Genomic DNA, 114150 nt, shown 5'->3' with positions numbered 1-114150 from the left:
GTGGCCCGAACTTCCCAGGCCGCGGAAGCGGCTTCGACAGGCACTCGAACAAGGACATCGTAAGTCTCGGCCATGCCGATCAGCAGTCGCTGCTGCTGAATCGGGACGACATCAATGCCATCAGCCGCAATGATCGTGAGCGGCCCGGTCGCCGCGCTGACGTAAAAATAGGTCGCGGCGGAGGCGTTGATGATCCGAAGGCGCACCGTTTCGCCCGGACGCACGGCCAAGGACTGCCGAGGCCGCCCGTTAAGCAGAAAGGCATCATAGGCCACGTCGGAGACATCCATCGCTGGCAGCCGGGATTTCTCCCGGTCAAGGAAGTCGCCGAGGTGGCCGGCCTCCCGCGCGCCCCAGAGTGACTGTGCAGTGCCCTTGCGGATGGCATACCACTCGCTGCCCCGCAAAAGCGTGCGCATGACCTCGTCGGGGTTTTCATTGGTCCAATCCGAAAGCACCACGACCTCGTCGTAATCGATGCGGGGCAAATCTGCGCGGGCGGGGGTGCCTTCCTTGGGCTCGATGACAATGCTGCCGTAAACGCCGCGCTGTTCCTGCAGGCCGGTGTGGCTGTGATACCAATAGGTGCCGGCGTGCTTGAGCAGGAACTCGAAGGTCCGAGACTCGCCCGCCTTGATCGGCGGGGTTGTGATATTCGGGACGCCATCCTCCAGATTGGGAACGAGCAAGCCATGCCAGTGGGTGGAGGTCTCTTCCTTGGTGAGCCGGTTGCGCACATGAATGCGGGCGATTTCCCCCTCGCGGAAGCGCAGCGTCGGTCCGGGCACGGAGCCATTCAACGCAAGTGCGCGCACCGGCTTGCCTGCGGGCGACAGCACGACCTCGCTGACTTCAAGGGTGTATTCGACGATCTTGGCGTCGGGATACAGCGTGGAGGCCTTTGGCTCGGATTCGCGCTCGGACCAGGACGCCTTGAGCTTGCCGCCGCATTCGTCACAGGCGTGGGCCGCGGCAAACAATGCGAGGAAAAGGAGGGCGAAGCGGCGAAACGGCATGGTGGGCTTAGGAAGACGGATCGAAGTAGTCTTCGCCCCACACCATGAGTGCGCCGAGATGGGCCGCGCCAATCAGGATCAGGCTGGTCAGCCAGATCGCGGAACGCCGCACCCAGCGAGCCCCCGGGTTCGGCGCCTCGGACAAACGGAAAGCGAGCCACGCGGCGATACCGGCCAAAACCGTGGTGAGCACTCCCAACCAGCGATGCCATTGGAGCATCCACCGCATTGACGGACGAGGGTGCGACTCCACCGCGAACACCCAGCCGGTGGCCGTCGCGATCAGGGCTCCAGTCGCACCGATGACCATGAGCAGGGTGATGGTCCCGCCCAGACCCGGCCGGTCCCACTTCAGTCGAACCATTTCGAGGGCGGCGGCGAGCAGGAGCAGCGCGATAGGGAAATGCAGCACCAAGGGGTGCAGTCGGCCGAACAGCGTGGAAAGGTCCATTGCGATGGAATGGAAAAGACGTGGCAGACCCAGCCAGAGCGCTTGGCCCCGGCCGGTTGAATCATGCGGAGCGCGGGCTGATCAATGATGCTTGCCGCGTCCCGGGGCGGCCGGAGCCGCCGGCTTCTCGCCCTTGGCCTTGGCAGCAGAGGCGTCGTCAATCATCTTGAGGAACTTCTCGGGGTCCTTGTTGAAGTCCCTCACGCAGTCCTTGCAGCAGAGCCGCACGAGCCGGTCGGGCTTCCCTTCCTGCTTGTAGGTGTGATTGATCGGGGGCCCCATGTCGCCATCCTCGAGCTTGTCTCCGGAAACGACACAGTAATCGACGGGATAGTCCGCCGCGGTTTGAGCGGAGTCCTTGGACCGCTCCTTATCCTTTTTGTGGCCCTCATGGGCTTGGGCGGGGGTGAGCACGGTCGCGGCGGCCACGAAAGCCAAGGCGAGACCGGCGATGCTGGAGCGAAGAGCGAGACGAGTATTCATGCGTGGATGGTAGTGGTTGAGGAGAGGTGCGGGATACATACACCGCAGGCAGGAAAATCACTCAGGTATTTTGTTTTTCCGGGTAATTTCTTATCGCGCTGTTTCTCCGGAAGTTCCGTGATGCAGGCCCTCGTGCGCCCGCACTTCTATCCGATCAACTCCCGGTGGTAACGGATCCAGAACAACTCGGTAGCTGGCGTAGGCCGGCAGGCGGTGGAGACGCACAATTTGTCTGGGCGTGAAACCCTCCTGGCTGGTCCGCAATACCCGCCCGCTGGCGTCGTAAAGGGTGACATCGAGGTGTGTGTCGGTGGTATCAAGGGCGCTCAATCGTCGGATGACGTAGCCGCGCAAAGCCAGCGGGCCGTCCTTTCGCTCCAGCCAAATCTTATCGATCCGGACAACGGGAGAGTCCACGCGCTGGAGACGAACGTGGCGCAGATCGGGCGGAGCCTTGAACGGGGTAGCGCAGCCGGCAGTCAGAATTACAGCCAGGGCCGCCATCCCCAGCGCGCGGCCGTGAGTGAATCGTGGATGATCTTTCATGGCGGCAGAACGGGGCCGAGTTATCCGGGCGGTTCCTTCCAGGTCATCTGCGCGATGGTTTCGTCAAGCAGGCTGCGCGGTCGCTCGCCCCGGACGAAGCGGTCGCGGTGTCGCTGGAACGCATCGACACACATGGGGCAACACAGGGAGAATCGTTGCCCCTTGTGGTAGAGGTGGGCGAATCCCGCCGCACCTTCGGTGGACTTGCCGCAGACGGTGCAGGTTTCGCCCTTGTCATCTTCAGGAGGCATGTGGAGGAGGGCGCCGCAGCAATCAGGTCTCGGGCAGCGCCTTGGCGATGGTGAGGCACTCGTGCCCCTTCTTGTTGACGTAGTGAACCTCGACCGGTGAATCGGGGTTTCCGGGGATTTGCTTCAGGACCACCCGCATCTCGTCCTTGCACCCGGGGCAGCTCAACGTCGCCCCTTCCCGGGAGTATTCCAGCGCTTCGGCGACACTGCCGAGCAAGACCGTTCGAGAGGCATCACACTCCCGGCAGACATAGACGATCCGGTCCCCGGGGCGGAGCTGTTCAAACTGGGCTTTGGTGGTCAGCGACGCACCGACCTTCGCACGGTCGAAGTAAACGGAGAGTGCCGCCGTTCCGACAATCAACCCAAGGATCATTACGAACACCCGGGGGAGGTTCATGTTTCGGGGGGGTGGACTCGCCGCCCGTGCAGGGACACGGGCGGCCAGAACAGCCGTTGTGGCCTAAACGGTCAGGGTTTTTCTGCCGGCTTCGCGATGAAGAAGCAGGGTTCACCCTTCTCGTTCACGTAGGTCACCTCACGCACGAGCGTGGGGTTCTTGGGTGGGCCCTTGGTGACGACCTTGACCTTGGTCTTGCACGACGGGCAGGTCACGGTGGCCCCCTCCTTGCAGTGTTCCATGGCGGCAGCGGTGCTTTGGACCGTTACCTCGGTCACAGTCTGACACTGGTTGCACACGTAGGCGATCTTGTCGCCGGCCTTGAGCTTCTCAAACTGAGCCGGCTTGTTGAGCGTTTGCCAGGTTCCCGTGGGGGGGCCGGCGAGGGCCGTGGACGCGCCGGCCAGGAGACCGGCGAGGAGGAGCACTGTCAGTTTTGTTTTCATGGCGTATCCTGTTTGGGTTTCGGGTTGTCCGCTCGTGGTTGCGGGAATGAGAGGGTTCTTCACGGCGCCTGCATCTTGGCGATGTCGGCCTCGTGTTCCTTGCGCTCGATCTCGACAAATATCTCGCTGAGTTCGGCCCAGGACTTCTTCTTGGGTTTGGGACCCTTGACCCACTCGACCTGACGGCCGCGCCAAAGCGAGTAGATGGCCGGGACGATTTCAAGGGTGAGGATCGTGGAGGTGACCAGGCCGCCGATCATCGGGGCCGCGATGCGCTGGATCGCCTCCGCGCCCGCGCCATGCGCCCAGAGGGCCGGCACCAGACCGAACGTGATCATGCACACCGTCATGAGCTTCGGCCGCACGCGCTGGACGGCGCCGTAGGTGATCGCCTCGAAGAGATCGTGCTGAGTCTTCATCTTCCCCGCCTTCTGGTAGGAGTGGAAGGCCTCATCCAGGTAGATGATCATCACCGTTCCGGTCTGGGCCGCCAGACCCGACAGGGCGATGATGCCCACCCATACCGCGATGCTGAGGTTGTAACCCATCATCCACAGAAACCAAATGCTGCCGGTCATCGCGAAGGGGATGGAGAGCAGGATGATGAAGGTCTCGGGGATGCTTTTGAAGTTCATGTAAAGCAGCACGAAGATCAGCGCGAGCGTGATGGGAATCACGACCTTGAGGCGCTCCTTCACGCGCAGCATGTATTCATACTGGCCGGTCCACTCCAAGCGGTAACCCGACGGCAACAGGCCGGCCTTCTCGATCTTGTCGCGGACGACCTGTTTGGCCTCCGCCACGTAGCCGCCGATGTCACGGCCGGTCATGTCGATGTAAACCCAGCCGGTGAGGGCGCCGTTCTCATTCTTGATGAGCGGAGCTCCGCTGGTGGTCTTGATTTCAACCAGTTGCCCGAGCGGGACCTGAACAACCGGAGTTCCGGCGCGAGCGGGTGCTGGGGCGCTCATAGTCGAATCGCCGTCGCCGGCTTCCGCCATCCCGGCTTGGGCGACAGGCACGAGGACGCGCTTCAGTTTCTCCACATCGTCACGCAGTTCGCGGCTGTAGCGCACGTTGACGGTATAGCGCTCGCGTCCCTCGATGGTCTTGTCGATGGCCATGCCGCCGATGGCGGTCTCCACGAGCATGAGGACATCCTCGACGTTGAGCCCGTAGCGGGCGATGGCCGCCCGATTCGGCAGGATGTCCAGGTAAAGCCCGCCGGTGGTCCGTTCCGAGAACACACTCCGGGTGCCCGGGACCTGCCGGAGTGCGGATTCGAGGTGCTCGCCCAGCTTGCCGATCTCGGTGAGATCCGTGCCGAATATCTTCACGCCAATCGGCGTGCGCACACCGGTCGAAAGCATGTCGATGCGTGCCTTGATGGGCATCGTCCAGGCGTTGACCTGCCCGGGGATCTGGAGCGCTTCGTCCATTTCCTGGACGAGCTCGTCCTTGGTCATCGGCCGCTCCTCGGGCCACAGCCGGCGCAGGCCGGACTTCATCCAATCCGGCGCCCAGCCCGAATACCAACGCGACTGCGGCACTTTGCGCCATTCATCCTGCGGCTTCAGCTGCACGACGCTTTCAAACATCTCCAACGGCGCCGGGTCGGTCGCGGTTTCGGAGCGGCCGGCCTTGCCGTGGACCGTCAGGACCTCCGGGAACTGTTTGATCACCTTGTCCTGAATCTGCATCAGGCGGGTCGCCTCAGTGACGGACACCGTGGGCAGTGTGGTCGGCATGTAGAGGATCGTGCCTTCCTCGATGGGCGGCATGAACTCCGAGCCCAGCTTGGTGAAGACGGGGATGGACGACGCGACGGCGGCGACTGCGATGCCGATGGACAAGAGGCGGCGCGTCATCAGGGCGCTGACCCACGGATAGTAAAGCCGGTGGATGAAGCGGCTGATCGGGTGCTTGTGCTCCGGGATGACCTTCGCCCCGGTCATGAGAACGATGAGGGCGGGCCCGATGGTCACCGACAGGAAGGCGGCCCAGGCCATGGTGAAGGTCTTCGTGTAGGCGAGCGGCTTGAACAGGCGGCCCTCCTGCGCCTCCAGGGTGAAGACGGGCATGAAGCTGACCGTGATCACCAACAGGGCGAAGAAGAGGGGTTTCCCGAGCTGTTTGCAGGCTCCGATGATGATCTCCTGCCGCTGCGCGCGGGTCAGTCCGGCGGGGGCGTGCTCCAGCTTCTTGTGGACGTTCTCCACCATGACCACCGCCTCGTCGGTGATTACGCCGATGGAGATGGCGATGCCCGCCAAGGACATGATGTTGGCCGTCAGTCCCATGAAATACATCGGGATGAAGGCCAGGGCCACCGCGATGGGCAGCGTGACGATGGCGCGCACGGCGCCACCGAAATCCAGCAGGAAGACAATGATCACCAGGGCGACGATGATCGACTCCTCGACGATGGTGCGGGTGAGCGTGCTGATGGCTCGGTTGATGAGATCCGACCGGTCGTAGGTCGTCACGATCTCCACGCCGGGGGGCAGTGAGCCCTTCACCTCTTCGAGCTTCGCCTTGATGCGATCAATGACCTGGAGGACGTTCTGGCCGAAACGGACCACGACAATGCCGCCGACCGCCTCGCCCTCGCCGTTGAGGTCGCCGGCACCGCGGCGCATTTCGGGCCCGAGCTGGATGTTCTGGGCCACGTCCCGCAGCAGAACCGGATTGCCCTTGGCGTCCGCGCCGACGACGACCAAGCGGAGGTCCTCGAGCGACTTGATGTAGCCGTGTCCCCGCACCACGTAGGTGGTGCCGAATCGTTCCATTTCCCGGCCGCCCACGTCGTTGTTTGAACTGCGAACCGCGGACACGATTTTGCTGATGGGGATGTTGTAGGCCAGCAGCTTGTTCGGATCGATTTCGATCTGATATTGCTTCTGGAAGCCGCCGAATGTCGCGACCTCGGCCACGCCCTCGACGCTCTGGATCCAGTAGCGGAGGTGCCAGTCTTGGAAGGAGCGAAGCTGCGCGAGATCGTTCTTCCCTGACTTATCGACCAAAGCGTATTGGAAGCCCCAGCCCACGCCGGTCGCATCGGGCCCCAAGGTCGGGGTGACGCCGCTGGGCAGCGATCCCGAGAGGGACTGCATGTATTCCAGCACCCGGGAGCGCGCCCAGTAAATGTCCGTTCCGTCCTTGAAGACCACATAGACGAACGAATACCCGAAAAACGAATACCCGCGCACGACCCGCACCTGCGGGGCGCTGATGAGCTTCGTCACGATCGGGTATGTGATCTGATCCTCGACCAGGTTCGGGCTGCGGCCCTCCCACTGGGTGAACACGATCACCTGGACATCGGAGAGGTCCGGGATCGCGTCGAGCGGGGTGTTGCGCATGGTATAGACGCCGCCCACGAAGAGGGCGCCGACCATCATGAACACCGTGAACTTGTTGCGGGCGCTCCATTCGATGATCCGCTCGATGAGCGAATCCTTCTTGGGCGCGTGATGGGTGGTTGAATCGTTCATCGCCGTTGGGGCTGAGGCCTCAGTGGTTGTGTCCGCCCGCGCTGCCCATGCCGGAGATGGCGGCCTTGAGCTGGCTTTCGGAGTCGATCAGGAAGAGGGCGCGCGCGACGACCTTCTCGCCGTCGTTCAAGCCTGAGAGCACCTCGTAGTGGTCATCCGACCTCGCCCCGATGGTCACTTCCCGGGGTTCGAGGTGGTTGTCGTCCCTCATCACGAACGCCACGAGACGGACGCCGGTGTCGATGATCGCGTTGGCCGGCACGGTAAGAACTTCGCCGAAGGAGGCCTCGAGTTCGACGTTCGCCCACATCTGGGGCCGCAGGTCGAGCTGCGGGTTGTCGATTTCGAGCCGGACCTCGGCTCGCCGGGTCTGTGGGTCGATGTGCGGATAAAGGAAGGACACCACACTCTCGACGGAGCGGTTGCCCAGATAGGGGAAGGTCACGCGGGCCGCCAGACCCTCCTTGATCAGGGGGGCCTCGAACTCGAAGACATAGGCCCGCACCCAAAGGTGGGACAGGTCGGCGATCTCGTAGAGAGTCTCGCCCGCCATGAAGGCCCGGCCCTGCACGGCGTTTTTGGTTACGACGTGGCCGGACGCGGGCGAACGCACCAGGATCTCGTCGCGGGCCCGGCCGGACTGCTCCAGTGCAGCGATCTCCGTTTCGCCGATTTCCCACAGCGAGAGCTTCCGGCGGGCCGATTCCAGCAGTCGCCTGGCGCTTTCTGCCTGCGCGGTGTCTTCGCGGGACCGCAGTTGGGCGACGCGCTCGAAAGCCAGGAGATACTCGCTCTCGGCCTCGAAAAGTTCCGGGCTGTAAACAGTGAAGAGCGGGTCTCCCTTGGCGACCTTCTGGCCGGTGTAATTGACCTTCAGCTCGCGCACCCAACCAGCAAACCGGGGGGCGATGCGGGCGAGTTTGGTTTCGTCGTGCTCCAACGTTGCCGTCGATCGCACGGGTTGCGTGAGCGTGCGAATCGCGACCTGTTCCGTGGTCAGGCCGATCAACTGCTGCTTTTCCGGGCTGATGGAGATCGCGATCCGGCCGGGAACCGGCGCGGGGGCGGCGGCCGTCTTGTGTCCCGCGTGCGGGTCCGCCGGCGGCACTTTTTCAAGGTCCATCCCGCAGTCAGGGCACGAGCCGGGGCCGTCACTGACCACCTTCGGGTGCATGGGGCAGGTGTATTGCCCTGGCTTCGCCGCGCTGGCCTCAGGGCCGGCGGGAGTTGTGGCCACCGCGGGCTCGTCCTTGATCGGCACGAGCTTCATGTTGCAGATCGGGCAATCCCCCGGCTTGTCGCTGATATACGTCGGGTGCATCGGGCAGTGGTATTTCTGCGCCTTGGCGTGGGCACCGTGGTTTGCGTCGCCGCATCCGGCGCCGAGGAGGGCCCAGAGCAGCAGGGGGATGGTGAGAAGGATGAGTTTCGTGCGCATGGCGGTTCGGGAAGGTCAGTTGGACTCTGTGGTCTTGAGGGGGGAATTTTCTGGAGGGACTCCGGCGACGAGCAGGGCGAGTTCGGCCAGTGCGAGTTCGCGCTGGTTCTGGGCTTCGATGCCCCGCAGCTCGAAATCCAGCAGCGAGCGCGACGCCTCGACCACCTCGAGAAAGCCGGTCCGCCCCGTGATGTAGGCTGAGCGGGCGACCTCAAGCGACTGCCGGGCTTTCGGGAGGAGGTCGCGCTCGATCAGGGACTGGTTCCGCGTCGCTTCGCGGAACATGAAGGTCCGTTCCGCCAATTCGACGGCGACCATGATCTGCTCGGCTGCCAGCCGCGCCTCGCCGGCCAGCTTGGCCGATTGGGCCGAGGCAATTTCGGCGGCGATCTTATCCCGCCAGATCGGCAGGGTCACCCCGAGGGAGGGCCGGGCCATGACCGGCGAGGCCTTGATGTCGGCCTCCAGCCCGACCGTGAAATCCGGGTAACGGGAGCGATTGGCCATGGCCAACGACGCCTCGGCAGCACGCACTTCGGCCGCCATGGTGCGGAGGGCCGGGTTGCGGGCCAGGGCCATCTGCCAGAGTTGATCGGGATCAACCTCCAGCGACGTGGTCTCAAAGCGACTGGGGATCGCCGGTTCGGGATCACCACGCTGGAGGCCGAGCGCGGCTTTGTATTGGGCCAAGAGGGATTGGCGGGCATCCCCAAGGTTGGCGATTTCGGCAGCCATCTGGTCCTGCTCGATCTGCGCGCGAAGCACATCCTGGAGGGTGGCCTTGCCGACCTCGTTCTGGCGCCGGGCAATCGCCTCAAGGTCCTTCAGCAATTCCAGCGACTCGGCGTTCACCCGCAGCTTCGCTTCCAGATAGTGGAGCTGGTAGTAGGCCTTCTTGAAGCCGAATGCCACCTGCTGCACCTGCGCCTCCAGCTCGTGATACTTCACCTCCGACTCGGCGGAAGCCGCCTGCGCCGCCAAGGCGCGTTTGCGCGACCCCGGCAATTCGAGCATAAGGCCCGGCATCAACGTGGAGATCATGTCCGAGACATCGGCTTCAAAGACGAAGACGGGATCGGGCAACGACCGTTCAACGGTGATCCGCTCCACCGTCCGCGCCCATTCGTGGTAAGCCGCCCAGACGCGCGGGTGTTTCAGCACCGCGTGGCGCAGGGCGTCCGCATGGGACGACTCCGCCGTCAGCGGGGCCAGTTTGACCTCGCCGGGCTGCGCCCCGAGCTGGCTCGCGACCTCGGCGATCTGGCGGCGGGCCGTCTTCTCGACGGCCACCGGGCGGCCAACGCAGCCGGTCAGGCCGAGCATGCTGCCTAGAGCGGCGACCCCGCCCACCATCGTGAAGATGTGTTTTCGCGTCATGAGGTTTACAGGGAAGCGACTACTTCTTGCTGTGTTCGCAGGGCTCGCCTGCGGCCATGGCTTCCTTGCTCATGCCGCAGCCACCGCACCCGCCGCTGGGGGCCGCAGCCGGCTTGATGCCCGCATAACGTGCATAGTCGGCCGGGGTCAGACCCTCGACCGGGGGGTGTCCCGGAGGGAGCGCCCGCGCCGAGACCTTTCGGTCGAGTTCGACGCCACACTTGAGCATGGCCGAGCCGAAGAACGGATTCTTGGCGCCGGCTTCCTGTTGCAGCCAGCGCCCAGTGCCGATCTCCGGGGCCATCGTGCATTCAAAGATGCGGAGATTCGCGGATTGCTGGATCTTGCGGCTCCGAACCACATCGGTCACCGCCGTGCTGAACCGGACGAAGTCCTTGCGGGCGTCGGTAAGGTTGCCCCGGTTCGGCAGAGGATCGGCTGGGGTCGTGGTCAGGGTTGCCGCCAATTTCGGGTCCGCATCCTCCAGATCGTGAAGCGCGTTGCGAACGGACGTGCGCAGGGACTGATAAAGCGCGAAGTCGTCCTTCGCCAGGGCCGCACTGGCATCACTCATGGCGACAGCCAGCGATTGCAACGCAGCCGCAGAAACTTCCGTTCGCGGTGGGGCCTCCGTTCTGGTCGAAGGAGCGGCGGCAGAGCCGTGCCCGGTATGCTGGGCGAAAAGTTGAGGCGTGCTGACCAACAGCAGACTGGTGAGCGCGATGGCGGTGGCGGAGCGGAAGGGTTTCATATCCTGGCGAAGTGGGACTGCGGGAAAGGGGGGGAGTCAGACGGGACGGGATCTGGGCGCGGTAGCTGGATCAAAAATCCAGCCGCTCGGCAGTGGCGGCGGCTGGATCGGCGGTGACCGTGGGTGGCCGGTCAGGATTTCTTGGCGCAGCCTTGGCAGGCGGTGCAACCGGCAGCAGTCTCGGCGGCCGGCTTGGCGGCGGCCTGGACCTTGGTGTCGGCGTCCGCCTTGGTCCGCCAAATGCTCGGATACGAGGACGGCTTCTGGTTCTTGTTCATGCGCGCCCAGTATTCGGGGCCGGGACCGGCAAAGCTGAGGGAGGCGAGGCTGGCGAAGGCTGCGGCGGCGAGGAGGAGTTTTGTGGCTTTCATGGAGTGAGTGAGGTTGGGTTTCGTTGGTCCGTGCGGGTTGCGCGGTTGTCTGCCAGTCATACACCCCGGGGCCGGAAATCACTCAGGGCGCTTCGGAAAAATTAGCGTGAGGGATTTGGCGGGATACGGTGTATTACCCCTCGCAATTCCCATGAACACTTCCCGTGATAAGCTCTCCGAGACCCTGCAGGAATGGCGCGTTAAGCCGCCGTCCGACCCGGGGTTCCGCGCTGCCGTCTGGCGGCGCATCGGGCGGCAGGTCGAAGCCTCCTGGCCCTCCTACCTCCGCGCCCACACCGCCGCGTGGTCCGTGGCCGCGGTGCTAACCTTCGGTGTGGCCGGTTTCGCCGGCCGCGCCATTGCCCAAGCCCGCGTCCAGGCCGACCGCGAAGCCATGGTGGTCTCCTACCTGGTGGAACTGGACCCCCGCGCGCAGGCCGTGCTGAAGCCATGACCTACCTGCTGCGCACCCTCCTTTTGCTGGGGATCGCCGCGGTGGCCGCAGGATTTGCGTGCTACCACTTCAGCAGCGCTCCGGAGCTGCACGCCGCCGCCCGCAAGGGCGATGCCATGGCTTGGCTGCGGACGGACTTCAACCTCGATGAGCGCCAGTTTGCCGAGATCAAACGCTTGCATGCAGCCTATGCCCCATCCTGCGAGGAGCATTGCCGGCTGATTCAGGGAGCGATCAAGGCGCGCAATGCCCTGCGCACGACCGAGGGTGCCGATCCTGCCGCCACGGCGGAAGCGGAGCGCGCGCTCCAGACGCTACGCGCCACCTGCGAGTCGGCCATCACCATCCATGTGCAACAGGTTGCGGCGGTGATGTCGCCCGAAGACGGCCAGCGCTATCTCGCGCTCGTGCTGCCGAAGATCGCGAACTTCGATCACCAGGTCGCGCCCGATCTGAAACTCGAAGGTGGGCACCAACACTAGGCGACATGGAGTCTGAACCGGGCGCCAACCCAAGCGACGAGGAATTGATGGGCCAGCTGCAGGCGGGAGACGACGCTGCGCTGGCCCCCTTGATGCAGCGCTGGGAACTGCCGGTGAAACGCTTCATTTTCCGCTTGGTTGGGAGCACGACCGAGGCGGAGGATCTGGCCCAGGAAGTCTTTTTCCGGATCTACACCAAACGCAGCACCTATCGCCCCGGGGCGAAGTTCTCAACCTGGTGCTTTTCCATTGCGGCCAACCAGGCCAAGAACCGGCTACGCTGGTGGAAACGTCGGCCAACACTGTCGCTCAGTGCGTGGATGGACACGGGGGGTGACACCGAAGATCAGTCGGCAGCGGGTGCCCAAGCCTCTGATGAGGCCGTGAGGCATGAACGCATTGCCACCGTGCGGGCCGCCGTCGCCGCGCTGCCGCTCGACCTGCGCACGGCGCTGGTGCTCTTCGAGTATGAACAGCAGTCGATGGGCGAGATTGCCGCCGCCCTCGGCTGCACGCCGAAGGCCGTGGAGAATCGCCTCTATCGGGCTAGGCAGAAACTGCAGCAGCAACTCGCCTCGCTGCCAACCTGATCACGACCAAAGCCAGCCCGAATCGGTTGCGGCGGATTGACACCCATCCGAGAACGACATCTCATTTTACGGGCCACCGCCCCGGCCGGGCCACCGGGGCGGGTTTTTCACCGTAGGCAAGCGCAACGGATCAAACCCTCCCTATTCGTGGATCAGGTTTATCGGAATTGGAGCGATAGTATTTGCTTGGAGGTGATCGTCCCATTCTGTGCCGACATTGCTTACCTGTGGGCCTGAAAATCCACACGGGACCGCTTCTGCCGGTATTTTCGATAGAGATACAGCGCCGTGTCGCAGAGCGCACCCGCGACACCGCCCAGCAATCCGCCACCGGTCATCCAGAGCACGCTCACAATGTGCGAGTAAAGTTCGGCACCCAGCCCCACCAATATCCCAGCAACAATTCCCCACGGGATGACCTCCAGGTTCCACCGAACCGGGCGGCGGGACTTTGCGGGCGCGGAGGTGGGACGGTGGGAGCGCATCGACGCTAGGAGGCGGCTGGTTTGGGTGCCCGCAGCAGGCGCAGCGCGTTCGCGATCACCAGCAGGGTTGCTCCGGTATCCGCGAGAATGGCGAACCACAGGCTGGCATGGCCCAGCAAGGTCAGGACGAGGAACACCGCCTTCAGGGCGAGCGCGAAGGTGATGTTGAAATAGACGATGCTGAGCGTGCGGCGGCCTAAGCGGATACTGTCCGCGATCTTGCCGAGATCGTCCTGCATGAGGGCGATGTCGGCCGTCTCGATGGCGGCATCCGTTCCCGCCGCCCCCATGGCGATGCCGATGCTGGCCGTGGCCATCGCCGGTGCGTCGTTCACGCCATCGCCGACCATGCCGGCCACGCCGTGCTTCTCCCGGAGGGCCTTCACGGCCTCGACTTTCTGCTCCGGGAGCAGATCGCCGCGCGCCACATCAATGCCGACCTGCCGGGCGATGTAGTCCGCTGTCCGCTGATTGTCGCCGCTGAGCATGACGACCTCGACCACACCGGCGGCATGCAGGTCGGCCACGGCGGCCTTCGCGTTCGGCCGCAGCGTGTCGCCAACCGCGATAATGCCGAATACCTCCCCTTTGCAGCCGTCATGCGGACGGTGTCCCACAACGACCACCGACAGGCCGCGTTCCTCGACCGCGGCCAGACGGCGCTCCACGTCGTCGGAGCAAACGCCCAATTCGTGCGTGAAACGGTGGTTGCCGACGAAATAATCGTGTCCGTCCACGCGGCCCTCGGCTCCGCGCCCGCTGCGCGCCTGGTAGTTTTCCGCCCGCGGGAAGGCAATCTGCCGCTCGTGGGCATGAGCCACGACGGCCTTGGCGAGCGGGTGCGCCGAGTGGTCGTCAATGGCTGCGGCGATGCGCAGGACATCGCTCTCCGTGGCGGAGCCGACCGGCTCGACTCCCTGCACCTTGGGTTTTCCTTCGGTGATCGTGCCCGTCTTGTCCACCGCCAGCCCCTTCAGGCGACCGATGGTTTCGAGGTGGGCGCCGCCTTTGACCAGCACGCCGCGACGCGCCAGCGCCGTGAGCCCCGCGACGATGCTGACCGGCGTGGAAATCACCAGCGCACAGGGACAGGCAATGATCAGCAGCACGCAGGCCCGGTAGAGCCACACGCTCCACTCGCCACCCATCGCCAGCGGCGGGATCAGGGATATGAGCAGCGCCATCACCGTGACGGTCGGCGTGTAGTGGCGCGCAAAGACATCCACGAAGCGCTGGGTCGGGGCCTTCTGTTCCTGGGCTTCGGTGACCAGACGGATGATGCGCGCCAGCGTGGTATCGCCGGCCGCCTTGGAGACTTGGACCTCCAGCGAGCCCTCGCCATTGATCGTGCCGGCGAACACCGGATCGCCGACACGCTTGTCCACCGGGACGGATTCGCCGGTGATCGGCGCCTGGTTGACGGAAGATTCCCCGGATACGACCACGCCATCGAGCGGCACGCTCATGCCGGAGGCTACGGCGATGATCTTGCCCACACCCACTTGATCCACCGGCACCTCGACCAGACGGCCGTCGCGCATCATGCGGGCGGTCTGCGGGGCGAGTTCGAGCAAGGCCCGGGTGGCGCGCCGGGCACGCCGGTCGGCCCAGCCCTCCAGCCACTCGGCCACGCCGAACAAAAACACCACGGCGGAGGCCTCGACCCATTCGCCGATGATCGAGGCGCCGATGGCGGCAATCACCACGAGCAGATTGATGTCCGGACGGAATTTACGGACTGCGGCCCAAGCCTTGGGCACGAGGAACCAGCCCCCGGACGCGATGGCACCGAAGGCCAGTGCCGCGGTCACGTTCTTCGAGCCGAAAACGGTCAAGTGCGCCAGCAAGGCCGCGCCGACCAGCCCGCCCGAAACGACAAGGCTGATTGTTTCCCGCCGGTCGGCCTCATCGCCGTGTCCGTGGCTGCATGAGTCGTCATGGGAATCCGGGTGTTGTTCTTGGCTCATGGTCGGGTCATCTGGGTTGGGTGTTGCGTGAGTCCATGAATGGAAATCCGTCGGCGTCATTTGGTCGCGAGACAACGCCGACGGCCTTTTGCAAAAGAAGAAAGCCAATCCATGCGACCAACGCCGTAATGAGCGTGTGACTGAGGTAGTGCGCGCCTTTCGCCATCTGATAGAAGCCCATCAGTGAACCGACCGTAAGGCCGATCCCGATGCCCAGCCATTGCCCCCGCCGGTCATGGGCCAGTCCGGCCAGCGCGAGAAGCGCGAAACCACCGCTGGCGTGTCCCCCGGGGAAGCAGCGTCCCCGGCGTTGCGGCCGATCCCCCACAGGGTAGCTCTCCAGCACGCGCACGTAGGGCACATCGCCGCCATAACGCCGAATTTCTGACGGACAAAAAACATTGGTGGCCGACTTGCTCCAACCGATCGCCGCCGGCACCAGGCCCAAGGTGAGAAAAAGAGCCCAGCCACGCCGCCGGGAGCGGAAGGCCACCGGCAGTCGCGTGCGCCAAGACGCGGGCAACACGAGTGACACGAGCAACAGGGCGCCGAACGCGATGATGGCCGCCTTGGGGCCGGTGTAGAATAGAACCCTGCCCGCCGGCTCCCGGCCGTCGATCAGCCAGGCTTCGCGCTGAAAGTCGAACAGGCGATCCTGCACCCAGAGATCTAGGGGCGTGATCTCGAACAGGGCAAAAACGGCGGCCAGCAGGCCGATGCTCCAGCCCAGGCTGCGTTCAAGGTTGAGCATCGGTGCCGGCATATTCGCGTTGCGCACGGTTTTTGAAAAGCCACGCAGCGGTTTGGTAGGAAGCGATTGCATCCTTGATGAGACCCGTTCCCGTCCCGCAGGCATCAAGCGCCCAGGTCTCCGGATCGTAGTCGTAAACTTCAGCCGGCCGCATCGGTTGCAGGACCGCCAGGCCGCCGCGTCGATACATGCCAAGCTTTTGATAGGTGCCGACAAACAGCGGCCCATCCTCGTCCGCCTCGGGTGCCAGCACGTCCCGGCCGAAGAAACGACTCGGGTAGCTCCACCGCAGAAGCCCCAGCAAAGTGGGCGCATAGTCGATCTGGCTCGTGGCCTTGGAGACTGCTCCTGTTGCGAGCTGGCCTCCAGGCGCGTAGATCAGCAAGGGCACGCGGTAATTTTCCATCGGCAGGGTGGTCTTCCCGGCGCTGGACGCACAGTGGTCGCCCACGATGACGAAGACGGTGTTCTTGAACCAGGGCTTCGACTCCGCCTGCCGGAGAAACTCGCCAATCGCATAGTCGGAATACTTCACCGCGCCGCTTCTGCCGGACACCTTCGAGGGCAGGTCGATCCGTCCCTCGGGGAAGGTATAGGGGCGGTGATTGGACGTGGTCATGACAAAATGAAAGAACGGCCTGCCCGCCGCATGGTCATGATCGGCCTCCCGCAGCGCCCAGCGGTAGAGATCCTCGTCGCAGGCACCCCAGACGTTGGCAAATGTGATGTCATCCTTGCCCACCAGGGTGCGATCAACCACGCGGTATCCGTTGCCGCCGAAGAAGGCGTTCATGTTGTCGAAATAGCCGAAGCCGCCATAGATGAAGGCGGTGCTATAGCCCTTGCTGCGAAAAACGGAACCCAGAGTGAAAAGACCGGCGTTGTCGGGTCGTTTGACCAAAGATCGCCCCGGTGTGGGTGGCACGCTCAGTGTGAGCGCCTCCATGCCCCGATCCGTGCGGGTGCCCGTGGCGTAGAACCGGTCAAAGACCAGCGACTTCTCCGCCACCTGATCCAGCGTCGGGGTGAGGCGGTCGGTGTTTCCGTAGCGGGTCAGAAAACTCGCGCTCAGGCTCTCGACCGTGATCTGGATGACGTTCAGTCGCTGCTCCGGCCCTTGCGCCTGAATCATCCGGAGCATGTCGTGCGCGCCTCGGGGGAGATCGCCGGCCCCCTCCCGGTGCAGCATGCGGCCGACACGCTGAAACGCTTCCTTGTCCGGCAAAGTGGGATAAAACCGGTCGAACTCGAGGCGGTTGGCCCGGAAGGCCGCGAAGAGCGACCACAGGCCGTTCTTGGCCAACTCGCGGTTGTAATTGTTAGAGAACGCAGGGATGAAGCGTTCGTTGAGCCCGAGGCCGAGGCCCAGAGCTACCGCACACCACACTGCGGTCTCCCGCCACCGCCGGCCGGCACCGGTTGCGGCATGTCCAAACCATGTGCCCAGCAGGCCGGACCAAATCAGGGCGCCATGCACCAGCAACGCCCCGATGAGCACCCCGATCAGAATGCCGCCCAGCGGATATGATTCACGGATGTTCCCGATGACTTCGGTCGTGTAAACGAGGTAATCCACCGCGATGAAATTGAAACGCACCCCGAACTCGTCCCAGAACAGCCACTCGGCGACAGCGCCGTAAATCAGCAGGTAGATGATGCCAAGGAGCAGACCATGAGCCAGGCCACGACCCGCGCGCCACCCGAACCATTGCTGTGGCAGCAGCGCCAGAAGCAATGCCAGCGGCAGGATACACCACAAAGAGGCGGCGATGTCGTAGAGGCCGCCGATCACGAACGAAGCGGCGAGACTCGCATCCCACGCGAGGCGGGGGGCTTCTTTGAGCGCGAGGAGAAAGCGCGTCACGAAGGTTAAGCCCAAAGCCGTTGTCAGCACGATCCAGAGCCCGCCATGTCGGCGGGCGATCAGCCAGTGGACGAGCCTGGCGGGCAACGCGGTGTTGGCGGAATGGTTGCAGCCTATCGGTTTCGGATCATGGACGTGGAAGGAGAACATGGAATCAGGGGATTGGCTCAGGTGCCCTCGGCTGCGGGGTTCTCGGCATACTCCATCTCCGAATCCCCCATCGCCCGGCGCAGCTGGGCGACGGCGACGCTGTGCGAGTAGTCGGCGCGGAGCCGGCTGGTGCGGGCCACAGTCAGGGCCGACTGCGCTTGCAGCAGCTCAAGTTGGGTGGAAGTGCCGGCCTTGAAGCGTTCCTCAGCAACGCGCAGCGCCTCCTCGGCCTGCTCGACCGATTTGCGCGTCGCCGTGACCAATTCATTGGCTTGGGTGAGAGCGGCGACGGCCCGTCGGACTTCTACTTGCACGGCCAGTTCGGTCTCCTCTCGGGCGAGCTGGGCCTGTTCCACCAGGGACTCCGCCTGCTTCACCCGCCCGGCCGTGGCGCGACTCGCCACGTTCCAACCGCCTTGCGCTCCTGCGCGCCAGCCGCGCAGCGAATCGGAGAACTTTTCCGAGGGGCCTTTGCGCAGTTCGGCATCTGCGCTCACCGCCAGGGTCGGCAAAAAACCCGCGCGGGCGATGTTGACGCCGCCCTCAGCCGCCTCGACCAGACGGGCCAAGCGATGCAACTCGGGACGTTGCGTCCTCGCGCGGGCCAGGGCTGACGGAAGCTCGATTTCCAGCACCTCTGCCGGTAGTTCGCCCACCACTTCGAGGCTGCGGCCCGTGGGAACGGCTGGACGGACATCGGCGCGGCCCACAGCCCGGCGCAGCTCCTCAATGGCCAGCCGATGGTCGTTGCGGGCCTTGATGAGAGGCGCGCGGGCATTCGCCACTGCGACCTCGGCGCGCAGGCGCTCGAAGTTTGAAACGGAACCGACCTCAAACCGCACATTTACATCACGCAACTGATGTTCCAGGACGCCGAGGTTCTGTTCCTCGACGGCAATCTGCGCTCTGGCCAGCAGGATGGCGTAAAACTTCAGGCGGACATCTAGCAGCGCCCCGTCAATCGTCGCTTTGAGCTGCAACGTGGCCGCGTCCCGGGAGAGAGTCGCCTCCTTCACGGTGGCGCGGATACCTCCGCCGGCATAGAGGTTCTGGCGTGCTGTGATGCTCATCCGCCAGTAGCGCCCGGATGGCACGAAGACAGGCAACGTCCGTCCCGGAGTGGCACCGCTAAGGATCGTTTGGGTTGAGCTTTTCTGGAAATTCGCGGCAGCGGAAACCCCGGGCAGGGCGGCGGCCGTCACCTGCGTGACCACGCCTTCCTGTTGGCGAATCTGCTCGCGGGCCTGGCGGATCGCGAAGTTGTGTTCAAGTGCCTCGGCGAGCGCCTGCTCCAAGGTGAGGGGCGTTGCCGGCCCGTCCGCCGCACGCAATGAAGGCAACGCACTCATGAGCGTCAGCAGGGCCAGCGATGTGGAAAGGATACGGCGTCTCATGTCACGGATATTTGAAGGTGTAGGATTCCGCCGACTCCGCCTCCCCGCTGCGGAAGAGGCTGAGAATCACGAGGAAATTGTGCGGTGGACGCACGGTTGCCGTGGACACCAGGGTCTCTCCTTCGCGATGCAGCGGCGCCCGTTCCGGATTCTTGGAGGCAAACTGGAACCGGGCGAATCCCCGTTCCACATCGGGAATCGCGGGCTTTTTCTTGGCGTCGAAAAACTTGACGATGAGGCGTGTGCCGGAGGCCTCGACATTGATCCAGCCCGCGCTGCCGCGCTGAAGGTTTTTGCCTGTTTTCGGCAACTCATACACCTGTTCCTTCTTGGCCTTGGCTTTGACCTCAGGCGCAGCCTTGGGGGCGGGATCTGCGGCCGTGATGACGGCTGGGAGCAGCAAACTCGCGAGAAGCATGGTCATGGTTTTCATCAGTGACGCCCTCCATGATGTGAGCGGCCATGGCCGAATCCGTGCCCGTAGTAGCCATGCCCGAATCCTCCGTGCCCGAAGCCGTGATACCAAGCTCGGCCCCGGACGTAACCGCGGAAGGGACGGACAACCCGGACTGGCGTGGTAAGCAGGTAGTCGATGATGCGATCCGACACTCCCTGCGCCCGCAACTGATCGATCTCAGCGGTCTTGAGCCGGTAGGAGACGTTTGTCTGTCGCATGTAAGCCAGCACGTCGTCGTCCGGAACATGGGCCTGCGCCAGGAGGCCAAGGTCGGCGAGCGCCAGTCGATCACCGCGCTCCATCTTGCGAACGACCTCCGGCGGCGCGCCGTAACGGGTCGCGGTCAATGCGGTTTGGCGATGGGCTTGGCTGGCACAGCCGTTGAGCACACTAAGGCTCAGTGCGAGGAACAGGGGCAGTTGGATTTTCATGGGAGCAGCGATTGACCGGCCGGATGCCCGGTGTTTCGCGGTTGAGGTTTCGGTCCGATGCGGCCTCCGAGGGGCGGCCGGACTTGGGGGATGGGGATTACATGGGACTTGGATTGGGCTTGGGGAAAGATGCGGCCGGGAAGACTGCGCCCGGCCGCATCTCGCACTAGCAACCTACTGATCACCGGCCATGACCTGGCCGGAAGGGATGTTTCATAGGGCGGAGGCTCCGATTTCGCCGGTGCTGATGCGCAACGCGGACTCGACAGGCAGGACATAGACCTTGCCGTCACCCCGGTTGCCGGTCCTCGCCGCCGCAGCGATTGCGCCGGCGACCGCAGCGGCGTGATCGGCTGAGACCATCACGTCCACGCGGACCTTGGGCAGCGTGCCGACGACCGCTTCATCCGATGATCCCGGGCTGTGCTCGTGGCCACGGCCACGGCCAAAACCGCGAACATCGGAGAAGCTGGCGCCAGACACACCCTTGAGATCGTGCAGGGCCTCCCGCACAGGCTCCTCTTTCGAGGGGCGGATGAATGCCACGATGGTTTTCACTGATGGGTTTCTCCTCAGTGATCGTGCTTGTCGCCGCCGGCATCGTCGCAGATGCAGGCGTATTCGGCACGCTTGCACTCGCCGCACACTTCGTCGTGGAACTCGATGCGGTAGTTTTTCGGTTTGGCCTGGGCGTCGTCCTTCACCTGAAGGACGACGCGATAGCCGTCGCCCTCGGGCATCGGGCCGGAGGAGACAAGCGCGCCGTCCTTGGTGGCGAAGGACAGGTTCACCTTGCCGCTCTTGGCCTCGGCCACGGCGGAGACGACTTGGGCGGCGGGGGCCACGGGCTTGAGGTCTTTGTCGTAGAACGACACGACCACCGTGCGATCCGCGGCGACGAACAGCTCGACGTGCGGGGCTTCGGTGGTGACGATCTTGCCGCCCTTGGGACCGGGGATCGGCTTGGCGAGAAGCGCCGTGGCCGAGGCCACGGCGGCGAGGAACAGGAGGGTGAGGTTGCGGATGGTTTTCATGGATGGATAACAGGGGTTGGGATTCAGGAGTGGTTGCCTTCGTGGGCACGAACTTCGATGCGCACCGTGCCGCTCGGAAGTGGATCGAGCGGCACGCTGTAGCTCGCGTAGTCGGGCCGCCGGTAGCGGCGCGGAATCTGGCGTGGTTCAAAGTGCTCCACGGTGCGGCGAAGCACCGCGCCCGCGGAATCATAGAGCGTGACATCCAGGTGGGTCTGGGTCGTGTCCTCGGCCTCCAGGCGCTTGATGATGTAACCCCTGACGACCAGGGCCCCGCCCTTCCGCTCCAGCCAGATTTTCTCGACGCGAACGACCGGTGAGTCGCCGCGTCCGAGCTTGATATGGGCCACATCGGACGGAGCCCGGAAGGGCGTGGCACAGCCGGTCAGGCCGAGCACGCCGAGAAGCAAGAGCCACGGGAGGATTTTCAAGTGTGTCCTTCGTTGGGGGTTGCGGGGTTGACGGAACGGGTGGGCCGGTTGTCGCGCTCGAACCAGCAGTAGAGCGTCGGCAGCAGCACGAGCGTCAGGAAGGTCGCCGTGATGATGCCGCCGATGACGACGGTCGCGATGGGGCGCTGGACTTCCGCGCCAGATCCGCTGGCCAGAGCCATCGGCACGAAGCCGAGGGCGGCGACGAGCGCGGTCATGAGCACGGGCCGGAGGCGGGTCAGCGCGCCTTCGATGACAGCATCGCGGACGTTCCTTCCCTCCTCGCGGAGCTGGTTGATGAAGGAGATCATCATGACGCCGTTGAGCACCGCCACGCCGGAGAGCGCGATGAAGCCGACCGCCGCCGAGATCGAAAACGGCAGGTCGCGCAGCCAGAGGGCAAAAACACCGCCGGTCACGGCGAGCGGGATACCGGTGTAAACGATCAAGGCCTGACGCACGCTGCCAAAGGCCATGAAGATGAGCAGGAAGATGAGGGCAAGCGCCGCCGGCACCACGATCGCGAGACGCGTGCGGGCCTCTTGCAGATTCTTAAAGGCGCCGCCGTATTCGACAAAGTAACCCTCTGGCATCTTTACCCCGTCACCGATCTTTTGTTGCGCCTCCAGCACAAAGCTCTGCACGTCGCGACCGCGCAGGTTGACCTGGATGGCCATGCGGCGTTGAAACGCTTCGCGGCTGATGGTGTTGACGCTCTCGGTCATGGATACGTCAGCCACCTGGCCGAGCGTGACCACGCCGCCATCGGTCGTGCGGACGGGGAGATTCGCGACGTTGGCGAAGTCCTGTCGCGCCGACTCCGGCAGGCGGGTGATGATCGGGTAGCGGCGGTTGCCGTCCACGATCACGCCGCCCTCCACGCCGGCAAACGCGGTTTCGATGACTTTGTTCACCTCGTCGGCGTGGACGTTGTAGCGGGTCATCGCCTGCCGGTTGAGCACCACCTGGAGCACAGGTGCCTTGCCCGCCGCATCGAACTCCACATCGGCGGCACCGGGGATCTTTTCCACGATCTCGCGGACCTCGCCCGCGACCTTTTCAAGCGTGTCGTAATCATCGCCGAAGACCTTGATGGCGATGTCCGCGCGGCTGCCCGAGAGCAGTTCGTTGAAGCGCAGCTCAATCGGCTGGGAGAAGAGGTAGCTCTGGCCGGGGAAATGCACGGCCAGCTCCTTCGACATCAGGTTGGTCAGTTCGTCCTTCGTGATGGTGCGGCCGTCGATCTTGCGCCATTCAGAGGGCTGCTTGAGCATGATGTAGCTGTCGCCCACGTTCACGCCCATCGGGTCAGTCGCCACTTCGGAAGTGCCGACGCGCGCGAAGGTGTGCGTCACCTCCGGGAATTTTTCCAGCATGAGCTTTTCCGCCGCTGTCTGCATCTGCATGGAGGGTGCAAGCCCGATGCTGGTCGTGCGGATCATCTGGGCCGCGAGCGAGCCCTCATCGAGCTGCGGAATGAACTCGGCACCGAGGAGCGTGAACACCCACATGGACACCGCGAAGATGCCGATACCGATGGCGGACATGAGCCAACGCATCCGCAGGCTGAAATGCAGCACCGGCGTATAGAGCCGCTTGGCGAAGCGGATGAGGAAGTTGTCCTCCTCGCTCACCTTCGCGGTCATGAAAAACGAGCACAGCACCGGCACCACGGTCAGGGCGAGGATCAGCGCTCCGATGAGGGCGAAGACCACGGTGAAGGCCATCGGAGTGAACATCTTTCCTTCGATGCCCGTGAGGGTGAACATCGGCAGGTAAACGATGGTGATGATCGCCACGCCGAAGACCGTGGGCGTGCCGACCTGTTTGCAGGCGGTCAGAATGGTATGCAGCCGTTCCTCCCTGGTCAGGAGGCGGCCGTGCTGATGCTGGCGATGCGCCAGCATGCGGACGACGTTCTCCGCCATGACCACGGCTCCGTCCACGATCAGACCGAAGTCCACCGCGCCGAGGCTCATGAGGTTGCCCGACACCCCGTAGCGGACCATGCCGGTCATCGCAAAGAGCATCGAAAGCGGGATCGCCGTGGCGACGATCAGGGCCGCGCGCCAGTTGCCGAGCAGGCCGATGAGGATCGCGATCACGAGAATGGCGCCCTCCAGAAGATTCTTTTCCACCGTGCGGATGGTGGCGTTTACGAGGTCGGTCCGGTTATACACCGTCTCCACCTCCATGCCGGCGGGCAGTTTCGCCTGGAGTTCCTGGATGCGCTCATGCACGCGGCCGGAAACCAGCCGGCTGTTTTCGCCGATCAGCATGAGGGCGGAACCAAGGACGGCCTCGGCGCCATCGTGCGTCGCCGAGCCGGTGCGAACCCCGGAGCCGATGCCGACATCGGCCACATCCTTGATGAGCAGCGTGCCCACGCGGGCACCGGAGAACCGGATCGGTAGATTGCCGATTTCCTCGGTCGTCTGGACGCGGCCGATGGCGCGCACGGTGACGGCCTCTCCGCCTTTCTCCACCACGGAGCCGCCGGCATTGGCCACGTTTTCCGCGACGATGTCGGCCACCTCTCCCACGGTGAGGCCCACGCTGGTGAGCTTCGCCGGGTTGGGCATGATCACGATCTGCTTGTCGTAACCGCCGGAGGTGTTGACCTCCGTGACGCCGGGCACGGTGCGCAGCGCGGGCTTCACGATATAGTCCTGGGCCAGCTTGAGTTCGCGCAGTCGATCCACCGGATCGGCCGGGGAGGCCTTAAAGCCTTCCTTGTAGCGGACCGTGTAGTGGTAGATTTCGCCGAGACCGGTGGTGATCGGCGCGAGTTTCGGCGTGACGCCGGGCGGCAGTTCATCGAGCACCGCTTGGAGTCGCTCACCCGCGAGCTGGCGGGCGCGATAGATGTCGGTGCCCTCCTGAAAGATCAGCGTGACCTGCGAGAGGCCGAACTTGGAGATGGAGCGGACTTCGAGGAGCTTCTCGATGCCGCCCATTTCCACCTCGATGGGATAGGTGACGAGCTTTTCGATCTCTTCGGGGGCGAGCGAGGGCACCGAGGTGTTGATTTGCACCTGGACGTTGGTGATGTCGGGCACGGCATCGATGGGCAGCCGCAAGGCCGACCAGGTGCCGACGAATAGGAGCGCCACCGCGCCAAGCAGCACGAACACGCGCTGGCGCAGGGCAAACTCGAGGATCTTGTCGATCATGGAAAAAGAAGAGTGAGTTAAAAAATGGAGTGGAGTGGATCAGTGGCTGTGGCCGCCGCCCTTGGTGAGACGCAACTCGGCCAGCCAGAGCTGATCGACGGGCGACACGACCACGACATCGCCGGCGTAGAGGCCGTCGGTGATTTCGGTGAAGTCGGCCGAACGCGCACCCACCTTGACGGGTGTGCGCAGGTAGGCGCCGCTGTTGACGACGTAAACGAAGGTGCCGGCGGCACCGTCGAGGACGGCGGAGCGGGGCACGGTGAGGACCGTGGTGGGTTCGACCGCGAGAGCGAGCGTCACATAATCGCCGACCTGGTGGGCGGCCGGGGAATCCAGCTCGAAAATCAGATCGACGAGCCGCGTGGCGGAAGCGGCGGTGCGATCAATGCGCACGAGCTTCGCCCCGGTGAAGCTGGATTTCTCCAGTGGCCCGGCCTGTTCGGCGGGCAAATGGGTGCTTGCGAGCACACGCGGCGTGGTCGCAAAAACCTGGGCGATGACATTCAGTTCCGCGGCAAGCGCGCGATTCTCCGCTTCCGCCGTGACGAGGCCGAGCGCCTTGATCACCTCGGGGGAGAGTTGGAGCCCGCGGCCTTCCTTGAAGGTGACGCCGCCTTCTCCGCCTTCCTCGCCTTCGGCATGTTCGGAATGGTCATGCCCGGCTTCTGAGGATGCTTTTTTGCCGCAGCCGGCAAGCAGGAGAGCCGAGGCGGCCAGACTGGCTAGAAACCAAGGACGCGGGTTCATGGCTTGATTTCGACGGGGTTGAGTTCGATGCCGGTGAGCTGTTGGACCTTGAGCCCGGCGGCCAGCGTTTCGCTTTGGGTGTCGAACAGCGCCTCGACCGCGTCGAGGTAGCTGTTCTGCAGCTCGACGTAGGTCGCGATGGGCACTGCGCCTGTGCGATAGTGGCGGTCGGCCAGATCGGCGGCTTCGCGGAATTTATGGACCGCATCGGGCGACCAGCGGCGCGACTCGGCCAGCTTGGTCGCAAATGCCAGGGCTGACGTGATGACCTCGCGGTCGAGTTCGCGCAAAGCGACCAGGACGGCGGCCTCCGCCTGCCGGCGGCGGGCGTTGGCCACATCCACGGCCGCGCCGGTGCGACCGGTGACTGGCAGGGGCACGCTCAGGCCCAGACCGACAATGGTCTCGCGGTCGCCGACGTTGTCGCGCGAGAGATAGGGACCAACGCTGATGCCAGGATAGCGCTCATTGCGCGCGAGGCTGACGGCGAACCCCTGTTGCTCCAACTCGACTAGCCGCATCCGGTAGTCGAAATTCTTTTCGTGGGCCGCGGCCAGCAGATCAGAGGTGGCCGGCAAGGAGGTGAAGCCGAGGGCCGGAGCTGCCACCCGCAGCGGCGCATCCACCGCCACGCCGCGCAATTGGTTGAGTTCGATCAGCGCCGCCTGCACCGCCAGTTCGGCCTCGGTCGCCCGGCGCTGGAGGGCAAGTTCGCTTGCCTCGATTACCCGTGTTTCCAAGAGCGGCGTGACCCCAGCCGGATCGCGGGCGAGGAAGGTTTCCTTGAGCGCCGAGAAGCGGTCGGAAACCTCGCGGATGGCCGCAGCCTTGGCATTGGCGGAATACAGACCGAAGGCGAGGGTGCGGGCACGGGCCGTCAGCGCATTCTCAAAGCGAGCCACACCGAGTTCGGCCAATTCGACCTGCCGATTGGCGATGGCCTTGCGCAGCGAAAGGCGACCGGGCCATTCAAAGGTTTGCGTGACGGAGACCGACCAGACGGCACCGTCGCCGATCTTGGCGCCAGAGGAGTCCTTCAGGCGTTTCTGGCCAATGTCGAACGACAACTCCGGGTCGCTCAGGCGGGAGGAGATGCGCACCCCGGCTTTGGCGGCGGCGATTTCCTCCTGATAGAACTGGCGCTCGGGATTCTTGGTCGTGATTTCGCTGACGAGCGTGGACAGCGAAACGGCGGGGGCGGTTTCGTCGGACGCGCTCTGGGCGCGTGCGACGCCCGCGAGGGCGAGGAGCATCAGCCCGAGGGCCGGGCGGATGAGATGGGAGGGCGTGGAAACAATGGGCTTCATGAAAAATTGAAAGGGCGGAATAAGGCGGGGAACGGAAACATCCCGGGAAGTGCGGACGCGCGCAGGCGTCCCGCGACGGGATGGGTAAGAAACGGGGTCGATCAGTCCGCGCAGGGACTAATCAACCAATGAGCGAAGGCGCACGCGACAACGGCGCGGCGCGGCGGACGAACTGCCAAACCGGAATCCAATGCTCAGAGTCCGCAGACTCGGCAACTGCGAGATTCGGCTCAACGACCAGAACCGGCGGCAAAAGCTGCAAACAGAGAAAACAGGTGCAGGCGGCCAACGAAGGAGTTGGAACCTTGAGCGCCTCATGGCCGGACTTTAAGAGCCCGCCCTCGACAACATTGCAGCCATCATGGGTGCAATGGTCGCAACTGGTCCCGGTGCATTCGGCATGAACTCCATGAGGAGCATCTGCCGCGATCAACCCCGCCGCCTCCAATCCACAGTGCTGCGTTGCTGGCAACCATAGGGCCAGCAAGACGATCCCGACGATGTGGCGGAGCGTGGACACTCGCTTCATCAATCGACACGAAGCACATTTTGTCAATCACCGCTTGGTCAGCCATCGAACCGGCCACGCTTTACCCGTCTTCCATGAAGAGATTGCCCACGCAAGCGCCACGAGCACAACGCGCAGCACCTCAGCTATGCAGACGATTCTCGTAACATGATAGCGATCGTGCAACACCGGCTTTCGCCTGCACCGCGCACAGTGCCGCTTCAGAAGGGTGCCACACCGGCAGCACGGAGCTTTCCGGCCAGTGCAAAGGCGTGCGCAGTCGTTGAAGGCGCCGCCTGGGTCCAGATCAATACGCCTCCGTGACGGACGACAACCGAATACGTGGCGACGGATTTTCGCGACCGGACTGAACGGCAGGGTAGCACGCAAGCATTTTGGCAGTCGCAGAGTTAGGCTTCAATCGCGACCCATGATTTGTCGAGATCACTTACCCGGTAAGTCACGGTGCCCGCCCCAAGATCGACGATGACGTGGTTTGGGACGGGTGAGAGCGGCGTGACGCCGGGGTTGAAGCACCAAGTCCGCCCCACCTTTTCGGCCCAGCTTTGAGGGCTATGCTGGTGCCCCGAGAACACGATCCGCGGACCCCGATGACTGCGGCAGACTTCGCCCAAAATTTCATCGCCCACGTCATGCGCGTCCCGATCCGTGGACGGCAGTGATCGGGCGGGCGGTGCATGAAACAGCCATATCTCACCCGGATCGGCTGCGGGAAGTATGCTGTTCCAGCCGATACACCGGAACCGGGTGCCGCCCAGCGTAAACACCGCACCATCACCCCATGCCGACTCGCGCTTGGTCGCCTCCGCCATCCATGCCGCATGGTGGAGATACGCGGGTGCTGGTGCCCCGGTGAAGGAGTCGTTGTTGCCGCTACAGAGAGCTACCGCGCACTTGGCCTGCCGCACTGAGTTCCGCACCAACCGCACCTGTTCATCAATCCGGTGTAGAGCGAGCAGATCCAGGCAATCGCCAGTCAGGCACACTAAGGAGTATTCGCCGGAGTGCGCAACGAGCCACTGAAACCAGGCAGCGTTTGCGTGGAAATCAGTGCAGTGGAGAATGCGCATGGCTTCGTGGGAACCGAGGGGGCAGTAGGTTTGGAGAGGGGTATGGTCTCCCTAGAGAGGGGTGCCAAGAGAGAGTGTCTGGTTGTCTCCTACATGACCCGCCGGGTCTCCGTTCGTTGCTTGCGATAGCGTGTTAGCCAGTCCCTCCACCGGGTTCTTGTCGCCGGCATCAAACCGTGCCTCTTGAGTATGGCGTATGTCGGCGCAAACCAATGGAGCCGTATCCGAAATCGCCGCTCGATCCTGCGCACCAGAGACGGTGTCAGATGCAATTCGACAATCATCTGCTCTGGGGTCATCAAGGTCCCGCGGCTTGGGGCGTCCTGAGCGAGGGCTGCCTCAAGGGGAGCGAAGTCCCGCGAGAAGGTCCGTGACGAGTCAGCGCGCGGTTTCGCTGGACGCGGCTTGCTCCTTCTCCGCCTCAACCCTTTCGCCCTCATTGTCGTTCTTTACGGATGAGCTGGTGCTTGTGGCGCTCCCACATCCGGTCGGCGAGCGCACCCGCCGCGTTGGCGTCATCCACGTCCATGCCGAACATGCGGTCACCCATCGCTGGCACCTCGAGCGTCGAAAGAACGCAGTCTATGAACGACACGTCACCATTGGAGAGGCGCACGAAGAGCTCGTTAGTAGGAATGGCGCCCCAAATGCAGCATGTAACGTAAGGGAACTCCTTGTCCGGCAAATCGTGCGCAAACTCTATAACCTGCCCCGTGGCGAGGTAAGCCTTGAGACGTTCCGCCGCCGGCGGAGCACCGGCGGGCGCCTCCTGCCCGGGTCGGCCTCTTTTGTCGTGATTCATTTTGTGTGAATCTCACACCATGAAAAGCGCACGGGCGGCTATTGTCAACGTGTGAATATCACACACCTCTCCCGTGCCTAAGCGCGCACCCAAGAACGCCATTGGCCCAATCATCCGAAAGCTCCGTTACGCGGCGCGGGTGCCATTGAGCCAAGAGGCCCTGGTGGCGAGGCTTCAGATCCGGGGCGTCCTGTTGGATCGCTCGGCTTTGGCGAGGATTGAGAGCCAGGAGCGCTTGGTTCGAGACGTTGAGATCATTGCGTTGGCGGCGGCCCTGCGTGTGCCGATCGAGCGGCTTTTCGGGCGCTAGGCCCCGCTGGGACGTTTTGGAGAATTCAATGCCCTTGGTTTTCCCTCTGTAGAGCCCCCGGCAGAGAAGGCTGGGAGGGGGGCTTCATTCAGTCCAGAGATTGCGCTCCGTGGGCCGGTTCCCTGTTTCTGCTTGTCAGGGTTCCCTAAGGAGACCATAGGGTTCCTTTCATGTCTGACGAGATGCTGGCGATTATTCGAGTGATTGAAACCGAGCGCGATAAGTTCGTTCGGCGCTGTAATGCTGCAATAGAGGCGCTCCGTGGCGGGGAGGATGCCGCTGCGGCGCTCGGTAAGCACCGGTTTAAGGCGACTGTGGCTCCTCGGCCCCCCCGGGTAGGAGCACAGCGTGGCGCACGGGCGGGTTCTGATGTGATGGAAGGCCGCTCTCCTCAAACGAGGGCTGCGGGCCGGCCCCCCGGGGCCGGGGCGGCGAAATCCGTGAAAGACATGATTCGCGAGGCCGTGCGGTCCCAAACGCAGCCATTCACCCTTCGCGATGTCAGGGCATACATTGAATCCAGATTCCCTGGAGCCGCCGCAAAGATTTCCGGCGATCGCTACAGCAAGGAGCTTTACCATCTCAGAGTAACCGAACGGCTGTTCGAGATTTCATCGAAGGGCGAGAAGGGAGGCGCCCACGTCTATAAGCTGAAGGCAGCCTAACCAACCTTACAAAAGCAACAGGCCGACGGTTCGCTCTTCAGAATGAGCCGTCGGCCTGCCTAGAAAGGACTTCAACCTGAGGTCCACCGCGTCTTGCGACGTGGCAGCGTGACGGGCTGAAACCGATTTGTCGAAGTTACGAGCTTCGACGAGCAGACGATGGCCCGGCTCCATTGTGCAGTCAAGAAAACTGCGCGGACGGGCGTGCTTACGGCCGACAGAGATGTCGTGCCCGGTGGGCGCGCATCTTGAATAGAAGACAGTCAGGCCACGCTAAGTGGCTATAGGCCAATGAAAAACCAATATCGGAGCGACGGCTTTGCCGTTTTTCTCCGCCCTTCGTCATGAGCGGGCGTTTCCATCCTCACTTCCTAGCTCGCGACTACGCAAAGTGCGTGGTTGCCAAAGGCAAGTGCCTCCTTGAGGCCCCTCCTGAGGAATACGAGCCACTGTTCACGGCAGTGGACTTTCCATCGTTCGGCTTCAGGACGATGTTCGGGTCTTGGATTGTGAACCGGGTCATGCACCCCGTCTCCACTCCGGAATTCGACACGAACCTCATGTTCCACGCCCCGGGAATGGGGGTCGTAAACCTCGCGGAGCAGTTTGCCCTGGACCCAGCATTGACGCGCGAATTCGCGTTCGAGCTGCAGGTGGATCACCCAGCCGTCGCACATGGCGGCAAGAAGCAGGACATCATCATGTCCACCGATCTGGTCGTCACCTTCGAGCGACCCGGCGGCGTGCTCCAGCGACATGCTTATGCCGTGAAACAGGCCAAGGACCTCACGGAGCGGATTATCGAGAAACTCGCTATCGAACAGGCGTATTGGACGAAGCGACGCATCCCATGGTCGCTGATCCTCGATACCCGCCTGCCCCGGCAGCTTATTGCGAACATGGAATTGGTCATGGAATTCGCAGAAAAGGGCCGACTGCCCTGTGATGCCTTGGTTGTGCGTGATGCCACGGCGTGGATCGTGCCCCATCTTAGCACCGGTGCCCCCTTGCGCACGGTGTGCTCGCGATGTGATGCCGCCCTGGGCCTGCCCCGGGGCACTGCCCTCTCTGTCGCTTACCACCTCACCCTTCAGGGAACCCTCCCACTGGATCTCCGGGGAGCCTACCTTCCAAACGCTACCATTGAGCCGCATTGCGCGGTCGCCTAGCCATCATGAATACCCTTCCTCTCACGCCCGCCCGTGTCTCCCCCTCCTTCTTTGAAGGGCAGGTATATCGGGAGTTGCGCCCCGAGGCCGTCCAAATCCTCGAGGACAGAATCCGCCATGCCTATCGCGGGGCGAACAAGCAGCGGATCAGAATGCCCAAGCGATTCTACCTGCGGGTGCTCGCTGTAATGAACGAACACGTTATTGTCATCTCGACGGAGGACCCTCGCGCTCGCGAGTGCTTCTACCCGGTGGAGCAAGCGGCCGAGTTCATCGCATCCGGCGGCTGGGTGCGGACCGATATGGAGCCGCTCCAAGTCATGCGCATTCCCGACGGCAAACTTTCGTCGGCACAGATCGCCCGGATGGAGAAGAACAGCGATCTGATCCGGCCCTTGATCGACATGGACACCGAGGCGCTCATAGCCAAATTGCGCTGGCCGGTTATCCGCGGGAGAGCGCTGGAGAAAAAGGTCAGTCCCGCCCACCTGTTCCGCATCTTCATCCGGTATCTGCAAGGGGGCATGTCAACGCAGGCATTAGCCGGCAGGTGGTTTCGTCGCCTCAAGGGCATCGGCTTGGGGACGCGGGTGACCATGGCCACCGAAGCCGGCGTGCCGAGAAAGCCCGCCGGGCGCCCGCGGCTGGACGGGAGGAAGGCGTATGTCGTTCTGGAGATGGACGTGAAGAAGATCCTCGCCGGGTCCCGGAAGTATTTCTTCGCAGGCTCCACGGCGGGCAACTGGCGGCGAGCTTGGAAGCGCACGGTTGGAGACATGTTCCTCGATCTCGATTGCTCCAATGGCGTGCCGTCAGATGAAGAGTTGGCCCGGTTCCAGCCGGGCACCTATCCTTCATACAAACAGTTCCGCTATTGGGCGGAACTCGACGACGAGTTCGAGACGCTCCTGCGGAAACTGTATGGCGAGCGGAAGTTCGAGCTTTGGTTGCGTCGCAGGCGTCAGAGAACCGCAGCGAAAGTAGGCGGGTCTGGGGCGGTCTTCTTAGTCGATGCTACGCCGCTCGATTGGCACCTGGTCCATCAGGTGACTCGGTTGCCTCTCGAAAAGAAGGCGCAGCTTTACCTGGTTGTGGATGCCTTCAGCCACATGATCGTGGGTTTCTACCTGCATCTTGGCAACGAGAGCTACGATGCCGTGAGCTTGGCATTATTGGCTGCGGCTGAGGACAAGGTTCAATTATGCGCGCGTTATGGCCTGGTGATCGGCCCAGATGAGTGGGTGTCGGCATGCCTGCCAACCCGCTTGGCAGCGGACGGCGCCGCCGCAAACTACAAGCATGGTGCTCTGGTCAAAAAGGGCGTCATTCGCGGACTCACGATCGTGCCCCCCTACCGGCCCGACCTGAAGGGGCTCGTCGAAGGGTATAATGCGGCGGTTAAAAGAAAGGCGGAAAGTGTTCCCGGGCACACCGACGGGCACAAGGAACGTGGCGACGAGAGCCCGGTGGCGCTCGCTTGCCTGGATTACGTCGAGAGCGTCCGGATTATCATTTCATGGATTCTGCAGACCAACCGCAGAATTATGCGCGACTACCCGCGCTCGGCGGAGATGATCGCTGACGGTCTCGTGCCATCGCGGCGCAATCTGTGGGACTGGGGGCTTCAGGGCCGGGGCGGCCGTCGCAAAACCTGGCCGTGGGAATCGCTCATGCGGTGGTGCTTGCCGACCGACAAGGCGTGGCTGACCCGCGACGGGGTGGAATACGGGGAGATGTTGTATGAGCCGATCCCCGGGGCCCTGCCGAAATTCAATGATTGGTGCGCGAAGGCCGGGGAGCATGGGCGCTGGCGGGTTGACGTAAGCTATCACCCGGCGAGCTACTCCTTCTTCTACCTTCATGACGGGGACGATTTGGTGAAGATGCAGTTGGTCACACGCTCCCAGATGTATGCGACCTGGAGTGTGGCAGAATACGAGGGGCACCAGGCGGTCAGCGCGGTGGCGATGGCCGTTTACGAGTCCGAAAACGAGGTGCGCGACATTGCCCACGAGCGCGAGCAGCAGCAGATCATCGAGAATGCCATGGCCAAGACGGAGGCCGCGCGCGGCTCGGTTGCGGCGCGTCGTCGTGACAAATCCGATCGGAAGGCCACTCTGGCCGACCAGAAGCACCTGATCGCGGCTCAAGGCATAGCGGTGCCAAGCGGCGGGCAACCCCCGGTGTCACCCGCAGAGCTACAGGCGCAGGATGAGGCTGAGATTGCCGGGCTGATGGAGGATGCGTCATGAGCATCGCAGGCAGGAAGGTGCAGCCCATCGACACGCCGGCGGAATACCTGAATCTGGATGATCCGCTGGTCGCCTATCGTGGCAATCCCCTCATTGGGGCACTGGGGCCCATTCGCTCGAAGGAACAGATCAGCAAGCTCCTGACTGTGAAGCCGGCCTATGATCCATCCGATCGCGAGCTCCCCGCCCACCTTCGCCCACACGCGGCCTTCGCCTTGCGCGAGTTCTTTCTCCCGGGGATTGCGCACATGGCGGCCGTCAAAGAGGTCGATCTACTCATTCGGCAGAGCTACAGGCGTCGGAATCCGCTTGATCCGGGGTATAGACGGCAGTGGATGCGCGACAGGAAGGAGCTCAAGGATGGTCGGCAACTCCCCAAACGCTATGAGTTCATTCCGTTGGGCGCGGTCGTGAGCGGTCCGCCGGGGACGGGCAAGACCCTTTCGGTAGGTTTCTCGGTCCAGGACTTCGTGCCAGTGGCCGAACACGCTTATCTCGTCGATGGGGAGCGCGTGGCGTTCACACAGATACCCTGCCTCAAGCTCAATTTGTTCCAGGACGGTTCTCTGAAGTCCTTCGGCCGAGAGATATTCGACCAAGCGGAGCAAACCCTGAGCATCCCCTTGGCGCGCGATTGGGGCGTGGACCGGGCCAACGGCAACCGCATCCAGAGCCTCTATTTTCAGCTCTGCCAGGAATACAACGTGGGGCTGTTCGTGGTGGACGAGTTCCAGTTGATTCAGTCCGCCCACGACGGCGCCCGCCGGGCATTGAACTACTTTGTCCGGATGATGAACTGCATCGGGGTGGCCGTGGTGGTGATAGGGACGCCGGCCACCGCCGGGCTATTGAAGGAGAATCTGGCAGCATCGCGCCGCTTCCTAAGCCCGATTCCCCCCTACACCCCGTTTGTAGAGGGTCAGGTGTGGGATGCGTTCTTCAGGCAGATGGCGCGTTACCAATACGTCGCGGAGATGGACCCCCTGGCGAGCCTCTCGGCAGTGGTGCTGGATCTATCCGGCGGCATTCCAGACCTGGCCGTGAAGCTATTTATGCTGTCCCAGATGCGGCTGTTCGGGCGCAAGAAGGAGCGCCTTACGGCCGACGTTCTGAGGGAAACGTCCAAGCTCCTCTTCTACACCGTGCAGGACCGCCTGGTTGAGCTGAAGGGGAAGGCGCCCGAGGCAAAGGACATCGCGACTGTGGCGAAGACGATGAACGAGGCGTTCAACGCCATAGCGAGCGTTGAGACCGAACGAGTCGGCGCCGAACCGATTGCGGGCTTAGAGCCACCGCCATCGTCCCCCATCACTATTTCTGCAGGCGTTGCCGAAACTATGGCCGGGAAGATGAAGAAGGCGGCCAAGGCCGACGACAAGCTGGCCGCACTGGAGGCCTTGGGGGTCGTGGCCCATCCCGCATGATCTCGTATATCGAGGGTCCCCACGAGGACGAGCCACTATTTAGCCTGCTGGCGCGAATTTACGGGGGCCTAATTGGGCCCAGCCGAGCCCAATTCGCCCAGCACCTGTTCGGGAACCCCCGGCTGATCATGCCGTTTGATTTCCCATGCGGTATCGAGGCCCTAGCGAAGTCAATCGGGACGCGGGTCGGTCTGACTGCCGAAGACCTCATTCAGCACCACACCATGTTTCCAATTGCGGCCTTTCTCATGCCCGCTGAACACGCCGAGCGAGTCAAGGTGGCCATGCGGGGTAACCGGGCGGTGGCGATGAATCTCCTCAAGTGGCATCGCGACCCGGCACAGGACGGACTTCGGCACCTCTACTTTTGCGCTAAGTGCCGCGACCGGGACTTGCGCCGGGTCGGCCACACCTGGTGGCGGCGGAGTCATCAGGTGCCAGGCGTCGTCTGCTGCCAAATTCACGGGGAGCCGCTGGAGGTGTCGCAGTTCGTGCCCGGCCAGTTCTGGAAGTTTGACTACCCTTTCGCCGATGACGCGGTCAGCGTTCGCAGGGCGCGGCCTCCGGATGGTATAGATGTGATTTATTCGCGGGACGTGCAGTGGATGTTGCGCAATCATCCACGACCGATCGACCCAGATCGACTGCGGCTGCTCTACCACGAGCAACTCGACCGTCGAGGTCTGTTGCAGGGTGGCCAACTGCGCCGGACCGAATTCCTTCACCAGTTCTTTGCCCAGCGCAGCGAGCACGAGTGGGCCCAGCGGCACCTGCTGTTCGACCCCGATGACGCCTCGGCCTGGCCCGCCCAGACGGTGAAGAACAAGGCCAATCATCGTTCGTTTCGCATGCACCTGCTGGTGATGCGATTTCTGGATCTTTCCATCGCCGACATTCACACGCGGCTCGATGCCCTCGATGTTCGCCCCCGGGTCGATTCACAACGGACCGAAGCCAAGCTCCGGGCACGGTTGCGGCAGCGGTGGTTTGATCGGGCCTGGTCGATGAATGCTCTTAAGGTCGATCTCGGCATCGGAATCGTCCGGCTGCTCGGCTTGGCGACCAAGGAGGGGCTGCCGATCCCGCGGTTGCCGAATGCAGGGAGGGTGAAGTCATTCCGAATCACGCGAACACGCCATCGCAAGACAGTATGCCGTGGCAGGTCACGTGTGACATCGACCTGTTGGCATACCGCAGTGAGGTGGCTCGGAAGAAACGACTACGCTTGGGTTCGTAAGCGTCTCAGTTCCCAGAAACGCCGCCGGGGTGATGTGGTTGATTGGCGGGCGCGTGAAGAGGAATACATCGGCAAGCTTCCTCACTTTGCCTCGCGCATCAGGGCGGCCCGCCCGTTCCGGCGGGTTTGCTCCGCGTCGTTCATCTCGTTCCTGCCCTTCGGGGCGTCGATGGGCGTCAGCATGTATAAGAAAATGCCCCGCCTTGCACAGGAGATGCGACGGCAAACGGAAACGACGGAAGAGTTCACCCTCCGGCGCATCAAGGTAGTTCGCCAGCTCCATTCCGACCTGCCACCTTTTCGTGTGCGTGAGCGGGCGGCCGTTGCGCGGGACTGCCGAGATCCGGTAATCCTGCGCGCCATGGGATATGTGCTCGTGGGCTCGCGCTGGCAGTGCCCAGGCAGTGCGGAACACCCGTTATATGGCCTGGCGGTGGCGACGGGACCGGTGGCTGATCCAGACGCCGTCGAGCGCGCCACGGGTTGAGCGTAGGTCCAAGTCCGCTACTGGTATTCGACGAGAAGCGCAATCGCAGCCACGAGGGCCTCGGTTTGCTCCGGCTACAGGTAACGCAGCTATGTGCGTCACCCCAGCCGGGCAATCGAACATATCGGCAATCCCCATGACCGGTTGCTGACGGAAACCGACGGGCCTTTCGTGCAAACTGGGGAAAAGTGGTGCGGCCCGTGGACACCGTTTCGTTAGCGTCGGCGTTCCCTTTATTGCGCCGCGCAGATGAAACGATACTTCAGGGCGCTTGAGCCCATAACCTGGTGTCACGGTGCGAATTGCGACGCAAATGCCGAAGAAGTGAAACGATATTTGGGTTGGCAGCGGCGATGGCGGCACGATGTAACGACTGAATTGTCCGTCGGTGACGTTTCGATTATCCAGATTTAGGAGCTACTAAATTCTCCATGTTACGAACCCCTCCCTCGGGGAGCGGTGACGTTTTCTATTATCCGAAAACACAGGAGCCTGCTTGCAGGCGACTTCACTTCCCAAGGCGCGGCCCCAAGCCGCGCCTTTTTGCTGAACACCGGCAGCCTCCGGAGTATTTTGGAAACGGAGGCAGGACCAACAGTCCTGCGGGACACCGGACCCGCTTCCCTACTCCAGCCACACCTGCTCAAACGGCCCGAGCGCGAGCAGGTTGTTCGACCAGCCGCGCACGCTCGGGTCCATCAGGTATTGGTTCGTGTAGTAATACACGGGGAGGATGGGCATGGCGTCGGTCAGGATCTTTTCCATGCGTTGCATCAGTTCCAGGCGCTTGGCCCGGTCGGCCGTGTGCACGAGCTGCTTGTAGAGTCGGTCATATTCCGGATCAGACCAGCCGGTGCGGTTGAAGCCCGAGTCGGAGGTGAAAACCCGCAGGAACTGCGAGGCGTCGTAGGGCTCCATGATCAATCCGGCCCGGCAGAGCTGGTAGTTTTCGTTCTGCATGTTGTCCAAGTAAACCTTCCACTCCATGTTCTCGAGGCGGAGGTCGATGCCGAGTTCGCGCTTCCACACCTGCTGGATGGTCTCGGCGATGAGGCGGTGGTTCTCGGCCGTGTTGTAGATCAGCGTGATGGGTTCCAGCCCCTTGCCGCCGGGATAGCCGGCTTCGGCGAGCAGACGGCGCGCCTCGTCGAAATCCAGCTTCGTGCGCGCCTCGCTGACGTAACCGTCGATGCCCTCGAGCGTGAAATGATAGGCCGGGATTTCATCGGCCCGCGTGACGTTGGCCACGAGCTGCTCGCGGTCCACCGCCATCGCCAGGGCACGGCGCACCCGCACGTCGGTGAAGGGCGGACGGTTCACGTTGAAATTGAAGTAATAGACTCCCGAGTAGGGATGGATCTTGAGCTTCTCCGGGGCCTCGCGCCGGTAGACCGCGATCTTGGCCAGCGGCACGCGGTTGGTCTTGTGCAGCTGGCCGGAGCGAAAGGCCGCCTCCTCACCGGTGAAATTCTCAATCGGCAGGAAGCGCACGCCGTTCAGCTTGACGGCTTCGCGGTTCCAATAGGTCGGGCTGCGCGCCACCTCCAGGTGGCTGTCGGCCTTCCAGTCCTTGATCACGAACGGGCCGTTGCCAACCAGCGTGCCGGGCTGCGACCAGCGGTTGTTGGACAGCAGGGGGTCGCCATGCTTCTCGATCACATGCAGCGGCACAGGAAACCAGGAACGCGCCGCCATGGTCTTCAGGAGATAGGGCGCCGGATGCGCCAGGCGGATTTCCAGCGTGAGGTCGTCAATCACCCGGAAACCGACCGCGGAGAAATCCTGCAGCCGGCCCTTGTGATAGTCTTCGGCATTCACCACGGGATAGAGCTGATCCGTGTTGTCGGAAGCCAAGCCCGGCGACAGCAGCCGCCGAAAGGAAGCGTAGAAATCCCGGGCGGTGAGCGGCACGCCGTCGGACCACTTCATTCCGGGCCGCAGATGAAACGTGTAGAGCAGGCCGTCGGCGGAGATCTCCCAGCGCTCCGCCGCCCCCGGCTGCGCTTCCAATGTCGTGGGATCGCTGCGGGTCAGACCCTCGAAGAGCGTGCACACGATGTTGCGTTCCGGGATGCCGGTGACGATCTGCGGATCAAGGGTGGCGGGCTCGGCCCCGTTGCCCACGATCATGATGCCGGCTTGGTTGGCCAGTTCGACGGGGGTCTCGCGCTTGCTGCAGCCGGTGAACGCGAGCCACAGGGCTGGCAGCAAGGCCAAGAGGAGACGGCAGGGACGGGGCAGCGAGGATTTCATCGTGGATTTAAGATCATCCTGCGCTCGGTCGGCGGAAGCCGACGGCGCAGGCGGTGCGTGTGCGGTTGACTCCACGCAGGGCAGCCAAGAAGGGTGAGGAGTCAACCCGTGAGCGCTGCCCACCCCCCATCTTTCCGGCTTTGGTTGTTTCGTGCGATTCTCGCGCTGGGCGCGCCGCTGGGGTTTTTCCTCGCGCTGGAGGGGGGGCTTCGGCTCACCGGTTACGGGCGCGACACGGCGTTCTTCATCCCCGACGAGCAGCCGGGTTTCGTGCGCAGCAACCCCGCCTACACGTCACTTTTCCTGCCGGCCAGCTTCGACCTGCGGCCGATCAACCAGCGCGTGGCGGTGCAGAAGCCCGCCGGCACCGTGCGCATTGTCGTTCTCGGCGAATCTGCGGCCCAGGGCATCCCCGTGCCGGCATTTGGCTTTGTGCCCCAATTGCGCGCGCTCCTGCGCGCGCGCTATCCCGACAAAGACATCGAGGTCATCAACACGGGCGTCGTCGCGATCAACTCGCACGTCGTCTATCAGATCGCGCGCGATGCCGCGCGGCTCTCGCCGGACCTGTTCGTGGTTTATATGGGAAACAACGAGGTTGTCGGCCCCTACGGACCGGGCAGCGCCTACCTTTCGGCCATGCCGCCACTCTGGCTGATCCGCGCCAGCGCCTGGGCCAAGTCCACGCGCACCGGTCAGTGGCTCGGTGCCGTGGCTGCGCGCTTCGCGGGTGCCCGTCAGCCGACGCGCGAGTGGGGCGGCATGGGCATGTTTCTGGATCACGCCGTGCGTGGCGATGATCCGCGGCTGGAGACCACCTACGCCAACTTCGAGGCCAACCTGCGCGACATCGTGCGCGTGTCGAAGGATGCCGGTGCGAAGACCGTGCTCTGCACCGTGGTCTCCAATCTGAAGGATTGTCCGCCTTTTCTCTCCCTCCACCGGCCCGATCTGACGGCCGCCGAACTGACGGAATGGCAGGCGGCTTTTGCCGCCGGCAAGCTCGCTTGGCGGCTGGAAGACAACGATTCGGCGCAGAAATTCCTGCACACGGCCCTGCGGCTGGATCCGCAGTATGCGGATACGCACTTCATGATCGGCTCGCTCGCTCTGGGGCAGCGCAACATGGAGCGCGCCCGTCTGCATCTGCTCGAAGCGCAGCAGTGGGACGCCCTGCGGTTCCGGCCGGCGCCACGACTCAACGAAATCGCCCGCAGTGTGGCCCGGGAGACAGGCTTGGTTCTGCAGGACGCCGCCCTGGCGTTGGGCTCCGATCCCGCTTCCGAGGGCGAAATCACCGGCCGCGAGCACATGCTCGAGCACGTCCATCCCGGCAGGGAGGGCAACTATCGCATTGCACGCCTGATGGCCGAGGGAGCGGAACAAGCGCTCGGGAGTGGGTCGTCCGCGCGCGGACCCTGGCTCGATTCGGCGCAGACGGCCGCAGCCATCGGCTACACCCCGGTCGAGAGCTTCGGCCTGTTGCAACGCACGGCGTTGATCACCCGCGAGCCACCGTTTCCCAACCAGCTCACCTACGCGGAGGACCAGACCCGCACCGCCCGGGAGATCGCGGCGGCCGGAGCCGGGCGTCGTGATCCTTCGGCGCTCGGGCGCGCGCGCGAAACTCTCCGGGCAGCCAGCGCGGCAGATCCAACCAATCCTGACCTCGCCAAACTGGCAGTCGAGGTGGCGGACGATGCCGGGGATCTCGCAGGTGCGCTCGCTGAGGTGCAACGGGCGCGGACCCTGCAGCCCGCGAATTTCGCCCTCGCGGCGGACGAGGCGATTAAGCTGTCGCGACTCGGTCGGTTTGAGGAAGCGGAAAAGCTTCTACTCGCCACCGCGGCCGGTTGCTCACCCCGCGATTTAGCCAAGCTCACGCCGGCGATCGCCGATTTCTACATCCGCACCAAGCGGTTGGTCGACGGGCGGCACTGGTTTGAGGAGGCGCTGACGCGAACCCCCGGTTCCCTGCCCTTGCGATTCTTCCGGGGTCGCTTGGCCCAGCAAGCCGGCGACCTGCCCGTGGCGGAAGCGGATTACCGGGCGGTGCTCACCAACGATCCGGCCAACGAGGCGGCGTTGGAGGCTCTGTTATCCCTGCTCGCGGTGCAGGGCCGGACCAAGGAGGCGGAAGAACTTTCCCTGACGCATGCCGGTTTTCAGCCAAACAATCAGGCGAACCATCTCCGCGCCGCGCAGATCCACGAGGCGCGCGGGCAAGTGGCCGAAACGGTCCAAGCCCTGGGCGCAGCGATTCGCAGCGGCCCCGTGCCGCTTCCCACGCACCTGCGTCTGGCCAACCTGCTTTACGGCCAGCAACGCCGCGCCGAGGCTCTCGACCAACTGGCCACCGCTTGGCGCATAGCGCAGCTAGAGGACCCGGAGGCCGCGCCCACTATCCGGGAACTCATCCACAGGATAAGTCACGAAGGAGATAAGCCGTAGTCCAACTGCTCGGTGGGTAGCGCGCTGCCCACCATGTTATCAAGGCCCGACGTCAACAGGCGCACTCAGGGTGGTGCCGGCGCGATTGCGCACCAGCACCCGGTAGGAAGCCTTGGCCTTGGGTGGAGACATCAGGGTGAAAGTGACCTGGGTTGCGCCCGACATTTCTTCGCCGTCACACAGCCACTGGTATTCCAGCGGCCCGGAGCCTTCGGCTTCCACGGACAAGACATTTCCAATTCTCCCGGGTTGACGGGTGATGACCGGCACTTTCGCGCCGACAATGCCCAGGGGAACTTCCGTCGAGGCAAAGACGACATCCGTCACCTCCGTGCGGTTGCTAACTCCGCGCAGGTCATGATGGGTGGCCGTGAGCGTGAGTTTTTCGCCGGGCGTCAGGTCAGGCGGCGGTCGCCAGAAGACCCGATACGGCGCGGCATCGTCGGTGCCGAGGTATTCGATCTGCCCGGGGCGCGAGGCACGTTCGAGGGTGAAGGTGACTTCGCCGAAGCCGTCGCCGCCCGCTACGTCGGCACGGATTTCTACCCGGGACGGGAAAACCAGCCCATCGATCTCGCGCTTGGTGAACTTGAGGGCGGCCCCGGGGGCCGGGTTCACCAGCTGGATGGCAACGGGTGAAGTTTTGGCGAGCGGAGTAACGGCACGCCAGACGCCGAATTGTAGGGGCGGCAGCGACACCGTCATCCGGCCCTCGCCGTCCACCGCGGATTGGGCGGACGCCTGCGGGTGGGAGGCGTAGAGCGGCGCCAGTTTGGCGCCCGGTTTTTGGCTGGTGGGCACGGCGAGCGTGAGGCTTTGCGTGCGCGAGTTGTTGAACACGGCGAGGTATTCCACGCGTTCGCGCCGGTCGATCCGGGAGAAGGCGAATGCATCCTGCTGGGTCGTCGGACGCGGCAACATGGCGCCGGTGCGCAGGGCCGGATGCCCAGCGCGCAGGGCAGAGAGCTCGGCGATCAGGCGGTAGAAGGGGTGGGCCGCGTCGAACTTGTCGTCCGCGCCGCGGCGGGTGGTGGCGAGCAGCGCCGCCGTGTTGAAATCCGGCGCCTGCGCGGCGAACATGCTCTCTCGGGCCTGCATGTCGTTGCCTCCGCGGCCGATCATGCCCTGCTCGTCACCGTAGTAGATCACGGGCTGGCCGCGCGCGAGCAGCAGGAGGCCGTGGCCGAGCTTCGCCAGGTCGGCGAGCAGCGCCGGCGAGGCGCCGGGGTTGTCCTGCTGGAGGAAATAGGCGAAGCGGCCGGCGTCGTGGTTGCCGAGGAAGGTCGTGGTCGAGTGAACGTTGCTGTCGTGGTCGGTGTAGTAGTCGTCGCGGAGGAAAAAGTCCGCCAGCGCGGCCCCGGAGCCGGCCTGCGACACGAATTTTCGCGCCGCCAAGAAGAAGCCAAAGTCGAGCGTGGTGTCGGCGGGCATGCCGCCGGTCGAGAACTCGCTGAGCACGCTCGGGTCGCCGGCGTCGTTGTAGACTTCGCCAAAGTGCAGGAAGTCCGGCCGGCCGAGTTCGCGGGCACGGGCGCTGATCGCCGGGAGAAACCCCTGCCAGAAGGCGTTGTTCACGTGCCGCATCGTGTCGATGCGATAGCCGTCCACGCCCGTTTCGAGCCAGGTGGAGAAAATCTCCGTCATGCCCTGCACGACGCGCGGATGCTCGGTGAAGAGATCGTCGAGGCCCACGAAGTCGCCGTGGACGGAGTTCTCGCCCACGAAGGTCGTGTTGCCGCGGTTGTGGTAGTAGGTGACGTCGTTCAGCCAGGCGGGGACCTTGACGGCTTTCTCGGCCTCCGGCACCTCGGGCCTGTAGGCAAAACTGGTTTCCACGGAGAGCGCCGGAAACGCCGACGGGTCGTTCACGCCGTTGAAGGCCACGGCCATTTCGTCGAAGGCCCGGCCCTGCGCGTCGCGGTAGGGCGCGGTCTTTTTCGACACGTAGTCATGCACACCACCGGTGTATTGGATGACGTCGGCGGTGTGGTTGGTGATGATGTCCATGAACACCTTCATGCCGCGCGCATGCGCCTGGCGGACGAGTTCGCGAAATTCGTCGTTGGTGCCGAGGTGCGGATCCATCTGCGTGAAATCCGTGATCCAGTAGCCATGATAACCGGCGGTGCCCTGCTGCATGGGCTTGTTCTTGAGCGGCGGCGTCAGCCAGACGGCCGTGATGCCGAGGCCCTTCAGGTAGTCCAGCTTCGCCGTCAGCCCGGCGAAGTCGCCGCCGTGGTAGTGCGAGATTTTCGTCGGATCAAAACCATGGGCCTCTGGCCCGCCCGAGTAACCACCGGTATCGTTATCGGTCCGTCCATTGGCGAACCGGTCGGTCAGCACGAAGTAGAAAGTCTGGCCGGCTCCCGGGTGGGTGAAACGCGGCACGACGGCGAAACCACCCGCGGGAGCGTCCGCCAATGCCGTTGAGACCAACAGCAGGGGCAGGGACAGCCGCCGCAGAAAACGTGGGGTAATCATGATACGAAACAGCCTGTCGCCCTGCTTCCACCCGTCAAATGACGCGCCTAGGAGAAGTCTTGCGACACCCGGATAAATCTTAGGGATCGGCTCCCAGAGTCGGGAAAAATCCTCACCCCGATGACGGCGGTCCAAGCCGACTTCGCTCTGGGATACTCCTGGTTTGTCCTCCCGGTTCCACCGCAAGTTGGTCCAAGGCGGCAGTTCCAACCTAAGACTTGTCCGGGTCATCTCGGTTTTTTGGGAGCAAACCGGTTGGCGGAAGCCGTCGCCGAGGGATTTTGTTGGTTCAATCAAGAGGTCGCGCTTCCCCGACGGCCTTTCCCCGATTCGTCATACCCCCACACCACAATGCACCCGACCGTTACCAAACGATCCGCGCGCCAGTCTCTCTCCCGAGGGCTGGTTGCCGGCCTGCTGCTGGCGCAGACTGCGCTCCCAGCGCTCGCCCAGACGACCAACAACGCCAACAACACCGAGAGCGCCGACAAGGACGCCCCCGTCGTCCTCGAAACCTATACCGTCACGGCCGGCTTCGCGGGCAGTCTCGCCGCCGCCGCCGAGATGAAACAGAACCAGAAGGTCATCACCGAGGTGATCGCCGCGGAGGATATCGGCAAGCTGCCCGACATCTCCATCGCGGACGCACTCACCCGCCTGACCGGCCTCACGACCCAGCGCACCAACGGTCGTAGCCAGCAGATCAGCATTCGCGGCCTCAACGGCGATTTCAGCACCGGCCTCCTCAACGGCCGCGAGCAGGTCTCCACCGGCATGAACCGCGCCGTCGAGTTCGACCAGTATCCCGCTGACCTCCTCAGTGAGGTGGTGGTTTACAAGACCGCGACCCCGAGCCTCACCGGCCAGGGCCTCGCCGGCTCGATCGACCTGCGCACCGTGCGCCCGCTCGACAAGACCGGCCGGGTCGTCGCAGTGAACGGCTACTATGAGTGGAACGAGCTCGGCGCCCTCACGCCCGGCGCGAAGGCCACCGGCAACCGCTTCAACATTTCCTACATCGACCAGGTTGAGGGCGGCACGATCGGCGTGGCCTTCGGCTACTCGCACTCGAGCAAGCCCTTTGCCGGCCAGCAGTTCCAGGCCTGGGGTTACCCGACCGACAACAACAACCTCGTGCTCGGCGGCATGAAGCCCTACGTCCGCAACAGCATCCTCGAGCGCGACGGCTACATGGCCGTGCTCGAATACAAGCCCGACGAGAACACCCACTCGGTGATCGATGTTTACTACTCCGACTTCAAGGAGGACCAGCTCCTGCGCGGCATGGAAGTGCCCCTCTACTGGAGCTCGGCCGCCCTGCAGGCCGGTTACACCACCAGCGGCGGTCTGGCCACCAACTCGACGTTCACCAACGTCCAGCCCATCGTCCGCAACGACGTCTTCACCCGCTCCGACAAGCCGATCGCCGTCGGCTGGAACCTCGTCATGGGCAAGGCCTCCGAATGGCCCATCACCTTCGACGCCAGCTACTCCAGCGTGAAGCGCAAGGACTTCAACCTCGAGCTCTGGGCCGGCCTCAGCTCCCTCGGCACGCCGTTCACCACCGCCGACACGATGAAGGTCACGCTCAACCCGGGCGGACTGCCGATGATCACCACCACGAAGAACTACGCCGACGCCTCGATCCTGCGCATCAGCGATCCGCAGGGCTGGCAGTCCTGGAAGTTCCCGTCCACCGGTTCGCCCGGCTACTACAAGGGCTTCGAGTCCAAGGACACCATGTCGCAGCTCAAGCTCTCCACCCGGCACGAGCTGAACCGCTTCTTCTCCGCCGTCGAGATGGGCCTCAGCTACACCGACCGCTACAAGCGCGACGGTGAGAATCCCTCCGGCTTCCCGGTGTTGAAGAACAACGCCGCCACCGCGCCCATGCCCGCCAGCAACGGCATCACGGACTTCACTTATCTCGGCATCGGCAAGATCTACTCCTTCGACCCGCTCGCCTACTTCAACTCGGGCGCGTTCAACCTCGTCGGCAACGACGGCACCGACTTCGTCGCCCGCCGCTTCCAGGTCCGCGAGGAGGTCACGCAGTTCTACACCCAGGCCGAGATCGCCAGCAAGGCCGGCAACATCCCGGTCACGGGCAACGTGGGTTTCCGCATCATCCACACCGACCAGTCGTCCAACGGTCTTTCGGCCAATGGCAACACGGTGACCGCGGTCGCCGACGGCGACACCTACACGCAGTTCGCCCCGAGCCTGAATCTCAACTTTGAGATCACGGACCGCAGCGTCGTGCGTTTCAGCCTCGCCCGCCAGATCGCCCGCCCCCGCATGTATGACATGCGCGCCTCGCGCACCTGGGGTTACAACACCACCAATGCCAGCTCCACCAACATCAACCAGAGCCCCTGGAGCGGCGGCGGCGGCAACAGCGCCCTCAAGCCCTGGGTCGCCGACTCGGTGGACCTCTCCTACGAGCACTACTTCAACCAGAGCAAGGGCTACTTCTCCGTGGCGGCCTTCGCCAAGAAGCTGCGCAACTTCGTCTACGAGCAGAGCGCGATCGCCGACTTCAGCGGCTACCCGATCACCGGCACCCCGCCCGTTCTCTCGCAGGGTATCGTCTCGCAGCCGATGAACGGCGACGGCGGCAACATCCGCGGCCTCGAGTTCTCCCTCGTGCTCGCCAGCGAGCTGATCAGCGAGAGCTTCAAGGGCTTCGGCGTCCAGTTTGGCGCCGCGCTGACCAAGAGCGGCATCAAGCCCTGGGGCCCGAGCAGCGGGACCGCACCCATCGCCGGTCTCTCCGAGAAGGTCTACCAGGTCACGGCCTACTATGAGCGCCACGGTTGGTCCGCCCGCGTCAGCAACCGCTACCGCTCCGAGAACCGCCAATACATCACCAACTTCGGCGTGCCGAATCCCAGTGGTGACGTGAATCCCAACGGCGGCTTCTCCATGGCCCAGCCCGAGAGCGTCGTCGACGCCCAGATCAGCTACACGTTCCCCAAGGACGGTCCGATGAAGAACCTCTCGGTCTTCCTCCAGGGCTACAACCTGACCAACGAACCGCTGATCACCTACAACAACGACGACCCGCGTCAGGTCATCAACTATCAGCAATACGGCGCGTCCTACTCCTTCGGCGCCGCCTACAAGTTCTGAGTCGCCGGCCCACCGGCAGTTTGGTCAACACACACAACGCGGCCACCAGGGGGTTACTGGTGGCCGCTCTTTCTCTCTCCCCTTAACTCCTGTGCCCATGCCCGTCCGCACGCCGAACCGCGCGGCCAAGAAAGTCGCCGTCACCTCCGGTTCCCGTCCCGCCCCCGTGCCTCCGGCTTCCTGGCTTGATACCCGCGCCGCCGGTGTGCTGGCGCACGTGTCCTCCCTCCCCGGCGCCTACGGCATCGGTAATCTCGGACGCGGGGCCCGGGCGTTCGTGGATTTCCTGGCCGACGCCCGCGTCCGCTACTGGCAGATCTGCCCGATCGGCCCGACCGGTTACGGCGACTCGCCCTACCAGCTTTTCTCCGCCAGCGCCGGCAACCCCTACTTCATCGACCTCGGCGAACTGGTCGGAGCCGGCCTGCTCTCCGACGACGAACTGGCCCCGCTGCGCCGGCTGCCCGCCGGGCGCGTGGACTACGGCTGGCTCTACGCCGATTTCTGGCGCGTGCTCACGCGCGCCGCTGATCGCTTCATCACCGCTGGCACCGACCGCCTCGAGGGCCTCGGCTCCTTCCGCGCCTTCCAGCGTGAACACGCGGAATGGCTCGAGCCCTACACGGATTTCATGGCGCTCAAGGGACATTTCGGCGGCTGGCCCTGGCCCAGCTGGCCGGAACCGTTCGCCCGTTGGACCCCGCGGCTGCGCGCCACCCTGCCCGACAGCGTGCGCCTCGAGTCCGAGCGCCACGCCTTCTACCAATACGTCTTCTTCGGCCAGTGGGAGCAGCTGCGCAGCTACGCCCGAGAGCGCGGCGTCGGCATCATCGGCGACGTGCCGATCTTTGTGGCGCTCGACAGCGCCGACACCTGGCGCAACCGCGAGGTCTTCCGGCTCGACGCCCGTGGCAACCCCCTCGCGGTGGCCGGCGTGCCGCCCGACTATTTCTCCGCCCTCGGCCAGCTCTGGGGCAACCCGCTCTACGACTGGAACCACCTGCGCAAGACCGGCTATGCGTGGTGGCTCGGGCGGCTGCGCGCCGCCTTCGGGCTCTACGATGTCATCCGGCTCGATCACTTCCGCGGCTTCGACACCTTCTGGGAAATTCCCGCCGGTGCCCCCGATGCGCGCACCGGCTGCTGGCAGCCGGGTCCGGGCCTGGAGTTTTTCGACGCGGTCCGCGCCGCCCTGCCCGAGGCCCGCATCATCGCCGAGGATCTCGGTTACATCGGGCCCGACGTGGTGAAGCTCCGCCGCGACGCCGGGCTGCCGGGCATGAAGATCCTCCAGTTCGCCTACGGCCACGACGCCAACAACGCCAACCTCCCGCACTACTATCCGCCCGACAGCGTCGCCTACACCGGCACGCACGACAACATCACCGCGCGCGGGTGGCTCGAATCCCTGCAGCCGCCCTACGACGCGAAGATCGCCGAGTATTTCCAACTCGACAGCTCCAAGTCCGCCTGGCCGGTCATCCGTGCCGCGCTCGCCACCACATCCCGGCTCGCCGTCATCCCCGTGCAGGACCTGCTCGACCTGCCGGCCGACGCCACCCTCAACCGCCCCGGCACCACCGACGGCAACTGGCAGTGGCGTTTCACCGACGACCAGCTCACCGCCCTGCGCCAGGGTCGCGTGGAGACGCTGCGGCACTGGGTTCAGCTCTACGACCGCACCGGCGAACGTCCGGTGAGGGACTACAGCGAACCGCCCGAGAATGGGACCACCGACCATTGACCAGAGACCACCGACCTCAAGCCGGGCCTTGGCCGACCATTTCTCGTCCTTAGTTTCTGGTCCCACATCCTTGGTCTTTTTCTTTACCCCATGCGCGAACTAAAACCCCTTTCCCTGCCGGCCATCTGGAACATGAGCTTCGGCTTCTTCGGCATCCAGTTCGGCTGGGGCCTCCAGATGGCCAACATGAGCGCCATTTACCAATACCTCGGCGCCTCCGAGGGCGAGATCCCCATCCTCTGGCTCGCGGCCCCGCTCACCGGTCTGATCGTGCAGCCCATCATCGGTTATTACAGCGACCGCACCTGGCACCGGACCTTCGGCCGCCGCCGGCCGTATTTCTTCGTGGGCGCCCTTTGTGCGAGCCTCGCGCTCATCGCCATGCCGAACTCCTCCGCCCTCTGGATGGCGGCCAGCCTGCTCTGGATCCTCGACGCCTCGATCAATGTCAGCATGGAGCCCTTCCGCGCCTTCGTGGCCGACCTGCTGCCGCCCAAACAGCGCCAGGTGGGCTTTGCGATGCAGAGCCTGATGATCGGTTTCGGCGCCGTGCTTTCGTCCTACCTCCCCTGGCTGCTCACCCAGCTGGGCGTGGCCTCGGCCGAAGCCACCGCCGGCGGCATCCCGCGCTCGGTGCACCTGTCCTTCCAGATCGGCGCGGGCGTCTATTTTCTCGCCGTGCTCTACACGATCTTCACGACGAAGGAGCATCCGCCGGAGACGGATACCGTGCCCCACACCGGTGCGGCCACCTCCTTTGTGACCGAAATCATCCAAGGCATCCGGCAGATGCCCTTGGTGATGCGTCGCCTGGCCGTCGTGCAGTTCTTCACCTGGCTGGGACTGTTCTGCCTGTGGATTTACTTCACGCCGGCCATCGCGCGCGCCATCTTCCACGGCGCACCGGGTTCTCCCGAGTATCAGAAAGCCGTCGAATGGGGCGGCACCTGCTTCGGCACCTACAACGGGGTGGCCTTTGTCGTGGCCTTCCTCCTCGTGTTGCTGGCCAAGCAGGGCGTGCCCGCCAAGCAGCTGCACCGCGTCGGCCTGATCTGCGCCGCCGCCGGCCTGCTGTCCGTGGGTTTCATCGAGCGCCCCGGCCTGCTCCAGGTGTCGATGATCGGCGTCGGCATCGGCTGGGCCACCATCCTCTCCATGCCCTACGCCCTGCTGTCCAACGCCATCCCGCCCGCGCAGATGGGTTTCTACATGGGCGTGTTCAATTTCTTCATCGTGCTCCCGCAGATCCTCGCGGCCACCCTGCTCGGTCCCGTGGTCCAGCATCTGCTGGGCGGTCGCGCCATCATCGCCGTCATGGCCGGTGGTGCGTGCATGCTGATTGCCGCCGCGGCGCTGTCCTGGGTGCCGGAGGAGAAGGCGGCCTGATTTTGGTAGGGCCGGTCTCCGACCGGCCGATTGAAAAAACTTTCGTTCCAACCCGGCCGGTCAGAGACCGGCCCAACTTCCGGCTCCATGAAAAAGCCCCCGTCCCGCCTCCTCCTTCTTGCACTGCTCAGCCTCGCCGCGTCCCTCTTTGCCGCACCTGCGCCCGAGCGCGAAAAAGCCTGGCCCAGCGCGCACCACCAGGCCGTCGGCGTGCCCGACTGGGCCCGCGGCAGCACGATCTACGAGATCAACGTCCGGCAGTTTTCCGCCTCCGGCAAATTCACCGCGGTGACCGCCGACCTCCCGCGCCTCCAGGCCCTCGGCGTGGACATTCTCTGGCTCATGCCGATCCACCCCATCGGCGAAGTCCACCGCAAGGGTTCGCTCGGCAGCTACTACGCCGCCAAGGACTACCTGGGCGTCAACCCGGAGTTCGGCACCGAGCAGGACCTGCGCGACCTCGTCCAGGGCGCGCACGCGCGCGGCATGCGGGTCATCCTGGACTGGGTGCCCAACCACGTCTCGCCCGACAATCCGCTCACCAAAACCCACCCGCACTTCTTCTGGCGCGACGAGAAGGGCAATCTCACGCCCCCGCACGGCACGGACTGGACCGATGTCGTCCAGTTCGACTTCGCGGCGCCCGGCCTGCTCGACTACCAAGCCGACGTGCTCATCCACTGGGTGAAGCAGTTTGGCATCGACGGTTTCCGCTGTGACGTCGCCTGGGGCCTGCCCACGCCGTTTTGGAACGAGGTCGTGAAACGCGTGCGCGCCGTGAAGCCCGACGTGTTCTTTCTCGCCGAGGCCGAGCTGCCGCAGCAACAGGTCGCCGCCTTCAATCTCTCTTACGGTTTCGACCTGCACCACGCGATGAACCAGATCGCACAGGGCAAGCGGTCTGCCTCGGCCCTTGACGAGGCCTACGCGAGGATCCGCGCCCACTTCCCCCGGGGCGGCGCGCTCATGGTTTTCACCAGCAGCCACGATGAGAACACCTGGGCGGGCACGGAATTCGACCGCATGGGCATGGGTTACGCGCCGTTCGCAGTGCTGTCCTTCCTCCTCGACGGCATGCCCATGATCTACAATGGCCAGGAAGCCGGCCTCGACCGGCGACTCGAATTCTTCGAACGCGACCCGATTCTTTGGCCCAAGGAAACGCACCCGACGACCAGACTCTACCAGGTGCTGACGAAGCTCCGCCGCGAAAACCCCGCGCTGCACACCGGCGCACCCATGCGCCGGCTCGACACGACCGACAACGCCACGTTCTACGTCGTCGAACGCGCCGTCGGCGCAAAAAGGGTCGTCGGCCTCTTTAACCTCACGCCCAAGGACGCCAAGGCCGACCTCTTTGACCCGGCACTCGCCGGCGAGTGGCGCGACGCTTTCACCGGCGAAACCGTGAAACTCGACGCACTCGTGCCGCTCGATCTCAAGGGCTGGCGCTACCGCGTGCTGGTGCGCTAAGCCCGCTCTTCACGTGGAGCCGAGACGCCCTCGCCCCGGTCTTAGGCGTCCGGCTTGAGGTAGCGTCGCTGCTTGCGGCGACCTTTCGCGCGAGGTCGGCGCAAGCGCCGACCCTGCGGAAGATCGGTTCACTTCCCGGTCGGCGACGACTTCTCCGCCGGCACCCCGTGCGTGTAATCGAGATGGTCGTGATAAACCGTTTTCGGACGGCCCTCCGTCTGCTGCCGGCGCGCTTCGGCCTGCAGCCGGAATTCCTGCGGCGTCACACCCTTGTGCTGCTTGAACACGCGCGCGAAATAGGCCGGGTCGCTGAAGCCGCTGGCGTAGGCGATCTGGGAGATGGTGAGCGTGCCGCCGTCCAGCGCGACAATCGCGCCGTCGATCCGGATGCGCTGGATGTAGTGGGTGAGCCGTTCGCGCGTCTCCGTGTGGAAGAGGTGCGAGAGGTAGTCGGCCGAGCAGCCGAGCTGCTGGGCGATGTGCTGCACGCTGAGCTCGGGGTTGGCGAACTGTTCGCGCACGAGGCATTTTGCCTGGAAGACCTTGCCGATGTCGCTGTTGAGATGGCCGGTGCCGGTCTCGACGAGATTGCGGAACAGGCCGAGCAGCGCGAGCAGCGTGCCCTTCAGCACGGCGTCGCGGGCCGGCGCGTGCATGGCGTGCGCATGCACGAGCGAGTTGGCGAGGACGAGGAAGGCGTCGAGATTCGGCGCGTCGAAGAACTCGATGGCCTCGATGTCGGGCTTGCGCGGACGCGCCTCGTGGGCGAAGTGGACGCTGACGGTGTTGTTGTAGAAACCGATCACGAGGTTCCGGAAGGGAATCCCGGCGTCGCCGTGCACGACTTCGGCGTGCGGCACGCCGGCCGGGATCAGGCAGAGGTCGCCCGGACCGACGCGAAAGCCCTCGCTGGGAAAGCTGAAGTCCGTCCAGCCCTGCACCCCGAGGAAAATCTCCGGCCGGTAGTGATAGTGCATGCCGCGGCGGTTCTGCACCTGCTTCACCTCGTGCGGCACGCGCAGCGGCAGGCGGCCGTGGTCGGCCTGACGGATGGCCGCGTCGAAGGCCTCGCGCATCTCGGCGCGGTTCTGCTGGCTCATCGTGCGCGCAGACAGCAGCGCATGATGCGGGGCGGCTATTTCGGGGGTGGGGCTGGCCGGGGGCACGGCGTCAGGGGGTGTTTCAGACAGCGAACTCGCGCTGCGGCAGAATGACAAACCGAAAGGGGCCGCCATTGGACACGATGGGGCCTTGCCCACGTCGGCGCCACGGCTAAGTTGACCCTCCCATGACGCCGACCGCCACGTTCACCGCCGCCGAACTCGAGGCCGAGACAGAGCGCCTGTTCAAGGCGTTCCTCCACGTGGACTGCACGCCGGGCAAATCCTGGGATTACGACGCCTGCCGGAAGTTCGCGCCGCTCACGCTCGAGATCAACCGGCTCAAAAAGGAGAAGGACGCCGTCATCCTCACCCACTCCTACGTCGAACCCGAGATCGTCTATGGCGTGGGCGATTTCAAGGGCGACTCCTACTTCCTCAGTCTCAAGGCCCGCGAGGCGAAGGCAAAAATGATCGTTTTTGCCGGCGTGGTCTTCATGGCCGAGACCGCCAAGATCCTTTCCCCCGACGCCACCGTTGTCGTGCCCGACCGCGGTTCGGGTTGCTCGCTGGCCGACTCGCTTACCGGCGACCAGCTGCGGAAATTGAAGGCCGCCTACCCCGACGCGGCCGTCGTCTGCTACATCAACTCGACCGCCGACGTGAAAGCCGAGTCCGATGTTTGCGTCACCTCGGGCAATGTTTACGACATCGTGTCGGCCTTGCCCCAGCAGCGCATTCTCTTCGTGCCCGACCGCCTCATGGGCGAAAACATCCGCACCGAGCTGAAGCGCCGTGGCGTGGCCAAGGAGATCATCACCTCCGACGGCACCTGCATCGTGCACGACGTCTTCGACGCGGCGGCTGTCGCCGACGCGCGCGCGCGGTTCCCCGGCCTGAAGGTCGTCGCCCACCCCGAATGCACGCCCGAGGTTGCCGCGGCCGCGGATTTCGTGGGCAGCACCGGCGCGATGATGAAATACGTCAAGACGAGCGAGGCCCCCTACTACCTGATGCTCACCGAGTGCGGCCTCGTCGGCCGGCTGCAGGTCGAGACGCCCGACAAGCACTTCATCGGCGGCTGCCGCCTCTGTCCCTACATGAAGCTGAACTCGCTGGAAAAGGTCCGCGACGCCCTCGCCGCACCGCGCGCCGACCAGATCGTGACCCTCGACGAAGACACCCGCCGCCGCGCCGCCCGCTGCATCGACCGGATGTTCGAACTCGCCCCCAGGGATTGAGCGCCCCCCAGACCCATTCTCCATGATCACCGCCCGCACCGAACACCTGATCGACCTCGCCCTGGAGGAGGATGCCGGCCTCGGCGACATCACCAGCCGCGCCATCTTCCCGGCGAGGCATCGCCGCCGCGCCGTCATTGATGCCAAACAGGACCTTGTGCTCTGCGGCGTGGAGATTGCGGCGCGCGTCTTCGCCAAACTCGATCCGACGCTCAAGGTCCGCCTCCTCGCCCGCGATGGCCAACGGTTGAAGAAGGGCGACCTCGCGCTCAGCGTGGAGGGCTCCACCGCCTCGATCCTTACCGCCGAGCGCACCGCGCTGAATTTCCTCCAGCGCCTCAGCGGCATCGCCACACAAGCCGCGCGTTACGCCGCTGCCGTCAAAGGCACGGGCGTGCGCATCGTGGATACGCGCAAGACCACCCCCGGCTGGCGCGCTTTGGAAAAATACGCCGTGCGCTCCGGCGGTTGCTTCAACCACCGCAGCTCGCTCGGTGAGCAGGTGCTCATCAAGGACAACCATATCGCCGCCGCCGGTTCGCTCGCCCGCGCGGTTGAGCTCTGCCGCATCGCCGCCGCCCACGGCGCCAAGATCGAGGCGGAGGCCAAGACCCTCGCCGAGGTGAAGGAAGCGGTCCGCGCCGGGGCCGACATCATCCTGCTCGACAACATGACGCCCGCGCAGGTTCGTGCTGCCGTCAAGACCGTCGCCGGCCGCGCGCTCATCGAAGTTTCCGGCGGCGTGACCTTCGCCACGCTCCGCGATTACGCGCTGCCGGGAGTGGACATCATCAGCATCGGCGCACTTACGCACTCGGTGGCCGCGGCGGACCTTAGCCTAGATCTGAGGAAATGAACACAAAGCAGCAAAGGAGCCAAGGAGGCGACAGGATTGAGCAGCTTAGCTCCTTGGCTGCTTTGTGTAAGATCGGGTCATGAAAATCATCACCACCGACTGCCTTGTGCTCGGGGCCGGTCTCGCCGGCTCGGCCTATGCGCTGCACCTGGCGCGCGCCGGCCGCCAGGTGGAACTGCTTTCGCTCGCCGACCCGCTGCAGGCCAACAGCGACTGGGCGCAGGGCGGCATCATCTACGACACTTCGCCCGATCCTGCGCGCCTCACGCAGGACATCCTCGATGCCAGTGACGGCACCGCGAATCCCGCGGCCATCGCCCAGCTCGTCCAGGAAGGCCCCGCCGCCGTGAAGGAGCTGCTGATCGACGAACTCAACGTCGGTTTCGATCGCGAGACCGCGGGCGGCCTGCACCTGACGCGTGAGGGCGGGCATCAGGAGCGACGCATCATCCACACCAAGGACACCACCGGTCACTCCATCCTCGCTGCCGTGGCCGCGCGCGTGGATGCCACGCCGGGGATCACCCGGCGCAGCGGCTTCGTGGCGATCGACCTGCTCACGCTCTCGCACAACTCCACCGAGCCGCTCGACCGTTATGAGCCGCTGACCTGTTTCGGCTGCTATGCCCTCGACACGGCCACCGGCGAGGTCGTCGCGTTCACCGCGCGCAAGACCATCCTCGCGACCGGCGGCCTCGGCGGAGTTTTCCAGCACACCACCAACCAGCCCGGCAGTGTCGGGCATGGCGTGGCGATGGCCTACCGCGTGGGCGCGCGGTTGATGGACCTCGAATACGTGCAGTTTCATCCCACGGTCTTCTTCAAGAAGGGTGCGCAGCCCTTCCTCATCACCGAGGCCCTGCGCGGCGAAGGCGCGGTTCTGGTCGATGCCCACGGCCGACGGTTCATGGACGGCGTGCATCCCCTCGGCTCCCTGGCCCCGCGCGACGTGGTGTCGCGCGCCATCCAGCACCACCTCGCGGCCACCGGTGAGCCCTGCGCGTTCCTGGATCTTTCGGCACTCAAGCCCGACTTCATCCGCGAGCGGTTTCCCTCCATCCACGAAAGGTGCCTGGCCAACGGTGTGGACATCACCCGCGAACCGATCCCGGTCGTGCCCGCCGCGCATTTTTCCTGCGGTGGCGTGCATACCGACCTGTCGGGCCGCACGAACGTCCGTCAGCTCAACGCCATCGGCGAAACCGCCTGCACCGGCCTGCATGGCGCCAACCGCCTCGCCAGCACCTCCCTGCTCGAATGTCTCGTCGCCGCCAAGGCCTGCGCCCGCGCCGACCTCGCGGAACTCACCTCCGAAGCGTCGCCCGCCAATGTTCGTATTACGAACATTGCCCCTCCCCAGCCACGGGTGTGGCGCAGTCCGGACAAGGTGGCGGATCCGCTGCTTATCCGGCAGGATCTGCAGCAGATCCGGCAGACGATGTGGAACTACGCGGGCATTCTCCGTTCGCCCCGGCGACTGGCCCGCGCGCGGCGCATCCTGCTGGAGCTGCGCGAGGACATCCAGGCGTTTTATCGCGATTGTCGTCCGACCCGTGACCTGATCGAGCTGCGCAACGCTGTGCAAACCGCCCTGCTGGTCGTACATGCCGCCGCACTCAATCCGGTCAGCAAGGGTTGCCACCACCTCGAGGCCGGCGATTAACAAAGCCGCGCGCCACGTCCAACCGCGGTCGATAAAAAATCGGAGCCGGTTGCCCGGCTCCGCGGTGGCACACCGAGGCGCTGGCCTCAGAAGCTGATGTTCAGGCTGAGACGCAGCGGCACGTAGCTGAGGTCGCCCTCGTCGTTGAGGGCATTGAGGCCAAGCAGTCCGACGATGCTGTCGTTGTCGTCGAGCGAGCCCTGCGCCAGGTAACCCGTCTCAAGCGCGACCGTCGCCTTGTCGGTGAGTTTGTATTCGACCCCTAGGGTGACGCCGTAGGTCCAGACGTTGCTGGCGTTGTAGAACTTCGCGTTGGTGAGCGCGTCCTGGTAGGGCGCGTTGAACGGCGTGTTGGGCACCGAGAACGAAGCGGTGATCTCGTCCACGCGCTTGTAGCCGAGCTGAGCGCCCACATAGGGGTTCCAGCGCTCGGTGATGCGGAAGTTGTAGCGCACGCCGGCGTAGACTTGGAAGTCCTGGTAGTCGCTGAAGCGGCCGTTGAGCGGCAGGGCGCCGGCCACGGTGCCGACGCGCAACACGCCTTCGTCGGCCGAGAGCCAGCCGAGGCCAACCGTGTAGCTCAGGTTTTCGCTGGCGGCGTAGGCGGCCTCAAGGCCGAGCTCGGTGAAATCGCCATAGACATCGTCGAAGCTTTTGGCGTCCACATCCACGGGCAGACTGCCGGCCGGCAATCCGAGCAGGACGGAACCGTCAAAGGCGGGGCCTTGGTGAACATCGCCGCCGCTCAGCGGTGTGAGGCCGGCCTTCAGGGAAAGGCTCCAAGCCGCAGGCAGGGAGACGCAGGACACGGACAGCAGCGAGGCGAGGAACACGCCCCGGAGGGCGGAGGTAATGGATCCAGGTTTCATGTCAGTTTTTATGGTGTGGTGGGATTCGTGGTGATCCCGATCCCCACCCGACGCTCGGTGACCGACTGGTCCCGGGGCCGCGTGGAGACGGGCTGTCGGGGAGATTTACGCGACGTCCCTCCGCCCGGATGCGGTCGGCCTTCATGCGAAAGCTTGAATAATCGGTCCGGTGGCGGCGTCTTATAGCCATGAAACCCCGTTTGCTTTTTCTCCTTACCGCGCTTGTCGCCACCGCGCTGGCCGACCGCCCCGGTGACGGTTACGACGGACGCGAGGATGATCGTCGCCGCCCCGCGGGTCGCGTGATCATCTACCAGCACGCCAACTTCCGCGGTGACAGCCTGGTGCTCTACCCCGGCGAAGCCATCGACAACCTGTCGGGACGAACCTTCGACAACGGCAGCAAGCTCAACGACAGCATCTCTTCCATTCGCGTCGAGGGGGACGTGGAGGTCTTTGCCTATGAAAACTCCCGTTACCGCGGCGAAGCCCTGCGTCTGACGGAGAATACCCGCGACCTCACCGGTCGGCCCGTCGCCGGCGGCGTCGGCGTGAGTTGGAATGACCGCATCTCCTCGCTGCGGGTCGAGCGCATCCGCGGCAACCGGCCGGGTCACGGCCAGCCCGGCCCCGGGCAACCCGGCGGCGCACGGCCGCCGACCAATCCCGACAAGCTCGTGCAGGACACCTTTCAGGACCTGCTCGGCCGCGCCCCCGATGCCGGCGAGCTGCGGGAATTCCGCAACCGCATCATCGACGCCGGCTGGACCGAGCGGATGCTGCGCGACCACCTGCGCCGCGAGGACCGCTATCGCAACGAGGCCGCCGAGGCGATCGTGCGCCGCGCCTACCGCGACGTGCTTGGTCGCGAGGTCGATCCCGCGGGCCTGAGGCAATACACCTGGGCCGTGCGTGACAAGGGCTGGACCGAGAGCGACGTGAAGGACGACCTGCGCAAGAGCGCCGAGTATCGCAACAAGCCGCGCAACTAACGGCCGGTCGCCGGGGTCGCCTGACCCGCGGGTCGCGGCATGTTTCTAAACGAGCCGAACATGCGACCGGTGCCCTGCTTGCGGTAGGCTTCGGCCGCCTCGGCGCCCACCAAGGCCTCCAGGCGGGCGTTGTAGGACTCCACCACGGTGCGCATCTCGGCGATCTTCTCCTGCGAAGGGGGGCCATCGCGCGAAGCCTGATACATGACGGCCTGCAGATCGGTTTGCAGCTGATAGACCTGATAGGAGACCGTCGGGGTCACCGTCGGATAGGAGCTGAAGGCTTGGGCTACCTGCGCATACATGCGGTCGGATCCTTCAAGATAGGAATAGAACCGCTGATCCCCCAGCACGCCCCGCGCCTGTTCGTTGAGCTCCCGCTGCGCAGCCTGCCGTTGCACCCAGGTGTTTTGATCCATGTTGCTGCGCATGGGATTCGCGGCGTCGAAAGTCTTCTGCGCCTGATAGAGCTGGGCATACTCGGTCTCGTTGATCTCCACATTGCGCAGGTTGTTGATCAGGGTCCGGGCGGAAGAGGAGTGTCGCATCTCATACTGCGCGAGTTCCTCCGGGGTGAGAAGGGTGGCCAGGTCGGCGAGCTTCTCCTTTTCCATGAGGAGCTGGGTCTGCATCAGGGTGTCCGTGCTGGTCAGAACATTGCCCCGGCGCTTGGCCCAGGCCTCGGCGGACATCTCGCCGTAATCGCGCTCAATCTTGGCGATCGCGTCGATCTTGTCGTCCGAGAGAGACCCATACTGGCGCGCGCGGGTGTCGGGGTCGAGCGTTGCCGAGGGACGGGCATCAGGTCCGAGCAAGGCCTCAAAGAGGGCGCGGCGCTCATTGCTCAAAGCGGTCTTGGCGGCAACGGCCTCCGGCGTTTGGGCATTGCGCTTCCAGAAAGGCTGCCCGGCTTCGGGTTCGCGGTCGGCAAAATGCTTTTTCAACAGATGGTTTACCACGGCCCGGACCACGTCGGAAGGATAACCGGCGGCGCGCAGGTCGGCGACGACACGGTGCATATCCGCCTCGGTGGTCGCGGGGCGCCACACCGCGCCCACCGGTGCGGGGGCGACGACGGCCGTGCCACCGCCGCGGCTGTTGAAAATGGCCACACTGCCCGCTGTGGTCTGGGTGGCGGCTTCAGGCGCGGCGTTGGCGGCCACCGTAGTGGAATTGGCGGGGGTGGAAACAGACGACGGCGAGCGACCGGGCCGCAACGCGAGCACGATGTTGGCGGCCACCGAGGCGGCCAACAGCACGAACAGGAGGGGTTTCATGGGGAGACGAAGGTTGGGCCCGTGTGGGACACCCAAAGCCGCCCGAAGTGCGGTGTCGAGCCAGCGCTGTCAGGCGAACGACAAAATGCGCGTTTCGCCGACCTCCGGGACGACGAAGTCCTCCGCGCCAAGCTGGCTCGCGGCGAAGGCGGCGCGGAACTCCGTGACCGGTTGCGCGAAACCGTCGTCGGCCAGGGGGAAGCAGCCGAAGTGCATGGCCAGGCTGCGGCGCGCCCGCACGTCGCGGTGGATCTGGATCGCCTCGGCCGGCGTGCAATGCACCGGCTCCATGAACCAGCGCGGCTCGTAGGCCCCGATGGGGATGAGCGCGAGGTCGAAGGGTCCGAGTTTCTCGCCGATGGCCTTGAAGCCGTCGAAGTAACCCGAGTCGCCCGCGAACCAGATTTTACCCGCCAGCGTTTCCAGCGCGAAGCCGCCCCAGAGGGTCATGAACCGGTCGGACATGCCGCGGGCGGCGAAGTGCTGGGCGGGAGTGACCGTGACCTTCACCCCGGGTTTCACTTCGTGGCTCTGCCACCAGTCGAGCTCGACGGCGGTGTCGATGCCTTCGCCGGCGAGGAACGGCTTGTTGCCGAGCGGGGTCAAGAGCACGGGCCGGTGTGCGGCGTGCAGTCGCTTCAGCGTGGGCAGGTCGAGGTGGTCGTAGTGGTTGTGGCTGACGAGCACCAGGTCGATGCGCGGCAGCGCCTCGAAGGCGAGGCCGGGCGCGCGCACGCGTTTCGGGCCGGCCCACGAGACCGGGCTGCAACGGTCCGACCAGATCGGATCCGTGAGCACGTTGAGACCGTCGAATTGGAGCAGGAAGGTGTCATGACCAACAAAGGTCACCGCACACGCACGCGGGGCGAGGGTCGCGGGCAGTGCGGGTTGGGCCGTGTTCTCCACCCAGGCGGGCCAGAGGCCTTGGGTGCGGCTGAACTGCCACTTGAGCAGGTCGCGGAAGCCGCGCGGGTTGTGGCCGTTGGGATTGAAAAAGCGCTCGCCGTCGAAGTGGTCGCTGCGGGGATAGGGAGGGTTCATGGCTTCGTCGGCGCGGGCCGTCTGTCCCGCGGCCGAGGCCGCTGCGCCGGCGGAAAGCAGGCGGAGAAAGCGGCGGCGGGAAAACGGCATGCGGGCACAGTGCGCGCGTTTCCTCCCCGCGCAAGCGGGTCAGGCGGAGGAAAGTTTTTGCTGCGCCTGCGCCCAGTAGGCGAGCAGCGCGCGGAAGTCCTGCTCCTTGGTGGAGCTGTGGATGATGTAGTCGTAGCTGTAGCGCTCGGCCAGCTCCAGCTCGGCGCTCTGCAGGCGGCGGGCGAGCTCCTCGGCGGGCAGCGGGCCGCGGCCCTCCAGGCGCTCGCGCAGCACGTCGAGCGAGTCGGGGGCGATGAAGATGGTGACAAGGCAGCGCTGCAGCAGCGGGATTCCGGCCGCGGCGGCGCGGATGCTGCGCACGCCCTGCACGTCGATGTTCATCACGAGGCTCGTGTGGGGCAGGCGCTCCAGCACGGAGGACTTGGGCGTGCCGTAGCGGTATTTCCGGTGCACCCAGGCCCACTCGAGAAACCCGTCGGCCGCGAGTTTCGCGTCGAAATCCGCCTCGGAGTAGAAATGGTAGTCGCGGCCGTTGACCTCGTTCGGGCGGGGCGGGCGCGTGGTGGCGGTGATGACGCGCTCGAAGCCCGGTACCTCGGTCACGAGGCGTTCGCAAAGGGTGCTTTTGCCCACGCCGGCGGGACCGGCGAGAATGATCAGGCCATGCGAGGAAGCGGCCATCGGCTCAGTAGGTGAAGGCGGCGGCCGAGGTGGCGAGCCCGTAGCCCAGCAGAAGGGCACCGATGAGTTTTGGCCGGCCGGGAGAGCGGAACAGCCAGTCAAAGAAATCGCGCAGACGGAACGGATAGGCCGCGAGATAAAGCGCGGCGGCTAGGCCGACATAAACCGCGGTGACCATCAGCAGGCGTTGCGGGTGATCCCACTTCATGTAGGCGGCGCGCAGCAGGGGTTCGGCCCCAAGCAGGATCAGCACGCTTACCCCGCGCACGGCGAGGAAGTCGGGCGTGTAGATGAAGGACAGGACGGCGAGCGCCCCGAAACCGATCATCACGGGCGCGGGCGTTTGGAAAAAGATCAGGTCGGCCTCGCCCGTGCGCGACAGCCGCCACAGGAACCAAAGCGCCCCGAGTCCGAAGAGCGCCCACGCGGCCGCCTGCGAGCGGGGCAGCGCCTTGGCCGCGGGCGCGGCACCGGGCCAGAAGAGAAAGCCGCCAAGAACGGCGAGCAGCAGGCCGGGAATCAGGGTGGCGAGGAATAGGCTCATGGATGGTTAAACCACGAAATACACGAAACACACCAAAGGGAGTCAGGCCTTTTCGTGTTTTTTGTGTATTTCGTGGTGATCATTTCTCCACACCCGCCAGCTGCAGCGAGCCGTAAAGCACCGCTGTGGACACGCGCTCGATTTTCACCGGCACCAGCTCGCCAATGAGACGCTCGCTGGCGGCGAAGTGCACGATGCGGTTGCCGCGGGTGCGGCCCATGAAGCCGAGGCCCTTCTTGTCCGGCCCCTCGACCAGCACTTCCTGGGTCGTGCCGAGGAGCGTGGCGTTGCGGCGGTTGGAATTGGCCTCGAGGATCGCCAGCAGCTCGGCGTTGCGCGCCTCCTTCACCTCGTCGGGAATCTGGTCGCCCATGTCCGCGGCGGGCGTGCCGGAGCGGATCGAGTATTTGAAGACGTAGGCCATGTCGAAGTCGCAGGCGGCGAACAAATCGCGCGTCTGGGCGAACTCCTCGTCGGTCTCGCCGGGGAAGCCGACGATGATGTCGGTCGAGAAATACATGTCGGGCCGCACGCGGCGCAGGTCGTCCACGATCTGCTTGTAGCGGTCGCGCGAGTAGGGCCGGTTCATCGCCTTCAGGATGCGGTCGCTGCCGGACTGCATGGGCAGGTGGACGTATTCGCAGAGTTTCTCCAGCCGGCCGTAGGCCTGGATGAGGTCGTCCTTGAAGCCGCGCGGGTGCGGCGAGGTGAAGCGGATGCGCCGGATGCCGGGGATGGCATTCACGCGCTCAAGCAGCTGCACGAAGGGCGTGACGCCGTCGGTGTGGGCGTAGTCGCGCCGGCCGTAACTGGTGACGATCTGGCCGAGGAGCGTGATTTCCTTCACGCCGCGGTCGGCCAGCTGCTCGCACTCGCGCACGATCTCGTCCATCGGCCGCGAGCGCTCGTCTCCGCGGGTCTTCGGGACGATGCAAAAGGCGCAGTCCATGTTGCAACCCTGCTGGATCGAGACGAAGGCCGAGACCTGCTTCTCCTCGAGCACGTGGTCGCGGATGGTGTTCTGCGAACCGGCTTCCTCGGCGATGTCCACGATGCGCGTGGGCAGCACGGTGCCGGCTGCCTGGGCGGCACGGAGGTTGTCGAGGTAGTCGGGGACCTGGTGAAACTTCTGCGTGCCGACGATGAGGTCCACGTCGGGCAGGGCGTCGAGGAGCGAGGCGCCGCGGTTCTGCGCCATGCAGCCGAGGATCCCGAGGATGAAGCGCGGGTTGCGCTTCTTCTTCTGGGCAACGTAGCCGGCCTTGCCGATGGCCTTCTGCTCGGCCATGTCGCGCACGCTGCAGGTGTTCATCAGCATGACGTCGCAGGCGTCCTCATCCTGCACAATGCGGTAGCCCCGGGCGCGGAGCAGCGCGGCTACGGCCTCGCTGTCGCGCTCGTTCATCTGGCAGCCGTAGGTCTTGATATAGACGCGGTTCACGAGGACAGAAGGGGTCTGATTAGCCGGCCCGCCGAGGTGGTCAACGCGGGAAACCACCGGGCTTGCCCGCGGTCGGAACAAAGCCAGCCTCCCCGACCATGCGGCGTCCGCTCCTCTTCCTTCTGCTGCTTGCCCTGCAAGGGCTTGGCCGTCTGGCCGGCGCGCCCGCCGGGGCGGAGGCCGTGCTGGTGGTGTCCGGCGACATGCACTCGGCCTATGACCGCACGGCGCAGTTCGTGGCGCTGGTGGACCGGCTCAAGGCCGAGCATCCCGCGCTGCCCGTGGCAGTGCTGCTCAACGGTGACACCCAGGAATACGGCAACGCCCTCGCCCGGCGCAGCGGCGGCGAGATCGACTTCGCGCTTTATGCCGCGCTCGTGCGCCGCGCGCCGGTCATCCTCAACCTCGGCAACCACGAGGCGGACTATTTTGCCCTGGAAGAGACCGTGCTGCGCGCCGAGGCCGTGGGCGTGAAGGTGATCGGCAACATCGTCAACCGGGGCACGGGACAGCCCTTTGCGCCGGCGTCCGTGTCGCTCGCGCTCGGCGGGCATACGGCGACGGTCGTGGGCCTCGCGCCCGACGCGCTGGCGACCTACCGCGTCGCGGTGCGGCCTTCGCTTGATCTCGCCGACCCGGTGGTGTGGGCGAAGGAGCACTTTCCCCGTTTGCTCGGCGCCGGGACGGAAGGCAATGCCGCCAACCCGCCGGCTCTGCCGATCGTGCTCAGCCACTGCGGCCTCGGCGCCGACCGCGAGCTCCTGAAGCTCGTGCCGGAGGGAACGCTGTTCTCCGGCGCGCACAGCCACCTGCGTTTCGTCGAGTCCTTCGAGCGCACCGTGTATTTCCACACGGGAACCTGGATGCAGCACATCGCCCTGGCCTGGCTTTGCCGCGATGAAGCCGGTGCGCTCCGCTGGCAGGTCGAGCCGGTGCCGGTGCCCGCCGACGGCCCGGTCGACCCCGAGCTGGCGGCGGTGATCCGCGACGTGCGCGAGCGCTGGCTCATCCCTGAGGACCGCGCCGTGGTTGGGCAGACCAAGCGGGCCATGGACACGGCGGAAGCGGCGCGTTTCGCCGCCCAGGTGATCCGCGAGGGGGCGAAGGCCGACGCTGCCTTCGTGGGCAACACCACCTTCGGCAGCGGTCTGCCGGCGGGTGATGTGACCCAACTTGAGTTTGATGCGTGCGTGCGCTTCGACGGGTCCATCTACACAGCGTCCATCGACGGGGCGCGCCTGCGGGCGCTGCTCCTCGCAGCCAACCAAGGGCCGGACACGCCTTTCGCCGCCCGCGGCGGTGAGTTCAATCACGCCGTCGGGCCGGAAGTCATCGAGGATGCGCACCGCTACCGGATCGCCACCACGGACTGGGGCGCGAAGAACACCGCCCGCTATTTTGGCGAACCGGCCATCGCCTGGACCGAGCGACCTGAGCTCCGGCTCAAGACCTTGGTGCGTGCCCGCCTGGTGCGGGACCGCGTGCTGGCATTTCCGGCCACCGCCGAGCAATCACCATCCCAGACTGCCACGCTGGATCCCGAAACGCTGGTGGAGTTTGGCCGGAGGCTGTTCGAGGCCTACGCGCCCGACGAAATCCAAGAAGAGTTCGAATTTCCCTCGAAGCAGGAATGGGACGAGTTTGCCGCCCGCCTGCAGGCCGCGCTGGAGAGCAACGACCTGCGCCGCCTCGCCGCCTACGAACCCGAGGCACGCGCCGCGTTGCTGGCCCTGCGGGCGCTGCCTGAATACGGCGACTACGCGGACTGGCTGACTGAGCGCCTCGATTACATCACCGCCGCGCAGCAGGCCGTCGCCGCGCCTGCGCCCAAGCCCGCCCCACCCGCCCCGCCGCCGATCCCGCCCACGCCCGGGCCGGCCAAGCCCGATCCCGCGCCGAAACCAGCCCTGCCGTCCGCGCCGGCGGAGATTCCCAGTTACGCGCTCTGGCTCGATCGCATGAAAACCCGCGCCGTGCCCGCCCGGGCGCCGGCCCTGCTGCCGCGGCTGCAGCGGGTCTTTGCCGAGGAGGGCGTGCCCGCCGAGCTGGTCTGGCTGGCGGAGACCGAATCCACGTTCAACCCCGCCGCGCGCAGCCCGGTCGGAGCCCGCGGGCTATTCCAGCTCATGCCCGAAACGGCCAAGAGCCTGGGGTTGCAGACCTTCCTCCCCGACGAGCGCACGGACCCCGAGAAATCCGCCCGGGCGGCCGCGCGTTACCTGCGGTATTTGCACGGCCGTTTCGGCGACTGGCCGCTCGTGCTTGCCGCCTACAACGCCGGCGAAGGCCGCGTTTGGCGCACGCTGAAGAGCGGGAACGCCAGCACCTTCGGCGAAATTGCGGGCGCCCTGCCCGCCGAGACCCGCATGTATGTCCCGAAGGTCCTCGCCACGATCGCAACGCGCGCCGGTGTGCCGCCCGACCGTCTCGCCGTCCCCGGCGCCTGACGCCCGTAAAAGAGCATCGCCAGCAATCGCTCCGGGACTTTGTTTTCTGCCATGGGATTTTTTGACCGCTTTTCTTCCGGATCGAAACCGCAACCGAAGCCCGAGCCGACCCCGGTTCCCGCGGCGACGCCGGCGGACAAGCCCGCCATCGCGGGCAACGTGATCCCGCGCATGGCGGAAGCGCGGGCCAAACTGGAGGCCAAAGACCTGCCGGCCGCCGTCGCCATTTATCAGGAAGTGCTGGCCTCGGCCGGCGCCCGCCCCGACGTGCTCGTGGCCCTCTCCGGCGAACTCGGTCAGCGCGGACACGTGCGCGAGCTGATCGAACTCGTCGCGCCCCACTACGACGCCCAGCGCCATGGCCCGGCCACGGGCATCAATCTGCTCCAGGCCTACCTCGCGCTGCGCCTGATCGAGCCCGCCCAGCACCTGCTCGACATCCTTTTCTCGCTCGGCAAGCCCGAGCTCGAGGAGCGTCTCTTCGGCTTCTCCAACGCCATCGGCGAGCTCATGGCCGGCCACGAGTCGGCCGCGCCCACCCCCGAACAAATCGCCAGCTCCGGGGAAACTCCGGTGCAGAACAAGGTCAGCCTCGCGAGCATCAGCAAACCGGTCTGGTTTTACGGTCTCGAAGAGGCCGCGCCTCAGCTGCTGCCCCGGAAGGAAGGCAAGCCGCGCCGGGTGGCCTTTGCCCAATGCACCCTGCCCGGCCTGCAGGATTTTGCGGACCGCTCCGCGCGCCCCGAGGACGACACCGGCCGCTTCTGCCGCGGGCTGCCGCTGTGGTTTGCCGAGACCTTTGCCGCCGCCGCCGGCTATGATCCCATCGCCGCGGTCGGTCTCTCCAGCCGCCAGCATTACTTCCTGTTCCCGGCGGAATGGACGGCCGACAACATCCGCGAACTCAACGAAACCAGCCCAGCCGGCCTCGACTACGTGGTCACTTCCTCGCTGCGCAACCGCAACGACGACTTCGAGCTCACCTTGCGCATCTGGGAGGTGAAGAAGTTCCGCGAGCTGAAACAGTTCTCCACCCGTTGGACGCCCATCAACGCCGATGCGACGCTGGCGCAGTTTCACGCGCAGTTCCGGCATTACATGGAGTGGAGCGCTCTGCCCGAGGGCAATGGGCTGGCCTACACCGCCCCCGCCCTGCCCTCCGCGCACATCCAGGCGCTCGGCGCCACGCTCAGCCAATTCCTTGGCACGAAGGGCGCGCTGGCGCCGGAGCAAATCAACGCCGGCACGGCCCCGCAGCTGCGCAACGCCCAGACCAATCCCGACGACGCCCGCGCCCAGCTGCTGCTCGTCGCCAGTCTGGTCCGGCAGAAGTCAGTTGGCAGCGAACCGGACTCGACCGCCCTGCAACATGCCCGTGCCTGGCTGGCCAGCGAAGCCGCGCAGAAGGCCGGGGTGGCCGGCCTCGTCGCCGCGCTGGGCTGATCGGCCGACCGGGCCGCTAGCCATAAAAAAGGCCCGGCGGTTACGCCGGGCCTGAAGGGATTCGAACGACGGCAGTCGTTCAGGGATTCGCGGCGTTGAACGTCGCGATGAAGTCCGCGGTGACGTCGAGGTCGGACTTGGTGTAGAGGACGGCATCGCCGAGCTTGGCGCCGTCGAGCAGCACGCCGAGGTCGCGCTCCTTGGCGAAAGCCTCGAGGGCCTTGCCGATTTCAGCCATGACCGGTCCCTGCTTCTGCTGCTGGGCCTGGGCGAAAGCCTGCTGGGCCTGCTGCTGCTTGGTCTGCAGCTCCTGTTGGAGCTTCAGGCCCTCGGTCTGCTTTTCCTGGATGGCCTGCGCGTTGGCTTCGCCACCAGCCTGGAGCTTCTGCAGCTCGCCGACGATGGTGCGGAGCTTTTCCTGGAGGAGCTGGAGCTCGCTCTGGGTGCCGCTGAACTCGAGGTCGAGCTCCTTGACGGCGCGCACGAGGCGCTTGATGCCGTTTTCCTCATTGAAGAAGGCGCGGCTGTCGAGCCAGGCGACCTTGGCGACGGGCACCTGCTTCGGCGCGGTGGCGGTGGTCTGGGCCACCAGCGGGGAAACCACGAGGAGGGCGAGGAGGAGGGAAGAAAGCGAACGGGTGAATTTCATGAGGGGGCCCAAAGCAAGGATTCCCGCGGGCTTTGGCAAAGATTAAATGGTCAGGTGACCGACGGGTCGCCGATGAGCTGACGTGGGCTGAACCTGGGCGGAGCGCAGGCAGGTTAGCGAAAGGCTGAACCGGTTTCGTAGGCAAGGGTGCCCCGGTTCCTTCAACATCCGGGAACGCCTCCAATAACTTACTGACTGGCTGCAAGTTGGCCGCAGCCGGCGGCGATATCGATACCCCGCCGCTGCCGGATGGTGCTGGGCAGGCCATAGCCGGCGAGGATCTGCTGGAAGCGCTTGGCAGCCTCGCGACCGGTGGGGATGCCGGCGTAGCCGGCGGTGGGATTGAGGGGGATCAGGTTCACCTGGGCCTCCTGGCCTTGCAGCAACCGGCCGACCGCGTGGGCGTTGTCGGGCAGGTCGTTTTTGCCCTCGATCAGGGTCCACTCGTAAAAGATGCGGCGCTGCTGCTTGGCGATGTAGTAGCAACAGGCGTCCATGAGTTCGTCGAGCGGCCACTTCTTGGCGACGGGCACCAGCGCCGCGCGCTCGGCCTGCGTGGCGCCGTGCAGGGAAACCGCGAGATGGATCGGGCGCGCCTCGTCGGCCAGCCGGATGATGCCGGGCACGACGCCCACCGTGCTGAGTGTGATCTTCTTCGCGCCGAACGCGAGGCCGTTGGGGTCGCGCAGGATGTCCACCGCCGTCATCACGGCGTCGTAGTTGTGCAGCGGTTCGCCCATGCCCATGAGCACGATGTTGCGCAGGCGCTCGCCCTCGCCGGTCTCGCGGAGCACGCGGTCCACGTGCAGCGCCTGCGTCACGATCTCGCCGGGCGTGAGGTGGCGCGTGAACCCCATCTGTCCGGTGGCGCAGAACACGCAGCCCATCGCGCAGCCCGCCTGGCTGCTGATGCAGGCGGTCACGCGCCCGGTGTAGCGCATGAGCACGGTCTCGATCTGCCGGCCGTCGGCGAGCGCGAGCAGGTATTTGCGGGTGAAACCGTCGGCGCTGTGCGTCTCGACCGCGACGTCCGGGCGGGTGAAGGCCAGCTCCGTCGCGGCGCGTTCGCGGAAGCGCGCGGGCAGATCGACCATCAGCGGCCATGCCTCGATCCGTTCCAGATGCACGTAGGACCACAGCCGCGCCGCGTGAACCGAGCTGAAGCCCCAGCGCACCACGAGCTGGCGCAGGGCCTCGCGGGTCAGGTCGTAGAAGCTGGTGGGAACGGCGGTCATCATGATTGGGCAAGACGGATGGCCACAAAATGCCCAAAAAACGCAAAAAGAATCATACCGGCCGTTCCCGGCGGCGGACAGATTGCACCCGGCGACTTTCGGGATACGGATCGTTTCATGGCCAAGATCATCCTCGCCGGTGGCAGCGGATTTCTCGGACAGGCGCTGGCCCGGCGTCTGGCGAAGGAGAGCCGGGACGTGGTTGTGCTTTCTCGCCGGCCACGCGCGGATGCGGCGTTTCGCGAGGTCGCGTGGGACGGGGTGAACGGCGGCGCCTGGACCGCAGAACTGGAAGGGGCGGCGGCCCTCGTCAACTTCACGGGCCGCTCCATCAACTGCGTGCACACGCCCGAAAACCGGCGGGCGATCCTTGGGTCGCGCGTCCACGCGGTGCGCGCGCTCGCGCAGGCTTGGGCGCAGGTGGCCAACCCGCCTGCGGTGTGGCTCCAGTGCAGCGCGACCGGCTACTACGGCGACGCGGGCGACCAGCCCTGCGACGAGAGCGCCCCGGCCGGGGCGGATTTTCTGTCCGAGGTTTGCCAGCGTTGGGAGGAGGCCTTCGCGACGGCGAAGCTGCCCGGCCTGCGCCGGGTCGTCTTGCGGCTCGGCGTGGTGCTCGATGCCGAACACGGCGCGCTGCCGCCGCTCGCCCGCTTGGTGCGCCGCTATGCCGGTGGAGCCGCTGGCAACGGACGGCAATTCATGAGCTGGGTGCATCGCGATGATGTCACGACCGCGATGCTGGCGGCGCTCACCCGCGGCGATTTAACCGGCACCTACAATCTCTGCGCGCCCGCCCCGGTGCCCAACGCGGAATTCATGGGCGCGTTGCGCGGCGTGCTGGGTCGTCCGTGGTCGCCCCCGGCGCCGGCCTTCGCCGTGCGGCTCATGGCCGGTCCGCTCCTGGGCGTGGATCCGGCGCTGGCGTTGCATGGCCAGCGCGCCCTGCCGCGCCGATTGCAGGCGGCGGGTTTTGCGTTCGCGCATCCGGAACTGGGCGAGGCGTTGCGAGACCTGCTCAGCGCGAAGTAACCGCGCTTGAGTCCCGCGTCTGCGGGACGAAAGCGTGGCCTCCACGTTGTGGCTTGGCTCCAACGCGGCCAACACACCACGGCGGGGTCGCCGTGGCTCCAGTCCAAGCCGGCTCAGACCGAATACTTGCTCTTGGCCGGTTCGACGGGCGACATGCCCTCGTAGTTGTGCACGGAGCCGGCGCTGTCGGCCCAGAGCGGGAGGTTGTCTTTCCGCCAGCGGTGGGTCAGGACCACGTCGTTCTGCACGTTGCGATCCTGGGCGACCAGCATCAGGCGGTTGAGCGCGGCGAAAGCTACATCCTCGGGTTGGACCTGGAGCAGCTCGGCAAGGCGAAGAACGGCGTCGTTCTCGGCGTGTTCGAGATGAATCTTGATGACAGGCATAAGCGCCTCCTTTGGGGTTGGCCAAGGATACCACCGATTCCCCCAATGGCTGCGCATGGATTGTGATTTGTCCCTTGCGGAACCCCTCAAGCCGGGCGAACGGCGCGCCGTATAAGGAACTGAAGGTGAATTCATTCCTGACGCTTCTTCCCTGGGTGCTGCTTCCCGCCGCCCTGGCGGCCGGCTTTGCGCTGGGCCGCCGGCGGAGCGGGCGCCTGCGCGTGCAGCTGGCGCATACCGAGACGATGCTGCGCCGGATCAGCCAAGCGGTCGAAAGCACGAGCGACGCCATTGGCATCGGCGACATGCAGGGCCACTCGCTCTACCACAATCGGGCGCATCTTGAGCTGTTCGGCTACACGGTCGAGGAACTCAACGCCGTGCCTGGCGACGGCGTGCTCTTCGCCGACAAGGCCGTCGCGCAGGAAATCCTCACGGCCGTCAAGGGCGGGCGCTCGTGGAGCGGCGAGACCGACGTGCTGACCCGGACCGGCAAGCGCGTGCCGGCGTTCGTGCGGGCCGACATCATCCGCGACGAGGCGGGCCGCCCCGTCGGCATCTACGGTGTGTTCGCCGACATCACCGAGCGCCGGCGGCGGGCCGAGGAGCAGGAACGGACGAACCGGCTCGAATCACTCGGCCTGATGGCGGGTGGGATCGCCCACGATTTCGGCAACCTGATGACCGTGATGAGCTGCAACCTTTCCCTTGCGCAGGACACCCCCGGTCTGCCGCTGGAGGTGTCGCCCCGCCTGATGGAGATCGACAAGGTCATCCATCGCGCCTGCAAGCTCACGGAGCAGCTCAAGACCTTCGCCAAGGGCGGGGACCAGGAGCGGAAACTCATGCGACTGCCCGGCCTCGTGCGCGAGGCGGCCCGGCTCGCTGTCACGGGTTCACCGGTGCAGGTCGACGACCAGCTCCCGGGCGACCTGTGGCCCGTGGAGGTCGATGAGACGCAAATCGGGCAGGTCATACACAACATCGTGCTGAACGCCGTGCAGGCGATGGCCGGTGCCGGCCGCGTGCGCCTGAGCGCAGTCAACCTCGAGCCGGGGACCGAGGCCGGACTTCCCGCCGGGCCGGCCTGGGTGAAGATCTCGCTCGGGGACAACGGCCCGGGCATGCCGCCGGAGGTGTTGTCGCGCATCTTCGACCCGTTCTTCACGACCAAGGAAAAGGGCACCGGGCTCGGGCTCGCCACCTCGCACACGATCATTGAGAAACACCGCGGCCGGCTGCGCGTCGACTCGCGTCCCGGTGCGGGCACGACGTTCCACCTCATCCTGCCCGCCGCCCCGCGCGAGCGAGCAGCCTGAGGGACGTTGCCTTTTCGCGGACCGGCTGCACGCTGCCGGCATGCTCGAGTGGTTTTCCAAGTTCCTGCAGGCCTTCATCCCGCTGTTTGTGGCCATCGATCCCATCGGCCTGGCCGCCATCTTCCTCGGGCTCGCGCCCAACATGGATCGGGCGCAGCGGCAGAAGATCGCCGACCAGGCCACGTGGACCGGCGGACTCGTGGCGCTGGGCTTTTTGTTCCTCGGGCAAAGCATCTTCAAGGCGGTCGGCATCTCGGTAAGCGACTTCCAGATCGCGGGCGGACTCATCCTGTTCATCCTCGCGGCGCGCGACCTCATCCAGTCGGCCGCCGAGCCGGAAAAGCTGCCGCCGGATTTTGGCGTGGTGCCGCTGGGCATGCCGCTGATCGCCGGCCCGGCCTCGATCACGACGCTGCTGGTGCTCGCGCAGAGCGCGGCCGTCGGGCTCGTGCCCACCCTCGTGGCCCTGGCGGTGAACCTCTTCCTGGTCGTGCTCGCGCTCCACTACAGCGAGGCGCTGGCCCGCAAGATCGGCGCCACCGGCCTGCGCGCGATCTCCAAGATCATCTCAATGCTCCTGGCCGCCATCGCGGTCGCGATGATCCGGCAGGGACTACGGAATTGAGGAGTTCAATTCCGCGGGAGAACGGAGAAGGGAAAACGGAGGCGGGAAGTAGCCGGCAATGGGTGAAAACAGTTGGCCGGATGAATCGTGGCGCGGGCTGATGCGGTGCGTTTCCGTCAGCAGATAAGCCCGTCGCGGCGGTGGTGCCTTTCCGGCCTCCCCGCTCCGGTCTCCCGCCTCCACCGTTCTCAGCCGCGGAAGGTTGTCAGCAGGTCCGTGTAGATGGTGGCGGCTTCGATTAGGTCCTTCACCTTCGCGCGTTCGTCCACGGCGTGGTAGTTCTCGCCGCCGGGGCCGTAGCCGAGGGTGGGGATGCGGCGGACGTTGGCGAAGAAATGCATGTCGTTAAAACCGGTCGAGACGCAGAACTTGGCCGGCTTGCGGCGCACCCGCGCGACGCTGGCGCGCAGGGCCTCGGCGAAGGGCGTGGCCGGGTCGCGGTAACAGGAATGGTTGTCGGACACCTTCTCGACCGTGATGCGGCAGTGCGGGATCTTCGCGGCGGCCTGTTTCAGGAAAGCGCGCAGGTCGCGCTCGGCGGCGGCGACGGTCTCGTCGGGCAGCACGCGGCGATCGATGCTGAAACTGGCGGCGGCGGGCACGGTGTTGATCTTGCCGCCCTCGCCGGAGGCAAACACGCCGCCGAGGTTCAGCGTGGGTGTGCGAATCTGGCCGTCGGGCGTGCGGAATTTTCTCCGGGCGAGGATCTCCTTGTATTCGCCGAGCGCGAGCACGAGGGCGGACATCTTTTCCAGCGCGTTGATGCCGGCTTCCGGGGTGGAGCCGTGGGCGGCGCGGCCGTGGACACGTACGTTGAGCCAAACCACGCCGTTGTGGCCACAGCAGACGGCGTCGCCCTCGCCGCCCTCGCCCACGATGGCGTAGTCGGCGCGCAGGCGGCCGTGCTCGGTGACCCAGCCGGTGCCGAGCGTGCTGTCGGTTTCCTCGTCCGCCGTGAATGACACCTCGAGATTGAAGTTGGGCTTGGTGCCGGTGGCGCGGAGGGCCTTCAGGGCAAAGACGATGCTGGCGATGGCACCCTTCATGTCGGACGTGCCGCGGCCGTAAATCCAGCCCTTGTCCACCGTGCCGCTGAACGGGCTGCCGTGCCGCCATTGGCCGGAAACGGGCACGACGTCGAAGTGGGCGTTGAAGTGCAAAGTCTTCTTTGCGCCCGCGTCCCAGAAGCCGATCACGTTGTAGCGCGGGTAGTCGAGCTGGTCGGGCTGCAGCCGCTTTTGCAGGGCGCGTGAAACGGGCACCCGGCGCACATTCATCCCGATGCTGCTGAGGCTGTCGGCCAGCAACCGGGTGATGTCGCCGTAGTTCTCGCCGGGCGGGTTGACCGTGCGCAACCGGACCAGTTGCTGGAGAAAACGCACCAGTTCTGCCTGATGGCGGGCAAGATAGCGGGCGGGGGTCATGCGGTAAGCGACCAGTTAGGTGGGTCGGCCGGCCCGAGGCCAGCCGCGACTCGCCGGAATGGGCGAAATTGCCCGGCGGTGAGGATGATTTTGACAGCCGCCGCACGCGGTGCGCACGATGCCGGCATGGCACTGGCCGACATGCGCAAAGACTACGGGCTCGCGGGGTTGCTGGAGAAGGACCTCGCCAAGAACCCGTTCCAGCAGTTCGAGAAATGGTTCCAAGAGGCCGAGGCCGCCAAGATCGCGGAGCCCAACGCCATGTCGCTGGCGACCACGTCGCGCGATGGGCGTCCGTCCGTGCGCACGGTGCTGCTCAAGCACTGCGACGGCCGCGGTTTCGTGTTCTACACCAACTACGAGAGCCGCAAGGCCCGCGAGCTGGCCGACAACGGGCACGCCTCGCTGCTGTTTCCGTGGGTCGGCATGGAACGCCAGGTGATCGCCGAGGGGGTGATCACCAAGGTCTCGCGCGAGGAGGCCGACGCCTATTTTCACAGCCGCCCGCGCGCCAGCCAACTCGGGGCCTGGGCCTCGCCGCAGAGCACGGTCATCGCCGGCCGCGCGGTGATCGAGGAGAGCTATCGTGTCGTGGAAAAGAAATACGAGGGCCGCGAGGTGCCGCTGCCACCGCATTGGGGCGGCTACCGGCTGTCGCCGGAGAGCGTCGAATTCTGGCAGGGCCGGCGCAGCCGGTTGCACGACCGTTTGCGTTACCGGAGGGAACCCGGCGGCGACTGGGTGGTCGAGCGGCTGGCGCCCTGAGTGTGTCACCGCCCGCCGGTGACCGGTTAAGGCGTTGCACCTCCCGCCGGTTGAGCTTACCTTTCCCTACCCTGCATGGCGTCCGTCCCCTCCACCCCGCCGATTCCCGGCCAGCGCACCCTGGCGGCGATCGTGTTCACCGATGTCGTGGGCTTCAGCGCACACATGCAGAAGGACGAGGAGACCACGCTCCGGCTCCTCAAGCAGGACTTCGACACCATGCGCGAACTGTGCACCCAGCACGAAGGCTCGGTGCTCAAGACCACCGGTGACGGCTTGCTGATGTATTACGCCAGCGCCGTGCAGGCGGTGGCCAGCGCACTGGCGATCCAGCGCACCTTTGCCGAACTGGCGAAGTCCCGGCCCGCCGACAAAAACCTCCTGCACCGCGTCGGCATCCACCTCGGCGACGTGTTCGTGGACAAGGAGGACGTGATGGGCGATGGCGTGAACATCGCCGCGCGCCTGCAGGCCGAGGCCGAGCCGGGCGGCATCTGCATTTCCCAGACGGTCTATCACGTCGTGCGCAACAAGCTCGCGCTTCAGGTCACGCGCCTGGGTCCGCGCGAGTTGAAGAACATCTCGCAGGCCATACCCATCTACAAGCTGCTGCTCAAGGCGCAGTCGATCGAGGAGGCGGCCAAGAACAAGCCGTTCACGGATGACGGCTCCTCCCCGCCCATGACCGCGCCGCGGCTCACCCACCGCAGCTGGCTGGTGATCATCACGGTCCTGTTGTCCCTGCTGGTGGGGCTTCTGGCGATGCGTGGCTGGACGCGGCACAAACTGGCGGTGGCCCGGGCCGAGCGCGAACAGGCGGCGCTCAACACCCTGATGCAGGAGGAGCCGGCCGAGACCGGACTGCCCCGGCAGCGGGTCACCCGCACCATCGCCGAGTGGCGCACCGAGCTGAAGAACAAGCGCTCGCGGGCGCTCGAAAATTACGATTTTGCCGCCCTCGCCCAGGACCTGAAAGACCCGGAGTCTCCGACCGCAGACGAGCCGGAGACCAGGATCCGCGCTCAGGTGCTGCAACGCACGCAGGTGCTCTTCGGCTGGATGACCACCCACCTGCAAAAATACAACCAGGAGCGTCCGCTCGTCGTGCGTGAGCTCACCGGCACCTCGCCGAAGGAGATCCGGATTTATGTCGGTCCCGACCGGAGGCTTTACTACAAGGAAGGCGGGGCGACCCGGCAGCGCAACTGGCACGAGCTGAAGCCGCCCGTGCTCGCCGCCATCGTGGCCGGCGCCATCGTCCAGGCCGACCCGCTGCCGCCGCGCGAGGTGGTGCAGGGCGCCCTTGCCTTCGCCACGCTCTACAATCTGCCGGAGCTGCGCGCCGCCCTGGCCCAGGGCCGGGGTCAACGTTTCCGCCCGTGACGGACGGAGGTTTGAAGCGCCAAAAGATTCTCCTGACGGGTGCCTCGGGCCTGGTCGGCGGGACCTTGGCCGAGGTCGCGGCGCGGGCCGGTCACGTAGTCACCGGTGTGGTCGGCCGCTGGACCGGTGTGCTGGCCGGGCTGGCGAAACAGGTGGCGCTCGACTTGCGCGACGAAGCGGGGTTGCGGGCCTTGGTGGAGACCACGCGGCCGGACGTGATCGTGAACGCGGCGGCCGTTTCCGAGCCCGCCCAGTGCGAGGCGCAGCCGGAACTCGCGTGGCAGCTCAACGTCGGCCTCCCCGAGAATCTGGCGCGCCTCGCGATGACGAGCGAAACCCGGCTGATTCACCTTTCCACCGAACAGGTCTTCGACGGCGCGCGGGCGCCCTACGCCTTCGGCGACGTCCGCCGCGCGATCAACCGTTACGCGCAGCAGAAACTCGAGGCCGAGGACCGCGTCCTGGCCGCGTCCTCCGGCCGGGCGGTCGTATTGCGTCTGCCGCTGCTCATGGGCAACAGCCCGGGCGGACGGCGCAGCGTGCACGAGCGCCTGCTGATGCTCTGGGCCGACGGCAAGCCGGCCAAACTCTACCTCGACGAGATCCGCCAGACCTGCACGGCCGACAGCGTGGCTGCGGCGCTCGTTGAGCTGTGCGGCCGGCCCGATCTACGCGGTCCGTTGCACTGGGCCGGCGCGGAGCCGATCTCGCGCCTCGACATCGGGCGGCGCGTACGGGCGCATTTTGGGCTGGGCGAGGCGGACGCCCCAATTGTCGCCGTGACGCGCCACGACGATCCCGCGGCGCAGGCCACGCGCCAAGCGGACCTCTCGCTCGACCTCGCCCCGCTGGCCGGGGAACTCCGCACGCGGCCTGAGACCTTCGACGAAGCGCTGGCAAAGCTGCGGCTGCCGGTGTGGTGGAAGTAGGCGGGACGGTCGGAATTTCCGGGGCGAGGACGCCCGGCGCCCTTTTGGTCGACCAGCCCAGCGTTGCCAACGCGCGCACTCTGTGGCCTCTGTGAGGGCGCGTGGCTTCCGTCTCCCAACTTCATGTCCTTCCCGTTCGCACCGCCGGTGCGGCGGAGAACATGGCTTTGGATTTCCTGCTGTTGCAGCGCTACCCACAGCCGGAGGCGGCGCGCTTCCGGCACTACGAGTGGCGCACCCAGGCCTTCACCTTCGGGCTGAGCCAGGCGATGGATTACATTCGCGCCAATTTGCCGCCCGGCGAGACCTTCGACCTGTGCCGCCGGCCTACGGGTGGAGGCCTGGTGGATCATCGTAACGACTGGACCTACGGCATCGTGATCCCGCGGGCCCATGCGCTTTTCGACGCCCCGGCCACGCAGGCTTACCGCGAGGTGCATGCGGCGCTTGCTGCGGCGATGCAGGCCCTGGGCCAGCCCGTGGCGTTGCAGGACAAACGGCATCCGACGGAGGAAGGACCGACCATCTGCTTCGAGCGACCCGAGCTTTACGACGTCATCAACACCGCCACGGGCGGCAAAATCGCCGGCGCCGCCATGAAGCGCAACAAGCACGGCCTGTTGTTGCAGGGCTCGATTGAGAAGAGCCGCGTTGGGGCTGTTGACTGGGAACGCTTTCAGGAGGAGTTCGTGCGCGAATTGGGTCGCACGCTCGGATTGGAGCCCACGCCAACCCCGTGGCCGGAACTCAACGAAGCCGAGGTCGAGGGCTTGGTGGAGCAATATTCGAGTCCGGAGTGGATGGAGAACCGGTGAGGCATCGCTTGTCTTTGTAGGGTCGCCGCTTGCGGCGACCTCGCGTGTTTGGTCGGCGCAAGCACCGACCCTACGGGAAGAAGCTCTCCTCCAAAAAAACAGGCACCCCGCCCGGTGGCAGGGTGCCTTTATCTGTGGGTCGACGGCCGAGGGCCGGGACTCTAGCGCATAGTTGCGTTGTTATTGGCGCCGCTCCACCAGTGTGGCCCGCGGTGCGGAACGTGAGAGGACTTACCGGGCACGGGGGTTATCGCTGCCTCTGAACCACGGGGCCCAGATTTCCTTTCACGCCCAAGGATACACCCGCCCGCCGGATCGCGCTACGGAAAGTTGGCGGGTGAATAACTTTTCTGCGGGATGGAACGCGCTATGCGGCGTTCAGCGCACCAGCGTGATCACACACTCGAGATGGCGCGTCTGCGGAAAGAGATCGAAGGGTTGCACCGCGGTCAGCCTGTAGCCGGCGGCGAGGAAGCCCTTGAGGTCGCGCATCTGCGTGGCGGGGTCGCAGGATACGTAAACCACGGCGCGCGGGCCGAACGCGAACAGTTGGTTCAGGAACGACTCGTCGCAGCCCTTGCGCGGCGGGTCGATGACCACGGCTGTATCAGCGGGCGGGAACTCGAGTCCGGCGAAGATCTGCGCGGCGTCACCGGCGCGGAAAGTGGCGTTGGTGATGCCGTTGGCCGCGGCGTTCTCGGTCGCGAACTGGATCGAGGTCTCGCTGATCTCGATGCCCGCGACTTTCTCAAACGCGGGTGCGCAGCTCAGTGCGAACAGTCCGCTTCCACAATAGGCGTCCACCAGGAACTTCGCCCCGCTCGCCGCCGCTTGCGCGCGCACGTAACCGGTGAAGGCCGGCAAGATGAACGGATTGTTCTGGAAAAAATCGCGGGCGAGAAAGTGCAGGCGAAGATCGCCGATCTTCTCGTGAATGACCGCATCGTAGTCGGTGATCACGCCTTCCTGCGCGTGGCGGAGGAGCAGCGTGGCGTCGCGCTTGTATTCGCCGGCGGCAAGGCGCGCGTGGGTCTTGGCCCGGACCTCGGGTAGCTTGGCGTTGATCTCATCGGTGGCGATGTCACAGCGCGGCACGTCCACGAGATCGAAGCGCGAGCTCTGCTTCAGGAAGCCGATGGGGTGGCTCTCGCCTGATACTTGTTCCTTGTCACCGGTTACTTCTTTTCGTCGCGGATGCGCCGAAAAGTGCGGCGTGATCTTCGACCGATAACCGAATTCCTTTGGCGAGCCGATCACGGGGTTCACGGTGAACTCCACGCCGGCCATGTATTTCAACAGCTCCTCCACCTGCTGGCGCTTCCACTTCAGCTGCTCGGCGTAGGTCAGGTGCTGGTATTGGCAGCCGCCGCAGGTGCCGAAGAGCGGACACTTCGGGTCGATGCGGTGCGGCGAGGGCGTGAGCACCGCCAGCAGGTCGGCCTCGGAGTAGTTCTTGTGGTTGCGATAGACGCGCGCGCGGACCTTCTCGCCCGGGAGGGTGAAGGGGACCATGACCACCCAGCCCGAAGCGGGCTGGGCGGCGGGAGAAGGGGGAAGGGAGGAGGGAGAAGGAGTGGGTAGTGAAACGCGCCCGAGGCCCACGCCGAGGTTGGTGAGCGTGGAAATCTCCAGCTCGATCTCGGTGCGGTAGGGAAAGGGATGGTCGTTGAATTTCTTTTTGCCCACGGAACACACAGAACACACGGAAGAAGCGGGTAAAAGGAAATTGCTGCGCCCTCTTTCCGTGTATTCCGTGTGTTCCGTGGGCCCACCTGCCGAAAAAATCACCAGTCTCCAGAATCCCCGCATCAAGCAGCTCGTGCGGTTGCGCGAGCGGCGTGAGCGCGACGAGGCCGGGGTGTTCCTGATCGAGGGCTACCGCGAGATCCGGCGCGCGCTGGAGAAAGGCGTGTCACCGAAGGAGTTTTATTTCAGCCCCGACTGGTTTCTCGGTGAGAACGAGCCCGCCTTGATCGAACAGGCGCGCGCGGTGGGTGCGCAGCTGTTCGAGCTGTCCAAGGACGCCTTTGCGAAGGTCGCCTACCGCGAACGCCCCGATGGACTGCTGGCCCTGGCGCCGCAGTGGAAGCGCAGCTTCGACGACCTGAAGCTCGGGGCGAACCCGTTCCTGCTGGTCTGCGAATCCATCGAAAAGCCAGGTAACCTCGGCACCATCCTGCGCAGCGCCGACGCCGCGGGCTGTGACGCCGTGATCGTGTGCGACCCGGTGACCGACCTCTTCAACCCCAACGTCGTGCGGGCCTCAACCGGCGTGCTGTTTTCCGTACCCGTGGTTGTGGGCGACAGCGCCAGCGTCCACGCGTGGCTGAAGGCGAAGGGCATCCGCACCGCCGCCACGACGCCGCACACGACCAACCTCTACGCGCAGACCGATCTGCGCGGCCCGCTCGCCATCATCATGGGCAGCGAGCAATACGGCCTGAGCGAATTCTGGATGAAAAGCGCCGACGTCCTCGTCCGTATCCCGATGGCCGGGCAGGCCGATTCCCTCAACGTCGCGATGGCGACGATCATCACGCTCTTCGAAGCGGTGCGGCAGCGGAGCGGGTGATGCGGCAAGGCCGCGAGGATGCTCGCCGATCAATTAGGTTTAATGTGAAGATACTGCGGTGGCTTTCTTTCATTCCCCTCTCGGCGATCTTGGCTGTCGCATGTAGTTTAGGAATTGGCGGACTACTTCACTCACGAAGTTTTAGTAAGGAACACCTCCTCCTCAGTATTATCAGCCCGTATGGATTGGCACCTGCGATTCTTGAAAGACTGCTGCCGGTAGCGCTCTTCATTTTCATTGGAGCCATCATTGCTCCCAGCAACGGAAGAAAGGTTGTCGTAGCCTTGGGCGTCTTTGGCGGCGTCTTTGGCTGGCCGTTTGGACCACGATACTCGTTGGAAAGCGGGCACATTTTCTACGCTGCAGCCGCAGCCGGCACACTCATTGGTTGCGCACTGGGCATGCTACTGGCTTTCCGGTGGCAGACTAAGCGAAGAAAAGCTACCTCAACTCAGTAGATTCTGCTGCACCGTAGCGCCAGAACAGGGAATCAGAATGCGTTCCCTGCCTTGTAGTGTTTGACTAGTTCCTTCGTCCCTTGGGAGACGTTGACGAGCGGGTGATAGCCGAGGTCGCGGCGGGCGGCGTCGATTTTGAACCAGTGGTCGGTGGCCATTTCCTTGGCGACGAAGCGGGTCATGGGCGGCTCGCCGGGTTTCCGGCCGAGGCGCCAGACGGCTTCGAGCAAACCGCCGGCGGCGTAGGCGACGGGGAGCGGCACGCGGCGCGTGATTTCGGGAATGCCGACGCCGCGCAGGACTTCGTTGATCCAGTCCCAGAGCACGACGGGTTCGCCGTTGGTGATGAAGTAGGCGCGGCCGCGCGCGGGATGATCGGGCTGCACGAGGGCTCCCTCGGCGAGGAGGTGGGCGTCCACGACGTTGGTGATGTGGGTGATGTCCACCTTGTTCCGGCCGGAGCCGACGATCTTCAGCTTGCCGGCGCGGGCGAGGGCCAGGATGCGCGGCACGACGTTCTTGTCGCCGGGGCCCCACACGAGGTGTGGGCGGAGGGCGACCGTGGCGAGCGTCCGGTCGTTGGCTTCGAGCACGAGTTTTTCCGCCGCGGCTTTGCTCGTCGGGTAGGCGCAGGGCGCGGCGGTGCAGAGCGGGGCGGACTCGTCGAGGCCGGCGAGGTCGTGGCCGTTATAGACCACGCTCGGCGAACTCGTGTAAACAAGGCGCGGGACCTTGGCGTTGCGGCAGGCCGCGATGACGTTGCGCGTGCCCTCGACGTTGACGCGGAAAAAATCACCCGGCGGCCCCCACACGCCCACGCGGCCGGCGACGTGAAACACGGTGTCGGCGGAGAGGCAGCCGCGTTGCAACGCATACTCGTCGTGCAGGTCGCCGGGGATGACCTCGGCACCGCGCGCCTCCAGCTCCGGCAGCGGCCGGCGCGAGAGCACGCGGACTTTGCGGCCGTCGCCGAGCAGGCGCTCGGCGAGCTTGCCGCCGATGAAGCCGCTGGCGCCGGTCACGAACACGGGGAATTCTTTGCGAACGGTGAGCACGTCAGAAAAGATTAGCCACGGATTTCACGGATGGGCACGGATTAAACCGGCGACGCCGGCCGGTGCGGAGACCGGCCCTCCAGGTTTAGGCAAGGTTCAGGCGACTTCATGGCCTTTCTGTTTTGCGGCCCAGCGGGCGAGGGTGAGGCGGTGGATCTTGGCGTTGTGGCGGACATCCACGGGGAACGACGGATGGAAAAAGAAGCGTTTGATGGCGGCGGTGTGCGGGTGACGGAGCGCCAGCTCGCGCAGTTCGACGGCGAGGACGGCCTCTTCGGTACGGGTCTTGGGCTGCACCACCAGGGCCGGTTCCTGCGCGCCTCGCTCGCCGAATCCGATCAGCGCGCAACGGGCGACTTGTTCGTGGGCACGGAACACCTGCTCGCAGGGCTCGGTGTGCAGCGTGGCCTGCGCGGTCACGACGCGCTCGGCGATGCGTCCGCAGAACCACAGCCGGCCCTGCGCATCGAGATATCCGGCGTCACCCATGCGGTGCCAGACCGGCGCATCCGCGCCGGAAGTAGCAAGTGTCAGGTGCGAAGTATCAATGACACCGGAGGAACCGTAGGTTTGATACTTGTTACTTGATCCTTGATGCTTCTCACCCGCGATTTTCGCGGCGGCCGTGGATTCCGGCAGGCGGTCGTAGGCCTTGGTGACGGTGGGGCCGGTCACAATGATTTCGCCGATCTGGCCAAGAGGGAGTTCGCGGGCGTCAGTCAGCGTGGGGAGCGGGCCCTCGTGGAGCGCGATGATTTTCACGCGGTTGTCGGGCAGCACGCGGCCGATGAGCGAGCCGCCGACGGAGGCGGGCACGACCTCGTCGGCCGCGACCGAGGCGACGGGCAGCACTTCTGTTGCGCCGTAAGGGCTGTGCAGGCGACCGTTGGGCAGCACGCGCCAGGCGTCGGCCCACAGCGAGGCCGGCACGGCGGCACCGGCGCACAACACGCGGCGCAGAGACGTCAGTCGGATGTCCTCGGCGAGGCAGTGGTCGAAAATCTTGCGCCAGAGCGTGGGCGAGCCGAAGGAGTTGGTGACGCGCTGTTCCTGGATCGCCTGCACGATCTTCGCCGGGTCCACGGTGGCCGGCCGCGACGGGTCGAGCTCGGGCACGATGGTGGTCATACCGAGCGCGGGGTTGAACAACGCGAAGATCGGCAGCATCGGCAAGTCCACCTCACCGGGCTGGATGCCGTAGGTGTCGCGCACGAGCCGCACCTGTGCCTCGAACATGCCGTGTTCGTAGCACACGCCCTTGGGGGCGCCGGTGGAACCGCTCGTGAACAATACGGCCGCCAGGTCGGCGGCAGCACTATCCACCATTTTGGATTTTGGATTCTCGATTTTCGATTGGGAAAGGCGAGCGGTGGCGGAGCTGCTGGCCCAGATGCGGATCTCGACCGTGACGAAGGCGGAGCGGAAGAGGTGGCTGAGGATTTGCGCGAGAGGGATGCCGAGCAGCACGCGCGGCTGGGAGCGGGCGACGCAGGCGAGAAAGTTTTTCCGCCCCATGCCCGGATCAATGATGACGGGGACTGCGCCGAGCTTGAACAGCGCGAAGGCCGCGGCGATGAGCGGCAGGCCCTGTCGCACCATCACGAGCACGCGGTCACCGCGACGCACGCCCTGGTCCCTCAGGTGCGCGACCCAGGCGTCCACCTCGGCGTCGAGTTCCCGGAAACTCAGCGTGAGGTAGTCAAGGTGGCCGTCACGGGTGCGCCCGCGTGGAATTTTCACCGCCGGGTGGTCCGGCTGGCGCGCGGCCATGAGCGGCAGGTGACGGGCAATGTTGGCGGAGTCGGGCAAGGGCGGGGGCTTGGGATGATCAGCCGCGCGGCCGGTGCGGAGACTGGCCCTCCACGACGGAATCAGCGCGGCCAGGCGGGATCGGCGGTGAGGAGTTGCGCCTGCCAGGGCAGGAGCACGGTCGCGGCGCCGGCGGGATCGCGGGCGAGCTGGGTCAGCTGCGAGCGCGTGGCGATGAGGGTCGGGTCGAGTTTGAGACCGGCGGCGAGGCGGTCGCGCACGGCCTTGATCAGATCCTGGCGCGAAAGCTCCTCGGGGCTCATCGGGTTGAACTCGCGGCGGCGTTCGCGGCGCGGGAGCAGGCGGGGATCGATCTCGAACCCCCGGCGGATGGCGGACTCGAGCGAAGGCGCGAGCCGGTCGTGGCGCTTGCCGAGGTGGATCTGGAGGAGCTCGCCGGGCGAAGCGCCCTCTTCGGCGGCGCGGGCGAGGCGCATAAGCAGCTCGTTGCCGGTGACCTTGAAGGGCGGGGTGTTGAGTTTCTCGGCCCAGGATTCGCGCCAATGCCAGAGGGTGTGAAGCACGGCTAGGCCGCGGCCGCGCAGCTTCTCGGAACCGCCGATCCGCCAGTCGTTCTCGTCGGGGCCGGCAAAGCCGTCGCGCGCGACCTCGATCTGCCAGCGGCACTTCTGCTCGAACCAGTCGAGGCGGCCCAGCTGCACGAGCTCGGCGCGGAGCTTGTCGCGCAGGGCGGGCAGATGATGGACGTCGAGCGCGGCGTAATCGAGCATGCCGCGCTCAAGGGGCCGGCGCGACCAGTTGGCCTTCTGGTGATCCTTGTCGAGCTTCACGCCGAAGTGTTGCTCGAGCAGGGCGGCGAGGCCGAAGCGCGGGATGCTGAGCAGCTGCGCGGCGAACATCGTGTCGAACAGGCTGTGCGGCCGGAAGTCGCAGAGTTCGCGCAGCAGGCGCAGGTCGTAGTCGCTGCCGTGCATGATGAGCGGCTTGGCGGCGAGGCGCGGCCAGAGGTCCGCGAGGGGCAGGTCGGCCAGCAGGTCCACCAGGTAGATCTCGGCGTCCACCATGATCTGGAGGAGGCAGACGCGGGTCTTGTAGCGGAAAAGGTTGTCGGCCTCGGTATCGAGCGCGATCTCGTGGGCGCGGTCGAGCGCGGCGAGGAGCGGCGGCAGTTGCGCGGACTGGGTGATGTATTGGTAGTGCGGAACAGAGCTCAAGGGAATGGTCAGGTTGGGTTCTCCCAAGCCGAGAGGAAGGCGTCAATCAGCTGCGGCAAATCTTCGCTGTAACCCCCTTCCAGCACGGCGGCGGCGGGGCGGCCGGCCTGGCGGAGCCAGCGGCCGAGTTCGGCAAAGTCCTCGGCCTCAAGGGTCATGGCGGTGATGGGGTCGCGGGCGTAGGCATCGAAACCGGCCGAGACGAGGATCAGGTCGGGCTTGAAGGCGAGCACGGCCTCCCACGAGCGGGCCAGCGCGGCCAGGTGTTGTGGGCGGGGCGTGTGGGGAGCGACGGGGAAATTGGCGATGTTGCCGGCCGAGTTCGTGCCAGTGCCGGGATAGCCGGGGTATTGGTGAACGGAGGCAAAGAACAGGTTGGGTTGGTCGCGCAGGATGTCTTCGGTGCCGTTGCCGTGGTGGGCGTCGAAGTCCCACACGGCCACGCGGTCGCCGCTGGCGGCTTGGGCGAGTGCGGCGCAGGCGATGGAGTTGAGGTAGCAAAAGCCCATGGCCTGCGCGCGGGTGGCGTGGTGGCCGGGTGGGCGCATGAGCGAGAACACCCGCTCGCCGGTGCGGGCAAGGATCGCGGCCTCAAGGGCGGCGCCGCTGGCGCGCAGGGCGTGTTCGCGGATGCCGGGAAAGTGCGGGGTATCGTCGTCGAGGTCGGGCCCGTGGCCGATGCGCTTGAGCAGGGCCGGGGTATGCGCGCGGAGGACATCGGCCTCAGGGGCGGAGGAGGGAACGCGCCAAGTCCAAGTCGGATGGGTGGCCTTCAGGTGAGCGGTGCTCCTCAGCACCCGGGCCGGCTGCTCGGGGCGCATCGAGGAGCCGTATTCAGCACAGTGGGGATCGTGAACGATGATCATCAAGTTGTCCGCCTACGGACCATGGGAATTTCGCCATTTACGAAAGCTAAACCGTGTCGCGCAGCAAGGCCGGATCATCGCCCAACAGGGCATCTACCCCCCACCCCGCCAACCGGCGGGCCGTGGCGGGGTCGTTGACCGTCCAGGTCCAGACGGCGAGGCCCCGCTGGTGAAAATGGCGGACCCAGACAGCGGAGCGGATGGCCCGGTGATTCACGCTCAGGCCGCCCGCCCCACAGGCGGTCAGATGCCGGACGAGGGCGGCCGGTGCCTCGCGGCCCTCGGAGATGAGCATGCGCGGGATGCTCGGAGCGAGGTCGCGGGCAGCCGCGACCAGACGGCGGTCGAAGGAAGCCAGAATGACCCACTCCGCGGCGTGGGCGGAGCGGATGGCGCGAACGACCGGCGCCACGGGGCCGGATTTCAGCTCGATCTGCACGACGGCCAGGCCGCGCGTCAGGCGAAGCACGTCCACCAAACGCGGGATCGGCTCGCTGCCGCGGACGCGCAGGGTGCGGAGTTCGTCCCAGGTTTTACGCGCGACCCGGCCGGCGGTGCCGGTCAGGCGGCGAAGGGTGGCGTCGTGGAAAACCACCGGCACGCCGTCGCGGGTCACATGGACGTCGAGTTCGATGCCGTCCACGTCGAGCGCCAAGGCGCGGCGGAACGCCGGCTGGGTGTTTTCGGGGCGCTCGGCCGAAGCGCCGCGGTGGGCGATGATCAGGGGAGAAGCCACGGGAGAATCATCACGAAATACACGAAACCCACCAAAGTGAAAGCCACGGAACCGGGCGGGCGTAATTTTTGTGGGTTTTTGCGCCTTTTTGTGGCCAAAGTCAGGCGATGAAAGTCGTCGTGTTGTGCTCAGGTGGCATGGACTCGGTCGCTGCGCTCTATTGGGCGCGGGCGCACCACGCCGTGTCGGCGGTGCTGAGCTTCGACTATGGTTCCAAGCACAACCACCAGGAGATCCCCCGGGCTGTCGAGCACGCGCGCCTGCTGGGTTTCCCACACCGGACCATCCGGCTGGATTTTATCGGACAGCTCTTCGCCTCGGACCTGCTCAAATCCGGCGGCGACATCCCCGAGGGCCACTACGCGGACGACAACATGCGGCGCACGGTCGTGCCGTTCCGCAACGGCATCATGCTGGCCGCCGCGGCGGGTTTTGCCGAGAGCGCGGAGGCGCAGGGACTCGTGATTGCCGCGCATACGGGCGACCACACGATTTATCCGGACTGCCGCGAGGACTTCATGCGCGCGATGGGCGACGCGATGAAGGCCGGCACCTACGCCGGCATCGAGCTGCTCCGGCCCTTCATTGCGCTGACCAAGGGCCAGATCGCCGCCGAGGGCGCGCGGCTCGGCGTGGATTTTGCGCGCACCTGGTCGTGCTACAAGGGCGGGGCGATCCACTGCGGCAAGTGCGGCACCTGCGTGGAGCGCCGCGAGGCCTTTTTGCAGGCGGGGCTGGTTGATCCCACGGAGTATGAAGCCACGCCGCCGTTGCCGGACAAACCTGTCGAACACAAAGGAGCGAAGTAGCCAGGGGCCTGTCTCAGCTCCTTTGCTACTTGGGGTTTTCCATGCTGATTTCTGAAATATTCTATTCCCTCCAGGGCGAAGGCCAGCTGGCCGGCGTGCCGTCGGTATTTGTGCGCACGAGCGGCTGCAACCTGCGCTGCAACTGGTGCGACACGCCCTACGCGTCGTGGAATCCGGAGGGCACGCCGATGGAGGTGGAAGCCATTTTGGCCGAGGTGAAGAAGCACCCCACGAAACATGTTGTCCTCACCGGTGGCGAACCGATGGTCGCGCCGGGCATCCACGAGCTGGCGTTCCAGCTGCAGGAACGAAACTACCATATCACGATCGAGACGGCGGCCACGGTGCGCCCGCGGGGCATCGCCTGTGACCTCGCCTCGCTCAGCCCCAAGCTGGCGCACTCCGCCCCCGACACCCGCCTCGACGACACCTGGCGGCGGAAGCACGCCGAGCTCCGCTGGCAACCGGCGGTCGTGGCGGACTGGATGGGTTCGGCGCGGGACTACCAGCTGAAGTTTGTCGTCAGCTCCGAGGCTGACGTGACGGAGTTGGAGGACATGTTGCGCGAGACCGATTGTCTGATTCCGCCCAGCAAGGTGTTGCTCATGCCCGAGGGCGTGACCGTCGAGGCGTTGCGGGCCAAAGCCGGCTGGCTGGGCGAACTCTGCAAGGCGCGCGGCTACCGCTATGCGCCCCGCCTGCACATCGAGCTCTACGGTAACAAACGGGGCACATGAAAATCCGCCTCCGCTCCGGGTCGGCGGTGAAACCGCGCAAGCTTTCAGTGGAGCTCGCCGAGTTGCGCGACCGCTCCGGTGAGCGCGCGCTCACGCTGCGCGAGGTCATCTACCTGCTCGGCGGGCGCGCCTACACGTTGTTGGTGCTGCTGCTGGCCCTGCCGTTCATCACGCCGATTCCGTTGCCGGGATTGTCCACGCCCTTCGGCCTGGCCATCGCGCTGATCGCGCTGCGGCTCTCGCTCGGGCAGCGGCCGTGGCTTTCCAAAAACCTCCAGCGCAAGGAACTCCCGCCCGGTTTCATCAAGAAGGTCTTCGCCTTCGCCGAGAAGGTCCTGCGGTTCTTCGAGAAATTCCTGCGGCCCCGGCTGACCTTTCTCACCGACACGCCGCTCCTCGCCCAGCTCCATGCGGTGCTGATGCTGCTGGCCGCGCTGGCCCTGCTGCTGCCTTTGCCCATCCCTTTCACCAACAGTTTTCCGTCCTGGGTCATTCTGCTCGTTGCGGCCGGACTGCTGGAGCGCGACGGACTGTTCATCCTTTCGGCCTACGTGGTCTTCGCCGCCGGCGTGCTGTATTTCGTCTTTCTCGGCGAGGCGGCGTCACAGTTGGTGCAGGCGCTGTGGCGTTGGCTAGGCGCCTGAGGGTCGGCCCGCGGGGGCGGCCTTGGCGGGAATCAGCAAGGACAGCGCGATCGAGGCGGCCAGCAGCCCGCCGATGATGCCGAGCGACCAGCTGATGGGAAACTTGCCGCCGAAGGCGTCATTGAGCCACACCATCTTCAGGCCGACAAAGACCAGGATCAACCCGAGGCCGTATTTGAGGAAGCGGAACTTGTGCATCACACCCGCGAGCAGGAAGAACAGGGCGCGCAGACCCAGGATGGCAAAGACGTTGGAGGTGAAGACGATCATCGGCTCCTTGGTGAGCGCGAAGATGGCGGGCACACTGTCGACCGCGAAGACGATGTCGGTCACCTCGACAAACACCAGGCAGACCAGGAGCGGCGTGGCGTGCCAGGCGCCGTTGAGCTTAACCAGGAAGTTCTGCCCGTGCAGGTGCGGAGTGACCGGGATCAGTTTGCGCAGGAGGCGGATGACCGGGTTCTTTTCCGGATCGATCGGTTTCTCCGGGGCAAACAGGATCTTCAGGCCGGTCAGGATGAGAAAGCCGCCAAACAGCCAGATCACCCAGTGAAACTGCATGAGCGCCGCCCCGAGGCTGATGAAAATGACCCGGAAAAACAGCGCCCCGAGAATCCCGTAGAACAGCACCCGGTGCTGGTACTTGGCCGGGACGGCAAAATAGGTAAAGACCACCACGAAGACGAAGATGTTGTCCACCGACAGTGACTTCTCGACGACGAAGCCGGTGAGATACTCGAGCCCGGTCTGTTTCGCCAGGGCCACGTGGTCGAGTCCGACCAACCGGGGATCCTGCGGGAATTTCCACAGGGCATACTGATAAAGCCCGTAGCCGAAGAGCAGCGCCAGGCTGATCCAGAACACGCTCCAGCCGAGCGCCTCCTTGAAGCGCACCTCATGGGCGTCGCGGTGAAAAACGCCCAGGTCCAGGGCCAACATGCCGAGCACGAACAGCGTGAACAGGCCGTAGAACCACCAATACTCGGCGAAGGGGAAAAGCGGGATGTATTCCATGACAGGGAGAAATTCGACTGACGATCAGGCGCTCAGAAGGATTCCGACCACGACCGGCCCCGGGCCGACCAATGGGCGTGCAGGTCATGCGCGTTGCGCCGGAGCGCCGTCTCGACCAGCAGGGCGTCGTCGAGCAGGCCCACGTCGGGCAGCGAATCCGGAATGAGGTCGTAGCCCTTCAGGAAGTAGAACACCGCAAACGCCGCCTCGCGCTGGCAGACATTCGTCGGGTCGATCGGCGATTCCTCGAGGTAGCGCAGCAACAGCCCCACCCGCTCCCGGAGCCGGGGGGAATCGGCAATGCCCGCCAGCTTCGCTTCCACCGCCGTGCGCAGGCGCGGCAACGCGGCCAGATCCTCCGCCTGCACGCACTCGGCGCCGCGTTCGAGATGCTGGCTCGTGGTGGCTTCATGGCCGGGCCTCGACATGTCGGCGAGGTAGCGGGAAAGGGGGGAGGAGAGGGAGATATTCATGCGGGCGGCGGATTGAGTGCGTCGGACGAAACCATTCCCCCGGACCACAACAAGCCTGACTGGATTGCAAATCCCGGGGGATTTTCCATGCGCCCGGAGCCGGCGCTGGACCGTATCAAATCTTCGTTTCATGTCCTCCGCACTCGCCCAAGTCTGGTCCCTCCATGTCGCCGCCACCGTGGCGATGGCCGGGGCCCTCTGGGTCGTGCAGCTGGCGATCTATCCGCTATTCTCCGTCATCGGCCGGGCAGAATTTCCCGACTATCACCGGATTTACGTGCAGCGCATGGGGATCGTGGTTGGTCCCCTGATGCTCTTGGAGGCGGGCACGGCCGTTTGGCTTTGGTCTTTTCTGCCGGCCTCGTTCGCTTTTGTCGCGTCGCTCGGGTTGTTGGCGGCCGTTTGGCTCTCCACTTTTGCCGTGCAGGTGCCGCTGCACCGGCGGCTCGCAGACGGTTATGCGCCGGCTCTTCACCGGCGCTTGGTGTGGAGCAACTGGATCCGGACGTTGGCCTGGACAGCCCGCGCCGCCCTCGTGCTGACCATCACGCGATAGCCAGCACGATCTTCCCGAACTGGGCGGAGGCCTCCATGTGGCGGAAAGCCTCCTCGGTCTGCGCGAGCGGGAACACGCAGTCCACGACCGGCACGATCCGGTGCTGCGAGACAAAGGCCGTCATGCCCGCGAAGTCGGCCGGCGACCCCATCGTCGTGCCGAGCAGGTTGATCTGGCGGAAGAAGCACCGGCGCAGGTCGAGGCCGGAGGGATTGCCGCGGGTCGCGCCGAAGAAGACGATGCGCCCGCCCGGCTTCGTGAGCTCGATGAGCTGCGCGAAGCCGTCGCCGCCCGCGCTGTCCACGATGACGTCGAACAGGCCACCCGCGGCGGCCTGCAGCGTTGCGCCCCACCCCTCGGCTCGGTAATCCTCCCCACCCGCCGCGCCGAGCGCGCAAGCCCGCGCGATTTTTTCGGCCGAACTCGACGTGACCCACACCTGAGCGCCCGCCGCCACGGCGAATTGCAGCGCGAACAGCGCCGCTCCGCCGCCGATGCCAGTGATGAGCACGCGCTCGCCGGCCCTGAGCTGCGCCCGGGTAAAGAGCGCGCGCCAGGCCGTCATGCCCGCCAACGGCAACGCTGCGGCTTGCTCCCAAGTCAGGTGTGCGGGCTTGGACGCGAGATTCGCGACCGGCACGGCGAGTTTCTCGGCGAAGGTGCCGTTTTCGGGCAGGCCGACGAAATGGAACTTCGGACCCTGCGCCCGCGGGTCGTCACCCCAGTTGATCGCCGGGTTGATGATGACTTCGCGCCCGATCCACGCTACGTCCGCGGGTGTGCCGACGGATTCCACCACGCCGGAGCCGTCCGAACCCGGAACGAGCGGGAGGCGGATGTTGGCGTATTGGCCGAGCTTGATCCACAGGTCGCGGTGGTTGAGCGCGGCGGCCCGGAGGCGAACGACGGCCTGGCCGGCGCCAGCCGCGGGATCGGGCAGGGTTTGCAGGACGATGGGTTGCTTAACTGCTGACAAGACGGCGGCTTGCATGAGAGCAGGCTAGCGGTTGTGCAGACGTTGGCAAATTCAGCGCAAAAACGATTGTGGCACGGTATGCGCTTGAACCGTCGCGCCCCACCCGGAATTTTCCTTATCCGCGCATGAACCACGACATGAACCGGAACGACCTCACGCCGCAGATCAACGCCCAGCTGAGCGAGCTGGCCCCGCTCCGCGAGCGGCGTCCCGCCCCGGTGGACCTTCGCATCCAGGCCTGGCTCGACCGCACTTTTGCCGCCCACGGCCCCGTGCCGAAGCTCCCGGCCCGCACCTTCACACTCGATCGTCCCGGCATGGCCCGCGAACTCTCGCTGCCGCGGGAGGGCGACAGCTGCGACTCGCCGCTGCTCAAGAGCTACCGGCTGCGCAACGGCGTGCTGCACAACCCGGCCAGCGACCGCCGCACCACGCAGGGCGTCTTCCACATCGTCGAAGGCGGCCTGCCCGTGCCCGACGACAAGCTCGGCGTGCCGCCGGTCGCGTTCGTCCGCATGCTGGAGCGTGCCCTCAAGCCGCCGGCAGACATCGCCACCCTGCCCTACAACGCGGCCGACGGCCTCGGCACGACCTGCTTTGTCTCGCTGCTGCTGCGTCCGCTCGTGGTGCCCGCCGTTCCGGGTTTCTGCACCGAGAAGCGTTACGAGGTGCGGTTCTTCGTGCCCGGCTCGCTGGTTTCCAACCTGGATTTCGTCGAGAGCATCTTCGGCAACGCCGGCGACCCCACCCTGCCCGAGAATGACTCCGCGCTGAACCCCGACGGCTGGACCGGCCACAGCGGCTGCGTGATCCTCGCCCCGCATCTGACCGGCTGCCTGAAGAAAGAACTCGGCCTGCCGCATTACGACCAGGCCACCGAGCGCCAGCGGCGCGACGGCATGTGCTGGAAGAAAGAGGACGAGCGCTACAACAACGGCTCGGCCTTCAAGGTTTGCGCCCGCGACGCCGCGGGCGTGGTCGTCACGCTCATCGCCGACAACTACTACGGCTACTGCAAGAAAGAGGTGAAGACCCAGATCAGCTACTCGGCCAACCTCTTCGGCCTCGCCGAGGAGGAGCACGCCGGCGGCGCGCTGGTTTACCCGACCTACGACCTGGGCGAGGAATTTTCCGGCAACCTCCACGTGAAGTCCCGCGGCCACTCCTTCACCGAGGTGGCCGAGCGCTACGCCAGCCTGATGGACGTGAAGCCCGAGGGCTACGCCGTGGACCGCGAATACCCGGACATCCTTTATGTGCCCGAGGACGTGTCCTTCGACCTCGTCGCCCAGACGGTGACCTGGAATTGGAACGGCCAGCCGCAGAAGCTCCCGCTCATGGCCGGCCGCACCTACGTGCGGCCCTCCGGCTACAAGGTCCACATCGAGCAGCCGCCCGGCCACTCCGCCTGGCACCTCGTCGGCACCGTCGCCGAGGGCACACTCTGCCACAAGCCTTGCACGGTTTCCGGCGGCGGCAAATCCGAGATTTCCAAGCCCATTTCCGACGCGATCCTGCCCGGTCCGGTCTTCGTGGCCGATTTCGACCAGGACATGGACCGCGTGGCTGCGCTCATCAGCCGCGACTACTCGACCCGTTTCCGTGATCCCGCCAAGCGCGGCTCGGACGCCCGTCCGATCCTCAGCCCCGAGCGCTCGCTTGGCTCGGTGATCAAGCTCCTCACGCCCGCCGACCGCGAATACACCGACGACTACAACGCCTGGCTCCGCACGATTTCCCAGTACATCAAGGAGATCGTCTTCGTGGTGAAGCGCCACTACTGCCCGAGCTGGGGCGACGACTGGCGCTCCCACTTCTCGGTGGACCTGCTCAACGGCAACCCGGGCAACGAGCTGAAGTGCGACAACCGCAAGCTCAGCGCCAGTTACCTGCGCATCGGCTACGACGCCGACGGTGCGTGGCGCGTGTTCGGCCTGCGCGAGGACTACCACCCCGCCTACAAGATCCAGATGGAGGACGACATCACCGCCTCCGTCATCGTGCCCGGCACCACGCCGTCAGAGCCGTCGCTGAAATACGTGGAGAACTGCGAAACCCGCCTTTTCCAGCGTCCCGACGAGGCCATCCACCGTGGTTACGACAAGCTCACGGAGAAGGAACTGGCCCAACCCGGCAATTTCATCTCCAACTTTGAGCCCCTCGACCGCACCGCGGCGCAGGCACTGGTGGACGAGGCCATCGGTTTCTCCAAGTTCACAGAACCGATGAAACAGCTCGTGCGCGCTGCCGCCGCCGGCGAGCCCGGCCCCGCGTGGTTCGTCTCCTCCGCGCACCCGCGCATCGTGGACGGCAAGCCCTCGAAGAACCCGCGTTACCTGCAGCTGCGTCCCGACCTCGTGGACGCCCGCGGCGTGCACCTCTCGCGCATGGCCACGCGGCTGCACCGCCGCCTCGCTGCCGACGCCCCGGTGCACACGCCGGTGGACGCCGTCGTGCCCGGCCGCCGCAACAATCCTCCCGAACCGGCCGCGCGCATCCGCTCCCTCGCCGTCTATAATCCGATCCACCACATGGAGCTGCCCGAGCTGTTCATGGAATACATCAGCTCCATGACCGGCAAGTCGCCCTCCACGACCGGCGCGGGTTCAGAAGGCGCGCTCACCAAAGGTCCGTTCAACTGCCTGCCCGCGATCATCGACCTCAACGCCGCGCTGGTCTCGCAGATTCTCACGGCGCAGCCCGCGTTCATCTCGGCCGCCGGCTACGTCGGTCCGAAGTGCCGCATGGATCACGACGTCAGCCTGCTAATCCCCGAGGTTTGGAGCCGCATGACCGCCGCCGAGCGCGACCCGAAGTTTCTCTACGAGCACGGCTACCTCGAGCAATGCCAGGACTACGAGTGGGAGGGTCGCCAGGTGAAGGCCAGCCGCCTCGGCTACCGCATCACGGGGAAGTTCGCCCGCGTGTTCTTCGGCCGTGTGTTCACGCACCCGCACTCGGTCTTCACGACCGAAATGCTGCGTCCGGAACAGCAGGACATGGCGACCTTCGCCGACGGCATGGACAACATCTGCGCCACGCACGAGCGCGTCGCCAAGAGCTACTTCGCCGACGGCACGATCGAACTGGCCTGCCCGCCGCTGAAGGCGCTGCTCCATGTCATGGCCCACGGCCACTACGAGGGGAAGGACACCACCGCCCCGGAGATCCGCGCGCTCTTCGAGCGCGACGCGATGCTGGCCAGCGACTGGTATGCCGCCCGCCTCAAGGTGAAGCAGCAGGCCGACATCGCCCTCTGGACGCGCCACGTGCAGACGCTGGAAAAGTTCACCGCCGACACGGGCAACGCCGCTGTCGCCAAGAAACTCGGCCTCGCCGATCGCCTCACCGTGGCCCGCGCCGAACTCGTCAAGGTCACCGCCCCGGCCTACCTCGACTCGCTCAAGGGCACACTGGGTCGCCAGCCGCTGTGATTAGAGGTTACTGTGTAGGGTCGGCGCTTGCGCCGACCTCGCGCGTTAGGTCGCCGCAAGCGACGACCCTACAAATCATCTCTTCAGCTTAGCCTGCAGCTTCTTTACCTCGGGGCTGACCGCGGAGCAGCCGGCGCTTTCGCAGCCGGAGGATTTTTTATTCCCGAACCACGATCGTAGCAGGAAGGCCAGCGCAAGGGCGACAAGGCCGAGGGCGATCAGGGTCTGGAGGGTTGAAGACATTTTTGGCACCACTAACGAACACTAATTTGACACTAATGGTTCGGGATTAGTGAGGGTTTAGTGGAGATTAGTGGTTTAAATCAGTAGCCCAGCGCGTGGCCGGTTTGGTAGAGGATCAGGCAGACGAGCCAGGCGGTGCCGGTGAGATAGAAGGTCTGGAAGAGCGGCCAGCGCCAGGAGTTGGTCTCGCGTTTCACGACGGCGAGCGTGGCCATGCACTGCATGGCGAACACGTAGAAAACCATCAGCGTGAGACACACGAGCGGGGTGAAAAGCGGCGCGCCGCCGGGCCATTGCGCGGCGTGCAAGGCTTCGCGCAGCGGCGCGGTGTCCTCGTCGTCGCTCTCGACGCCGAAGATGACGCCCATTGAGCTGACAAAAACTTCGCGGGCGGCGAAGGAGGTGATGAGGCCGATGCCGATGCGCCAGTCGAAGCCGAGTGGCTTGATCACGGGCTCGAGTGCATGACCGGCCCGACCGGCGAAGCTGTGGGCGATCTGCTCGGTGGGGGTCGCCGCAGGATTCGGGTGCTTCGGGTAGGTGGTGAGCGCCCAGAGCACGATGGAAAGCGCAAGGATGATGGTGCCGGCGTTCTTGAGGAAGAGCCAGCCACGTTCGGACATGTGGCGGAGAATCTGGCCGAAGCGCGGCGGCTGGTAGGCTGGCAGCTCGAGGATCATGTGAGGTGAGCCGCCCTTGAAGAGGGTGCGTTTGAAAAGCCACGCAAAGGCGAAAGCCCCCAGCGTGCCGAGCGCATACATGAGCAGCATCAGGCCGGCCTTTTGCGCGGGGGGCACCGCCTCACCAGGCAGCACCATGGCGATCATGAGCAGGTAAACCGGCAGGCGCGCGGAGCAGCTCATGAGCGGCGTGACGAGAATCGTGACCATGCGGTCCTTCGCGTTTTCGATGCTGCGCGTGGCCATGATGCCGGGAATCGCGCAGGCGTAGCCGCTGAGCAGCGGGATGAAGGAGCGGCCGTTGAGCCCGACCTTGCTCATGGGACGATCCATGATGAAGGCCGCGCGTGCCATGTAGCCGGTGTTTTCCAGCAGACCGACGAAGAAGAACAGGATCAGGATCTGCGGCAGGAAGATCACCACGCCGCCCACGCCGGCGATGACTCCGTCGGTCAGCAGGTCGCGCAGGTCGCCGGGAGCCATCGCGCCCTTCACCCAGTCGGCCAGCGAGGCGACGTGGCCGTCGATGAAGTCCATCGGTGGCTCGGCCAGCGAGAAGATGGAGTAGAACAGTGCCCCCATGATGAGACCGAACACGATCCAGCCGCCAAACGAATGGCAAAGCACAGAGTCGATGCGGTCGGAGAGCGAGGGCTTCGACGAGCCGGGCCGGGTGATGACGTTGCGGCAGAGCTGGGCGATGGCGTCGTAACGCGTGCGAATCAGCGCGGCGGGCCAGTCGGCGCCCTCGCCTTCCCAGCGTTTGCGCCATTGGGCGAGGATGTCGTGGGTGCGTTGGCTGAGCGGCCTGGAGCCGGCGACCCGCACGGTGTCGAAATCCGTGAGCAGCAGGAGCGCCTCGGCGCGCGCGACGAGCGGCGGACGGCCGTCGCTATCGGCCAGCGAAGCCTGCAGCTCGGCCACGGCGGGCGCGACGGGCGCGGGCACATCCCAACGGTGGCGCGCAAGCGGGAGTTCGACGCGGCTCATCGCGAGCTTGAGTTCGACGAGACCCCGGCCGTGCACGGCTTCACAGGCAATGACCGGGATGCCGAGTTCGCCCTCGAGTTCGGCGGGGTCCACCTTGAGGCCGGCGCCGGCTGCCATGTCCATCATGTTGAGCGCGATGATGACGGGGCGGCCGAGGTCGAGGATCTGGTGGACGAGGTAGAGGTTGCGCTCGAGGTTGGCGGCATCGACCACGCAGATAATACGGTCGGGCTGCGGCGTGTCCTCACGGCGGCCGAAAAGCACGTCGCGCATCACGGCCTCGTCGGGCGAACGGGCGGCAAGCGAGTAGGCGCCGGGCAGGTCTATGATTTGGATGGGGCGGCCATGCTGCGACCACGTCGTGCCGATCTTCTTTTCCACGGTGACGCCGGGGTAGTTGCCCACTTTCTGGCGCAGGCCGGTGAGGGCGTTGAAGAGCGTGGTCTTGCCGCAGTTCGGATTGCCAACGATGGCATAGACCGGTGTGCGGTCCGGGGCATGGCGCCGCGGCGGGGGCGGCGTGATGTGCGACGGCAGCTTCACGACAGGCGTGGGTCGCTCAGCGGGCGTTGGCGGGCAGAGGCTCGACCAAAATGCTCATCGCCGCGTGGTGATTGAGGGCGAGGCGAGTGCCGTTGACGACGCAGAGGCTGGTGGTGTTGCCGGAAATCTTCGTGACCAGCGCGGCTTCGCCGAAACCCATCTCGCGGACGCGCTGACAGAACCCCTCATCGCCCGTCAGTTCGCAGACCCGGGCCGTGGCACCGGGGGCGAGCTGACAAAGAGGAGAAAGATGGCGACGTGAGGCGGACATTTGCGGCTGAGACCGAGTATCAGGAGAGAACCATAAAAAAGCCCCGGGTCAAACAGGTGTTGCCCGAGGCGAAATGAGATCAGCGATTGCGGCGTTTGACGGCGAGCTGGACGCCTGCGTAACGGACGAGACCCTGGAGGTGTTCGAGTTCCTTGGGGTCGAGCGTCTTGGCGCCGGCGATTTCCTGTTCGGCACGCTTGAGGGCGGCCTCGACCGCGGACTCATCGATCTTCTCCTCGGTGATGGCATGCTCGGCGAGGACTCGGACCGTGTCGCCCTCGATCTCGGCGAAGCCGCCGCTGACCGCGAGGAACTGGGTGTCCGTGCCCTTGGTGACGCGCAATTCACCGTGCTCCACCTGGGTGAGCAACGGGATGTGGCCGGGGAGCACGCCGATCTCGCCCTCAACCGTCGGGATGACGACGGAGTCGATGGTGTCGGAATACACCTTGGCTTCCGGAGTGACGATTTCGAGGGTTAGGGGCATCGGAGAGAAGTATTAAGTCACAAGGATCAAGTCTCAGGATCGATGGCTTGGGTTCTTGTTACTTGGAACTTGTTACCTGTTACTTGGCGCGAAGCGCCGGTTACTTTTTACCGGCCGCGGCGATGACCTCGTCGATGCCGCCCTTCATGTAGAAGTCGGTCTCGGCGATGTGGTCGAGTTCGCCATTCAGGAGCATCTTGAAGCCGCGGACGGTCTCCTTGACGGGGACGTATTTGCCGGGCGTGCCGGTGAACACCTCGGCGACCGCGAACGGCTGCGAGAGGAGGCGCTGGATCTTGCGGGCGCGGTAAACGGTGAGCTTGTCCTCGGGGGAGAGCTCGTCGAGACCGAGAATCGCGATGATGTCCTGGAGATCCTTGTAGCGCTGGAGGACGCGCTGCACCTCGCGGGCGACCTTGTAGTGCTCCTCGCCGACGATGTCGGGCTGGAGGGCCTTGGACACGGAGGCGAGCGGATCGACGGCGGGATAAATGCCAAGCTCGGCGATGGAGCGCTCGAGCACGATGGTCGAGTCCAGGTGGGCGAAGGTGTTCGCCGGGGCCGGGTCGGTGAGATCGTCGGCGGGCACGTACACGGCCTGCACGGAGGTGATGGAGCCCTTCTTCGTCGAGGTGATGCGCTCCTGGAGGATGCCCATCTCGTTGGAGAGCGTCGGCTGGTAACCCACCGCGGAGGGCGAGCGTCCGAGGAGAGCGGACACCTCGGAACCGGCCTGCGAGAAGCGGAAGATGTTGTCGATGAAGAGCAGCACGTCCTGGTTCTTCTCGTCGCGGAAATACTCGGCCATCGCGAGGGCCGAGAGCGCAACGCGCATACGGGCGCCCGGGGGCTCGTTCATCTGGCCGTAAACCAGCGCCACTTTGGACTTGGAGATGTCCTTCTGGTTGATGACGCCCGCGTCGGACATTTCGTGGTAAAGGTCGTTGCCCTCACGGGAACGCTCACCGACGCCGGCGAAGACGGAGAAACCGCCGTGCGCCTTGGCGATGTTGTTGATGAGCTCGAGAATGACAACGGTCTTGCCGACGCCGGCACCGCCGAAGGCACCCGCCTTGCCGCCCTTGATGAAGGGGCAGATGAGGTCGATGACCTTGATGCCCGTTTCGAGGATCTGGGACTTCGTGTCCTGATCGGCGAGGGCCGGAGCGGGGCGGTGGATCGGGTAGCGCTTCTGGTGGGGGACCGGGCCCTTGCCGTCCACGGGCGTGCCGGTGACGTCGAAGATGCGGCCGAGGACGCCCTCGCCGACAGGCACCGAGATGGGAGCGCCGGTATCAACGACCGGCATGCCGCGCACGAGGCCTTCGGAGGAGGACATTGCGATGGTGCGCACGAGGCCTTCGCCGAGGTGTTGCTGCACCTCGAGGGTCAGCGTCTCCTTCTTGCCCGCGACGGTGAAATCGACGGTGAGGGCCTGGTAGATGGCCGGGACGGCGTTGGTGGCGAACTGGACGTCAACGACGGCGCCGATGACTTGGACGATTTTGCCTTGATTGCTCATGACGGAGACGAGGGCGGGGTGGATTTAAAAGGTTAGTTGGTGGCGAACGACGCGGCGGCGATCTCGAGGATTTCCTGCGTGATGCCGGCCTGGCGGGCCTTGTTGTATTCGAGAGTGAGGTCGCCGATCAGCTTGGTGGCGTTGTCCTTCGCGGTCTTCATCGCGACCATGCGGGCGCTGTGCTCGGAGGCCTTCGCGCTGAGGATGATCTGGTAGATGTAGCGGTTGACGTAGAAGGGCAGCAGGGCCTCGAGCACGGTCTGGGCGTTCGGCTCGAAGAGCATGTCGCGGTTGTCGGCGGGCTTGGCGTCGCCGGCCTCGGCGCGGAGGTGGCTGACGAAGTCGGCCACGCCGGCGAGCGGGAGGAGCGGGCGGACGGTCGGCTCCTGCACCAGCGTGTTCCGGAAGCGGGGGTAGATGACCTCGACGGTGTCGATGGTGCCCTCGAGATACTGCTGCACGAGGAACTCGACGGCGGTCTTCACATCGGCGAACGGCACGCGGTCGTTGACGGAAAACTCGGCGACCATGTCGCGCTTGGCGCGGGCGAGGAACTGGGCGCCCTTGCGGCCGATGGCGACGAACTTGGCCGGGGTCTTGATGTCGAGGACGAGCTTGAAGAGGTTGGCGTTGAGCGGACCGCACAGGCCCTTGTCGGAGGTGACGAGGAGGATGCCGCGGGTCTTGACCTCGCGTTTCACCAGGAACGGGTGCAGCGACTCGTCCACCCGGCCGGCGAGGGCGGCGAGCATGTCCGCCATGAGCTGGGCGTAGGGCCGGCCGGCAAGGGCGGCCTGCTGCGCCTTCTTCATCTTGGACGCAGCCACGAGCTCCATCGCCTTGGTGATCTGGCGGGTGTTCTTGACCGACTTGATGCGTCGGCGGATGTCGCGGAGGGAAGCCATGGCGGAGGGGCGAGGTTCTAGGTTTTAGGAGCTAGAACGAATCACTTGGCGGCGAAGGAGGACTTCCACTCGTCGCAGGCGGACTTGAGGCCGGCCTCGATCGGGTCGGTGAGCTTGGCCTCGTTGCGGATGGAGGTGAGGAGGGCGTCCTTGCGGCTGGTGAGGAAGTCGCGGAGCGAGTTTGCGGCGCCGACGATGTGCTTCACCTCGATGGAGTCGAAGTAGTTCTTCTGGAGGGCCCAGAGCACGGAGGCCTGGACCTCGATGGCGATCGGGTTCAGCTGCGGCTGCTTGAAGAGCTCGACGATGCGGGCGCCGCGATCGAGCGTGGCCTTGGTCTTGGCGTCGAGGTCGGAGCCGAACTGGGCGAAGGCCGCGAGTTCGCGGAACTGGGCGAGCTCGCCCTTGAGTTTGCCACCGACCTGCTTGGTCACCTTGATCTGCGCGGCGGAACCGACGCGCGACACGGAGAGACCGACCGACACGGCGGGGCGGATGCCCTGGTTGAAGAGATCGGTTTCCAGGAAGATCTGGCCGTCGGTGATCGAGATGACGTTGGTCGGGATGTAGGCGGAGACGTCGCCGGCCTGCGTCTCGATGACGGGCAGCGCGGTGAGCGAGCCCTTGCCGTCGAGGCGGGCGGCGCGCTCGAGCAGGCGGGAGTGCAGGTAGAACACGTCGCCAGGATACGCCTCGCGGCCGGAGGGGCGCTTGAGGATCAGCGAAATCTGGCGGTAGGCGACGGCGTGCTTGGAGAGATCGTCATAGACGATCAGCGCGTCCATGCCGTTTTCCATGAACCATTCGCCGATGGCTGCGCCGGAGAACGGGGCGAGGTATTGGTTGGCGGGGTTGTCGGCGGCGGTCGCGGCAACGATGACGGTGTATTCCAGCGCACCGGCGGCCTCGAGGGCGGAGATGGTGCGGACGACGTTGGACTGCTTCTGGCCGACGGCGACGTAGATGGAATAGACCGGGCGGAAGTTCTTGTCGCCCGAGGCGAGGCCGACCTTGTTGATGCGGGCCTGGTTGATGATCGTGTCGATGCAGATCGTGGTCTTGCCGGTGCCACGGTCGCCGATGATGAGTTCGCGCTGGCCGCGGCCGATCGGGATCATGGAATCGATGGCCATGATGCCGGTGAAGAGCGGCTGGGAGACCGACTTGCGGACAATGATGCCGGGGGCGATCTTCTCGACGGGATAGGCTTCCTTGCTGTCGATCGGGCCCTTGCCGTCCACGGGGCGGCCGAGGGCGTCCACGACGCGGCCGAGCAGGGACTTGCCAACCGGCACGGAGAGTAGCTTGCCGGTGGTGGTGACCTCGTCGCCTTCCTTGAGCTGGGAAACGTCGCCAAGGACGACGCAGCCGACCTCGTCTTCCTCGAGGTTGAGCGCGATGCCGATGACGCCACCGGGGAACGAGACCATCTCGTTATACATGACGTCGGAGAGGCCCTCGATCTTGGCCACGCCGTCGGCGACGGTGCGGATGACGCCGGTGTTCTTGCGGACCGCCTTGGTGGAAAGCTTGGCGATCTGTTGTTCGATTTGTTCGATGACGTTGCTCATGGTGGCGCTTCGGGCGGTGGAAGATTTAAGTTTAGCTTTTAAAACAGGCGGCGGGGTTAGACGGAGAGGGCGGCGAGCTGGCCGGCGACGGTGGACTCATAAACGTCGGAGCCCACGCGGACGCGCAGACCCGCGAGGAGCTGCGGGGCGGGCTTGGCCTTGGCGGTGATGGTGCGCTTGTATTTCTGGGTCATGGCGCCCTGGATCAGCTTCAGGGTGCCGTCGGAAACCGGGCCGGCGTGCTCGACGAGGGCCTCGGACTTGGCGAGTTCGATCGCGATGCGGTGGTGATAGGCCTTGAGCAGCGCCATCGTCTGGCGGGGCTGGGTCTTCTCGATCCAGCCGAGGACACCGGCGACCTGCTCGGCAGAGACAGAGCCGTTGACGACACTCAGCTTGTGAAGCTGCTTGGCGAGAAGCCGGGTCTTTTTGTTGGCGGCCATGGAAAAATTCTGGGGCTCGGAAGTCGGGGGAGCGCGGCTCAGATGACTGTGAGCTCCTTGGTGGCGGTCTCGTTGTAGGCGGCGCGGTCGACGTCGGTCAGTTTCCGGGCGAGGACCTTTTCGGTGGTCGCGACGACGAGGCGGGCGATCTCGCCGCGGGCCTGGTCGAGCATCTTCTTGTGCTCAAGCTCGGTGGACTGCTTGGCCTTGGCGATGAGGTCGTTGGCGTGCGCGATGGCCTCGGCCTGCTGCTTGTCGGCGAAGTCCTTGGCGGCCTTGCGGGCCTCGTCCACGATCTTCTGGGCCTCGACAGAGGCGGCCTTGACGAGAGCGGCGCTCTCGTTGGCGGCGGCGGCGAGGCGGGCCTGGGTTTCCTCGGCATTCTTCAGGCCGCTCTCGATCTTCTTGTTGCGCTCTTCCATCGTAGCGATGGTCGGCTTGATGCCGAACTTGTAGAGGACGCCGAAGAGGATGAGGAAGCTGGCGATCTGCCAGACGACGTAGTGCCACTCGATGCCGAACTTCTCAACGATGGAGGCTTCGCCGGCGGCGTGCGCGGCGTCAGTGGCGGCGAGGAAGAGGGGAAGCATGGCGGAAGGAGTGGGAGCGGAAAGGGGAGGGCGGCGCGGCGTTGCGGCGCGCGCCGCCAGTTAAACAGGGATCTTACTTGGCGAGGAACAGCGCGAGGATGCCGAGACCTTCGGCGAGCGCCATACCGATGATGGCCTGCACGAGGATCTTGCCGGACGCGCCGGGGTTGCGGCCGACGGACTCGGCGGCCTTGGTGCCGATAAGGCCGACGCCGATGGCGGCGCCGAGCAGACCGAACGCGCTGGCGATGTTGCCGGTGATTTCAGCGATGATCATGATATTTTAGTGGGTTGTTGGTTGTGGTTGCCGTCGTGCGCACATCGATTGGCACGCTCCCGACGGGAAAGGAATCAATGGTGGGCTTCGGCGTGGCCGCCCTCCGCATGGTCGTGATCGTGGTCGTCGCCGTGGTTGCAGATCAGGCCGACATAGACGGCCGACAGCAGCGTGAAGACGGTCGCCTGGATGAGGCCGACAAGCAGCTCCATGAAGTAGAACACCGGGAAGAAGCTCGTGCCGTGGAGCAGGTTTTCGCCGCCGAATACGTTGCCGAAGAGGCGCACGGAAAGCGTGAAGGGGCGGATGAAAATGGAGAACACCTCGATGAAACCGACCACGAGGAACACCAGCGACAGAATCGGGTAGAGCCAGCCGGGGGTTTCGTTCTTGTCGGCCTTGTTGCCGAAGAGGTCCCAGAGAATCAGCTTGGGGCCGGCGTATTTGAAGATGATGATCAGGAAGGCGCCGAAGGAAATGAGCGCGAGCGCGATGGTGCTGTTGAAGTCGGCGGTGAACGGGCGGATCCACGGCTGGGTCATGTGGAAGTGGCCGTCCGCGTCGGTGTAACCCTTGCCGACGGTGCCTACGCCGGGAAGCAAACCGGACCAGTTCTGGATCAGGATGAAAATGAAGAGCGTGACGAGCAGCGGGAAGACCGCGGGAAAAGCCTTTTTGCCGACGATGGGTTCGAAGAGGTCGCGCAGGGCCTCGAGGATGGATTCGAAAACCGACTGGGCCTTGCCCGGGAGAATCTTCGGATTTCCGACCGCCGCGAGAATGAGCGTGATGATCACCAGCGAAACCATCCAGCCGGTCACCATGCTGTTTGTCACCCGCCAGCCGCCGCCGAGATCAAACAGCACCGTGGCCTTGGGAGACACACCTTCCGCAAACGCGGCGGTCGTGCAGAACAGGGCGGCGAGGAAGCCGATGAGTTTCTTGGTGTTCAGCATGTGGGCGGGGCGTGGTATCGTCGGGTGGAAGGGACGATTAGGTAGGTTTCACCGGGGAGGACCGTCAACCCCGGAAATCTTAAATCTGAGTGTCAGAGCGCTTCATTAGGGATGACGCGAAATCCCGGGGAGGACGCTTATGGTCGCGTCTGGTGACAGTATTGAGCCCATCCGAAACGGGCAGGGGAGGGACTAGGTGCTTGCCAAACAGGAGGAGCCGGGCGAATTGTAAAACATGGAGTCCCCCACCCTGCTCGCCCAGACCGCCCAACCCCGTTATCCCAACGGAGAGCGCAAACTGGCCCGGAGTGCCTTCATGCAGGCGACGTGGGGTTTGTTGGTCTTGGCCGCCATTGCCCAGCTATTGCTGCTGGTGTGGCTGGATATCCTTTGAGTTCCAGGGGCGAGGGCGCCCTGGCTCCAGCTCAAGTCCGGACTGCCACCAAGGATTGGTAACTGGGGGCGCGGGCCTGGAAGATGGTTTCGTGTTCCATAGGCCAAGGTGCAGCCGGATCCGGCTGCCAGGTTTTCAAGGTGCGCAGGAAGGCCGCGACCTCGTGGAAATACTCGGCAAAGTCCGTGCGGAAGAAGAGGCGGGCGCCCGGTTGCGTCCTTTTGGCGAGAAAATCGAAGAATTCTGGCTGCAGGAGCCGGTTCTTGTGGTGGCGTTTCTTGGGCCAGGGGTCCGGAAACAGCACCCAGACCTCAGCAAAATTGACCTCGGGCGGCAGGCATTCGATGAGTTCGCGGGCCTCGGCGCGGATGAAGTGGCAGTGAGGCAGCTTGGCGCGCTCGGCCTTGCGCTTCGCGCGCTCCACGCGCTCACCGCGCAGATCCACCCCCACGCATAGTTTCTGCGGATTTTCGCCGGCGTATCGGACGAGGAAGTGGCCGTGGGCGCTGCCGATCTCGAGCACGATGGTCGCGGCCGGGGGCATCAACGCGGTCAACTCCGTGCGCAAGGCGTTGCGGCGTTGGGTGACGTGTTCGACGAATTCTGGCTTGGGTACCACGCGCCGCTATAGGCGGCGAAAAAAGCCAAACGCCAAGTGCCAAATCACCAACGGGACTCAGGCCTTCTGCCGCCGCGGCAGACGCAGGCGGATGGCGAGTCCCCCACCCTCGCCGCTTTCGGCCCAAACGCTGCCCCCATGCAGCTGCACGATGTGTTTCACGATGCTGAGTCCGAGCCCGGTGCCGCCGGTCTCGCGGGAGCGGCCTTTTTCCACCCGGTAGAACCGCTCGAAGATGTGCGGCAGGTCGGCCGCCGGGATGCCGGGACCGTCGTCACGCACCCAGCACTCGACCGAGTTGTCGTCGGTCGCGGCTGCGCCGAGCTCGATGGTCGCGCCCCTGGGGGTGTATTTGAAGGCGTTTTCGATCAGGTTGCCGAAGACATGGGCGAGTTTTTCGCCGTCGGCTTCGATAAGACCGATCGAAGCCGGCACGTTCACGGTGACGGTGTGGTCGGCGGCTTGCGGACGGTTGCGATACTCGTCCGCGAGTTCGCCGAAATAGGAGTTCAAACTCAGCGGAGCGAACTTCAGGCCGGGTGTGGCGGACTCGAGGCGCGAAAGTGCGAGCAAATCGTCGATGATGGATTTCAGCCGCTCGCTGTGCCGCTGGATGGTGCGGAGAAACTTGTCGCGGTCCGCCAGCTCCATCGTCTGGTGTCCGTCCACGAGGGTCTCGATGTAGCCCTTGATGATGCTGAGCGGCGTGCGGAGCTCGTGCGAGGCGTTGGCGACGAAGTCGCGGCGCACACGCTCGAGTTTGCGCTGGTTGGTCATGTCGTGGATGACAAAGAGCGCCCACTGCGATTTGCCGTCCGGTGACGGAATGGGCGCACCCGACGCCTCGATCCAAAGCGTGTGGTCGCCGTCCACGATCTCGAATTCCTCGCGGGGCAGCACGGTTCCTTCCCGCGTCGCGCGCACGTAGTCGAGGAACGGGGCGCTGCGCACGATCAGCTCGAGGCGCAGGTTCACGAGGTCGCGGGCGCCGGGGAAAATTTCCCGCAGCGCGCGGTTGGCCAGGTGGATGTAGTTGGCGCTGTCCACGATCAGCACGGCCTCGCGCAAGTTGCCGAGCGTGGCCTCGAGCTGGGCAAGCTGGTCGCTCCGCTGCTGCTGCAGCGAGTTGTTCTGCGTGATGAGGCGGTTGACGGCCTCGGTGAGAACCGCCCACGCCGGCAGGTAGGCGGCCGGGCTTTCGTCGTGCAACAGCGGCTGACCGCGGCGGGCGGCCTGCTCCAGATCATGCAGCGCGCGGTTCTGTTTCCACAACGCGCGCAGGCAGAACGCGAGAGCGACGGCCAGGGCGACGATGAGGAAATAGATCATGCGGGAAGTTTTTTCTCGGCGATGCGGTAACCGACGCCGCGGATCGTCTCGATCCAACCGGCTTCGTCACCCAATTTCTCGCGCAGGCGTCGCACGTGCGTGTCCACGGTGCGGGTCTCTATTTCGGTCGAGTAGTTCCACACGTTCAGGAGCAGGTGCTCGCGTGTCTGCACCCGACCCTGGCGCTCCATCATGAGGCGCAGAAGTTTGAATTCCGTGGCGGTCAGGTCGAGTAACTCGCCCTTCACCGTTGCGCGATGGGTGTCGCTGTCGAGTTGGATGTCGCCGACGCGGAGCTTGGCGGAGACGGGATCCTTGGGCGCGGCGACGCGCCGCAGGATGGATTCCACGCGCAGAACGAGTTCTTTCGGACTGAAGGGCTTGCTCAGGTAGTCGTCGGCGCCCGATTCGAGTCCCTCGATGCGGTCGTGGGGTTCGGCTTTGGCGGTAAGAAAAATGATCGGCACCTTGGCCAGCTTCGGGTCGGCCCGGAGAATGCGACAGACTTGGATGCCGCTCAAGTGTGGCATCATTATGTCTAAAATAACCAGATCCGGATTGTAGCCTCGCGCCTTGGCGATGCTGGCCGTGGCATCGTTGAGCGTTTCCACGTGGAACCCTTTTGCCTTAAGGTGATAGGCAACCAGGTCGGTGACGTCGGGCTCATCGTCCACCACGAGGATTTTTTTCTTCTCCATAGGCCTCGAAGTTATTCGGCAGGAACTGACGCTTTCCAGTGAATTAACCCACCGTCACAGGAATGTCACACCGTTATCACCGTGATGGTGACGAGCAACAGGAGCGCTCAAAGCCGTTCGCTTTTCTCGGAGGCCAGCAGCACCATCAGGACACTCAAGTCAGCCGGGTTGACCCCGCTGATGCGACCAGCCTGGCCCAGATTGACCGGACGAAACTGCTGAAGTTTGAGTGCGCTCTCGCGCCGCAAACCGGGAATTTTCAGGTAATCGATGGAGGCGGGGAGCTTGATTTTCTCGACCGCCTTAAGCCGCTCGATCTGCCGCTCCTCCCGCTCCAGATAGCCGCGATACAAAACTCGGTAGAGCACTTCTTCGCGCACCTCCTTGGATTGAGCCATGAACTCCGCCGGTAGGTCAGCGATGGCTCCGGATCGGCGCAAATTGTCCGCCCAAGATCCACCCTTGGTCTTTTGGTTTTCGAGTAAATTCTGCCAGTTTATGATGCAGGATAATTTGTGTTCTATATTCTTTAACCTGCTATTGGATAATAGATTGTGCTCACTGGCGTGATGCCTTAATCGCAACTCGGCGCTGCCATGATTAAAGAGCAAGCGATGTTCTGCCCGACTGGTGAACATGCGGTAGGGTTCTGTCGTTCCCTTGGTCACGAGATCGTCGATTAACACCCCAATATAGGCCTCATGCCGTTGAATGATCATGGGCGCCTCTCCCCTCGCCTTGCGCACGGCGTTCACCCCCGCAACCAACCCCTGAGCGGCGGCCTCCTCGTAGCCGGAGGTGCCGTTGATCTGACCAGCAAGGAACAGGTTCTCGACCTTGCGCGACTCCAAAGACGGATACATCTGCGTCGGGGGCGCGAAGTCGTATTCGACGGCATAGGCAGGACGGAGCAGCACCGCTTGCTCCAGACCAGGGATGCTGTGCACCAAGTCCAACTGCACATCGAACGGTAGGCTCGTAGATAGGCCATTGATGTAATACTCGTTGGTGCTTCGCCCCTCAGGCTCCAGAAACAGCAGATGACGCGGCTTGTCCGCGAAGCGGACGAACTTATCCTCGATACTCGGACAATACCGGGGTCCTACCCCATGGATCTCGCCCGAATACATGGCGGACTTGTGGAGATTCTCCCGCACGATGCGCTCGGAGTCCGGCGTGGTATACGTCATCCAGCATGAGATTTGTTCGCTGCCGGGTTTCCAACCGAGGCGCCGTTCGCCGGTGCGTTCCACGTGGAACAAGTCCTCACCGTCCCGAGTATCGTGGTAAGCAAAAAGCGTCGGTTCGGAATCGCCTTTCTGCTCTTGGAGGCCGGAAAAGTTGATGCTGCGGCCCAGAATGCGCGGCGGAGTCCCAGTTTTTAGGCGCAGGAGCTCAATCCCAGCCTCCAGCAAACTACCCGAAAGTGTCTTGGCGCTGAAGTCACCAAGTCGGCCGCCTTCGTTCTTGTTCTGACCGACATGCATCAGTCCGCGAAGGAAGGTGCCGGTGGTGATGACTACGGCCTGGCCTAAGAAATCGATATCCAGGTTTGTCCGGCAGCCGACGACCTTGCCGTCTTTAAAGATCAGGCCCGTAACCGTGGCCTGGAAGATTTGCAGGTTCGGTTGGAGTTCGAGCGTATGCTTCAGGCGAAACTGGTAAGCTTTCTTGTCGCACTGCGCGCGCGGCGACTGCACGGCGGGCCCTTTGGATTCATTAAGCAGCCGGAACTGGATGCCGGTCACGTCGGTGTTGATCGCCATCTCGCCACCGAGGGCATCGATTTCCCGCACGATCTGTCCCTTCGCTTGGCCGCCAATGGCTGGGTTGCAGCTCATCTGGGCGATCGTATCAATATTGCCGGTCAACAGCAGGGTAGAGGCGCCCATTCGCGAGGCCGCCAGGCAGGCCTCGACGCCAGCGTGCCCTGCGCCGCAGACGATCACATCGAATGGTTTTTGATTATAGATCACAAAAAGAAAAGCGACTGCTACAGTATATTTTAATATTAAATCTATTTTCCTATACAGAATGTAGAAAACAGTCTATCAAGTACTTGCTCATTATCTACCTTGCCTGAAATTTGCCCAAAAGCATCCAAGGCACCGCGCAAATCGCTCGCGACCAGCTCCGTGGAACCACGCTCGCATAACTTGGCTGTGGCAGTTTCCAGACATTGGCGCGCCTGATTCAAGGCATGGGCATGACGCGCGTTGATCGCGATCAGGTCATCGCCGGTTTTGACCTGAAAAGAGTCGGCGAGTCCGGACACCAGCGTCCGCAATTCCTCCAAACCGATGCCGGTGAGCGCGGAGACCGGCACGCAGGGATATCCTGTGGGCACCGCCAAACCGGGCGCGGCGGGCAGATCGGATTTGTTGACCACTACAATCGTGTTGGCGGGGCTGAGGCGTCCCGCCGTGGACGCAGGCAGCGCGGGCAGGGGGCGCGTCGCATCGAGCACCCAGAGGAAGAGATCCGCCTCGGCGGCTTGCTCCAGGGTCTTATCCATACCGCGCTTCTCGAGGGAAGAAGGCGCGGGATTGAGTCCCGCCGTATCAATCAGCCGCAGGGCGTGCGGTCCGACGAGAATCCTCTCCTCAAGATAGTCGCGCGTCGTGCCCGGTTCGGCGCTCACGAGAGCGCGCTCCCGACCGACGAGTCGGTTCAACAGGCTGCTCTTGCCGGCGTTGGGCTCACCGAGGATCACCGTCTTGATGCCGTCGCGCAGCATCGCGCCGTAGTGGCTCGTCGCCAGCAGGCGCGCCGTGGCGGTTTGGAGTTGCTCCAACTGCAGCAAAACGGCCTGACGGTTTTCGGCTGGCAGATCCTCATCCGGGAAATCGATGTAAGCCTCAATGATGGCCAATACGTTCACCAGCTGAGAGATAAGTAACTCCATTTGTCTCCCCAGCGCCCCGCGCAACTGCTGGTTGGCGGCCGCAAGCGCTCGTTCACTGCGGGCGTGGATCAGGTCCATCACGGCTTCAGCCTGACTCAAGTCCAGGCGTCCGTTCAGAAAGGCCCGTTTGCTGAACTCGCCGGCCTCGGCCGGCCGGCAGCCACGGGCGAAGAGATCCTCGAGGATCTTCTGCGCGATGAACGGATTGCCGTGGCAGGAAATCTCCACCGTGTCCTCACCGGTGAACGAATTTGGCGCGGCAAAAAACGTGAACAGCACGTCGTCCACAAGCGTTCCTTTCGCATCGCGGTAATCCGCGTGTTGCGCGTGCCGGGGTGGGGGAGTTACGCCGAAAATCGCCGCAACCATGGCGCGCACCTGCGGACCGCTGGCGCGCACAACGGCAATGGCCGAGGTGCCCGCAGGCGTGCCGAGGGCGGCGATGGTGTCGGTCGGAAACGACATGCGCCCCACGCAACCACGCGCAACCGCGAAGGCAAAAGCAAATCAGGCGCGACCGAAGCGCGCCTCCACACGCTGGCGGCGATAGGCGAAAATGTGTTCGAGCTGGCGCCGCACCCACAGCTTGTCCGCCAGCCAGCCGAACGGGCCCCAGCCGACGTCGTAGGTCACGCGGTCGGTCATCATCACGCCGCCTGCCACCGGCTCGAAGTGATGTTCGTGATACCAGAACGCGTAGGGACCGGCGCGCTGTTCATCCACGAAGTAACGGCCTTCACGCACGTGCCGGATTTCGGTGAGCCAGTGCAGCCACACGCCGCGCACCGGTGAGATGCGATACTCGATCAGCTGCCCCGCAAACATGCGCGGCGGCAGGTCGCTGCGGATGGCAAAGCGCAGGTCGGGCGGCGTGAGTTCGTCCAGGTTTTTCGGCGTCGCGAAAAACTCCCAGACGGCGGCCGGGTCGGCGGGGATGAACTGTTGTTGAAAAAGCTGCGGCATGACGGTGTGGAAAGATACGCGTGAAGGCCGGGGGCGGGCGCAACGCATGCGCAGGCTTCACCAAACGCGGCGCGGCGCGGCACCCGGCGCTCTGCGACACTGGGACATGCAGTTACCCGACCCCTTGCGACTCTTCCAGGAGTGGTTCGCCGAGGCGCGCGATCGCGAGAAGAGTGACGCCACCGCCATGGCCGTGGCCACGGCCGACGCCGCGGGTCGTCCGGCGGTGCGCATGGTGCTGCTCAAGCAGGCCGACGCGCGCGGCTTCGTGTTCTACACAAATCTCGACAGCCCGAAGGCCGACAACCTGCGCGCGAATCCACGGGCCGAGCTCTGTTTCCATTGGCCCGTGCTTGAGCGGCAGGTCCGCGTTTCCGGCCAGGTCGACGCCGTGAGCGACGCCGAAGCCGATGCCTACTTCGCCACGCGCCCGCGCCTCAGCCAGCTCGGGGCCTGGGCCTCGCACCAGTCTAAACCCATGAACGGCCGCTACGAATTGGAACAGGCCGTCGCACGCGAGACCGTGCGCCATGGTGTGGGCCCGGTGCCGCGTCCGCCGTTTTGGTCGGGTTTCCGCGTGGTGCCGGCACAGATCGAATTCTGGCAGCAAAAACCTTTTCGCCATCACGACCGCCAGCGCTTCACGCGCATCGGCGGGGTGTGGCATCATGAGTGGTTGTTTCCGTGATCACCAAATTGTAGGGCGGGGTCTCCGAACCCCGCCGTGAGGGGGACCTCATACTCGAACTGAGGCGGGGTTCGGAGACCCCGCCCTACAGCTCAAGCCAAACAAAAACCCGCGACGAATCGGACGCGGGTTTGAAGAGGGGGGAACGGCGGGCGCCGATGCGCTTACTCGTCCTGTTCGCCGGTGACGGGCTCGCCGGGCTTCACGTTCACCTTGTCCAGGATGCCGGCCTTCACCTTGGCGGCGAGATCGGCGTTGGTGCGCAGGGCTTCCTTGGCGGCCTCGCGGCCCTGGCCGACGAGTTCGCCGTTGAAGGCGATCCACGCGCCCTTCTTCTCGAGCACCTTGTGGTCGAGGCCGAGGTCGAGGAGCGAGCCGGTGGCGGAAATGCCCTCGTCGTACATGATGTCGAACTCGCACTCGGTGAACGGCGGGGCGACCTTGTTCTTCACCGCCTTGATCTTGGTGCGGTTGCCGATGACCTTGCCGTCGGGGGTCTTGAGCTGGTCCTTGCGGCGGATGTCGAGGCGGATGGAAGCGAAGAACTTCAGCGCGCGGCCGCCGGAGGTCGTCTCCGGGTTGCCGAACATCACGCCGATCTTCTCGCGGATCTGGTTGGTGAAGATGCACACGCAGTTCGTCTTGGAGACGACGGCGGTGAGGCGGCGCATGGCCTGCGACATGAGGCGGGCCTGGGCGCCAACGGTGGCGTCGCCCATCTGGCCGTCGAGTTCGGCCTTGGTGGTGAGAGCGGCGACGGAGTCGAGGATGATGACGTCGATGGAGTTCGAGCGGATGAGCGTCTCCATGATGTTGAGCGCGTCCTCGCCGGAGTCGGGCTGGGAGACGAGGAGGTCGTCGAGGTTTACACCGACGACCTTGGCGTATTTCGGGTCGAGCGCGTGCTCGACGTCGATGAAGGCGGCGAGACCGCCCTTGCGCTGGGCCTCGGCGATGACGCTCAAGCAGAAGGTGGTTTTACCGGAAGACTCCGGTCCGTAGATCTCGATGATGCGGCCCTTCGGCAGGCCGCCGACGCCGAGCATGAGGTCGATGGCGAGCGAGCCGGTCGAGAGCGTCTCGACCTTCATCTTGGCGTTGGCGCCGAGGCGCATGATGGAGCCTTCGCCGAACTGCTTCGTGATGGAGGAGACGGCGAGCTCGATGTTCTTCTCGCGGGCGGCGTTGGCGGGGGCGACGGCGGCGGACTTGGTTTCGGCTTTGGTGACTTTATCGGCTTTGGACATGGGAATGGGTGGGGGAGTGGTTGATGCGGTCACCTTAGCATGGGGCGATGACAGCAGTATGTCAGGAGACATGCGGTCCGCCGCCGGAACCGGCAAGTGCGGAGTGTGGAAAAAAGCGCCTCTTTTCAGGCGGTGGAGGACTTACGCGGCTGGTGCGGGCGTGCGGTTCACGCCGAAGGCGAAATACACGGCCAGACCGATGCACAGCAGGCTCACGGCGTAATTCCACTTCAGCTTTTCGCCCAGCACCAGCCAGGCGAAGATCACAAAGACCGACAGCGTGATCACCTCCTGGATGATCTTCAGCTCGTAGCCGGTGAATTTGCCGTAACCAAACCGGTTGGCGGGCACCATCAGCATGTATTCGAAGAACGCGATGCCCCACGAGAGCAGGATCGTGGCCCAGAGCGGCTTGTCGTGGAAAAACTTCAGGTGGCCATACCACGCGAAGGTCATGAAGACGTTGGAGAGCGTGAGGAGGAGGATGGTGGACATGGGGAAGAGCGATGGGTGATGAACTGAGGGTTATTGGAAAGAATCCATCGCGGCCGCAAATGGCGAAACCCGGGGAGGGGGGGGGGGGGGGGGGGGGGGGGGGGGGGGGGGGGGGGGGGGGGGGGGGGGGGGGGGGGGGGGGGGGGGGGGGGGGGGGGGGGGGGGGGGGGGGGGGGGGGGGGGGGGGGGGGGGGGGGGGGGGG

General features: G+C 64.9%; 102 protein-coding genes (1 of these 102 only partly in view). 34 read left to right on the top strand and 68 right to left on the bottom strand.

Translation table 11 applies throughout. The features are described from left to right. The 12 genes from ESB00_RS00500 to ESB00_RS00445 all read right to left on the bottom strand — a co-directional run. Positions 1 to 1016: the 5' end (the start) of a multicopper oxidase family protein gene (locus ESB00_RS00500; protein WP_129045777.1), read on the bottom strand. The gene continues 1210 nt to the left of window position 1, outside the view; 1016 of the gene's 2226 nt are visible here — the first part of the coding sequence; its start codon is at positions 1014 to 1016; its stop codon lies off the left edge, out of view. Positions 1017 to 1023: 7 nt separating this feature from the next. After that, positions 1024 to 1467: a DUF2231 domain-containing protein gene (locus tag ESB00_RS00495; protein ID WP_129045776.1), complete on the bottom strand. Its 444-nt coding sequence runs from the start codon at positions 1465 to 1467 to the stop codon at positions 1024 to 1026. 81 nt (positions 1468 to 1548) lie between these two features. Next, positions 1549 to 1950 (bottom strand): hypothetical protein, encoded by a 402-nt coding sequence (locus tag ESB00_RS00490; RefSeq protein ID WP_179954366.1) that lies wholly within the window; start codon positions 1948 to 1950, stop codon positions 1549 to 1551. Positions 1951 to 2040: 90 nt separating this feature from the next. Next, entirely contained in the window at positions 2041 to 2496 is a 456-nt protein-coding gene (locus tag ESB00_RS00485; RefSeq protein WP_129045775.1) for a hypothetical protein, read from the bottom strand. Positions 2497 to 2516: 20 nt separating this feature from the next. Continuing rightward, on the bottom strand, positions 2517 to 2747 hold the full coding sequence (locus ESB00_RS00480; protein WP_129045774.1) for a hypothetical protein: 231 nt from the start codon (positions 2745 to 2747) through the stop codon (positions 2517 to 2519). 22 nt (positions 2748 to 2769) lie between these two features. After that, entirely contained in the window at positions 2770 to 3147 is a 378-nt protein-coding gene (locus tag ESB00_RS00475) for a hypothetical protein (RefSeq protein ID WP_129045773.1), read from the bottom strand. A gap of 71 nt (positions 3148 to 3218) precedes the next feature. Then, entirely contained in the window at positions 3219 to 3593 is a 375-nt protein-coding gene (locus ESB00_RS00470; protein ID WP_129045772.1) for a hypothetical protein, read from the bottom strand. Positions 3594 to 3652: 59 nt separating this feature from the next. Next, positions 3653 to 7087 (bottom strand): efflux RND transporter permease subunit, encoded by a 3435-nt coding sequence (locus ESB00_RS00465; protein ID WP_129045771.1) that lies wholly within the window; start codon positions 7085 to 7087, stop codon positions 3653 to 3655. Between the two features lie 19 nt (positions 7088 to 7106). Further along, positions 7107 to 8525, bottom strand: coding sequence for an efflux RND transporter periplasmic adaptor subunit (locus ESB00_RS00460; protein ID WP_129045770.1), 1419 nt, complete (start codon positions 8523 to 8525; stop codon positions 7107 to 7109). A gap of 15 nt (positions 8526 to 8540) precedes the next feature. Then, positions 8541 to 9902, bottom strand: a complete 1362-nt coding sequence (locus tag ESB00_RS00455; protein WP_129045769.1) for a TolC family protein — start codon at positions 9900 to 9902, stop codon at positions 8541 to 8543. A 19-nt stretch (positions 9903 to 9921) separates the two neighbouring features. Continuing rightward, positions 9922 to 10653 (bottom strand): DUF3347 domain-containing protein, encoded by a 732-nt coding sequence (locus ESB00_RS00450; RefSeq protein WP_129045768.1) that lies wholly within the window; start codon positions 10651 to 10653, stop codon positions 9922 to 9924. A 131-nt stretch (positions 10654 to 10784) separates the two neighbouring features. Continuing rightward, on the bottom strand, positions 10785 to 11024 hold the full coding sequence (locus ESB00_RS00445) for a hypothetical protein (protein WP_129045767.1): 240 nt from the start codon (positions 11022 to 11024) through the stop codon (positions 10785 to 10787). 151 nt (positions 11025 to 11175) lie between these two features. On the opposite strand from ESB00_RS00445, the gene ESB00_RS00440 reads away from it, so the two are divergent. From ESB00_RS00440 to ESB00_RS00430, 3 genes are read left to right on the top strand one after another with little or no spacing between them, the layout of a single operon-like run. Beyond that, on the top strand, positions 11176 to 11478 hold the full coding sequence (locus tag ESB00_RS00440; protein WP_129045766.1) for a hypothetical protein: 303 nt from the start codon (positions 11176 to 11178) through the stop codon (positions 11476 to 11478). Next, positions 11475 to 11960: a hypothetical protein gene (locus ESB00_RS00435; RefSeq protein WP_129045765.1), complete on the top strand. Its 486-nt coding sequence runs from the start codon at positions 11475 to 11477 to the stop codon at positions 11958 to 11960. The genes ESB00_RS00440 and ESB00_RS00435 overlap by 4 nt, the downstream gene beginning before the upstream one ends. A gap of 5 nt (positions 11961 to 11965) precedes the next feature. Continuing rightward, positions 11966 to 12550, top strand: coding sequence for an RNA polymerase sigma factor (locus ESB00_RS00430; protein WP_129045764.1), 585 nt, complete (start codon positions 11966 to 11968; stop codon positions 12548 to 12550). Positions 12551 to 13040: 490 nt separating this feature from the next. Here ESB00_RS00430 and ESB00_RS00425 read toward each other — a convergent pair whose 3' ends face one another. The 15 genes from ESB00_RS00425 to ESB00_RS00355 form a co-directional block, all read right to left on the bottom strand. After that, complete coding sequence (locus tag ESB00_RS00425) at positions 13041 to 15002, bottom strand: heavy metal translocating P-type ATPase (RefSeq protein ID WP_246026383.1); 1962 nt, start codon at positions 15000 to 15002, stop codon at positions 13041 to 13043. Between the two features lie 7 nt (positions 15003 to 15009). Then, positions 15010 to 15753 (bottom strand): phosphatase PAP2 family protein, encoded by a 744-nt coding sequence (locus ESB00_RS00420; protein ID WP_164975962.1) that lies wholly within the window; start codon positions 15751 to 15753, stop codon positions 15010 to 15012. Then, positions 15740 to 17767, bottom strand: coding sequence for an LTA synthase family protein (locus ESB00_RS00415; RefSeq protein WP_129045761.1), 2028 nt, complete (start codon positions 17765 to 17767; stop codon positions 15740 to 15742). Before ESB00_RS00415 ends, ESB00_RS00420 begins: the two co-directional genes overlap by 14 nt. Positions 17768 to 17784: 17 nt before the next feature. Further along, entirely contained in the window at positions 17785 to 19161 is a 1377-nt protein-coding gene (locus tag ESB00_RS00410; RefSeq protein WP_129045760.1) for a TolC family protein, read from the bottom strand. A 1-nt stretch (position 19162) separates the two neighbouring features. Then, positions 19163 to 19594 carry a hypothetical protein gene (locus ESB00_RS00405; protein WP_218938649.1) on the bottom strand — a complete coding sequence of 144 codons (432 nt, stop codon included), beginning with the start codon at positions 19592 to 19594 and terminating at the stop codon, positions 19163 to 19165. Continuing rightward, positions 19594 to 20049, bottom strand: a complete 456-nt coding sequence (locus tag ESB00_RS00400) for a hypothetical protein (protein ID WP_129045758.1) — start codon at positions 20047 to 20049, stop codon at positions 19594 to 19596. Before ESB00_RS00400 ends, ESB00_RS00405 begins: the two co-directional genes overlap by 1 nt. A gap of 213 nt (positions 20050 to 20262) precedes the next feature. Further along, positions 20263 to 20607 carry a P-II family nitrogen regulator gene (locus ESB00_RS00395; protein ID WP_129045757.1) on the bottom strand — a complete coding sequence of 115 codons (345 nt, stop codon included), beginning with the start codon at positions 20605 to 20607 and terminating at the stop codon, positions 20263 to 20265. A 14-nt stretch (positions 20608 to 20621) separates the two neighbouring features. Beyond that, a complete protein-coding gene (locus ESB00_RS00390; RefSeq protein WP_129045756.1) occupies positions 20622 to 21083 on the bottom strand; it encodes a hypothetical protein in 462 nt (153 codons plus the stop codon). A 23-nt stretch (positions 21084 to 21106) separates the two neighbouring features. After that, positions 21107 to 21514, bottom strand: coding sequence for a hypothetical protein (locus tag ESB00_RS00385; protein WP_129045755.1), 408 nt, complete (start codon positions 21512 to 21514; stop codon positions 21107 to 21109). Continuing rightward, on the bottom strand, positions 21511 to 24687 hold the full coding sequence (locus ESB00_RS00380; protein WP_129045754.1) for an efflux RND transporter permease subunit: 3177 nt from the start codon (positions 24685 to 24687) through the stop codon (positions 21511 to 21513). The genes ESB00_RS00385 and ESB00_RS00380 overlap by 4 nt, the downstream gene beginning before the upstream one ends. A 39-nt stretch (positions 24688 to 24726) precedes the next feature. After that, positions 24727 to 25437 (bottom strand): efflux RND transporter periplasmic adaptor subunit, encoded by a 711-nt coding sequence (locus tag ESB00_RS00375; RefSeq protein WP_129045753.1) that lies wholly within the window; start codon positions 25435 to 25437, stop codon positions 24727 to 24729. Then, positions 25434 to 26744: a TolC family protein gene (locus ESB00_RS00370; RefSeq protein WP_129045752.1), complete on the bottom strand. Its 1311-nt coding sequence runs from the start codon at positions 26742 to 26744 to the stop codon at positions 25434 to 25436. Before ESB00_RS00370 ends, ESB00_RS00375 begins: the two co-directional genes overlap by 4 nt. Positions 26745 to 26865: 121 nt before the next feature. Next, positions 26866 to 27264, bottom strand: coding sequence for a hypothetical protein (locus ESB00_RS00365; RefSeq protein ID WP_218938648.1), 399 nt, complete (start codon positions 27262 to 27264; stop codon positions 26866 to 26868). A 398-nt stretch (positions 27265 to 27662) separates the two neighbouring features. Then, positions 27663 to 28343: a metallophosphoesterase family protein gene (locus ESB00_RS00360; RefSeq protein ID WP_129045750.1), complete on the bottom strand. Its 681-nt coding sequence runs from the start codon at positions 28341 to 28343 to the stop codon at positions 27663 to 27665. A gap of 436 nt (positions 28344 to 28779) precedes the next feature. Next, complete coding sequence (locus tag ESB00_RS00355; protein WP_129045749.1) at positions 28780 to 29145, bottom strand: hypothetical protein; 366 nt, start codon at positions 29143 to 29145, stop codon at positions 28780 to 28782. 480 nt (positions 29146 to 29625) lie between these two features. Between ESB00_RS00355 and ESB00_RS00350 the strand changes: the two genes are divergently transcribed. From ESB00_RS00350 to ESB00_RS00330, 5 genes are all read left to right on the top strand, one after another. Continuing rightward, on the top strand, positions 29626 to 30120 hold the full coding sequence (locus ESB00_RS00350; protein WP_129045748.1) for a hypothetical protein: 495 nt from the start codon (positions 29626 to 29628) through the stop codon (positions 30118 to 30120). 344 nt (positions 30121 to 30464) lie between these two features. Beyond that, positions 30465 to 31289, top strand: a complete 825-nt coding sequence (locus ESB00_RS00345; protein WP_129045747.1) for a TnsA endonuclease N-terminal domain-containing protein — start codon at positions 30465 to 30467, stop codon at positions 31287 to 31289. A 5-nt stretch (positions 31290 to 31294) separates the two neighbouring features. Then, positions 31295 to 33541, top strand: a complete 2247-nt coding sequence (locus tag ESB00_RS00340; RefSeq protein WP_129045746.1) for a hypothetical protein — start codon at positions 31295 to 31297, stop codon at positions 33539 to 33541. Then, a complete protein-coding gene (locus tag ESB00_RS00335) occupies positions 33538 to 34965 on the top strand; it encodes an ATP-binding protein (protein ID WP_129045745.1) in 1428 nt (475 codons plus the stop codon). Before ESB00_RS00340 ends, ESB00_RS00335 begins: the two co-directional genes overlap by 4 nt. Continuing rightward, positions 34962 to 36689: a TniQ family protein gene (locus tag ESB00_RS00330; protein WP_129045744.1), complete on the top strand. Its 1728-nt coding sequence runs from the start codon at positions 34962 to 34964 to the stop codon at positions 36687 to 36689. The genes ESB00_RS00335 and ESB00_RS00330 overlap by 4 nt, the downstream gene beginning before the upstream one ends. Before the next feature lie 624 nt (positions 36690 to 37313). On the opposite strand, the gene ESB00_RS00325 is transcribed toward ESB00_RS00330, so the two are convergent. Next, positions 37314 to 38942 carry a peptide ABC transporter substrate-binding protein gene (locus ESB00_RS00325; RefSeq protein ID WP_129045743.1) on the bottom strand — a complete coding sequence of 543 codons (1629 nt, stop codon included), beginning with the start codon at positions 38940 to 38942 and terminating at the stop codon, positions 37314 to 37316. A gap of 108 nt (positions 38943 to 39050) precedes the next feature. On the opposite strand from ESB00_RS00325, the gene ESB00_RS00320 reads away from it, so the two are divergent. Continuing rightward, positions 39051 to 41393 (top strand): tetratricopeptide repeat protein, encoded by a 2343-nt coding sequence (locus ESB00_RS00320; RefSeq protein WP_129045742.1) that lies wholly within the window; start codon positions 39051 to 39053, stop codon positions 41391 to 41393. A gap of 39 nt (positions 41394 to 41432) precedes the next feature. Here ESB00_RS00320 and ESB00_RS00315 read toward each other — a convergent pair whose 3' ends face one another. Then, a complete protein-coding gene (locus ESB00_RS00315; protein WP_164975961.1) occupies positions 41433 to 43874 on the bottom strand; it encodes an alpha-amylase family glycosyl hydrolase in 2442 nt (813 codons plus the stop codon). A gap of 351 nt (positions 43875 to 44225) precedes the next feature. Here ESB00_RS00315 and ESB00_RS00310 point away from each other — a divergent pair, with 351 nt between their 5' ends. The 4 genes from ESB00_RS00310 (at position 44226) to ESB00_RS00295 (ending at position 51609) form a co-directional block, all read left to right on the top strand. Beyond that, positions 44226 to 47006, top strand: a complete 2781-nt coding sequence (locus tag ESB00_RS00310) for a TonB-dependent receptor (protein WP_129045740.1) — start codon at positions 44226 to 44228, stop codon at positions 47004 to 47006. Between the two features lie 97 nt (positions 47007 to 47103). Then, a complete protein-coding gene (gene malQ, locus ESB00_RS00305) occupies positions 47104 to 48750 on the top strand; it encodes a 4-alpha-glucanotransferase (protein WP_129045739.1) in 1647 nt (548 codons plus the stop codon). 90 nt (positions 48751 to 48840) lie between these two features. Then, positions 48841 to 50136, top strand: coding sequence for an MFS transporter (locus ESB00_RS00300; RefSeq protein ID WP_129045738.1), 1296 nt, complete (start codon positions 48841 to 48843; stop codon positions 50134 to 50136). A gap of 87 nt (positions 50137 to 50223) precedes the next feature. Next, positions 50224 to 51609 (top strand): alpha-amylase family glycosyl hydrolase, encoded by a 1386-nt coding sequence (locus ESB00_RS00295; protein ID WP_129045737.1) that lies wholly within the window; start codon positions 50224 to 50226, stop codon positions 51607 to 51609. Between the two features lie 128 nt (positions 51610 to 51737). On the opposite strand, the gene ESB00_RS00290 is transcribed toward ESB00_RS00295, so the two are convergent. Further along, entirely contained in the window at positions 51738 to 52775 is a 1038-nt protein-coding gene (locus ESB00_RS00290) for a helix-turn-helix domain-containing protein (RefSeq protein ID WP_246026382.1), read from the bottom strand. Positions 52776 to 52897: 122 nt separating this feature from the next. Between ESB00_RS00290 and nadA the strand changes: the two genes are divergently transcribed. The 3 genes from nadA to nadB all read left to right on the top strand — a co-directional run bounded on the left by nadA (position 52898) and on the right by nadB (position 56469). Beyond that, the gene (nadA, locus tag ESB00_RS00285; protein WP_129045736.1) at positions 52898 to 53950 is read left to right on the top strand and encodes a quinolinate synthase NadA; all 1053 of its coding nucleotides are present in this window, start codon (positions 52898 to 52900) and stop codon (positions 53948 to 53950) included. 22 nt (positions 53951 to 53972) lie between these two features. After that, complete coding sequence (nadC, locus tag ESB00_RS00280) at positions 53973 to 54806, top strand: carboxylating nicotinate-nucleotide diphosphorylase (protein WP_129045735.1); 834 nt, start codon at positions 53973 to 53975, stop codon at positions 54804 to 54806. A gap of 79 nt (positions 54807 to 54885) precedes the next feature. After that, the gene (gene nadB / locus ESB00_RS00275) at positions 54886 to 56469 is read left to right on the top strand and encodes an L-aspartate oxidase (protein WP_129045734.1); all 1584 of its coding nucleotides are present in this window, start codon (positions 54886 to 54888) and stop codon (positions 56467 to 56469) included. A gap of 86 nt (positions 56470 to 56555) precedes the next feature. Here the strand turns inward: nadB and ESB00_RS00270 are convergent, their stop codons facing one another. After that, positions 56556 to 57338, bottom strand: a complete 783-nt coding sequence (locus tag ESB00_RS00270) for an outer membrane beta-barrel protein (protein WP_129045733.1) — start codon at positions 57336 to 57338, stop codon at positions 56556 to 56558. A gap of 188 nt (positions 57339 to 57526) precedes the next feature. Between ESB00_RS00270 and ESB00_RS00265 the strand changes: the two genes are divergently transcribed. Further along, entirely contained in the window at positions 57527 to 58330 is an 804-nt protein-coding gene (locus tag ESB00_RS00265) for a beta/gamma crystallin family protein (RefSeq protein WP_129045732.1), read from the top strand. Here the strand turns inward: ESB00_RS00265 and ESB00_RS00260 are convergent. From ESB00_RS00260 to miaB, 5 genes are all read right to left on the bottom strand, one after another. Beyond that, the gene (locus ESB00_RS00260) at positions 58327 to 59607 is read right to left on the bottom strand and encodes a hypothetical protein (RefSeq protein ID WP_129045731.1); all 1281 of its coding nucleotides are present in this window, start codon (positions 59605 to 59607) and stop codon (positions 58327 to 58329) included. The two genes, ESB00_RS00265 and ESB00_RS00260, sit on opposite strands and share 4 nt — an antisense overlap. A gap of 69 nt (positions 59608 to 59676) precedes the next feature. Continuing rightward, the gene (locus tag ESB00_RS00255) at positions 59677 to 60738 is read right to left on the bottom strand and encodes an MBL fold metallo-hydrolase (protein WP_218938646.1); all 1062 of its coding nucleotides are present in this window, start codon (positions 60736 to 60738) and stop codon (positions 59677 to 59679) included. 39 nt (positions 60739 to 60777) lie between these two features. Further along, positions 60778 to 61380 carry a guanylate kinase gene (locus ESB00_RS00250; RefSeq protein ID WP_129045730.1) on the bottom strand — a complete coding sequence of 201 codons (603 nt, stop codon included), beginning with the start codon at positions 61378 to 61380 and terminating at the stop codon, positions 60778 to 60780. 4 nt (positions 61381 to 61384) lie between these two features. After that, positions 61385 to 61924, bottom strand: a complete 540-nt coding sequence (locus tag ESB00_RS00245; RefSeq protein WP_129045729.1) for a hypothetical protein — start codon at positions 61922 to 61924, stop codon at positions 61385 to 61387. Between the two features lie 79 nt (positions 61925 to 62003). Then, the gene (gene miaB, locus ESB00_RS00240; RefSeq protein ID WP_129045728.1) at positions 62004 to 63365 is read right to left on the bottom strand and encodes a tRNA (N6-isopentenyl adenosine(37)-C2)-methylthiotransferase MiaB; all 1362 of its coding nucleotides are present in this window, start codon (positions 63363 to 63365) and stop codon (positions 62004 to 62006) included. A gap of 98 nt (positions 63366 to 63463) precedes the next feature. On the opposite strand from miaB, the gene ESB00_RS00235 reads away from it, so the two are divergent. Continuing rightward, positions 63464 to 65812 (top strand): transglycosylase SLT domain-containing protein, encoded by a 2349-nt coding sequence (locus ESB00_RS00235; protein WP_129045727.1) that lies wholly within the window; start codon positions 63464 to 63466, stop codon positions 65810 to 65812. A gap of 51 nt (positions 65813 to 65863) precedes the next feature. Then, positions 65864 to 67255: a hypothetical protein gene (locus ESB00_RS00230; RefSeq protein WP_129045726.1), complete on the top strand. Its 1392-nt coding sequence runs from the start codon at positions 65864 to 65866 to the stop codon at positions 67253 to 67255. Between the two features lie 79 nt (positions 67256 to 67334). Here ESB00_RS00230 and ESB00_RS00225 read toward each other — a convergent pair whose 3' ends face one another. Then, the gene (locus ESB00_RS00225) at positions 67335 to 67904 is read right to left on the bottom strand and encodes an OmpH family outer membrane protein (protein ID WP_129045725.1); all 570 of its coding nucleotides are present in this window, start codon (positions 67902 to 67904) and stop codon (positions 67335 to 67337) included. Between the two features lie 188 nt (positions 67905 to 68092). Then, positions 68093 to 69139, bottom strand: a complete 1047-nt coding sequence (rlmN, locus tag ESB00_RS00220; protein WP_425465751.1) for a dual-specificity RNA methyltransferase RlmN — start codon at positions 69137 to 69139, stop codon at positions 68093 to 68095. 117 nt (positions 69140 to 69256) lie between these two features. Between rlmN and ESB00_RS00215 the strand changes: the two genes are divergently transcribed. Further along, a complete protein-coding gene (locus ESB00_RS00215; RefSeq protein WP_218938645.1) occupies positions 69257 to 70171 on the top strand; it encodes a TIGR01777 family oxidoreductase in 915 nt (304 codons plus the stop codon). A gap of 113 nt (positions 70172 to 70284) precedes the next feature. Here the strand turns inward: ESB00_RS00215 and ESB00_RS00210 are convergent, their stop codons facing one another. Next, positions 70285 to 70557 (bottom strand): hypothetical protein, encoded by a 273-nt coding sequence (locus tag ESB00_RS00210; RefSeq protein ID WP_129045723.1) that lies wholly within the window; start codon positions 70555 to 70557, stop codon positions 70285 to 70287. 125 nt (positions 70558 to 70682) lie between these two features. On the opposite strand from ESB00_RS00210, the gene ESB00_RS00205 reads away from it, so the two are divergent. Next, positions 70683 to 71876, top strand: coding sequence for a two-component system sensor histidine kinase NtrB (locus ESB00_RS00205; protein WP_218938644.1), 1194 nt, complete (start codon positions 70683 to 70685; stop codon positions 71874 to 71876). Positions 71877 to 71916: 40 nt separating this feature from the next. After that, positions 71917 to 72501, top strand: a complete 585-nt coding sequence (locus ESB00_RS00200) for a MarC family protein (RefSeq protein ID WP_129045721.1) — start codon at positions 71917 to 71919, stop codon at positions 72499 to 72501. Positions 72502 to 72689: 188 nt separating this feature from the next. On the opposite strand, the gene ESB00_RS00195 is transcribed toward ESB00_RS00200, so the two are convergent. After that, positions 72690 to 73925 (bottom strand): M20 family metallopeptidase, encoded by a 1236-nt coding sequence (locus ESB00_RS00195; RefSeq protein WP_129045720.1) that lies wholly within the window; start codon positions 73923 to 73925, stop codon positions 72690 to 72692. Positions 73926 to 74009: 84 nt separating this feature from the next. Here ESB00_RS00195 and pdxH (ESB00_RS00190) point away from each other — a divergent pair, with 84 nt between their 5' ends. From pdxH (ESB00_RS00190) to ESB00_RS00175, 4 genes are all read left to right on the top strand, one after another. After that, positions 74010 to 74690, top strand: a complete 681-nt coding sequence (gene pdxH / locus ESB00_RS00190; RefSeq protein ID WP_246026381.1) for a pyridoxamine 5'-phosphate oxidase — start codon at positions 74010 to 74012, stop codon at positions 74688 to 74690. A gap of 75 nt (positions 74691 to 74765) precedes the next feature. Further along, complete coding sequence (locus ESB00_RS00185) at positions 74766 to 76073, top strand: adenylate/guanylate cyclase domain-containing protein (RefSeq protein WP_129045719.1); 1308 nt, start codon at positions 74766 to 74768, stop codon at positions 76071 to 76073. After that, a complete protein-coding gene (locus ESB00_RS00180) occupies positions 76070 to 77002 on the top strand; it encodes an SDR family oxidoreductase (protein WP_246026380.1) in 933 nt (310 codons plus the stop codon). Before ESB00_RS00185 ends, ESB00_RS00180 begins: the two co-directional genes overlap by 4 nt. 101 nt (positions 77003 to 77103) lie before the next feature. Next, positions 77104 to 77817 (top strand): lipoyl protein ligase domain-containing protein, encoded by a 714-nt coding sequence (locus ESB00_RS00175; protein WP_246026379.1) that lies wholly within the window; start codon positions 77104 to 77106, stop codon positions 77815 to 77817. 378 nt (positions 77818 to 78195) lie between these two features. On the opposite strand, the gene ESB00_RS00170 is transcribed toward ESB00_RS00175, so the two are convergent. Next, a complete protein-coding gene (locus ESB00_RS00170; RefSeq protein ID WP_129048238.1) occupies positions 78196 to 79512 on the bottom strand; it encodes a class I SAM-dependent RNA methyltransferase in 1317 nt (438 codons plus the stop codon). Between the two features lie 67 nt (positions 79513 to 79579). On the opposite strand from ESB00_RS00170, the gene ESB00_RS00165 reads away from it, so the two are divergent. Further along, positions 79580 to 80389 carry a TrmH family RNA methyltransferase gene (locus tag ESB00_RS00165; RefSeq protein WP_129045718.1) on the top strand — a complete coding sequence of 270 codons (810 nt, stop codon included), beginning with the start codon at positions 79580 to 79582 and terminating at the stop codon, positions 80387 to 80389. Positions 80390 to 80879: 490 nt separating this feature from the next. On the opposite strand, the gene ESB00_RS00160 is transcribed toward ESB00_RS00165, so the two are convergent. The 5 genes from ESB00_RS00160 to ESB00_RS00140 all read right to left on the bottom strand — a co-directional run bounded on the left by ESB00_RS00160 (position 80880) and on the right by ESB00_RS00140 (position 86488). After that, entirely contained in the window at positions 80880 to 81902 is a 1023-nt protein-coding gene (locus tag ESB00_RS00160; protein ID WP_129045717.1) for an NAD-dependent epimerase/dehydratase family protein, read from the bottom strand. Between the two features lie 96 nt (positions 81903 to 81998). Next, on the bottom strand, positions 81999 to 83711 hold the full coding sequence (locus ESB00_RS00155) for a fatty acid CoA ligase family protein (protein ID WP_246026377.1): 1713 nt from the start codon (positions 83709 to 83711) through the stop codon (positions 81999 to 82001). Positions 83712 to 83773: 62 nt separating this feature from the next. Then, complete coding sequence (locus tag ESB00_RS00150; protein WP_246026376.1) at positions 83774 to 84886, bottom strand: ribonuclease D; 1113 nt, start codon at positions 84884 to 84886, stop codon at positions 83774 to 83776. Between the two features lie 8 nt (positions 84887 to 84894). After that, positions 84895 to 85752 carry a histone deacetylase family protein gene (locus ESB00_RS00145; RefSeq protein WP_246026375.1) on the bottom strand — a complete coding sequence of 286 codons (858 nt, stop codon included), beginning with the start codon at positions 85750 to 85752 and terminating at the stop codon, positions 84895 to 84897. 46 nt (positions 85753 to 85798) lie between these two features. Further along, the gene (locus ESB00_RS00140; RefSeq protein WP_164975960.1) at positions 85799 to 86488 is read right to left on the bottom strand and encodes a glycerophosphodiester phosphodiesterase; all 690 of its coding nucleotides are present in this window, start codon (positions 86486 to 86488) and stop codon (positions 85799 to 85801) included. 107 nt (positions 86489 to 86595) lie between these two features. Between ESB00_RS00140 and queC the strand changes: the two genes are divergently transcribed. From queC to ESB00_RS00125, 3 genes are read left to right on the top strand one after another with little or no spacing between them, the layout of a single operon-like run. Beyond that, the gene (gene queC, locus ESB00_RS00135) at positions 86596 to 87297 is read left to right on the top strand and encodes a 7-cyano-7-deazaguanine synthase QueC (protein WP_129045715.1); all 702 of its coding nucleotides are present in this window, start codon (positions 86596 to 86598) and stop codon (positions 87295 to 87297) included. Between the two features lie 41 nt (positions 87298 to 87338). Continuing rightward, positions 87339 to 88034 carry a 7-carboxy-7-deazaguanine synthase QueE gene (locus ESB00_RS00130; protein ID WP_129045714.1) on the top strand — a complete coding sequence of 232 codons (696 nt, stop codon included), beginning with the start codon at positions 87339 to 87341 and terminating at the stop codon, positions 88032 to 88034. After that, complete coding sequence (locus tag ESB00_RS00125; protein ID WP_129045713.1) at positions 88031 to 88678, top strand: exopolysaccharide biosynthesis protein; 648 nt, start codon at positions 88031 to 88033, stop codon at positions 88676 to 88678. Before ESB00_RS00130 ends, ESB00_RS00125 begins: the two co-directional genes overlap by 4 nt. Here ESB00_RS00125 and ESB00_RS00120 read toward each other — a convergent pair. Continuing rightward, positions 88667 to 89692: a TerC family protein gene (locus tag ESB00_RS00120; RefSeq protein ID WP_129045712.1), complete on the bottom strand. Its 1026-nt coding sequence runs from the start codon at positions 89690 to 89692 to the stop codon at positions 88667 to 88669. The genes ESB00_RS00125 and ESB00_RS00120 overlap by 12 nt on opposite strands. A 32-nt stretch (positions 89693 to 89724) precedes the next feature. After that, positions 89725 to 90165: a DUF1232 domain-containing protein gene (locus ESB00_RS00115; RefSeq protein WP_164975959.1), complete on the bottom strand. Its 441-nt coding sequence runs from the start codon at positions 90163 to 90165 to the stop codon at positions 89725 to 89727. A gap of 130 nt (positions 90166 to 90295) precedes the next feature. On the opposite strand from ESB00_RS00115, the gene ESB00_RS00110 reads away from it, so the two are divergent. After that, on the top strand, positions 90296 to 90721 hold the full coding sequence (locus ESB00_RS00110; protein ID WP_129045710.1) for a hypothetical protein: 426 nt from the start codon (positions 90296 to 90298) through the stop codon (positions 90719 to 90721). On the opposite strand, the gene ESB00_RS00105 is transcribed toward ESB00_RS00110, so the two are convergent. Then, positions 90711 to 91712 carry a zinc-binding dehydrogenase gene (locus ESB00_RS00105; protein ID WP_129045709.1) on the bottom strand — a complete coding sequence of 334 codons (1002 nt, stop codon included), beginning with the start codon at positions 91710 to 91712 and terminating at the stop codon, positions 90711 to 90713. The two genes, ESB00_RS00110 and ESB00_RS00105, sit on opposite strands and share 11 nt — an antisense overlap. A gap of 110 nt (positions 91713 to 91822) precedes the next feature. Here ESB00_RS00105 and ESB00_RS00100 point away from each other — a divergent pair, with 110 nt between their 5' ends. Beyond that, entirely contained in the window at positions 91823 to 95131 is a 3309-nt protein-coding gene (locus ESB00_RS00100) for a PPi-type phosphoenolpyruvate carboxykinase family protein (protein WP_129045708.1), read from the top strand. A gap of 75 nt (positions 95132 to 95206) precedes the next feature. Here the strand turns inward: ESB00_RS00100 and ESB00_RS19515 are convergent, their stop codons facing one another. The 11 genes from ESB00_RS19515 to ESB00_RS00050 form a co-directional block, all read right to left on the bottom strand. Beyond that, positions 95207 to 95374 (bottom strand): hypothetical protein, encoded by a 168-nt coding sequence (locus ESB00_RS19515; RefSeq protein WP_164975958.1) that lies wholly within the window; start codon positions 95372 to 95374, stop codon positions 95207 to 95209. Between the two features lie 80 nt (positions 95375 to 95454). Beyond that, the gene (gene feoB, locus ESB00_RS00095) at positions 95455 to 97587 is read right to left on the bottom strand and encodes a ferrous iron transport protein B (protein ID WP_129045707.1); all 2133 of its coding nucleotides are present in this window, start codon (positions 97585 to 97587) and stop codon (positions 95455 to 95457) included. Positions 97588 to 97603: 16 nt separating this feature from the next. Next, positions 97604 to 97858, bottom strand: a complete 255-nt coding sequence (locus tag ESB00_RS00090) for a FeoA family protein (RefSeq protein ID WP_129045706.1) — start codon at positions 97856 to 97858, stop codon at positions 97604 to 97606. 79 nt (positions 97859 to 97937) lie between these two features. Then, complete coding sequence (gene atpC, locus ESB00_RS00085) at positions 97938 to 98345, bottom strand: ATP synthase F1 subunit epsilon (RefSeq protein WP_129045705.1); 408 nt, start codon at positions 98343 to 98345, stop codon at positions 97938 to 97940. Positions 98346 to 98445: 100 nt separating this feature from the next. Continuing rightward, positions 98446 to 99867 carry a F0F1 ATP synthase subunit beta gene (atpD, locus tag ESB00_RS00080; RefSeq protein WP_129045704.1) on the bottom strand — a complete coding sequence of 474 codons (1422 nt, stop codon included), beginning with the start codon at positions 99865 to 99867 and terminating at the stop codon, positions 98446 to 98448. 32 nt (positions 99868 to 99899) lie between these two features. Continuing rightward, complete coding sequence (gene atpG / locus ESB00_RS00075; RefSeq protein ID WP_129045703.1) at positions 99900 to 100772, bottom strand: ATP synthase F1 subunit gamma; 873 nt, start codon at positions 100770 to 100772, stop codon at positions 99900 to 99902. Positions 100773 to 100813: 41 nt separating this feature from the next. Further along, complete coding sequence (gene atpA, locus ESB00_RS00070; protein ID WP_129045702.1) at positions 100814 to 102343, bottom strand: F0F1 ATP synthase subunit alpha; 1530 nt, start codon at positions 102341 to 102343, stop codon at positions 100814 to 100816. Positions 102344 to 102399: 56 nt separating this feature from the next. After that, a complete protein-coding gene (locus tag ESB00_RS00065) occupies positions 102400 to 102786 on the bottom strand; it encodes a F0F1 ATP synthase subunit delta (RefSeq protein WP_129045701.1) in 387 nt (128 codons plus the stop codon). A 38-nt stretch (positions 102787 to 102824) separates the two neighbouring features. Continuing rightward, complete coding sequence (gene atpF, locus ESB00_RS00060; RefSeq protein ID WP_129045700.1) at positions 102825 to 103376, bottom strand: F0F1 ATP synthase subunit B; 552 nt, start codon at positions 103374 to 103376, stop codon at positions 102825 to 102827. Between the two features lie 73 nt (positions 103377 to 103449). Beyond that, entirely contained in the window at positions 103450 to 103653 is a 204-nt protein-coding gene (locus ESB00_RS00055; RefSeq protein WP_129045699.1) for an ATP synthase F0 subunit C, read from the bottom strand. Positions 103654 to 103727: 74 nt separating this feature from the next. After that, entirely contained in the window at positions 103728 to 104609 is an 882-nt protein-coding gene (locus ESB00_RS00050) for a F0F1 ATP synthase subunit A (RefSeq protein WP_129045698.1), read from the bottom strand. 235 nt (positions 104610 to 104844) lie between these two features. Between ESB00_RS00050 and ESB00_RS19510 the strand changes: the two genes are divergently transcribed. Further along, entirely contained in the window at positions 104845 to 105003 is a 159-nt protein-coding gene (locus ESB00_RS19510) for a hypothetical protein (RefSeq protein WP_164975957.1), read from the top strand. Positions 105004 to 105034: 31 nt separating this feature from the next. On the opposite strand, the gene trmB is transcribed toward ESB00_RS19510, so the two are convergent. The 6 genes from trmB to ESB00_RS00020 all read right to left on the bottom strand — a co-directional run bounded on the left by trmB (position 105035) and on the right by ESB00_RS00020 (position 111517). Further along, positions 105035 to 105622, bottom strand: a complete 588-nt coding sequence (gene trmB / locus ESB00_RS00045) for a tRNA (guanine(46)-N(7))-methyltransferase TrmB (protein ID WP_218938643.1) — start codon at positions 105620 to 105622, stop codon at positions 105035 to 105037. 57 nt (positions 105623 to 105679) lie between these two features. After that, on the bottom strand, positions 105680 to 106951 hold the full coding sequence (locus ESB00_RS00040; RefSeq protein ID WP_129045697.1) for a sensor histidine kinase: 1272 nt from the start codon (positions 106949 to 106951) through the stop codon (positions 105680 to 105682). After that, complete coding sequence (locus ESB00_RS00035) at positions 106948 to 107649, bottom strand: response regulator (RefSeq protein ID WP_129045696.1); 702 nt, start codon at positions 107647 to 107649, stop codon at positions 106948 to 106950. Before ESB00_RS00035 ends, ESB00_RS00040 begins: the two co-directional genes overlap by 4 nt. 107 nt (positions 107650 to 107756) lie before the next feature. Further along, complete coding sequence (gene mnmG / locus ESB00_RS00030) at positions 107757 to 109625, bottom strand: tRNA uridine-5-carboxymethylaminomethyl(34) synthesis enzyme MnmG (protein ID WP_129045695.1); 1869 nt, start codon at positions 109623 to 109625, stop codon at positions 107757 to 107759. A 41-nt stretch (positions 109626 to 109666) separates the two neighbouring features. Then, positions 109667 to 111019 carry a tRNA uridine-5-carboxymethylaminomethyl(34) synthesis GTPase MnmE gene (gene mnmE, locus ESB00_RS00025; RefSeq protein ID WP_129045694.1) on the bottom strand — a complete coding sequence of 451 codons (1353 nt, stop codon included), beginning with the start codon at positions 111017 to 111019 and terminating at the stop codon, positions 109667 to 109669. A gap of 42 nt (positions 111020 to 111061) precedes the next feature. Beyond that, the gene (locus ESB00_RS00020; RefSeq protein ID WP_129045693.1) at positions 111062 to 111517 is read right to left on the bottom strand and encodes an SRPBCC family protein; all 456 of its coding nucleotides are present in this window, start codon (positions 111515 to 111517) and stop codon (positions 111062 to 111064) included. On the opposite strand from ESB00_RS00020, the gene pdxH (ESB00_RS00015) reads away from it, so the two are divergent. Next, positions 111516 to 112205, top strand: coding sequence for a pyridoxamine 5'-phosphate oxidase (gene pdxH, locus ESB00_RS00015; RefSeq protein WP_425465749.1), 690 nt, complete (start codon positions 111516 to 111518; stop codon positions 112203 to 112205). The two genes, ESB00_RS00020 and pdxH (ESB00_RS00015), sit on opposite strands and share 2 nt — an antisense overlap. 164 nt (positions 112206 to 112369) lie before the next feature. Here the strand turns inward: pdxH (ESB00_RS00015) and recA are convergent, their stop codons facing one another. Together recA and ESB00_RS00005 are read right to left on the bottom strand one after the other, a co-directional pair. After that, positions 112370 to 113452, bottom strand: coding sequence for a recombinase RecA (gene recA / locus ESB00_RS00010; RefSeq protein ID WP_129045691.1), 1083 nt, complete (start codon positions 113450 to 113452; stop codon positions 112370 to 112372). Between the two features lie 141 nt (positions 113453 to 113593). After that, positions 113594 to 113947: a DMT family protein gene (locus ESB00_RS00005; protein ID WP_129045690.1), complete on the bottom strand. Its 354-nt coding sequence runs from the start codon at positions 113945 to 113947 to the stop codon at positions 113594 to 113596. Positions 113948 to 114150 lie beyond the last annotated feature (203 nt).

Source organism: Oleiharenicola lentus (assembly GCF_004118375.1).
GTDB classification, from domain to species: Bacteria; Verrucomicrobiota; Verrucomicrobiia; order Opitutales; family Opitutaceae; genus Lacunisphaera; species Lacunisphaera lenta.
The sequence above is the reverse complement of the archived record's forward strand: the minus strand, read 5'-3'. Positions and strand labels throughout refer to the sequence as shown.

Excerpts from the sequence above, each read along its gene's own strand:
- ESB00_RS00495 (WP_129045776.1), bottom strand. The coding sequence starts at position 1,467 with ATGGACCTTTCCACGCTGTTCGGCCGACTGCACCCCTTGGTGCTGCAT.
- ESB00_RS00490 (WP_179954366.1), bottom strand. The coding sequence starts at position 1,950 with ATGAATACTCGTCTCGCTCTTCGCTCCAGCATCGCCGGTCTCGCCTTG.
- ESB00_RS00485 (WP_129045775.1), bottom strand. The coding sequence starts at position 2,496 with ATGAAAGATCATCCACGATTCACTCACGGCCGCGCGCTGGGGATGGCG.
- ESB00_RS00480 (WP_129045774.1), bottom strand. The coding sequence starts at position 2,747 with ATGCCTCCTGAAGATGACAAGGGCGAAACCTGCACCGTCTGCGGCAAG.
- ESB00_RS00475 (WP_129045773.1), bottom strand. The coding sequence starts at position 3,147 with ATGAACCTCCCCCGGGTGTTCGTAATGATCCTTGGGTTGATTGTCGGA.
- ESB00_RS00470 (WP_129045772.1), bottom strand. The coding sequence starts at position 3,593 with ATGAAAACAAAACTGACAGTGCTCCTCCTCGCCGGTCTCCTGGCCGGC.
- ESB00_RS00465 (WP_129045771.1), bottom strand. The coding sequence starts at position 7,087 with ATGAACGATTCAACCACCCATCACGCGCCCAAGAAGGATTCGCTCATC.
- ESB00_RS00460 (WP_129045770.1), bottom strand. The coding sequence starts at position 8,525 with ATGCGCACGAAACTCATCCTTCTCACCATCCCCCTGCTGCTCTGGGCC.
- ESB00_RS00455 (WP_129045769.1), bottom strand. The coding sequence starts at position 9,902 with ATGACGCGAAAACACATCTTCACGATGGTGGGCGGGGTCGCCGCTCTA.
- ESB00_RS00450 (WP_129045768.1), bottom strand. The coding sequence starts at position 10,653 with ATGAAACCCTTCCGCTCCGCCACCGCCATCGCGCTCACCAGTCTGCTG.
- ESB00_RS00445 (WP_129045767.1), bottom strand. The coding sequence starts at position 11,024 with ATGAAAGCCACAAAACTCCTCCTCGCCGCCGCAGCCTTCGCCAGCCTC.
- ESB00_RS00440 (WP_129045766.1), top strand. The coding sequence starts at position 11,176 with ATGAACACTTCCCGTGATAAGCTCTCCGAGACCCTGCAGGAATGGCGC.
- ESB00_RS00435 (WP_129045765.1), top strand. The coding sequence starts at position 11,475 with ATGACCTACCTGCTGCGCACCCTCCTTTTGCTGGGGATCGCCGCGGTG.
- ESB00_RS00430 (WP_129045764.1), top strand. The coding sequence starts at position 11,966 with ATGGAGTCTGAACCGGGCGCCAACCCAAGCGACGAGGAATTGATGGGC.
- ESB00_RS00425 (WP_246026383.1), bottom strand. The coding sequence starts at position 15,002 with ATGAGCCAAGAACAACACCCGGATTCCCATGACGACTCATGCAGCCAC.
- ESB00_RS00420 (WP_164975962.1), bottom strand. The coding sequence starts at position 15,753 with ATGCTCAACCTTGAACGCAGCCTGGGCTGGAGCATCGGCCTGCTGGCC.
- ESB00_RS00415 (WP_129045761.1), bottom strand. The coding sequence starts at position 17,767 with ATGTTCTCCTTCCACGTCCATGATCCGAAACCGATAGGCTGCAACCAT.
- ESB00_RS00410 (WP_129045760.1), bottom strand. The coding sequence starts at position 19,161 with ATGAGACGCCGTATCCTTTCCACATCGCTGGCCCTGCTGACGCTCATG.
- ESB00_RS00405 (WP_218938649.1), bottom strand. The coding sequence starts at position 19,594 with ATGAAAACCATGACCATGCTTCTCGCGAGTTTGCTGCTCCCAGCCGTC.
- ESB00_RS00400 (WP_129045758.1), bottom strand. The coding sequence starts at position 20,049 with ATGAAAATCCAACTGCCCCTGTTCCTCGCACTGAGCCTTAGTGTGCTC.
- ESB00_RS00390 (WP_129045756.1), bottom strand. The coding sequence starts at position 21,083 with ATGAAAACCATCCGCAACCTCACCCTCCTGTTCCTCGCCGCCGTGGCC.
- ESB00_RS00380 (WP_129045754.1), bottom strand. The coding sequence starts at position 24,687 with ATGATCGACAAGATCCTCGAGTTTGCCCTGCGCCAGCGCGTGTTCGTG.
- ESB00_RS00375 (WP_129045753.1), bottom strand. The coding sequence starts at position 25,437 with ATGAACCCGCGTCCTTGGTTTCTAGCCAGTCTGGCCGCCTCGGCTCTC.
- ESB00_RS00370 (WP_129045752.1), bottom strand. The coding sequence starts at position 26,744 with ATGAAGCCCATTGTTTCCACGCCCTCCCATCTCATCCGCCCGGCCCTC.
- ESB00_RS00360 (WP_129045750.1), bottom strand. The coding sequence starts at position 28,343 with ATGCGCATTCTCCACTGCACTGATTTCCACGCAAACGCTGCCTGGTTT.
- ESB00_RS00355 (WP_129045749.1), bottom strand. The coding sequence starts at position 29,145 with ATGAATCACGACAAAAGAGGCCGACCCGGGCAGGAGGCGCCCGCCGGT.
- ESB00_RS00350 (WP_129045748.1), top strand. The coding sequence starts at position 29,626 with ATGTCTGACGAGATGCTGGCGATTATTCGAGTGATTGAAACCGAGCGC.
- ESB00_RS00345 (WP_129045747.1), top strand. The coding sequence starts at position 30,465 with ATGAGCGGGCGTTTCCATCCTCACTTCCTAGCTCGCGACTACGCAAAG.
- ESB00_RS00340 (WP_129045746.1), top strand. The coding sequence starts at position 31,295 with ATGAATACCCTTCCTCTCACGCCCGCCCGTGTCTCCCCCTCCTTCTTT.
- ESB00_RS00335 (WP_129045745.1), top strand. The coding sequence starts at position 33,538 with ATGAGCATCGCAGGCAGGAAGGTGCAGCCCATCGACACGCCGGCGGAA.
- ESB00_RS00330 (WP_129045744.1), top strand. The coding sequence starts at position 34,962 with ATGATCTCGTATATCGAGGGTCCCCACGAGGACGAGCCACTATTTAGC.
- ESB00_RS00325 (WP_129045743.1), bottom strand. The coding sequence starts at position 38,942 with ATGAAATCCTCGCTGCCCCGTCCCTGCCGTCTCCTCTTGGCCTTGCTG.
- ESB00_RS00315 (WP_164975961.1), bottom strand. The coding sequence starts at position 43,874 with ATGATTACCCCACGTTTTCTGCGGCGGCTGTCCCTGCCCCTGCTGTTG.
- ESB00_RS00310 (WP_129045740.1), top strand. The coding sequence starts at position 44,226 with ATGCACCCGACCGTTACCAAACGATCCGCGCGCCAGTCTCTCTCCCGA.
- malQ (WP_129045739.1), top strand. The coding sequence starts at position 47,104 with ATGCCCGTCCGCACGCCGAACCGCGCGGCCAAGAAAGTCGCCGTCACC.
- ESB00_RS00300 (WP_129045738.1), top strand. The coding sequence starts at position 48,841 with ATGCGCGAACTAAAACCCCTTTCCCTGCCGGCCATCTGGAACATGAGC.
- ESB00_RS00295 (WP_129045737.1), top strand. The coding sequence starts at position 50,224 with ATGAAAAAGCCCCCGTCCCGCCTCCTCCTTCTTGCACTGCTCAGCCTC.
- nadA (WP_129045736.1), top strand. The coding sequence starts at position 52,898 with ATGACGCCGACCGCCACGTTCACCGCCGCCGAACTCGAGGCCGAGACA.
- nadC (WP_129045735.1), top strand. The coding sequence starts at position 53,973 with ATGATCACCGCCCGCACCGAACACCTGATCGACCTCGCCCTGGAGGAG.
- nadB (WP_129045734.1), top strand. The coding sequence starts at position 54,886 with ATGAAAATCATCACCACCGACTGCCTTGTGCTCGGGGCCGGTCTCGCC.
- ESB00_RS00270 (WP_129045733.1), bottom strand. The coding sequence starts at position 57,338 with ATGAAACCTGGATCCATTACCTCCGCCCTCCGGGGCGTGTTCCTCGCC.
- ESB00_RS00265 (WP_129045732.1), top strand. The coding sequence starts at position 57,527 with ATGAAACCCCGTTTGCTTTTTCTCCTTACCGCGCTTGTCGCCACCGCG.
- ESB00_RS00260 (WP_129045731.1), bottom strand. The coding sequence starts at position 59,607 with ATGAAACCCCTCCTGTTCGTGCTGTTGGCCGCCTCGGTGGCCGCCAAC.
- ESB00_RS00255 (WP_218938646.1), bottom strand. The coding sequence starts at position 60,738 with ATGCCGTTTTCCCGCCGCCGCTTTCTCCGCCTGCTTTCCGCCGGCGCA.
- ESB00_RS00250 (WP_129045730.1), bottom strand. The coding sequence starts at position 61,380 with ATGGCCGCTTCCTCGCATGGCCTGATCATTCTCGCCGGTCCCGCCGGC.
- ESB00_RS00245 (WP_129045729.1), bottom strand. The coding sequence starts at position 61,924 with ATGAGCCTATTCCTCGCCACCCTGATTCCCGGCCTGCTGCTCGCCGTT.
- ESB00_RS00235 (WP_129045727.1), top strand. The coding sequence starts at position 63,464 with ATGCGGCGTCCGCTCCTCTTCCTTCTGCTGCTTGCCCTGCAAGGGCTT.
- ESB00_RS00230 (WP_129045726.1), top strand. The coding sequence starts at position 65,864 with ATGGGATTTTTTGACCGCTTTTCTTCCGGATCGAAACCGCAACCGAAG.
- ESB00_RS00225 (WP_129045725.1), bottom strand. The coding sequence starts at position 67,904 with ATGAAATTCACCCGTTCGCTTTCTTCCCTCCTCCTCGCCCTCCTCGTG.
- rlmN (WP_425465751.1), bottom strand. The coding sequence starts at position 69,139 with ATGACCGCCGTTCCCACCAGCTTCTACGACCTGACCCGCGAGGCCCTG.
- ESB00_RS00215 (WP_218938645.1), top strand. The coding sequence starts at position 69,257 with ATGGCCAAGATCATCCTCGCCGGTGGCAGCGGATTTCTCGGACAGGCG.
- ESB00_RS00210 (WP_129045723.1), bottom strand. The coding sequence starts at position 70,557 with ATGCCTGTCATCAAGATTCATCTCGAACACGCCGAGAACGACGCCGTT.
- ESB00_RS00200 (WP_129045721.1), top strand. The coding sequence starts at position 71,917 with ATGCTCGAGTGGTTTTCCAAGTTCCTGCAGGCCTTCATCCCGCTGTTT.
- ESB00_RS00195 (WP_129045720.1), bottom strand. The coding sequence starts at position 73,925 with ATGACCCCCGCCCGCTATCTTGCCCGCCATCAGGCAGAACTGGTGCGT.
- pdxH (WP_246026381.1), top strand. The coding sequence starts at position 74,010 with ATGATTTTGACAGCCGCCGCACGCGGTGCGCACGATGCCGGCATGGCA.
- ESB00_RS00185 (WP_129045719.1), top strand. The coding sequence starts at position 74,766 with ATGGCGTCCGTCCCCTCCACCCCGCCGATTCCCGGCCAGCGCACCCTG.
- ESB00_RS00145 (WP_246026375.1), bottom strand. The coding sequence starts at position 85,752 with ATGATCATCGTTCACGATCCCCACTGTGCTGAATACGGCTCCTCGATG.
- queC (WP_129045715.1), top strand. The coding sequence starts at position 86,596 with ATGAAAGTCGTCGTGTTGTGCTCAGGTGGCATGGACTCGGTCGCTGCG.
- ESB00_RS00130 (WP_129045714.1), top strand. The coding sequence starts at position 87,339 with ATGCTGATTTCTGAAATATTCTATTCCCTCCAGGGCGAAGGCCAGCTG.
- ESB00_RS00125 (WP_129045713.1), top strand. The coding sequence starts at position 88,031 with ATGAAAATCCGCCTCCGCTCCGGGTCGGCGGTGAAACCGCGCAAGCTT.
- ESB00_RS00120 (WP_129045712.1), bottom strand. The coding sequence starts at position 89,692 with ATGGAATACATCCCGCTTTTCCCCTTCGCCGAGTATTGGTGGTTCTAC.
- ESB00_RS00115 (WP_164975959.1), bottom strand. The coding sequence starts at position 90,165 with ATGAATATCTCCCTCTCCTCCCCCCTTTCCCGCTACCTCGCCGACATG.
- ESB00_RS00110 (WP_129045710.1), top strand. The coding sequence starts at position 90,296 with ATGTCCTCCGCACTCGCCCAAGTCTGGTCCCTCCATGTCGCCGCCACC.
- ESB00_RS00105 (WP_129045709.1), bottom strand. The coding sequence starts at position 91,712 with ATGCAAGCCGCCGTCTTGTCAGCAGTTAAGCAACCCATCGTCCTGCAA.
- ESB00_RS00100 (WP_129045708.1), top strand. The coding sequence starts at position 91,823 with ATGAACCACGACATGAACCGGAACGACCTCACGCCGCAGATCAACGCC.
- ESB00_RS19515 (WP_164975958.1), bottom strand. The coding sequence starts at position 95,374 with ATGTCTTCAACCCTCCAGACCCTGATCGCCCTCGGCCTTGTCGCCCTT.
- ESB00_RS00090 (WP_129045706.1), bottom strand. The coding sequence starts at position 97,858 with ATGTCCGCCTCACGTCGCCATCTTTCTCCTCTTTGTCAGCTCGCCCCC.
- atpC (WP_129045705.1), bottom strand. The coding sequence starts at position 98,345 with ATGCCCCTAACCCTCGAAATCGTCACTCCGGAAGCCAAGGTGTATTCC.
- atpD (WP_129045704.1), bottom strand. The coding sequence starts at position 99,867 with ATGAGCAATCAAGGCAAAATCGTCCAAGTCATCGGCGCCGTCGTTGAC.
- atpG (WP_129045703.1), bottom strand. The coding sequence starts at position 100,772 with ATGGCTTCCCTCCGCGACATCCGCCGACGCATCAAGTCGGTCAAGAAC.
- atpA (WP_129045702.1), bottom strand. The coding sequence starts at position 102,343 with ATGAGCAACGTCATCGAACAAATCGAACAACAGATCGCCAAGCTTTCC.
- ESB00_RS00065 (WP_129045701.1), bottom strand. The coding sequence starts at position 102,786 with ATGGCCGCCAACAAAAAGACCCGGCTTCTCGCCAAGCAGCTTCACAAG.
- atpF (WP_129045700.1), bottom strand. The coding sequence starts at position 103,376 with ATGCTTCCCCTCTTCCTCGCCGCCACTGACGCCGCGCACGCCGCCGGC.
- ESB00_RS00055 (WP_129045699.1), bottom strand. The coding sequence starts at position 103,653 with ATGATCATCGCTGAAATCACCGGCAACATCGCCAGCGCGTTCGGTCTG.
- ESB00_RS00050 (WP_129045698.1), bottom strand. The coding sequence starts at position 104,609 with ATGCTGAACACCAAGAAACTCATCGGCTTCCTCGCCGCCCTGTTCTGC.
- ESB00_RS19510 (WP_164975957.1), top strand. The coding sequence starts at position 104,845 with ATGGAGTCCCCCACCCTGCTCGCCCAGACCGCCCAACCCCGTTATCCC.
- ESB00_RS00040 (WP_129045697.1), bottom strand. The coding sequence starts at position 106,951 with ATGATCTATTTCCTCATCGTCGCCCTGGCCGTCGCTCTCGCGTTCTGC.
- ESB00_RS00035 (WP_129045696.1), bottom strand. The coding sequence starts at position 107,649 with ATGGAGAAGAAAAAAATCCTCGTGGTGGACGATGAGCCCGACGTCACC.
- mnmE (WP_129045694.1), bottom strand. The coding sequence starts at position 111,019 with ATGTCGTTTCCGACCGACACCATCGCCGCCCTCGGCACGCCTGCGGGC.
- pdxH (WP_425465749.1), top strand. The coding sequence starts at position 111,516 with ATGACGGTGTGGAAAGATACGCGTGAAGGCCGGGGGCGGGCGCAACGC.
- ESB00_RS00020 (WP_129045693.1), bottom strand. The coding sequence starts at position 111,517 with ATGCCGCAGCTTTTTCAACAACAGTTCATCCCCGCCGACCCGGCCGCC.
- recA (WP_129045691.1), bottom strand. The coding sequence starts at position 113,452 with ATGTCCAAAGCCGATAAAGTCACCAAAGCCGAAACCAAGTCCGCCGCC.
- ESB00_RS00005 (WP_129045690.1), bottom strand. The coding sequence starts at position 113,947 with ATGTCCACCATCCTCCTCCTCACGCTCTCCAACGTCTTCATGACCTTC.